Genomic DNA, 107,739 nt, shown 5'->3' on the forward strand with positions numbered 1-107,739 from the left:
GACCAAGCCTGCGGCATCCTTCTTCAACCCGAGAACCGCGGCAACCGCCTCCGCGCCATTCTGCTTCACCCAATCCGCCGGCCGCTGGCCGCTGACCAGGGTGACGGTCGTACCGGCTCCCACCGCGGTTTCGTCGAGCCGCTGCTCCGGCAGATCCGCCTCGCGCGAGTCGCGCGTCACCTGGCCGACCCGCAGGTGATAATCGCCGAAGATCTCCGAGCGCCCGCGCTCCTGGGCACCATGGTGCCGTTCCTGGGTACGCCAACGCACCAGCGCCTTCTCATCGCGCCAGATCGACAGCGACAGCAGCCAGCCCGGCCGCGCCAGGCTGTGATAGCGGGTGACGTCGATGAATCCATCGATCGCCTGCAGATCAAGCTTCAGCAGCTGGGCCAGGCCCAGATAGTCATCCCACTTGTCGGATCTCGGCTGGACCTCGAACACCACCGCGAACATCGGCCGCTCACATCAGCATGATCCGGATGGATATTAGAGCATCCCTCCGGCTAGGCTCGCCTTTTCAGTTCGGCCGAACCCGTATCGTCATGCCGCTGCAGAACCGCGTCACCCCCTTCGGCGAGATCATCGCGACCCCGGCGCGCGGGATGTTCACCGGCAACCGGGGAATCATCCATGACCCGGAGACGCGCACCCTGCTGAAGAAGCGCTGGAGCCTGAAATGCTGGCTGGTCTGCCAGCTCAAGTACAAACACTTCCACCGCGTGCCGATGGCGAAGCGCAGCTGGACCGAGCTCTTCTTCCTGGATGAGGCCACCGCGCTCGCCGCCGGCCATCGCCCCTGCTTCTATTGCAGCCGCGCTCGGGTCGAGGCCTTCCGCGCCGCTTGGGCCCAAGGCAATGGCGGCCCGATCCTCGCTGCACCGGAGATGGACGCCATCCTGCATCGCGAACGCCTGCAGCTGCGAAAGAAGCGCATCCACCCGATGCCGGGGGCGATCGAACGACTACCGGACGGCTCGATGATCGCCGCGGGCGACAGCGCCTTCCTGGTTCTGCACGGTCGTCCGCTACGCTGGACACCCTTCGGCTATGAAGCTGTCAATGAGGCACCGCTGGCCGAGGGCCTGCTGACGCCGCCCTCGACGCTCGCCGCCTTGCGCGCCGGCTATCGCCCGGTGCTGCATGCGAGCGCCGCGGCATGATGCGCGATCTCTTCGCCGAGCCCCGCGAGACGATGGCGGCGGGTGCCGTGCTCCTCCGGGGTTTCGCCTTGCCGCGCGAGGGTGAGCTGCTCGCCGCAATCGAAGCGGTGACTGCCCAAGCGCCGTTCCGCCACATGATGACGCCCGGCGGATACACGATGTCGGTCGCGATGACGACCTGCGGCACCGTCGGCTGGGTCACCGACCGCAAGGGTTATCGCTACAGCCCGACCGACCCCACGACCGGCAGGCCCTGGCCGCCGATGCCGGCCTGCTTCCAGGCCCTCGCGACCGAAGCCGCGGCGGAGGCGGGCTACCCCGACTTCCGGCCGGATTCCTGCCTGATCAACCGCTACGAACCCGGCACCAAGCTCTCCCTGCACCAAGATCAGGACGAGCAGGACATGTGCCAGCCGATCGTCTCAGTCTCGCTCGGCCTGCCGGCCACCTTCCTGTTCGGCGGCCCGCAGCGCGGCGATCCCACCGCCAAATACCCGTTGAACCATGGCGATGTCGCGGTCTGGGGAGGTCCTTCCCGCCTTTTCTTCCACGGGGTCGCCGCCTTGAAGGACGCCGTCCATCCCCTACTGGGGAAAAAGCGCATAAACCTGACCTTTCGCAGGGCCTTAGGGTGATTTTTGTCACTGGCGCTTTGGCGCCCGTTGGGCTAAATGGAAGACATTCCGTGGTGATTTGGCCGGCCGGCTTGCAGCCACGTTAAACAACTCGCTAAAGGGCCGCCTGCGGAATCCCCATCAGAGAATTCCAAGGCTGCGGACCCCGAAGCGAGTCAACTGACCGCTCTTTGGGTGAACTTTGATGCCGATCAAGATTCCAGACAAGCTCCCCGCCTTCCAGACCCTCGTGAACGAGGGCGTTCGTCTCATGACCGAGACGGTGGCCGTGCGTCAGGACATCCGCCCGATGCAGATCGGCCTGCTCAACCTGATGCCGAACAAGATCAAGACCGAGCTGCAGTTCGCCCGGCTGCTTGGGGCGACGCCGCTGCAGGTCGAGCTCTCGCTGATCCGGATCGGCAACCACACGTCCAAGAACACGGCGGAAGAGCATCTGCTGAACTTCTATCAGCCCTGGGAAGCCGTGAAGCAGCGGAAGTTCGACGGCCTGCTCATCACCGGCACGCCGATCGAGCACATCCCCTATGAGGACGTGACCTACTGGTCGGAGATGCAGCAGATCTTCGATTGGACAGAGACCAACGTCCATTCGACGGTCAATGTCTGCTGGGCCGGCATGGCAGCGCTCTACCATTTCCACAAGATTCCGAAGCATCAGCTGCCGGAGAAGGCATTCGGGGTCTATCGCCAGAAGATCACCAAGACCTCCTCGCCTTTCATGATCGGCTTCTCCGACGAGTTCCAGATTCCCATCTCGCGCTGGGCCGAGATCCGCACCGCCGATGTCGCGGCCTGCCCGGATGTGGACGTGCTGGCCTATTCCGAAAGCAAGGGTGTCTGCATCGCCCAGACCAAGGGCACGCGCCGGCTCTATGTGCTCGATCATATGGAATACGACGCGAACTCGCTCGGCGACGAATATGCGCGCGACGTCGCCGCCAACGTGCCGATCAAGCTGCCGCACAACTACTTCCCGAACGACGATCCCAGCCAGACGCCGCTCAATCGCTGGCGCCCGCACGGGCATCTCTTCATCTCGAACTGGATCAACGAGATCTACCAGACGGTGCCGTTCGACATCGAGAAGGTCGGGAAGTAGCGCGCCGCCTCAGATATCCCGCCCGATCAGATATCCCGATTGAGCACGATCGAGGTGGTGAGGTCGGCCACTGCCTCATGAGAAGAGATCCGATCGCGCAACGCGTTGACCCGATCGGTGCTGGCGGCCGAGAGCTCGACCAGCAGATCGATGTCTCCGGTGAGCGAGGTGCAGGACCGCACCTCGGCGATCCGGCGGAGCATGGCTATGAAGCTCGGCGCCGGCGTGGTCTTCAACCGCACGAAGAGATAGACGGAGACGGCTGGCCCGCTCTCCGCGATCTCGGCGCGGTAGCCGCGAATGATGCCGTCGGATTCCAGCTTCGACAACCGGTCCCGCAGGGTCGAACGCGCCAGCCCTACCTTGGCGGCCAAGGTCTTCAGCGGCAGGCGCGCATCCGCCCGCAGCAAGTCCAGGATCTGCCGGTCCTTTTCATCGATTGGGCGCATCAGGCGGCGGGACCGGTCAAAGTGGCGGAATGGGGAGCCAAAAGGGCGGTTGTGTCGCGGCCCCCATCCTCCGCAAATTGGCCGCCGGGTCAATGATTCCCCTATCCCATAGAGAGTGCTCCATGTCGGTCCTGACGACGCTGCCGCCGCAATTCTCCATCGCCGAAGTGGCGGGCATCGCCGACACGCTCTACGGCCTCTCCGGCGAGTTCACCCGGCTCGACAGCGAGCGCGACCAGAACTTTCGGCTGACCGAGGCGAATGGCACCGGCTGGGTGCTGAAGATCGCGAATGCAGCTGAGGACCATCAGGCGCTGGCCTTCCAGGCCGCCTTGCTGCGCCACGTTCAGGCCATCGATCCCAGTCTCCCCTTGCCGCACTTGCGGCCGACCCTGTCCGGCGAAGACCTGGGCCGGACCGGCATGCGCGGCGGGACAGAGCATTTCGTGCGGCTGGTGAGTTGGCTGCCCGGCCAGCTCTATTCCAGCAGCCAGCGGACCGCGGCGCTGCATGACAGTCTCGGCGAGTGCCTGGGGCGGCTGGATCGCGCATTGCAGAGCTTCGGCCATCCCGGCGCACATCGCGACTTCGATTGGGACATCAAGCAGGCCGGCCGCTCGCGCGGGCGGCTCGACTTTCTCATCGACCCGAAACAGCGCGCCCTGGTCGATCATTTCCTGGAGCGCTTCGAGACCAAGGTAGCGCCGCGGCTGGCACGCTTGCGCGCGCAGGTCATCCACGGCGACGCCAATGACAACAACCTGCTGGTGGACGGCGCCGTCGGGCAGCGGATCGTCGGGCTGATCGATTTTGGCGATGCTATCCATTCCGCCACCATCGGCGAACTCGCCGTCGCCGGCGCCTATGCGATCCTCGACCAGCCGGCACCGATCGACGTCGCCGGCACGATCGCCGCGGGCTACCACCAGGTCCACCCGCTCCAATCCGAGGAGTTGGACCTGCTGTTCGACCTGATGGCGATGCGCCTCGTCACCAGCGTCACCCTCTCCGCCTCGCGGCGCGACCGGGTCAAGGACAACGCCTATCTCAACATCAGCGAAGCGCCGGCCTGGGCGATGCTGGGGCGCATGCGCGCCATGGACCCGGCCCTCGCCACCGGAATGCTGCGGCATGCCTGCGGCTTCGAGGCGGCGCCCGGCGCAGCAGGCGTCGTGCGCTGGATCGACGCCAACCGCGCAACCCTGAAGCCGGTGCTGGATCAACCGACCGCCTTCTACGCCAAGGCCATCGTGCCCTTCGGCGATCCCGACCATCCGATCGCCAAGGCCTCAGCGGCCCGCCGCCCCGAAGAGGCCGAGCGCCTCTGGGATGACATCACCGTCCGGGAAGGGGTCACGCTCGGGATCGGCGCCTGGGGAGAGGAGCGGCCGGTCTATTCCTCGGATGCCTTCAAGTCGGTGTTCGCGCCGAACCTCCGGCGCAAGCTCCATCTCGGCCTCGATCTCTTCGCGCCGGCCGGCACCCAGGTGCGCACGCCGCTCGACGGCACCGTGGTGGATCTCTTCGAGACCGATGTGCCGCTCGACTACGGCCATGCCGTCCTGCTCAGGCACGCACCGGACGGCCATGTCTTCTACAGCCTCTGGGGCCATCTTTCGGCCCAGACGGTGCAGGATCGCAAAATCGGCGAGAAGCTTAAGGCCGGCGATGTCCTCGGGGCGTTCGGCAAGCCCAGCGAGAACGGCAACTGGCAGCCGCATGTGCATATCCAGCTGATCACCTACGCGGAACCGAAGGCGGCGGACGTGATCGGCGCCGGCGAGAAGGATTACCTCGAGCTCTGGCGGCAGCTGTTCCCCGACCCGGCGGAGTTTGTCGGCCTGCCGCCGGAAACCCTGCAACACGCCGGACGCAGCAAGGATGAGCTTCTGGCGCAGCGCAAGGGCAAGCTGATCCGCAACCTCAGCATCTCCTACCGGAAGCCGCTGAAGATCGTGCGCGGCGAAGGCGTCTACCTGATCGACGACACCGGCCGGGCCTATCTCGACTGCTACAACAACGTGGCGCAGCTGGGACACTCCAACCCGGAGATCGTCGAGACCGCCGCACGCCAGGCCGCCATCCTCAACACCAACACCCGCTATCTGCATGACAACGTCATCGCCTATGCCGAGGCGCTGACCGCGACCTTGCCGAAGAACCTGAAGGTCGCCGCCTTCTGCTGCTCCGGCAGCGAGGCCAACGAGCTCGCCTTGCGCATGGCCCGGGCGCATACCAAGGCACGCGACATCATCACCCTCGACTGGGCTTATCACGGCAACACCCAGGCCCTGATCGAAATCAGCCCCTACAAATACAAGCGCAAGGGCGGGCTGGGCCGGCCCGAGACCACCTGGGAAGCACCCTTGCCCGACGCCTACCGCGCGCCCGCGGACTGGCCGCAGGCGGAGATCGGCCGGCGCTACGCGCAGCCGGTGGCGGAGATCGCCGCATCGCTCTCCCAGCAAGGCCGCGGCCTCGCCGCCTATATCGCGGAATCCTTCCCGAGCTCGGCCGGCCAGATCGTGCTTCCCGACGGCTATCTCCAAGCCGCCTACGCCGCTGCGCGCGCCGCCGGCGCGGTGGTCATCGCCGACGAGGTGCAGGTCGGCTTCGGCCGGGTCGGCAGCCATCTCTGGGCCTTCGAGACCCAAGGCGTGGCACCCGACATCGTCACCATGGGCAAGCCGATCGGCAACGGGCATCCGATGGCGGCCGTGGTCACCACCGAGGAGATCGCGGCGAGCTTCGCCAACGGCATGGAATACTTCAATACCTTCGGCGGCAATCCGGTTTCCGCGGCCGTCGGATTGAAGGTGCTGGAGATCATCGCGCGCGATAACTTGCTACGCAATGCGACCGAGATCGGCACGGACCTGCTCACCCGCATGCGCAAGCTCCAGGCGAAGCACAGCGTGATCGGCGACGTGCGCGGCATCGGCTTGATGCTCGGCCTCGACCTGGTGACCGACCGCAAGAGCAAGGCGCCCGCGACCGAACGGGCTGGCCGTGTGGTTGAACGCGCGCGCGATCTCGGCGTCCTGATGGGCACCGACGGCCCTTATGACAACGTGATCAAGCTGCGGCCCGGCCTGATCTTCAGCCGCGCGAACGCCGACCACCTGATGCAGGTGCTCGAACAGGCTTTCGCCGAGACTGAGGAGTCTTAGCCGCGCCCGCGGCGAGGCGCTGGACCAGCCATTTGGCGGCCGGTCCCAGCGCCTTGTCGCGGCGATGCGCGATCACCAGCGGGAAGCGCGGCATGCGGTCGGAGCCCTCCCAGCGCAACGGCTTCAACTCGACCAGCCGACCGGCGGCGAGATCGGCGGCGACCAGCGCGCGCGGCATGCTGCACCAGCCGACTCCGGCCAGCAGCAGCTTGTGGCGCAGGTTCATGTCGGCGATGCGCCAATGCCGCACCGCATGAACGCCGTAGTCGCGCCGGTCGAGCACCTCGCTCCGCGAGGTCAAGACCAGCTGCAGATGGTCGCGCAGCAGCTCAGGCGCGAACGGGCCTTTGATCTTCGCCAGCGGATGATCGGCGGCCGCAACGGCGATCAGTTCGATCTGCGCGCATTGCCGCCGCTCGATCTCCGCCGGCATCGGCGTCGAGGACGCCATCAGCGCAAGATCCACCGTTCCTTCGAGCAGCGCATTGCGGGTTGCCTGGAAGAGCTCGACCGTGATCCGCAAGGTCACCAGCGGAAAGGCCTCGCGGAACTCCTTGAGAATGCAGCCGAGGAAATCCGGCGCGAAGGCGTCCACCACCAGCGAAAGCTCCGCTTCGACGCCCTGCGTGACGCCCGCCGCCTGCAGCCGGAAGTCATCGACGTCGTCGAGGATCCGGCGGGCCCGGGGCAACAGCGCCCGGCCGGCTTCCGTCAGCTCCGGCCGGTAGGCCGAGCGGTCGAACAGCTGAACGCCGCTCTGCTCCTCCAGCTTCTGGATCGCATAGGTGATCGCCGATTGCGCCCGGTTCATGCGCCGCGCCGCCGCGGCAAAGCTGCCCTCCGCGACCACGGTGGCGAAGACCGCGAACTGGTCCAGGGTGAGGGAATCCATATATTCAGATTATCTGAATGAGATAATCGAAACTATATCTATTTTATCAGAAGCGGCGAAGAGGCATCTCTGGGGCCAGTTTCCGGCTCTGCACCCCTGACCCGAAGCATCCCCACGAGGAGAAATCATGATCGACACCAAGACCGCCCCTTACGCCGCGCTGCTGCTCCGCCTCACCTTGGGCGCGTTGTTCCTGGCCCATGCCGGCCTGAAGATCTTCGTCTTCACCCCGGCCGGCACCGCGCAGTTCTTCGGTTCGATCGGCCTGCCGCCGGCGCTCGCCTACGTCACGATCGCCTGGGAAGTTCTCGGCGGTGCGGCGCTGATCCTCGGCGTCTGGCCGCGCCTGGTCGCGCTGGCCATGGTGCCGGTGCTGCTCGGCGCGCTCTTCACCGCGCATCTCGGCAACGGCTTCTTCTTCAGCAACCCGAATGGCGGCTGGGAATACCTCGCGTTCTGGATCGCGGCCCAGGTGGCGCTGGCGCTGACCGGCGACGGCGCGCTGGCGCTGAAGCCCGGCCTGCCCTTCGCCAAGACGCCGCGCGCCGCGGCACAAGCCATCTGACCGGGGCGATCTGATGGCGCGGCTTCCCAGCCTCTACATCACCCATGGCGGCGGCCCGTGCTTCTGGATGGAGTTCGGGCCGCCCTTCGGGCCGCATGCATTCGACAAGCTGCGGGCCTATCTCGCCGGCCTGATCGCCGGCCTGCTGGAACGCCCGAAGGCGATCCTGGTGGTCTCCGGCCATTGGGAAGAAGACCGGCCGACGGTCTCGACCGCCGCGAAGCCCGGCATGCTGTTCGACTACTACGGCTTCCCGGAGCATACCTACCACTTGAGCTACCCGGCGCCCGGCGCGCCGGATCTCGCCGAGCGGGTTCGCGGCCTGCTGCAGGCGGCGAGGATCGACTGCGGCACCGATAGCAGCCGTGGCTTCGACCACGGGGTCTTCGTGCCGCAGCTGATCATCGACCCCAAGGCCGAGATTCCGGTGGTGATGCTTTCGATGCGCCACGACCTCGACCCGGCCGCGCATATCGCCATCGGCAAAGCGCTGGAGCCCTTGCGCGACGAAGGCGTGCTGATCATCGGCAGCGGCAGTTCCTATCACAACCTGCGTGAGTTCTTCAGCGGACGCAGCGCCGAGGCCTCGCTGGCTTTCGACGACTGGCTCAACGAAACCGTGACCACCGCTGACGCGGAAACGCGCAATGCCCGCCTCGCCGAGTGGTCCAAGGCGCCGGGCGGCCGCGCCTGCCATCCCCGCGAAGACCATCTCATCCCGTTGATGGTGGCCGCCGGCGCTGCGGGCGGCGATCCTGGCCGTCGCAGCTTCCGCGACCTGCTCGGCGGCAAGGCCGTCTCATGCTTTAGTTTCGGCGCCTGACTGAGACTTGAATCCCCCGCCGGTTCGGCCAACATGGAGCCGACCGAACCGGCGGGAGCCCTGCCCTTGGAACTGAACGCCGACTTCTCGCAACGCGCCGCCGTCCATGCGGCGAGCCTTCCCTGGATCCCCTCGCCCGTCGCCGGGGTCGACCGGCGCATGCTCGACCGCATCGGCGACGAGGTCGCGCGCGCCACCTCGATCGTGCGCTATGCCCCGCAGAGCCATTTCTCGCCGCATACCCATGGCGGCGGCGAGGAGTTCCTGGTGCTGGACGGCGTGTTCCAGGACGAGCACGGCGACTATCCGCCGGGTTCCTATGTCCGTAACCCGCCGACCACGCGCCACACACCGGGCTCCGCGCCCGGCTGCACCATCTTCGTCAAGCTCTGGCAATTCGACGCCGACGACCGGACCGAAGTCCGCATCGACACCAACAAGCGCAGCTTCGCGCCCGCAGCGGGGCGCGTGGGCGTCGAGGTCCTGCCGCTGTTCCACGACGCGCGTGAGGACGTGCGCCTGGAACGTTGGGCGCCGGACACGCAGGTCGCCCTCAACCTCCCCGGCGGCATTGAGGTGCTGGTGCTCGACGGCGGCTTCGAGGAAGGCGGCGAACGCTTCGCGCCGCAATCCTGGCTGCGACTCCCCGCCGGCGCGCGTCTCGACGCGCGAGCAGGTCAGGGCGGTGCCAAGGTCTGGATCAAGGCCGGACACCTCGCCTTGCCGCAGCGCGCACCCAGGCCCGCCGCGGCATAGTCTGGCCGGGAATTTGCATGGTCTGGGCAAAACGGCGCCCGGATACTGGAGATCGGCCATGCGACGGCCCACTGCGTGCATCGCAATTATACTTTCAATTCAGCCTCTTACAGGCTGTGCCTGGGTTTCCAACGACCCGATCGGGATGAAGCTGCCCGGCACTTCCGCGCAGGTGACGCCCTGCATCGCCAATAACCTGGGCAAAGAGTTCCAGGACAGCGTCCCGGTGGTCGAGCACGGCAACACCCCGGGCTCCAGCGAGATCACCATCAACGCCGCCCGGGGCGACGTGCTGGGTTTCGTCACGGTCGAGCCGATCGCCTCTGGCGGGTCGGCGATCACCTTCTACGACGGCCAGCTCTATTGGCCGAACCGGGTCACCAGCGGCGTCTTCCCCGACTATGCCCGCGACAACTGGCACCGCGCCGAGCGCGCGATCCTGCTCTGCGGCCGCGACCAGGCCTCAGCCACGTAGGCCCAGCCGCCGCTCCATGTGAAAGGCCAGCAGCGCGCCGTAGCGCGCGTTGCCGAGCGGCTGCAATTCGGTGCGCTGGTGGATGTCGGCGTCGGGCCCGGTATTGCCTTCGATCAGGCAGGGGCCATCGGGCAGGAAGCCGATATCCCAGCCGACCATGACCCTTGGGGCGATCAAGCGATGCGCCGCGATCGCCAGCGCCACCGCCTCCGGCCAATCCGGCAGCACGCGGCCGCGTATCCGGCCGCCGGTCAGCGGATGATTGTCATGCCAGCGGAAATCGCCGCCGAGCCCGAGACCGGTCGCGGCGCCGAGGCCGCCCGTCGCCATGTCCACCGCCGCGGCGATGCCGCCGGCATGGAAGTTGTCGACCGGCGAGGCCGCACTGATCGCCATGCGGAAGGCGGCGTTGACCGCCTCCGGCTCGCCCTGCTCGTTGAGGATGGTCAGCAGCCGCACGGTGGAGAGCGCGCCCGGCGTCAGGTCGGCCAACCCCGGATGATTCACCAGCCGCGCCTGAATCAGATAGTCGGCCTGCTTGGAGTATCCAAGCACGCGCGTGACCAGATCCTCGCCGGTCAATTCCTCGCCTGCGGTGTTGCGGTAGCGGCCATGCGGCTGGGCCAGCCAGAGCTCGGCGCCGATCCCGCCGCGGCCCTCGATCTTCTTCACGAAGAGATCCTGGCCTTCCGGCAGGCGGCCGTCGCCGACATTGCCGACGCGAAGCCCGGCGCGAAAGGCGGCGAAGACCGGCGCCACGCGCAACCCGTTCCGCCCATAGAAGAAGGCGAAGGAGAGCTTGTCGTTGATCCGCACGAAGCTCGAGCGATCGCCGCGCTGCTTCAGCGCGCGGTAGATCCCGCTCTTGGTCTCGACCCGGGTCAGATACTCGACGGCACGTCGCCGCAACGCCGGCCGGTGCAGCTCGAAGATATAGTAGTAGCGCGGCGAGATGCGCTGAGAGAGCGAGATCCAGGCCTGTTGGAGGATCTGTCGCACCACGCCGGGTCCGCCGCTGCGCGCCACCGGGCCGCCGAGCCTGAGGCCAGTCCGCACCGCCAGCACCAAGCTGACGAACGGCCAGAGCAGCCAGCCGATCGCCGTGCGCAGAAAATCATGCGGGCCGAACCGACGCTGCCAGGCGGTGCGATAGGCCCGCCGCAGCCGCGTGATCGGCGAACGTTCGGCGTGCCCCCAAAGCACGAGATGCGGCGGCGGGAACTGCGGCACCTTGATCGGGACGGCTTTGCCCTGTTCGGTCACCGCGTGACCCGTTCGAGGTTGTAGGCGAGGAGTTCGCCGAAGCGGCCGTTGCCGATCGGTCCGCGCAGCGGTCGCTGGATCAGGTCCACGTCCGGTCCCTTGTTGCCCTCGATCAGCCGCGGGCCTTCGTCGAGGATGGCGATGTCCCAGCCGATCACGGTCCATTCGGCGAAAGCGGCATGGGCGCGCAGCGCGAGCGCCATCGTCTCCTCCCAGAAGGGCAGGATGCGGCCGGTGATTTGCGCGCCGGTCACCGGATGCACGTCGTGCCAGGCGAATTTTGGGCCGAGGCCGAGATCGCTGGCCGGACCGAGCCGTCCGGTCGCGAGATCGACCGGCGTCGCGATGCCGCCGGCATGGATGTTGTCGACCGCCGATTTCGGATTCGCCGACATGCGGAAGGAGGCATTGGTCACCTCGAAGCGGCCCTGCGGGTCGCGGCAGGTCAGCAGCCGCACGGTGGCAAGCGCATTCAAGCAGAGCTCGCGCAAGGCCGCGTGGTTGGTCAGCGCCGGCTGCAGCAGATAGGCCTCGCGCTTCGACAGCGCCGCAACCTGGTCCAGGAGTTCCGCGCCGGAGCATTCATCGCCGGTCGTGCTGCGGTAGCGGCCGTTGCCGATCCAGTTCCAGCGATAGGCCCGGGCGCCGCCCTTGCCGAGCACGCGCTTGGCGAAGAGATCGGTCTCCGGCGTCTGCGCCATGCCGATCTCCGGCAGGCGCTTACCGTCGCGGAAGGCGGCGACCAGCGGCACGGCGGGAAGATCATGCTGCTGGCAATAGATGGCGAAGGCGATCTTGTTCTTGATCGGCGTTCCGGTGGTCTCCTGCTCGGGGCGCAGCAGGCGATAGGCGATCTGCTTGGTCTCATAGCGCATCAGGTAATTGCCGGCCTGGCGCATGCGCTCATCGAGATAGAACTCGAACATGTAGTAGTAGCGCGGGCTGATGCTGTGGCGGATCGCCAGGTCGAGGATTTCAGCAAGCTGTCGCAGCGGGCCCTTGCCGGTCATTGCCTGCACCGCCTTCGCGTTGCGACGCAGCCAGGGGACCGCAACGACCGCCGCCGTCAGCGGCCAGCAGAGCGCCAGCGCTGCGGCCTGGATGCGCTGGCCGAAGCCGAGCGAGCGCCAGACCGCCCGGTTGCAGATCTCATGCACCCTGCGCGCGGCCGGCGCCGTGGCGGCGTCCTTGGAGTTGAAGAAGCGGGGCGGTGGAAAGAGCGTGTCGCGCATGTTCTGCCGCGTTGGTGAGCCGGGCGGGGTTCGAACCCGCGACCTACTGATTAAAAGTCAGTTGCTCTACCACTGAGCTACCGGCCCATTCGCGGCGATGAAATCCCAAATACCAGGCCAAAAAGCAAGCCTTTACTCCCCGCCTCGATCCTGGGCCTCGGCGAACTTGCGTTTCAGGGTCTGGACCACGCGGGGGGAGACGAACTGGCTGATTTCCCCGCCCAATTTGCCGATTTCCTTGACGAAGCGGGAGGAGATGAACTGGTGGCGCTCCGAGGCCATCAGGAACACGGTCTCGATTGCCGGGTCCAGCCGCGCGTTCATGCCCGCCATCTGGAACTCGTATTCGAAGTCGGAAACCGCCCGCAGGCCGCGGATGATGAAGGTCGCCTTCACGCTGGCCGCGAACTGGATCAGCAGGTTGTCGAACGGCACCACCTGGACGTTGCCGCCGTTCAAGCCGTTCTGCGGGTCCTTGATCTCTTCCTTCACCAGGGCGACCCGCTCCTCGATCGAGAACAGCGGGCCTTTCCCGGCATTGGTCGAGACCGCGACGATCAGCCGATCGACGACCCGGCTTGCCCGCCGGATGATGTCGAGATGGCCGTTGGTGATCGGGTCGAACGTGCCCGGATAGACTCCGATGCGGTCACTTCCCGCCATTGCCCTCTCCCCCGGACTCTGACTCGCTGTCTCCGCTCTCACCGTTCTCGTCGCCCTCCTCCGCCATGCCGCTCAAGTGAGCGACGGCGACCACCCGCTCATCGTCGGCCACCTTGAAGATGGTGACGCCTTGGGTCTGGCGGCGCGCGATGCGGATGTCGTGGACCTCGGTGCGGATCAGCTTGCCGGCATCGGTCACCAGCATGATCTGATCGCTCTCCTCGACCGGGAAGGACGAGGTCACGTTGCCGTTGCGGCTGGAGACCTCGATGTTGGCGATGCCCTGCCCGCCGCGACCCGCGGTGCGATACTCATACGATGAGGAGCGCTTGCCGTAGCCCTTCTCGGTGACGGTGAGGATGAACTCCTCGGCCGCCTCGAGCTGGGCGATACGCTCGATCGAGAGCGCGACGTTGGACGGCTCGGCGCTCTCGCCGTTGGTTTCTTCCTCGACTTCCTCGCCCACGCTGCGGCGCTTGGCGGCGGCGTAGCGGAGATAGGCGTCGCGCTCCTCGGTCTCCACGTCGATATGGTGCAGCACCGACATCGAGACGACCTCGTCGCCCTCATCCAATTTGATGCCGCGGACGCCGGTCGAGGCGCGGCCGGCGAAGACGCGGACGTCATCGACCGGGAAACGGATCGCCTTGCCGCTCTTGGCCGCGAGCAGGATGTCGTTGGCATCGGTACAGACCGCGACACCGATCAGCCGCTCGCCGTCCGCCAGCTTCATCGCGATCTTGCCGTTGGCCTTCACATCGACGAAGTCCGAGAGCTCGTTGCGGCGGACGTCGCCGCTCGAAGTCGCGAACATCACATTGAGCTGTGCCCAGCTGCTCTCGTCCTCCGGCAGCGGCATGATTGTCGAGATGGTCTCGCCCTCTTCCAGCGGCAGCAGGTTTATGAGCGCCTTGCCGCGGGCCTGCGGATTGCCCACCGGCATGCGCCAGACCTTGGACTTGTAGACCATGCCGCGGGTCGAGAAGAACAGCATCGGCACATGGGTGTTGGCGACGAAGACCTTGGTGACGAAATCTTCGTCCCGCGTCGCCATGCCGGCGCGGCCCTTGCCGCCGCGGCGCTGGGCGCGATAGGCAGAGAGCGGCACGCGCTTGATGTAGCCGCCATGCGTCACGGTGACGACCATGTCCTCGCGCTGGATCAGGTCCTCGACATCCTCTTCGAACTCGAGATCCTGGATCGTGGTGCGGCGCGGCGTGCCGAATTGCTCTTTGATCGCGACCAGCTCGGACCGCATGATCGCCTGGCGCTTCACCCGGTCATCCAGGGTCTCCAGGTGGTCGGTGATCAGCTTGGCGAGTTCGCCGAGATCGTCGGCCAGTTTCTCGCGCTCCAGCCCGGTCAGGCGCTGCAGGCGGAGATCGAGGATCGCCTTGGCCTGCGCTTCCGAGAGCTTGTAGGTCGTGTCCGGCGCGTCGGAGAAGTCAGGATTGTCTATGAGGCGCACCAGCGGCACGATGGTCGAGGCCGGCCAGGCGCGGGCCAGCAGCTGCTCGCGCGCGACATCGGGGTTGGGCGCGGCGCGGATGAGCGCGATCACCTCGTCGATATTCGCGACCGCGAGCGCCAGGCCGAGCATGGTGTGGGCCTTGTTGCGGGCCTGGGCCAGCTCGAAGATGGTGCGGCGGGTGATGACCTGCTCGCGGAACTCCAGGAAGGCGACCAGCACGTCGCGGATCGACATCACCTGCGGCCGACCACCGTTCAAGGCCAGCATGTTGACGCTGAACGAGGACTGCAGCGGCGTGAAGCGGTAGAGCTGGTTCAAGACCACGTCGCCCATGGCGTCGCGCTTCAGCTCGACCACGACGCGCACGCCGTCGCGGTCGCTCTCGTCGCGCAGGTCGGCGATACCCTCGATGATCTTCTCGCGCACGCATTCGGCCATGCGCTCGATCATGCGGGCCTTGTTCACCTGATAGGGGACCTCGGTGATGACGATCGCCTCGCGGTCCTTGCGGATCTCCTCGATGGTGGCGCGGCCGCGCATGGTGATCGAGCCGCGGCCGTTCACATAGGCGCTCTTGATGCCGTTGCGCCCGAGGATCAGGCCGCCGGTCGGGAAATCCGGGCCGGGGATATGCGCCATCACCCCTTCGATATTGAGCGAAGGATCGTCGATCAGCGCGCAGCAGGCGTCGATCACCTCGCCCAGGTTGTGGGTCGGGATGTTGGTCGCCATGCCGACCGCGATGCCGCCGGCGCCGTTGACCAGCAGGTTCGGGAAGCCGGCCGGCAGGACCGACGGCTCGAGATAGGCACCGTCATAGTTGGGCTGGAAGTCGACCGTCTCCTTGTCGATGTCCTCGAGCAGGCTCTCGGCCACCTTGTTCAGGCGCGATTCCGTGTAGCGCATCGCCGCGGGCGGATCGCCGTCCATCGAGCCGAAATTGCCCTGCCCGTCGATCAGCGGCACGCGCATGGAGAAATCCTGCGCCATGCGCACCAGCGCGTCGTAGATCGCGCTGTCGCCATGGGGGTGGTACTTACCCATGACGTCGCCAACCGCGCGCGCCGACTTCTTGTAGCCGCTGTTGGAGGCAAAGCCGCTTTCGCGCATGCCGTAGAGGATCCGGCGGTGCACCGGCTTCAGCCCGTCGCGCACATCGGGCAGCGCGCGGGAGACGATCACGCTCATCGCATAGTCGAGGTAGGAGCGTTTCATCTCCTCTTCGATCGTGATCGGCGCGATGTCGGAGGGTGGCGTACCGGGAGGGACTGCGGGCGGGTTCGTAGGCGCGTCGGACACTTGCGGGTTACGCTTTCAAAATCAATGAGTTATGGCTGGGCCCTGGCATCACAGGGCGGCATGGGAATCGACCGGAAAAAGATAGCAGATTCCGCCCCCGAAACCAAGCAAATCGGGGACGGAATCGCGAGCCATAACCGACTGAAAAGACAAGCGTTTTTACGACTTTTTCCGGCCGCGCCGGTGTCACTCCCGAAGGAAGAAATGCGGATGCCAATTCGGGCTCCGCAGCGGCAGGCTGCGCAGCCAGCGGAAGAAGCCCGCCAGGGCCTCGAAAACAGCCCGCCCAGCCCGCTGCGCCCGGCCCGGGCCCACCGGCTGCGACGGGTCCTCCGCCAGCCGCAGCGAGCCGTCCGCGGCCCGCACCAGGCCGATATCCAGCAACTGCCGCGCGTCGGCATGGGCCAGTTCGAGATCGAGCGTCCGGTTGTAGGACCGAAGATCGAAGGGCGTGAGAAGGGTCTGCATCTGAGCCTCCAGCTAAAACATGCCGGCCGGCGTCAAAGCTTGATCGCCTGCCTATGAGGCTTATATTTGGCGGCTTCTGGTGCCAATGCGCGTCAGAAGTCTTGAGGCATCGCTTTAGTTAAACTAAAGCACGGCCCTTTAAGCCTTCTCCCCTTGTGGGAGAAGGATACGGAGGCTTGGCGAGCAAGGGCGAGCCCCCGTCCGCGAATGCGGACATTTGTCCGCGGGGCCGGAGTTGGATGAGGGGTGCGCACCGAGAGGTGCGCGCGCTCGCCAGAGCGCTATCCCCCGCGGAGACACGGAGTTTCCCGATGGCGGAAGAACCCACCCGAAAGAAGTCCACGCGGGCCCGCGGCCAATACAAGCCGCGCGCGGCCAAGGCGCCCGCGCGGCTGCCGGCGCCAGCGGCGATCAGCGTGCCGCCGGCCCGCATGCCGCCCCTCACCACGCTCCGCGCCTTTGAGGCCGTCGCGCGGCTGCAGAGCATTTCGCTCGCCGCCGCGGAGCTCCACGTGACCCCCGGCGCGATCAGCCAGCAGGTGAAGGCCCTGGAGCAGGACCTGGGCGTGAAGCTGCTCGAGCGGCGCAGCAATTCCTTCACCCTGACCGAGCCGGCGATCCGCGGGCGCGATCATCTCTCCGCCGGCTTGCGGATGCTGCAGCAGGGCGTCGAGCGGATGCGGCAGCGGCCCCAGCTGCAGCGCCTCAGGCTCACCACCGAGCCGGCCTTCGCCGCGAACTGGCTGATCAAGCGCCTGCCCGCCTATCGCGCGCTGCCGGGCGCGCAGGACGTGCTGCTCGATCCGGCGAAGCATCTGGTCGACATTGCGCAGGGCGAGGCCGATCTCGGCATTCGCTTCGGTCAGGGCCGCTATCCCGGGCTGGAAGCGATCAACCTCTTCGAAGACGAGATCTACCCGGTCTGCGCGCCGGGCTATCTCGCGCGCCACCCGATCGAGCAGCTGGAGGATTTCAGAAACCAGCACTTGCTGCGGCTCGACTGGCGGGCCACCAATCCCTGGCCCGATTGGCGGGAATGGCTGGAGGCCGCGGGCCTGGGTGACGAAGGCGATGCCGTCGCGCTCGAGCGCCGCTCCACCGTGATGGGCGATTCCACCCTTCTGCTGCGCGCCGCGCAAGAAGGGCAAGGCCTTGCCCTCGGCCAGGACTCTCTCGTCGCCGACATGATCAAGGACGGCAGGCTGGTGGCGCCCTGCGCCCCGCGGCTCCGGACCGGCTTCGGCTACTACCTGGTCTTCCCCCACGGCGCCGACGCCAGGCCGGAGATCAAGCTGTTCAAGGACTGGATCGTGGCCGAGGCGAAGACGGGGTGAGGCTGCCGGACTCCTCGATATAAGGGCCAAGCCTCTAAGAACTTGAATTATTTTGCTTTTCCTCCAGACGGGAAAATGTCGCCAACCCTCTATCTTTAAAAGAAGTCCTCGCCGGTAGGCCAGATCACTATGCTACTATTGAATGAAAGAAGGGGGAGCGAAAGTTGGGGTTCCTGAGGGATAATCATATTTCTGAAATCCATCACTATGCGCCACTTCACTACCTACCATTCATAGCCCGAGTGAGCGCACTCCTGGGGAAGCCTTCCCTTGCCAAGGCCGGTTTCGGCCAAACGCATCTTCGTTCAAAATCCAGCAAGCAGGATGTCGCTCGCGGATTTGGGCAGTATGCCTTCCTCACCCTCGACCAACAGCCAAGGATTTTGAAAGCAAAGTTGGCTGCAGGTTTTCCTCACATGGCGATCGGCGTGCCTGCCGAAGCAATCGACAGCGTGGAGTATTCTCTCTGCCGATTTAATGTTGCGATGACCCGCTTCTTGCGACGGGGCGACAAGCCGGGATTCGATGCGTCGCCGACCAACGGGCGCTACTACCGCCAACATCAGATTCCGGTTGCCCAATCTCCAAACGACAAAGCGGCAATGCTGCGGGCTCATAGCAAGACGTCAATGATTGAGGTCTTGATCGACGGAGATCTTCCACTACCCAATGAGACTCGCGTACAGGTTTACGCGCCCGAAGACCTCCAACTCGCTGAAAGAGTTCTAGCCACTCTCGCTCGGCCTTGGCGAGTTGAACTAGCAGATCCACCTGGACCGTATCCGCGCAGCGCTCGTTACGCACGCTCCGTTGTGGAGTTCGTCGACCGAGCCCTGGCCGAACCCGAATGGCGCGGAAACGGGCTTGAGTTTGACAGAGTATGAACGACCACAGGATCGTCCTTTTACTCAGTGGGCCGATAGCAGTCGGGAAAACGTCAGTCGCCGACAGCCTTATTGATGGTCACGGTTTTACTGCTATCAAATCGGGCAATCATCTCAGAGCGCTTGCTGCCGATCGCGGCGGAGGTCAAAGTCGCCTCGAACTGCAGAAGCTCGGCGATAGTCTTGACGAAGACACCGACTATCGTTGGCTCATAGACGATGTCGCGAGCAAGTCAATCCGTGACACACCCGGCCAGACCCGATGGTTACTCGATAGCGTCCGCAAAGAGCGTCAGGTCGCCCACTTCAGACAATCATTCAAGTCAGCGGTGTTCCACGCACATTTAACAGCGCCAGAAGAAATCCTCGAGGCGCGTTACAATTCAAAGATGAGTCAGGGCGGCGAGTACTCCGGGAACACACCCTATGCCGCCGCAGCCGTTCAGCCAAACGAAGTATCTGCGAGAGCCCTGTCTAGGATCGCAGACATTGTGATTGAACTGCATGATCAAAGCGGCAGCGCCGTCGCGAATGCAATAATTCATGCAATCGGGGGGAGGCACGGGTCTTGAGGTCAGTTGTTGTGGTAAGCGGCCATATCTGTACGGGCAAATCAAAACTAGGCCGTAACCTTCGCGACCGGTTTGGATTTCACTTACTAAAGACAAGCGCAATATTGCGTCAGGAGGCATCAAAGAGAGGGCTACCGACCGATCGCAAATCGCTCCAAGGATTGGGCGATATTTTAGACAGCGAGACAGATCACAAATGGATACTCGACGCTTTGATAACCGAAGTTGGCATGCTCGATGATACGACATCGGTGGTCATCGATAACATCCGTAAAGCAAAGCAACTCCAGCACTTCCGTCACCGCCATGACCTCGATGTTATTCACGCCCACCTATGGGCTGAGCGAAACGAACTTGAATCTCGATTCAAAGAAGTAAACGAACGCAAGGGTCGCGTAGAGAGCTACACTGACGCTGACCTTATTAAGGATGAGAACGACATCATTGCGTTCAAGAGAGACGCAGATGTTCGCATCTACACAACACATACCGACAGCAGCGATACGCTCGTGCGTGTTGCAGCCAGATTGGGCTTATACTCTCCTCCCGACGTTCGTTGCGTCGATGTGATCGTCGGCGGCCAGTTCGGCAGTGAAGGTAAAGGGCACGTCGCCGCCTATCTGGCGCGGGATTATGATGTGTTGGTGCGCGTTGGCGGACCAAACGCGGGCCATACAGTGTCTAGCGGTTCAGGAGTCTTTACATACGTGCACCTGCCCTCCGGCGCACGCGATACGAATGCGAAGCTTCTGCTCGGCCCAGGCAGTACGATCAACATCAAAGTGCTTCTCAAGGAAATATCGGACTGTGCAATTTCACAGGACCGCCTCTATATCGACCCTCAGGCTATGGTCATCTCCGACGAGGACATAGAGACGGAGCGGGAACTCGTCACGTCGATCTCTTCCACTGGGCAAGGTAGCGGTGCAGCAGCAGCTCGACGTATACTAGGCCGCAAGCCGGGACTGGTTAAATTGGCGCGCGATTTCCCAGAACTAGCGTGCTATGTCGGAGACAAACCTCCCTATAAAGGAGCAACTCGCGACCAATTGGAGGATGCCTATCGAAGGGGTCATTCGATCCTTCTAGAGGGCACCCAAGGCAGTGGACTGAGCATATTCCACGGCCAGTATCCGCACGTTACATCCAGGGACACCAATGTTGCGGGTTGTTTGGCCGAAGCAGGAATATCTCCGAGTCGTGTACGGCGAATCCTAATGGTTGTCCGCCCTCAGCCCATTCGAGTTGGAAACCCGCCTGATAACCCTGAGAACACATCAGGCAAGCTCAAGCATGAAGTGGGATTTCGCGAAATCGCTAGGATTGCGGAAATTGATCCGGAGGAAGTCGTTGCTTATGAAAAGGGCTCTCGCTCAGGAAAACCACGAAGGGTTGGATGGTTTGAATGGGACCAGTTTCGTGACGCATGCGCGCTAAATGCGCCAACCGATATCGTTCTAACATTTGCTGACTATATAAGCGGACAAAATGCGAATGCCCGACGCTTCGAGCAATTGACTGTGACAACCATTAAATTCATCGAGGAGTTGGAGCGAGTGGCGCAAGCGCCGGTCTCGCTTATCAACACGCGTTTTCCCCGCGAAGGAAGCAAGATAGACCTTCGTTCTGTGATCGACCGTAGAAACTGGGGCGTTTCAAGACGCGCAGTAAGCGCATCGCTCGAAAAGTAGTCCCCCAAGAAAGAGATTGAGACTCGATTTCTACTGGGCGCCGGATGGTGCGCAGATCGGGGCTAGACTTCGATCTCGCTACCTAGTCTACCCGAAGGCGCCAACGAACGGCCGGAGATCAGGCTGTTCAAGGACTGGATCGTGGCGGAAGCGAAGAAGGGGTGAGGCAAGAGCACTGATATTGTAGCCCCCCAGAGCCAGACCTTTCCTCCCCGCCTGACAAGTAGGTAAGCTCGCTTTCAAAGCGGTCTATGCGAGTTCGTTATGAAAAGCTGCTGATTGATTGCTCCTCGGTAAACCTTGTCGAGCAAGAAGCTGAGCAGTTCTTTCGCGCTCTTCCGATCTTGAGGCACGACAAGTCTCCCCCTGCGTATAGAAATCCGGAAACCAATTGACCTAGCTTGCGTGCGGATCTCCGCAACTTCGTGATTCTCTAGAACCTCCGCCCTCGCCAGAGCAAACACTGCTTTACGAATTCCCTCGTCCGCCATGCTGATGAACGCTGCGGCATCCTCAACTGCTAATTTTGCGTTGTTGCAAAATTCCCCGAGTTCGACGTCCGTCGCTGCTCGATAGACGTGGGCGATGTCGAATATCTTCCGAACAATAGAGAAGCTCTTGAACAGCAGGTTTCCGGCAGGGTCCAACATTGCAACAATCCGATCGCCCAGTGAGAAGACCGGCGAGCTCACGCGGTTAAACACCTGACCATCAAACAGCACCGTAAACTTTCGTGAGAGAACCTGCTGTCTCGTGAAGGCCTGGAAAACAACTCGGTGACCGCCGCCTTGGGGGAAAGCCGTAAAAAGACTGACAATGCCTTCGTCGGCGAAGTTGGCAGCGTCAATATTCGGAAGCGCGATTGGGTTCCGCGATACTGCGTCGATCACTATTTGAGCTTCGGCCGGCTGAGCGAGCACCAGCAGTTCGTTAGGCTCAGGTCTCCATTCGCCAGTGAATTGGATGCGGTCATCAATGCCCCTGAGAAACTCCCGCTCTTGCGCCTCGAACAACTCTCCAACCTGATTTCTTACCTGCCGCGCCAAGAGGACGCGTTTGACTACAAACTGTCCTTCTTGCCAACAAGCGGCATATAGCTCCGCCATCTACTTCCCCCCCAAGTCGAGCAACACGTACTCTGTGAGTTGCCCCACAGTGAGCTTCGTTGACGCCGTCCTAAGCTGCTTCTTAGTTATTAGGACAAATTTTACGCCCTCGACTGATTTGACCTTATAGAAGTGCCAGCCTAACAGCCCGAGCATCGGGTTAAAGTGATAGTTGTATCCCGTCGCAGTGATTATTCCGAAGATGAACACGGTTGGAATCCAGAATTTCCAATCAAGCGTATCGAGCTGTGAAGTGAAGAGCGGCATCACATAGAGTAAGAGGAACGCAGTGTTTTCATGATCAGCAGCCTCGACCTCATCTGCCTGGAATGAAGAAGCCGCTAATGATTTTTGCGCTCTCCAGAGCAGGAGGAGACAAATGATCACAAGCAAGACACATCCGCCCGTAAGCAATGCAGAGGCGATTACAAATCCCTCGAACCCCGCTACCCATGCGTAGGTCAATCCAACGGGTGCAAGCGCCGTGCTTGTCAACAACAGGCGGGCAAACACATTCAGCACTGGACGCGCTCCCACATCTTAGAAGCGAGAATATACAGCTTCCGTGCGCCTGCCACAATCGAGACGAGTAGAATTCACCTACTTAGTACCATTTTATGGAATTGCCTTTCGCCCCGCCTAGCCATACGCGACGACCGAGGGAGTGCGGCAAGTGGACAGCAATCTGCCCTGATCGCGCTTGCTTTCTTCCGGCGCCGCCGCCGTAGCATACCGGCGTCGCCACCCTTGAGATTCCCGCATGAGCGAAAGCAGCGCGAGCAATCTAGAATTCCTGAAGCGCGTCCATCTGCACCTTCAGTGCGCCGGTTTCGCGCCGCTGGTGCTCGGCGGCTGGGCGGAGGAGTTGCTCGGTTGTCGCCGGCGCGGGCGCATCGCGATATCGAACTGCTGCTGCCGGCGACTTCGTTTGCGGCGCTCGATCGCTTTCTCGGTTCGGCGGCGGCTGGGGACTGGCGCGAGATTGCGGCGAAGCGGTTCGCGCATAAGCGCGCGCTGCTGGCCGAAGGCGTGATGGTGGAATTCACCCTGGTCGAGCCCGGGCCGGTCACACGTTTCTGGGGCGGTGTCGAATTCCGCTGGCTGCTTCCGCTGGCCCATGACGGGACGATCGCGGTCGACGGCGTCACGCTGCCGACCGTCTCCGCGGCCAATCTGCTGCGCTATCGGGAACTCCATCGCACCACCGAGCCCTGGCGCTGGCGCGAGCCGGCGTTGCAAGGCGACTGATCCGCTTTCTTCATGGGCGACGGGTCCAAGGATGACGATGGTGCTGAATTCTGAGCGCGGCTTTTCTCGCGGCGAAGATGGAGTTGGCTCATGAAATGCGCTATAATTGACTTCGCGGTGATGGACCCGGAACGGTTCAGCTTGCATCGATGAAATGCGCCGCGATCCATCCCGCGGAGCGGCGGACTTTCAATTTGAATCGTCATGCCGCGTCTCGTTTCTTCCGCGCTGCAACGCAGACGGGACGCAGACAGAATTTAGATTGTCACCTTCAACGCAGACGGACGCAGACGGAACCAGGTTCCCGAATACCAACGCAGACGGGAAACAGACGGAATCAGCAGCGCCGCGTTCCGACGCAGGCCGGATCAAGGGCTTGGCGACCTCCTACCCGGACTGGACACGGACAAAATCAGGAATGTTTGGCGCAACGCAGACGGACGCAGACGGAACCAGGGTGCCGAGCGCCAACACAGACGGGACACAGACGGAATCGGCAGCGCCGCGTTCCGAGGCAGACCGGACGCAGGCAGGATCAAGGGCTTGGCGACCTCCTACCCGGACTGGACACGGACAGAATCAGGAATGCTTGGCTCACGCAGACGGACGCAGACGGAACCAGGTTGCCGAGCGCCAACCCAGACGGGACACAGACGGGATCAGCAGCGCCGCGTTCCGACGCAGGCCGGACGCAGGCAGGATCAAGGGCTTGGCGACCTCCTACCCGGACCGGACACGGACAAAATCAGGAATGTTTGGCGCAACGCGGCGGACGTAGACAGCACCAGGTGCCGAACACCAACGCAGACGGGACACAGACGGAATCAGCAGCGCCGCGTTCCGACGCAGACCGGACGCAGGCAGGATCAAGGACTTGCCTGACCTCCAACGCAGACCGGACGCAGACAGAATCAAATCTTGCCGCAGACGCCGTTCCGCAGGACCCAGGGCCGGCTGCCGCTGGAGAATTTCTACGATGCCCGCACCGTGCAAGCCGGATCGCTAAAATGCGGGGCAATTGCGCGCTATCCTCGCCGGACGCTTTTACGTTTGCGCAAGATTTCGCCGCTAGCCTCCCGCCATGGGCTCTTCCTGAGTCATGGCTTGCAACAGGAGTCAGCGGTGGCGCGGAGCGGTGGACGAGCGACAGCGGTTGCGGTGGACAACGCCCGCAGCCGGAAAGCGCCGGCAAGCGCGGCACGGATTGCGAAGAAATCCCCACAGCAGCACGGCGGTCTTGCCCCTGCGCCGGAGCCCGCGGTCGCGCCGGTCACCGCCAAACCCGCCTTCCACGAGCGCTCACTCGCGGCGGAGGGACTGGCGGCGACGTTTCGGGTCGATGCCGGGAGCGGCTGGGCGACAGGCTCGCTGCCGGCCGGCGCCGGCGAGAACGAGATCGCGAAATTCCTCGGCGAGGCGATGGGCTTTGCCAAGCAGATGCAGGCCGCCATGGGCGGTCCGACCGGCAAAGCCGCGGTCGAGATCCTGATCGTGGATCCCGAGGCGGGTCCGTCGCGCCAGAGCGCGATCACGGTCGCCGTCGAGCCCTCGGGCGCAGCCTCGGTGACGCTGCAGTCCGGCGGCGGCGGTCACCGGGTCGCGATGCTCCAGCACTTCCTGATGGCGCTCAGCCCGGCATCGCGCGACGCGGCCTAGGCGCCCCGCACTCACACCTTCTCCATGGCTTCGGCCAGGTCGGCGATCAGGTCGTCGGCATTCTCCAGCCCGACCGAGACCCGCACCAACCCATCGGTGACGCCGACGCTGTCGCGGATCGCCTTCGCCACGCCGGAATGCGTGGTCGAGGCCGGGTGCGAGATCAGGGATTCCGTGCCGCCCAAGCTGACGGCCAGCGTGAAGAGATGCAGGTCGTTGAGGAAGCGGAAGGCGCCCGCCTCGCCGGCCTCCTTGAAGGTGAAGGCGAAGGTCGAGCCACCGGCCTTGCAGGTCTTCTTGTAGACCGCCTGGTAGTTGCCGCGCTCGATCAGCTCCGGGTGATGCACCTCGGCCACCTTGGGATGGTCCTTCAGCCAGCGCGCGATCTTCGAGGCGCTGGTGCTGGCGCGCTCCATGCGCAGGTGCAAGGTCTCCAGCGAGCGGCCGAGCATCCAGCTCGAATGCGGATCGAGCTGCATGCCGAAGGCGCTGCGGATCTTCTTGATCGCCGTCAGGTCCTTGTTGCGGCCGATCACGCCGCCGGCGACCAGATCGCTGTGGCCGCCGACATACTTGGTCAGCGAATAGACCACGATGTCGGCGCCGTGCTGCAGCGGCGCCTGGAAGATCGGGCCCAGCATGGTGTTGTCAACGACGATCAGCGGCCGCGTGCCCTGGCGCTTGGCGATCTCGTCGGCGGCCTTCACCATCAGCTCGAAATCCACCAGGCCGCAGGTCGGGTTGGCGGGCGTCTCGATGTAGATGATCGGCACGTTCGAGCCGGCGGTCTTGGCCACTGCCGCCTCGACCGCGCCGGCGCTCAGGCCGTCGGTGAAGCCGACCGCCTTCAGGCCGAAGGGCGCGAGCGTGCCGACGAACAAGGTCTCGGTGCCGCCGTAGAGCGGCTGGCTGTGCAGGATGGTGTCGCCGGGCCGGGCGAAGGCCAGGATCGACGCCGTGATCGCCGCCATGCCGCTGGCGAACATCAGCGCGCCCTCGCCGCCTTCCAGCACCGCGAGCCGCTCCTCGACGATCTGCAGGTTCGGGTGGTTGAAGCGCGAATAAACGAGGCCCGCGTCCTGCGCGTTGGGCGGCGTCTTGCGGCCGGAGACATAGTCGAAGAACTCCTTGCCGTCCTCGGCGGAGCGGAAGGCGAAGGTGGAGGTGAGAAAGACGGGCGGCTTCACCGACCCTTCCGAGAGGAAGGGATCATAGCCGTAGCTGGTCATCAGCGTTTCGGGATTGAGCTTGCGGTTGCCGATCGAACGCTGGCGATAGCTGGATTTCATGGCGCGACTCCTTTGAAGAAGGACGGCGTTGCCGCCATCATGCCGCGCCGGGCGCCGGAAAGAGAAGTGACATTGCGCACCCGGCGCGCTGCGGCATCTTGCGGCGGCTTTCGCGCGGCTGTCGTCCCTTGTATCATGGCCAAGGAACCGGGAGGGCTCGCGATGACAGCCTTGCTGCGCTCTGCGTTGATCGTCCTGCCGTTCTGCGCCGCCGCCGCGACGGCGTCGCTGGCTTTCGCGCATGGCGATGCATCCTGGATCATGCGGGACCCGAAGACACGGAACTGCTGCGGCCCGCATGACTGCCGTTTGATGGCCCCCGGCGAGGTGGTCGCGGAGGGCCGCGGCTGGACCGTGGTCGCGACCGGCGAGCATGTCGAAGGCATCACCACGCGGCTGCGCGACAGCATCGACGGCAATTTCTGGATCTGCCGCAACGAAGGCCCGGGCGGCCCCGGCACCGGCGAGCTCCGCTGCCTGCTGGTGCCGCGCTCGGGGGCGTGAGCGCCGCCGCCATCGATTCCATAGCCAGGCGGCATTGGCTGCGCGCGTCCCACTTTGGTTTAAGTCCATTCTGGCGGCGCAGGTTCGTCTTGCGCCATGGAGCAATGTGCTAGAGCCTTCAGGTGGGGCTTGGGATTCGGAGTTCATCTTGAAGACTCAGATCGTGGTGGTCGGCGGCGGGGCCGGCGGGCTGGAGCTGGTGCGGCGGCTGGGGGCGAAGCTCGGCCGCGAGGATTTCGACGTCATCCTGCTGGAGCGCAACCGGACCCATATCTGGAAGCCGCTGCTGCATGAAGTGGCGGCGGGCTCGCTCGACGCCAATCTCGACGAGGTCGGCTATCGCAGCCATGGGCATCGCTGGGGCTATCGCTACTTCTACGGCAGCCTGGAAGGTATCGACCGCGCCGCACGTCAGGTGATCGTGGCGCCGGTCCCGGACGAGGACGGCACCGAGCTGATCGGCCGGCACCGGATCCGCTACGACTACCTGGTGATCGCGATCGGCGCGGTCTCCAACGACTTCGGCACCAAGGGCGCCAAGCAGTTCTGCCTGTTCCTCGACGACCGCGACCAGGCCGACCGCTTCCGGCAAAGGCTGCTGAACCATTGCCTGCGGGTCTCGCGGGCCTTGAGCGAGAACCCGAAGGTGGACGCCAAGGTCGAGATCGCCATCGTCGGCGCCGGCGCCACCGGCGTCGAGCTGGCGGCCGAGCTCTACAACGCCGCCGCCGGCCTCCGGCATTACGGGCTCGAGGTCTTCGACGAGAGCCGGCTGAAGGTGACCTTGATCGAGGCCGGGCCGCGCATCCTCCCGGCTTTGCCCGAGAAGCTCGCCCAGGCGGCGCATGAGGAGTTGGAGACGCTCGGCGTGCGGGTGCTGACCGGCACCGCGATCGTCGAGGTGACCCAGGAGGCGATGCGGACCAAGGGCGGCGAGACCATCCCGGCCGACCTCAAGGTCTGGGCCGCGGGCGTGCGGGCGCCGGAAATCCTGAAGGAAATCGACGGGCTCGAAACCACGCGCGGCAACCAGCTGGTGGTGCGGCCGACCTTGCAGACGACCCGCGACGACCGGGTCTTCGCGATCGGCGACTGCTGCTTCTTCGTGCCGGAAGGCGAAGAGCGGCCGGTCCCGCCCCGCGCCCAGGCGGCGCATCAGATGGCGATCACCGCCTATCGCAACATCCTGGCCCTGATCCGCAACCGACCGCTCGAGGCCTTCGTCTATCGCGACAAGGGTTCGCTGGTATCCTTAAGCCGCTATTCGACCGTCGGCAGCCTGATGGGCAACCTGATCGGCGGCCGCATGGCGATCGAAGGGCGGCTGGCGCGGATGGTCTATCTCTCGCTCTATCGGCTGCACCTGATCGGCATCCACGGCTGGCTGAAAGGCATGACCCTGATCGTCATCGGCCATGTGAACCGCGTGGTGCGGCCGCGGTTAAAGCTGCACTAAGCCGTGAAGCGCAGCCGCGTGCGCTCACGCGCCTTCTGCGCCTCGACGTCGCGGTCGCGGGCGGGTGCGGTGGTGTGCAGCGAGGTCAAGAGCCGTCGCGCCGCGTCGCCGACCTCGATCACCGCGCGGTCGAAGGCCTCGGCATTGGCCTGCGAGGGCTTGTTGAAGCCCGAGAGCTTGCGCACGAATTGCAGCGCCGAGGCCTGGATCTCCGCCTCGGTCGCCGGCGGCTCGAAGTTGAACAAGGTCTTGATATTGCGGCACATGATGGAACCTCCTCAGCCAAGAGGGCGCCCGCGTTCCGGCGCCCTGCCCTTCCCCAATGCGTCGAACGAGCGGGCCTGAAATCGACAGGGCGGGGCAAGCATTTTCATCGGCTCTATCCGACGCCGTCCACGACCGCGTAGTCCGCGAAGGGCAGCGACCCACCGCCGTCGGCGATCATCAGAACGAGATGGCCGTAGGGCGCGCGCCATTCGCTGTGGCGGGGGCGGTTCGCCTGGGCGGGCAAGCTGCAACTTGCCGTGAAGCGGATGCCGTCGCGGGCGACCTCCAGCGGCACGCCATTGACGAAGATCCGGACCCGCGGCGCCGGGGTTTCGCCCTCGACGCGGATCTCGACCAGGCCGTCCGGCCGATCGACCGCGGTCGCACCGAGGCTGCATCCGGTGGATGCGGCCGGTGCTGGGGACTGGCGTACCGGAAAGATGTCGCTCGAGAGCGGCGGCGTTCTGGGCGGCGCCAGGCGCCAGGCGCCGGATTGCTCGAAGGCGTAGGCGTAGCGGAGCAGCTTGGTGTCTTCATAGGGCTTGGCGGCGAAGGTGAGGCCGATGGGCATGCCGATATCGGCGAGGATGCCCATCGGCACGGTCACCGTCGGGATGCCGAGATGGCGGATGACCAGGTTGCCGTTGGCGACCCAGGTGCCGTTGCGCCACGCGATGCGCTGCGAGACGAGATTGGTGTCGGCATCGGCGGGCGCGACATCGGCCAGGGTCGGAAAGACCAGGGCGTCGAGGCGCATCTCCTCGAGCCAGGCGTCGTGGCGTTCCCGGCGGAAGCGTTCCAGCCCGCGGATGCCTTCCGCGAGATCCGGGATCTGCTCCAGCGGGGTGATGCCCTGCTCCCGGGCGAGGCGCGTGTATTCGCTGAGATCGATCGCGATGTTGCGCTCGTGCATCGGGTCCGGTACGGCACCGGTCGGGTGCGGGAAGATCTTCTTGCCTTCGACGTCGGCCAGCGCATTGAGCACGGGGTCGGCATTGGCTTTCAGAAAATCATCCCAGGCGAACATGCTGAGCGTCCAGAGCTCGGCATGCGGATATCCTTTCGGGACCACGCCGGTCCGGACCAGGGCCTCGCCGCCGACACCGTCGCGCTCGTATTCGGTGAGCGCCGGGAAATCGACCTCGACGACTTCCGCGCCGAGCCGTTCCAGGGCGGCGCGCGCCGCACGCCACTGGGCGATGACGCTTTCCCGCGTCTCGATCGGTTCCCATGAATCCGGATTAGTATCCTCGTTGATGAAGACCTTCGGCACGCCGAGGCGGCAGCCACGCAAGGCCGTGGGATCGGCGAGGTCGCGGTAACGCGTCGGGCGATGCTCGGTCGCCGCGGGGATCTCCAGCACCTTCTGCATCCGCCAGAAATCGCCGCGCGGCTCCGGATCGTCGGCGACGATGACGTCCAGAATCTCGAACAGATCTGCCATGCTGCGCGCATGGGGCACGACGACGTCCATCGTCGGCACCAGGGGCCAGTTGCCGCGCATCGAGATCACGCCGCGCGACGGCGTATAGGCCGCAAGCCCGTTGCAGGAGGCCGGCGCCCGGCCCGAGGACCAGGTCTCCTCGCCGAGACCGAAGGCGGCGAAGCTGGCCGCGGTCGCGGTACCCGAGCCGTTCGACGAGCCTGAATAGAAGGCGGAGGTCAGGAAGTCGGCGTTATACGGGCTTTCGGCGCGGCCATAAACGCCGCGCTCCATCCCGCCATTGGCCATCGGCGGCATGTTGGTGAGGCCGATCAGCACGGCGCCCGCGGCGCGCAGCCGAGCGATGGTGAAGGCGTCATCGGTCGCGACCAGATGCGCGAAGGCCGGCGAACCGGAAGCCACGGTCAGGCCACGCGCCTTGTAGCTGTCCTTCGCGGTGTAGGGGATTCCGTCCAGCGGCCCGAGCGCCTGTCCCGCAGCGCGGCGCCGGTCCGACGCCAGGGCTTCTTCAAACATCGCGCTGTTCAGCACCGGAACCGCGTTGAGCCGGATGCCGGACCGATCGTAGAAAGCGATGCGATTGAGATAGGCGGCGACCAGCTCCACGCTGGTGATGATGCCCTGGTCCAATGCGCGGCCGAGCGCGGCGATATCCGCTTCGACGATGTTGAACGCTGACGACATCCGTTTCCCCAGTCCCCGCTGCCTGCGCATCGATGGCGCGCCACCGCATGGTATCGGCGGGGCCGCGTTGCGTCGACAGGAGGAATGGCACGGGTTCGCGTTACCCGAACCGGCGGTGGGCGTCGAGCGCCAGGCCGGTGCCGACGCTGCCGAACATATCGCCCGGCACTGCCTTGGCATTGGGCAGATGCGCCAGGATGCGGTTGCGCACGGCCGGAATACCGGTCGAGCCGCCGGTCAGGAAGACCGATTGAATCCGCTCCGGCTGCACGGCGGCGGCCTGGGTGCAGCGCGTGATGGTCTCGATCAGCCGGTTGGTGTCGTCGCGCACCGCGCGCTCCATGTCGCCGCGCGCGAGATCGACGGCGACCGGCGGATCGAGCGGCAGCGCGAAGGATGCGGTTTCGGCATCGGAGAGCGCGATCTTGGCCGCCTCGACCTCGCCGGCGATGCGATGGCCGTTGCGGTGCGCGAGCACATCGATCAGGCGCCGGAGCAGTTCCGGCCGGTCGGCGCTGAGCACGATGCTGCGCAGATAATGCAGGTTCTCCGAGGTGTAGAGGAAGGGGATCTTGTGCCAGGTCGCGAGGTCGTGGAACAGGTAATGCGGCATCGGCAGCCGCTTCTCGCCGAGCCGCACCCCGGTGCCGAGATGTGGCATCACCTTGTCGATGCTCAGGCGGCGGTCGAAATCCGTGCCGCCGATATGGATGCCGCTGCGCCCCAGGATGTCGCCGGTCCGATCGGCCTGTTTCGCGCGTTCGGGCGAGAGCCGCGCCACGACGAAGTCCGAGGTGCCGCCGCCGAGATCGACGATCAGCGAGAGCTCCTCCCGGTTGAGGCTCTGCTCGTAAGCGAGGGCGGCCGCGATCGGCTCGAGCTGGGTTTCGACATGGCGGAAGCCTTCCGCCTTGGCGGCGGCGATCAGCGCGGCCTCGGCGCGGCGGTCGGCTTCCTCGTCGTCATCGACGAAATGCACCGGTCGGCCGAGCACCACGCTGTCCAAGGCCGCGCCGTGATGCGCCTCGGCGGTGCGTTTCAGATGCCGGAGAAACATGCCGATGATCGCGCGCATCGCGACGCGTTTGCGCTGGATCAGCGTGGTCTCCTCGATGAGGCTGCTGCCGAGCACGCTCTTCAAGGCGCGCAGCAGCCGACCTTCCACGCCCTCGACATAGTGCCGGATCGCGTCGCGGCCGAAGCGAACCGAATGGTCCTCGGCATCATAGAAGACGGCGCTCGGCAGGGTGACCGAACGGCCCTCCAGCGGGCAGAGGAAAGCACGCCCTTCGGCATGGAGCGCCAGGGTCGAATTGGACGTGCCAAAATCCAGTCCGCAATACCCTGTCGCCATCGCCGGTCCGTCGCTGGGAGATCGGGAAAGGGGGCGGACAATATGGACACGTGGTCCGGGACGCAAGTCCCCGGGCCCCGGGGCGGCGCCGGCGGAGTCGACTATGGCGTCAGCGTGGGATCGGTGTTGAGTTCGATCGCCGGCTCCGGCGAATCGTCGTGTTCCGGGAGTGGTGTGGCATCAAGTTCGAGAATCTCGCCGAGCCACAGCGCATGCAGGAGATGGTCGTCCCTGGGCCGGCCGGTGTTGGGGTGGATCAGCACGGCGAGACCGCGGCGATTGATCATCAGCCAGGGCACAAGGAGCGGAAACACGGCGGGCGCGAATGACACCTGGTACATCGGGCGCATGTGCGGGCCGACGAGGCGGTGGTGCCAGCGGCCGAGGCGCACCGAGAAGCGCGCCCCGATCTCCTCGCGCAGGGTCTCGGCCAGCCGGCATTGCTCCGGCCCATCGAAATAGATGTGTGCGTGGTAGCTTCGAATTGCGTCGAGTGGCAGCACGGTCATGAGCGATGGTAACCGGCCCGACCCACGGCCGTCGACAGGTCGTCAACTGCCCGATGAAGCCGCCGCGGGTGATGACGACGATCAGGGCAGCCGGTCGTTGGTCATCTGCTGGTATTGCATCTTCTTGATGTAGTGCTTCTCGGCCCAGGTCAGATTGGGATCATTTGGGTCCGGCGGCGTGGTCGGATACTGATTGCCGGCACAGCCGGCGAGCCAAAGGCCGAACCCGAGCGGCAAGACGAACAGGCTAGCGCGCAGACGCATTGTCATGCCCCTCGCCCCATTTCCGGTACTTCTCCTTGCGCCGAAAATACTCCGCCTGCCAGCTGCCCGGCGCCGGCGGTTGTTGCGGCGCGCAGGCGGCGAGCAAGAGGCCTGCGGCCAGCGCCGCCAGGCCGATCACCCTTCGGCGCGGGAGCTTTGTCGAAAGCAGCGTCTCCATGTCAATTTCAATCATAGACCCCTGCGCGGTCGTCGTCATGGGGTACGCAAGGCCTAGACCTTTGGATGCATCCGCACCGAGGCTCTAGTTGAACGGCGTATCGGCACCCGGCGACGGGCTGAGATCGATGATCGCCTGGAGGATGCGGAGCCAGGCGGCGCGGCTCTCGGCATCGCCGACTTCGAGCGCACGCCGTGCCGCCCATTGTTTCGCGGCATCGGCGCCACGCCGATCGATCAGGAACTTCGCCGAGCGCGCTGTTTCGACTTCATCCATCGCATGAAGTTAGGACTGCCTCCCGCACTTCGCCAGACGAGAAAGTTATCCACGCAATCCCCAGCATGCGAGTCCTAGTTAAGCACGTTTCAGCAGGCAATACGCAAGATTCCCAGGTCACTTGATCCGACGTCGCGGCCGATACTCCGGACAGCGCGGCGCCCGGCTGCAACCGAGCCCGATCGCCGAGGCCGAATCCCAAAACCGAATCTGGAGAGGTCGCATCATGACTGCTCAACCAACCCGCCGGGCGTCTCATCGGACATCCCCTCGCGTCACGCCGGCCTTCACACCATTCACGGCGCGTGACGTGAACTGGGCGCCGCCGCTGCAGCCCAGCCATCCGCTGGAAGACTTCCGCAACGCCGACATCCTCAGCATGCGCGGCATGCGGCGGCATGCGATCGAAGCGCTGATCGACAGCGCCGCGGCGATCAAGGCGCAGTTCCAGGACGTGGTCGCGGCCCGGCCGCTCGCCGGCAAGATCCTCGGCAGCTTGTTCTTCTCGACCAGCACGCGCACGCGCCTCTCCTTCGAAGCGGCGATGATCCGGATGGGCGGTGGCGTGGTTGGTTTTAGCACCAAGGAAGCGTCGCGCCTGGGCGCGCTGCAGCCGGAAAGCCTCGAGGACACCGCCACCTGCATCTCCGCCTATTGCGACATCGCGGTGATGCGCCATCCGGAGGTCGGCACGCCGAAGCTGTTCGCCGAGCATTGCAGCGTGCCGGTGATCAATGGCGGCGACGGCATCGGCGCCGGATCCGAACACCCGACACAGACCCTGATCGATCTCTTCACCATGCAGGAGCGGCTGGGGCGGATCGACGGGCTGAAGATCCTGATGATCGGCGGCCTGCATCTGCGCGCCGCGCATTCCCTGCTCCACGCGCTCTGCGCCTTCGACAAGGTGAAGGTCTACCTGCTCTCGGATGCGCCCGGCCGGCTGCCGGATGCCGAGCAGCATGCGATCGACGCCGCCGGGCTCGACTGGGAATGCGTCTCGGACGTGGCGGATGTCGCCGCGGAGGTCGACGTCATCTATCACAACGCGATGGGCGAGCACGCCTATTACATCGTCAAGCCCCAGTTCCTGGTCGATCACGCCAGCGTCGCCCGGGCCAAGCCGGAGCTGATCGTCATGCACCCCCTGGACCGGCGCTGCGAGATTCCGCCGAGCTTCGACAGCAGCCCGCATTCGGTCTATTTCCAGCAGGCGGCCAACGGCGTCCCGCTGCGCATGGCGCTGATGAACGCGATGATCGGCGATCCACTGGCGCTCTGACGGCGTCAGGGCGTCGCGGACGGCGCGATCGGGAGGAAGAAGAAGGCGAGCCCGAGCACCAGGTAGACGGCGAGCAGCTGGACGCCCTTCAGCCAGTCGGAGCGGCCGTCGCCGGCGACCTGGCCGGTGATCAGCACCGAAAGGAGAACGATCAGGACCAGGCCCACCGGAAAGGCAAGGTCCATCGGCGTCGGCCCGAGAAACAGGCTGGTCAGCACCAGGAAGGGCGCCACGAACAGGGCCACCTGGATGCTGGAACCGATCGCGATTGAAAGCGAGAGGTCCATGCGGTTCTTCAGCGCGGCGCTGATCGCGGTCGCGTGCTCGGCGGCATTGCCGACGATCGCCACCACGAAGACGCCGACGAAGACCGCGCTCAGGCCGAACTCATGGGCGGTGGGCTCAATCGCGCCGACCATGATCTCGCTGATCCAGGCGATCGCCGCGGTGGCCAGCGCGAGCTCGAGCGCGGCCCGCGGCACCGAGGCGGGCGCCTGGCCCGCTTCCGCCTCATGCGAGCCGGCGAACAGCGCCGAATGCGTGACCAGGCTGAAGCCGAGGAAGCAGGCATAGACCAGCAGTAGTACAACGGAGATCGAGACGCTGAGATAGCCGAGGGTCGTCGCCGTAGTCCCGGACGCGGCCTCGAAGGCGGCCGGCAGGATCAAGGCGATGGCGGCGAGGGTCAGCAGGGTCGCCTGGGAGCGCGCGCCGACCGGGTTGTAGCTCTGCTCGCGGTGGCGCAGCCCGCCGGCCAGCATGGCGGCGCCGAGCACCAGCAGGATGTTGCCGACGATCGAGCCCGCAATCGACGCCTTGACCACGTCGTAGAGCCCGGCGCGCAGGGCCGCGAGCGCGATGATGAGCTCGGCTGCGTTGCCGAAGGTGGCGTTCAGCAGTCCGCCGACGCCCTCGCCCATCCGCTCCGCAAGCGCCTCGGTGGCATGGCCCATCCGGGCCGCCAATGGCAGGATCGCGAGGCAGGCGGTGACGAAGATCAAGAGATACCGTTCGGGTGCGAGATGCTCGAGCGCGATCGCGACGGGCACCAGGAGCAGCAGCCAATTCATCGGTCCTCCCAATCCACCCATTCAACGTCATGGGCCTTGAGGTATGCATTGACGGCGGCGCCGAGCGTGGGGAAGAACGCCGCCTCGCCGAGCTGCGCGTAGAGGCCGAAACGCCGGAGCTTGTCCTTCACCGGGTCCTTCAACTCGGCGAAACGCAGCGCGATGCCGGATTCCTTCAGCGACTTCACCAGTTCCTCGAGACTGTCATTGGCGGTTACGTCGACGCTGGTAACCGGTTCCGCGGCGATGACGAACCAGCGGGTCGGCGTCGGCGCGCGCTCGATCACCTCGAGGACGCGTTCCCGGAACAGCTCGGCATTGGCGAAGAACAGCGGCGCGTCCCAGCGGAAGAGAACGAGGCCGGGAATGCGCCGGGCATCGGGATAGCGCGTGATGTCGTGATAGCCCTTGATGCCTTCGGCCCGGCCCAGGATCGCCGAATGCGGCCGCCAGCCGTCCCACAGGAACTCGATGACGGCGAGCACGACCGCAATACCGATGCCGGGAATGGCGCCGAACACCGCGACCCCGGCGAAGCAGACAATCGACAGCCAGAATTCCCAGCGCTGGATGCGATAGATCCGGATGAGATCGCCGAACTCGAACAGGCCGATCGCGGAGGCGATGACCACGGCCGCCAGGGCCGCCGACGGCAGGTTCTGCAGCAGGTTCGGCGCGAATACGAGCAGCAGGGCTACCGCGACCGCGCCGACGACGCCGGTCAGCTGGGTGCGCGCCCCGGCCGCCTCCGCCACCGGCGTGCGGGACGAACTGCTGCTGATCGGAAAGCCCTGGAAGAATCCGGCGGCGAAGTTGGCGACACCCAGGCCGACCATCTCCTGGTTGGGATCGACCGGAGTCTTGAGCCTTGCCGCATAGGTGCGGGAGAGCACGCTGGTGTCAGCGAAAGAAACCATGGCAACTGCCGCGCCGCCGAGCAGGACCGGAACGATGTCGGCGGCGGTGAGCCAAGGGATGGCGAAGCCCGGCAATCCCTGCGGCAAGGGGCCGAGGATCGAGATGCCGGCCGTGTTGCCGAGGTCGAGCATGCCGGCGATCACGGTCGCGGCGATGACCGCGAGCAGGATGCCGGGGATGCGCTGAAACCGCTTCAGCGCCAGGATCACGACCAGCGTTCCGCCTCCGAGTGCAAAGGCCGTCCAGTTCACCGCGCCGCCCGAGATGCCCTGGACGATCGACCCGATGTCGCGCAGCGGCCCCTCGTTCTCGATCTTGAAGCCGAGCAGCTTCGGCACCTGGCTGATCAGCACGGTGAAGGCGATGCCGTTCATATAGCCGTAGCGGATCGGCTTCGACAGCAGCTCGGTGATGAAGCCTAGCTTCGCCACGCCGGCGATGATGCAGATCACGCCGGAGACGATCGCCATGCCGCCGGCCAGAGCCACCGCGCGCATCGGATCGCCCTGCGAGAGCGGCAGGACGACACCGAGGATCAGGGCCGCCAGCGACGAATCCGGGCCGAGGACCAGGATGCGGCTCGGGCCGAACAGCGCATAGGCCAGCAGCGGCACGATCGTCGCGTAGAGGCCGTAGATCCCGGGAACGCCCGAGGCCGTCGCATAGGCGATCCCGACCGGCACCAGCATGGTGGTCAGGACCAGACCCGCGATCAGGTCATGAGTCAACCAGGCGGCCTGGTAGTGGCGCAGGGTCACGAGCCCCGGCACCCAACGCATCCAGCCGGTTTGTTTCGCCATCTTCCGGAGTCCCGCCTATCCCGAAGCGAGTAGGCGGCAGCCGCCAGAGCCGGTCAAGTTGGGCCAAGGTGCACGATGTCGCAGCCGAAATGGAAACGGCCATGCCCGGGCGGGCATGGCCGTCGAATGCGCGGCGGCTCCAATCAGCGATACGGGTAGCCGGCCTTCTCCATGTTGGCGGCATATTTCTTGAAGATCTCGACCACCTTGCCGGCGCGCGGGCTGGAGGCGGCCACTTCGTCCCAGAAGCCCTCGGAGTCCTTCAGGACCTGGGCCCATTCCTCGGCCGGAAGCTGGGTCAGCTCCATCTTCTCGCCTTCGACCCGCAGCTTCGCCTCGCCGCCCCAATACCAGAGGTCACGGTAGTAGTGCGACTGGTCGATGGTGACCCGGAACAGCTGTTGCAGATGCGGTGGCACCTTGTTCCAGCTCGGCGTGTTGGCGAAGTAGCTGCCGAACCAGGCGCCGGTCACCGAGTTCGCGAGCGCGTATTTGCAGACATCGGCCCAGCCCACTTCATAGGCCTCGGTGAAGCCGCACCAGGCGACGCCGTCGAGCTCGCCGGTCTGCATCGCGACCTCGACGTTGTCCCAGGGAATGGTCACCGGCACCAGGCCGTACTTGGACAGGAACTTGCCTGCAGTCGGCACGCCGAAGACGCGCAGGCCGTTCATGTCGGCCAGGCTCTTGATCGGCTTGTTGACGGTGAAGATGTGGAGCGGATCCCAGGCGCCGGTCGAGAGCCAGGTGACGTTCTCCACGTCCTTGTAGGCATCGGCCCAGATCTCGTTCAGGCCGTAGTAATGGAACAGAGCCGGCACATCGAGGCTGTAGCGCGTTGCGAACGGGAAATAGCCGCCGAAGACCGCGATATCGACCGGCGAGGCCATGGTCGCCTCGTCGGACTGCACGGCGTCGACCGTGCCGGACTGGAGCGCGCGGAACAGGTCCGCGGTCGGCACCAGCTGGTCGGCGTAGAAGAGCTCGATCTCCATCTCGCCGTTGGCGGCCTTGTTGAAAGCGTCGATCTGCGGCTTGATGACATGGGCGCCCAGCGGCGCGCCGGAATAGGTCTGCAGGCGCCACTTGATCGGCCCGGTCTGGGCGATGACGCGCGGCGCGCCGAGGGTCGCGCCGGCCGCGATGGCCGCGCCGCCGAGACCCGCCTTGCGCAAGACGTTGCGGCGGGTCGCGAGGATCTTCTCCGACGGGCTCTGCTTCTTGGTCTCTTCAGTCATAAGAACCTCCTGTTGGTTGCTTTGAACGCCACTCATCCCTTGACCGACATATGCTCCGGCAGCCAGAGCGCGACCTGAGGGAAAAACATCACCAGCGCGATGGTGATGGCCATGATGATCGCGAAGGGCCAGATCGACCGGTAGATGTCGACCAGCGTGATCTCCTTCGGTGCCAGCGAGCGCATCAGGAACAGGTTGTAGCCGAATGGCGGCGTGATGTAGGCGATCTGGCAGGTGATCGTGTAGAGCACGCCGAACCAGATCAGCTGGTTGTCGAAGCCGAGGTCGAGCACCTTCACCAGCGGGATGTAGAGCGGCGCCACGATCACCAGCATCGCGGTGTCGTCGAGGAACATGCCCATGAAGATGAAGCTCAGCATCATCAGCACGATGACGCCCCAGGGTCCGAGGTGGAGCTGATCGAGGAAGAAATGCTCCAGCGCCTTGACCGCGCCGAGGCCGTCGAACACCGTGCCGAAGGCCAGCGCCGCCAGGATCAGCCACATGAACATGCAGGAGACGTTCAGGGTCTTCAGCGAGGTGTCGCGGATCAGCTTCCAGGTGAAGCGCCGCTTGGCGACGGCGGCCAGGGTCGCGCAGGTGGCGCCGACCGCCGAGCTCTCCACCAGGCTGGTGAAGCCGAACACGAACAGCCCGGTCATGAAGAAGAAGATGGCGAAAGGGATGATGCCGGCACGGGCCAGGGCCAGCTTCTCGCGCAGCGGCATCCGGAGCTCCTCCTCCGGCACCGTCGGCGCCAGCTTCGGATTCATCCGGGCCCGGATCATCACGTAGAGGATGAACAGGGCCGCCATGATGAGGCCCGGGACCAGGCCGGCGAACCAGAGTTTCGACACCGGCTGGCGGGCGATCATGCCGTAGAGCACCATCACCACCGAGGGCGGGATCAGGATACCGAGCGACGATCCGCCCTGGACCACGCCGGAGATCAGGATCTTGTCGTAGCCGCGCCGCAGCATCTCGGGCAGCGCGATGGTGGCACCGATCGCCATGCCGGCGACCGAAAGCCCGTTCATCGCCGAGATGATCACCATCAGGAACAGGGTGCCGATGGCGAGCCCGCCGCCCACCCGGCCGAACCAGACGTGCAGCATGCGGTAGAGGTCTTCCGCGATGCCGGACTCGGCCAGGATGTAGCCCATGTAGATGAACATGGGCAGCGTCAGCATGGCGTACCAGTTGAACAGCTTGAAGACCTGGTTGAACGAGAGTTCGATCGCGCCCGGGCCATAGAGCAGCAGCGCCGCGGTCATGGCGACGAAGCCGATCGCGGCGAAGACCCGCTGGCCGGTCGCCAGCAGGACCAGCATCGCGCCGAACATGGTGAGGGCGATCGCCTCGTAGCTCATGCCTGCTTCTCCCCGCCCCAATTCTCTCCGCGGAGCGTGGCGATGTGCTTGAACACCAGGGCGACGGCCTGCATCAGCATCAGGACCAGGCAGGCCACCAGCAGCGCCTTGATCGGGATCACCGAGGGATTCCAGATCGAGAAGCGTTTCTCGTTGGTCGCGATCGCGTATTGCAGGCTGGAGATGCCGCCGATCAGCGTCACCACCAGGTAGAAGATGAGGCAGACCGCGGTCGCGAGATTGACCTTCGCCTTGCCGCGATCGGAGAGCGACGAGTAGATCAGGTCCATGCGGACGTGCGAATCGTTCTTCAGCGTGAACGCCCCGCCCATGAAGTAATAGGCGGCCAGCGTGAACTGCGTCAGCTCGACCGCCCAATGCACCGGCATATGGACGACGTTGCGGGTGAAGGCGTCGAACATCAGCGTCGCGCCCATCACGAAGACCAGCGCGGCCGCGAGATAGCCGACATAGTCCGAGATCCGGTCGGTGAATCTCACGTAGCTCCGGACGAATCCCGGCATCCCCACTCCCCGTCTCAGCCACCCTGTCCCGGGACTGGCAGGCCCCCCAGCCCGCGCAATCCCGTGCAGCCGACTCGCCGTGGCGGAGTTTCACCGCTTCTTGGAGCCGGAATTACCCGTCGATCTAGCACGCGGATAGGTTCCTGACATCAGTTTCCTTTCAAAACTCAGATTCCTGACAAAAACGGGTTGTGCTCCTTACCGAAACCGGGACAGACTGCTTGAATCGGGCATTGGGTCGGCCTGCAGGGCGCGCGGCAATATTCAGTCGGCGCAATGACAAGGCCACTTCAATTCGCTAGCGTTCGAGCATTGCGTAACCCCACGACGGAGCCGCGGGACCCCGCCGGCAATTTCATGTCCATTTCGACATCCAACGCCCGCGGCATCGCCGGGATGCTGTTTGCGACCGCGTCCTACGTGGTCTGCGACACCTTCATGAAGCTGGTGACCCTGGCCGGGGTGCCGCCCTTCGAGGTGCTGTTCGTGCGCGGCATCTTCGCCGTCGCGTGGTGCGCGGGACTGGTGCTGATTCTCGGCCAGTGGCGCGGCGTCCTGCGCGGCTTCTCGCCCGCGTCGCTGGCGCGCGCGGCGTTCGAAACCGCGGGCGTCATGTTCTATATCGTCGCGCTCTCCATGATGCCGATCGCGGACGTGGTCGCGATCGAGCAGATCGCGCCGCTGATCTTCATCCTGATCATCGCCACGATCGGCCGCGAACGCATTGGATTGATCCGGCTCGGGCTGATCGCCGCCGGCTTCGTCGGCGCGCTCCTGGTCGCCCAGCCCGACGCCAGCGGGTTCTCGACCGCGGCCTTGCTGGCCTTTGCCAGCGCCCTCTTCCTGGCCCTGCGCGACGTCGCGGGGCGCAAAGTGTCCTCGGATATCCCGGCTTTGGTCGCGACCCTCGCCACCAACATCGTGGTGCTGGCCGCCTCCGGCATCGGCATGGTCCTCACCGAGACGGTGGTGCTGCCGAGCGCGGAGAACACCCTCTTCCTGGCCGCCTCCGGCTTCTTCGTGACCTTAGGGCATTTCGGCGTGTTCATGGCCTACCGGCTCGGCGCGCCGGCGGTGATCGCGCCGTTCTTCTACAGCTTCGCGGTCTGGGCCATGCTTTCGGGCCTGGTCGTTTTCGCCGAATGGCCCAACTCGCTCGCCCTGCTCGGAATTGGGACAATCGTCGCCAGCGGGCTCGGCATCATCCTGGTCGACCGGCGCAAGCCGCGCCCGATCGAGCCCATCCTGCCCGAATGAAGAAAGCCCCATGAAAAAAGCGCCGGGGGACGACCCGGCGCTGAAAAGACTTGGACTGGTTGCTGCAATCAAACCGCCGGCCGCCCCGCAGGGGCGGCCGGAGGGTGAAGGATCAGGCCGCTTCCTGGGTCAGGATCACCGGGCCGCTGGCGCTGGTGTGGAAGGGGACCGCGCGGACTTCGCGCAGGATCGATCGGATGGTGGCCATCACGCCCGAGAACGCCTGGTCGGCGACGGCGTAACCGGCCGGCAGCCCCGGATCGGCAGCGAGACGCAGGGTCCCGTCCTCGCCGCGCACCAGGCCGATATCCATCAGCTGGCGGTCGTCGTGGTCGGCCAATTCGCGCACCAGGGCCCGGTTGTTCATGATCGTCACTCCTTCTAAACAGTCGGCGGGGTCGTCTCGTTCGCCCTCGCTCCATAACTTGCATATTTAGCTGGTTCTCGGGGATTTTCGACTGAGTTCGGGTGTGATTTCTGTTAAGCTGGGCTAAACAGGAGACTTAACCTTCCGCTAAGGTCAATAATGGCGACGACTCCGCACACCCGCATGCCCGCGCTGGCCGCCCTGCGCGCCTTCGAGGCCGCGGCCCGACTGGGCTCGGTGCGGCGCGCGGCCGAGGAGTTGCGTGTGACGCCCGCCGCTGTCACCCAGCAGATCCGCGCGCTGGAGGCCGACCTCGGCCTGCCGCTGGTGCAGAAGCGCGGCAATGCGCTGGAACTGACCGAGGCCGGGCTGCGCGGCAAGGATCCGCTGATCAGCGCCTTCCGCCAGATGCAGCAGGCGGTGGAACGGATGCGCCAGCGTAAGGCGCCACGGCGGCTGCGCCTGAGCGTCGAGCCGGCCTTCGCCGTCAACTGGCTGATCAGCCGCCTGCCCCACTATCGCGAGCTGCCCAACGCGCTCGACGTGCTGCTTGACCCGACCAAGACAGTGGTCGATCTCGCCGCCAACGAGGCCGATCTCGCGATCCGTTTCGGCCGCGGCCATTACCCGGGCCTGGAATCGATTGATCTCTTCGAGGACGAGATCCTGCCGGTCTGCGCGCCCACTTATCTGAAACGCCACCCGATCGCCAAGCCGAAGGACCTGGTGCAGTTGCGACTCCTGCGCCTTGACTGGTCGAGCCGGGAAGGCCTTTGGCCGGACTGGCCGGCCTGGTTCGAGGCGGCGGGCGTCTCCGACCTCGGCTCGGAGGCCGACCGCCAGCGCGACATGACCTTCCCAGACAGCAACCTGCTGTTGCGCGCCGCGGTCGACGGCCAGGGTGTCGCGCTCGGCCAGACCTCTCTGGTGCAGGACTATCTCGACAGCAAGCAGCTGGTGGCGCCGATCTCCAAGCGGCTGAAAACCGGATTTCGCTATCACCTGGTCTATCCGCTCGGCGCCGACCAGCGCCCGGAGATCGCGCTATTCCGCGACTGGATCGTCGGCGAAGCACACGGCAAGTGATTCCGTTACGTTACGCTGCGCTCTTCCGCAGGAAATCCACGAATACCATCATCATATCGATTTCGCCCTCTTCCGCACCGAGCGGAAGCTGCGCGGATTCGATGAACTTGAATTCCTTGAAAGGGCCGAGATAGGCCGGACGGTAGAACCTGGGCATGCGGTGTTCCAGCACCCAAAGGTGATGCTGCCAGATCGGGTTGGGGGCGCGCTGCATCGGGATCTCCGACATCCGCTTGCCGGTCCACTCCGCGTTCATGTTCTCGCGCACGCGGGTGCCGATGTAGCGGTAGCGGAAGTCGAGCGGATCGCGCTCGACATCGACCAGCACCATGTTGCGCGAAAGCTTCGGTTGCTCCAGCAGAGGATCGAAATCGGAGCGCGCGGGAAACGCCCGATCGCCCTTCTTGCGCAGCCAGTATTCATAGCCCGCACGCGTGACCGGCGACCGCAGATCGTTGGCTTCGATGGCCGCCAATGCGGGATCGTCGAGGACCGACACAACTGCCTCCCAGTATGCCGCGCCAGACTAAGCCATCCGGCGGGGCAGCGGGAGTCGGGCAAGAGTCGAAAGGCGGAACGGCACTTGCCCGCCGCACTCCACCCGGTGTGTGTCAGATGATGCCGGTCAGAATTCCGACCCCGGCGACCGCCATGGCGTCGCCACCGAACCGGATCATGCGCGGCGAATAGGCCCAGCCGAACCGGGCGATGCCGATCCCGAGGCCGAGACCGACGCCGTGCAGCAACGCGGTCGCCAGCACGAAGCCCAAGCCGTATTCGAGCCCGGAGGCACCGTGCGGCATCTCGGCGCCATGGGCATGGCCGTGGAAGACCGCGAAGATCCCGACCAGCGCCATCGCCGCCGCGACCGGCCACTTCCATTGCAGCGCGACGGCGAGGCCGAGGATCATGACCGAGGCCGCAATGCCGGCCTCGACGAAGGGCAGTCCGATCCCGGCGATCCCTAGCGCCCCCCCGACCGCCATGACCGAAACGAAGGAGAGCGGCACGGCCCAGAGCGCGCGGCCACCGAGATTGGCGGCGAACATGCCGACCGCAACCATGGCGAGGACGTGATCGACGCCGGTGACCGGATGGACAAAGCCGTGCACGAAGCCGGCGGTCGAGCCGGCGCCGACATGCGCCCAGGCAGCGGTCGGAAGAAGAGCGGCGACGCTCGCCCATGCAGCGCATAGCATTGTGCGGCTTCGAGACATAGAAGACTCCCTGTTGCAATTCCGCGTGCTTTTCTAAAATGTTCCACACGGGTTGGAACCGGTCAACGATTCCGGATGCAGTGCACAACGAAGGTCGTTGTGCGGAGCGCGATGACCGACGATCTGCCCAGCAATGCGGCACCCATCGCCGCTGTTTTGAGCAGGAGCCCGATGGCACAGCGCAAACGGTCGAACCTGGTGGCGCATCTGCTGCGCGGCAATTCAATCGCGACGCCGCCTGCGGCCGTGCTGAACCCGTGGATCGGTCATAACGGCGGCCCGCTGCCGGACGATCTCGATCCGAACGGTTCCTGGCGGCTCTATTGCTGGACCAAGGCGCATAACGAAGCCTGGAAGACACCGCCGAAGGAGATCGCCTTGCGGCGGCTGGCGCGCGCGGAAGAACTCGGCATGAGCTATCGCGACTACACCGCGGTGATCCTGGATACCGGAAAGTTTCTCTAGAGGACGCCCCATGGTCCAGATGGCCGTCGAATTGCGCAACATCGCCGGGACCGAGGCGGCGCTCGGCTGGGCAGGCGCCCATACCCTGGTCGTGGACCGGCCTGAAGGCAAGGCCGGCGGCCGAGGCCTCGGTTTCAACGGCGGGCAGCTGCTGGCCCTGGCGATCGGCGGCTGCTTCTGCAACGATCTCCGCTATGTCGCGCATGCGCGCGGCGTCGCGCTTGGCGAAATCTCGGTCAAGGTGACGCTCGATCTCAACGGCGAGCCGCTGCTGACCACCGGCGCGACGATATACGTGGCCTGCGACCTGCCGGATGGTGGCGACGTCAACGCGCTGATCGCCGAGGCCGAGCGGATCAGCACCGTCGCCAACTCGCTCAAGGTCGGCGTGCCGGTGCGCGTGGCGGCCATAGCATGAAGCGCGACCTCGGTTATGCGGTGATCGCGGCGGTCAGCATCGCGGCCGTTCTCATCCTGGGACAGATTGCGACCTTCCCGCATCTGGAGCCCTGGTATGCCGGACTGGCGAAGCCGTCGTTCAATCCACCGAACTGGCTGTTCGGACCCACCTGGACCGCACTCTATCTGCTGATGGGTTTCGCGCTCTGGCGCGTGCTGCGGTCGGCCGCCCCGCTGAAGCGCGTGGCGGTGTTGTTGTTTTACGGGCAGCTGCTGCTGAACGCGGCCTGGTCCTGGATGTTCTTTGCCGCTGAGAATCCCGGCGCCGGCCTGGCAAACATCATACCGCAGTGGTTCATGGTGGTGGCGACGGCCGCCGCGTTCTGGCGCGTGGATCGGATCGCCGGCCTCTGCCTGATCCCGCTGGTCGCCTGGGTGGGGTTCGCGACCGCCCTCAACTTCGAACTCTGGCGGCTGAACGGCTGAGAGCGCTGCCGTCCCTAGCTTTGCCGGAAGCCCATGCGGAAGGCGCCCCAGCGGCGGCCCTTGACGTGGATCGGGGCCGAGAGGTCCTTCATCAGCACGAACTTGCCGCCGCCCATGTCGCGGCGATAGGTCTGCAGCAGGAAGGGCTTGGTGTTGGCTGAGGTCTTCTGCACCGCGCGGTCCTTGAAGATGCGGCGGTTGCGGCAGTTGGCCGTGTTCCAGACGGGGTCCGCGCCTTGCGGCTTGCTGTATTGCGGGTTGTGGGTCGGCAGATAGCCGGCGCTGGTCCAGGCGACGCAGAAGGCGATGCGCGGGTCGAGCGCGAGCAGCGGATCCTGGATCGCCGGCAGCACCCGGTCGGTGAAGGCGGTGTATTTGGTGAGATACTGCTTCGGGTTGGAGTTCGGGACCTCGCGGTAGTTCTCGTCGAACAGGTCATCGAGCGTAATCTCGCCGCTGTCGATCGCTTGGTTGAACACCGCTTCGACCTTCTGTGCGGCTTCGAGCACGGCGCGGATCAGCGGCGTGTCCGGCGTTTCGACGCCGCTCTCGGCGATATACTCGATCAGGGTCTCGCTGAGTTTCAGAAGGCCTTCGACGCGTTCCTCCGCCTGCTTCAGGTTGACCGAAGAGGCCTCGACACCCTTGGTAAGGTCGTCCAGCGCCAGGATCACCGTATCGCAATGCTGCAGATTGTCCGCGGCGGTGGAGGCGATCGAGTTCACTTCCCGGTCTGCCGCCTCGAAGCCGTCATGCACGCGCTCGATCACGCCCTGGATCTGGTTGGTGCTCTGCCCAACCTGCTTGGCGCGCGAGGTGGCGGCGCTGCTCTCGGTGATGACATTGCCGATCTGCGAGGTCAGGTCATGCACCGTCTCGTTGATCTGACGCGTCGCCTGCCGGGTCTGCTCGGCGAGACTCTTCACCTCGCTCGCGACCACGCTGAAGCCGCGGCCCATGGCGCCGGCGCGCGCGGCCTCGATGGTCGCGTTCAGGGCCAGCAGGTTGGTTTGCTTGGCGATGGTTTCGATCGTGCCGGAGAAGCCGGCGACCTGCTCCAGGACGGTATTGACGGTGTTGAGGCGCTCGGCGATCCGGCCGACCGCGGAGATCAGTTCGGAGATGTCGGCGACCGCGCCGTTGACCGCGGTGCGGGATTCCGCGACCTCGGCGCCGGCGATCGAGGCCGCCGACTGCGCGGCCTTGGCGGCCCGGTCGATCTCGTGGTTGGTCGCCACCATCGCCTTGGCGGTTTCGTCCAGGGCCCTGAACTTCTGTGCCTGGTCGGCGACCCGGCCGGCGACGTCCTCGACGTTGCCGGCGATATCCGCCATCTCGACGCCGAGCGTGCCGATCCGGTCGGCCATCTCGGTGATCAGCCGGTCCTTGTCGATTTCCTTGGTCGCCGCGGGCGGCGTCTCCGATGACGGGTGCTTTTCCGAAGACGGTCGGGGGCTGGACCGCGTGCCTGTCATCGGTGCATCGCCCGGTATGGCGGGGCTGCGGTCATGTTTCCTCCCAAAGAACGATGCTGGCGCCGTTTGCATGGCGGCATCTTCGTTGGGAAAGTTTACCAATCTCTTTTCATGAGCCGTCAATTCGACCAAAGATCTATATGGTCCGAAATGACAGGAAAATCAGGGGTTAGCGGCGTGGGCCCATGTGAAACTCGAAGGTGCCGACCGCAATTTCCGGCGAATTGTGCCATTGCAGATCGTGCACCTTGGATTCGGGGGTCAATTGCCGCGCGCTGTCGATGCGGTTGATCCAGGCATCGATATTGAGCCGCGGGGTCGCATATTTCGCATCCAGCACGGCCAGCAGGTCGGCGAGCTGCTGATATCGGTGCGACTTGTCCTCCGACAGGAACCGGCCCTTCAGCGAGGCGGGCTTGCCGGCGGCGATGTCGGCCAGGGCTTTCGCCGCAGAATCATCACGCTCCAAGCGTCAGTCCTTTCCTAGCCGAGATCTGCAAAATGGCGTGGGGCGGCGGAGCGCAGCAGTTTCTTCTTCGCCTCCCAATGCTCGGCCGGTTCGAGGCTCGGGGTGTATTCCACCTTGCCGCCGGAGAGCGTCGCCATCGGTATGCCGTCCTTGAACAGGACGCGATTGCCGGTCAGCGCGCTGAGTTTGCTGCCGGGCGTCAGGATGCCGACCAGATTCAGGGGATCGGCGCCGGAGATCGAGACCCACGCCCCGTCCGGCGCCTTGCGGCGCACCTCGCGCAACGCGCCGACTGCGTCTGGCAGCGCGTATTGCTCGCCGGAGAAACCGGCGACGAAGCGGCCGCCGCGAATCTCGCCGCGCGCCTCCATGCGCCGGTAGACCTTCAAGAGCTCGCGCCAGGGCGGCAGGAAAGCCGCCTCGCGCCCGAGCAGCCGCCAGAACACGACGCCGTAGCGGCGCAGCAGCGTGCGCGCCATATGCTCGACCGCGGCGTCGCGGAGTTTCGGATCGGCCGATTGCGTCGCGCGGCGCATCAGCGCCCAGCGGCCGCCATTGTCCATGTCGAAGGGCAGCACGTGGCCGCGGCGCCGCGCGCTGCCGAAGGGCTTCCGCTTCTCTTGCGGGACGAGGAGCGCGCGCAGGCCGCCGAAACTGTCGGAATTCACCAACCCGAGATTGACCAGCTCGCCCAGCGCGTCCTCGACCTGCGGGCGCAGCAGGCCGCATTCGGCCACCAACTCGTCGAAGAAGGAGGCACCGTGCGCCTTCAGCGCATCCAGCACCGCCTGCGCCCGCGGGCTCGGTTCGAGATTGGATCTGGTTTCGCCGACCAGCGCCGTCCAGAGCGGCGCGGAACGGCGCTCCATGATTGAGATCGGCGTGGTGCGGACCGGAGAGGCGACGCGGTCCTTGTCCTTGCCACCAACCGCCGGAGTCAATCGCGCCCAGGACAAACGACCGGAGAGGCAGAGGTCGTCGAACCAGCTCGGCTCATAGGCCTTGATCCGCGCGGGCAGGATCTCGGTCTCCCAGGCCCCGGCCGGCGCCTCGAAGCCTTCGAGCCCGGCCACGGCAACGGTCATCGCATCCGGACCCTCGAGCCGCGACTCTTCGGCGACGCGCTGCCATTGGAACAGGAAGCGCAAGAAATCCTTGGCCGCCACCGGCTCGATCTCGGCGCGCAGGCGCCGCAGCGTATAGTGGTGGATGCGCGAGAGCAGGCGGCGGTCGCACCACTCCTCCGCGTTGCCGCCGGCGCTGAAGCGGCCGCGCATCACGAAGCCTTCAATCTCCAACGCGCTCAAAGCCGCCTCGACATCGGCGGCTTCGAGCCCGAGCGGCATGGCGAGCGAGGTCGCCGTCACCGGGCCGAGGCCTTCAAGGCGGCCGCGGACGACCTCGATTAGCGCCTCCTCGCGGGTCTGCGCGAAGGCCTCGCCGCTGGCGACCGGCGGGACGCTCGCCGCACCGGGCCAGACCAGGCGGAATTGGTTCAGCCGTTCGGTGGCGATCCAGAGCCGTGCATTGCCGGTTTCGAGACGCGTCACCCGCCTGTCCGCCGCGAGCGCGCTCAGCCAATGCAGCCAGTCCGGCGCCGCCCGCGCCTCGTCGTTGCTGACGCAGCCCAGCCAGAGCAGGGAATCATGCAGCTCCTCGGCATTGGCCGGCTCCGGCCAAGCCTCTTCCTTGACGCGGATGATCGCCTCGCTGTCGAGCCGGCCGAGATCGGCGGCGCTCTCGGCGTCGAGCCAGCGGCGGCCCATGACGGCCTGGGTGCGGCGCTCTTCCAGCGGTGCGTCGTCGAGGAAGGCATAGGGCCGTGCGGAGAGGACTTCGAGCGCCAGCGGCGACGGCTGGGTGAGATCCGCGGCGACGATGCGGATCTCGCCGGCCTCGATCCGCTTCAGCAGCGTTTCCAGGCCCTCGATGTCCATCGCCTCGTGCAGGCAGTCGTAGATCGCCTGGTTGGTCAGCGGATGGTCGGGGATTTCGCGCTCGCCGACCAGGTTCTCGGCGCAGGCGATCTGGTCGGGGAAGACAGCGGCGACCAGGTCTTCGGCCTGCATGCGCATGAATTGCGGCGGCACCTTCTTGCCGCCCTGGAAGCGCGGCAAGGCCAGGGAGACGCCGGCGACCCAACGCCAGCGCACGTTGAACATCGGCGCATCGAGCAGAGCTTGCGTAAGGATCTGCCGTACGCTGGAGGAATGGAGATAGCGCGCGACCTCGGCCAGATCGAAGCTGTGCGCCGAGGTGAGCGAGAGGACGATGTTGTCCTCGGTGGCCGCGGCCTGAAGCTCGAAGTTGAACTTGCGGCAGAAACGCTTGCGCAAGGCAAGGCCCCAGGCGCGGTTGATCCGGCTGCCGTAGGGCGTGTGGATGACGAGCTGCTGGCCGCCCGCCTCGTCGAAGAAGCGTTCGAGGACGATGGTGTCCTTGCTGGGAATGGCGCCGAGCGCGGCCTTGCCGGCGGCGAGGTATTCGACCTCCTGCTCCGCCGCGGCTTCGGCGATGCCGACCTCCTCGATCAGCCAGGGCAGGACTGAATCCGGCTTGGCCTCCAGGCGCTGCGCAATCTCCTTCCTGAGGCGCGAGACCGAATCCGAAAGCTCGTCGCTGCGCCCCGGCGCCTCGCCGAGCCAAAAGGGAATGGTCGGCGGCTGGCCATGCGCATCTTCGACCCGCACCTGGCCGCGCTCGACCCGGATGATCTGGTAGGAGGCATTGCCGAGCTGGAACACGTCGCCGGCGAGGCTTTCGATCGCGAAGTCCTCGTTCACCGTACCGATGACATGGTTCTCCGGCTCCAGCAGGACTTGGTAGTCGGCGGTGTCCGGGATCGTGCCGCCGGAAGTGAGCGCGGTGAGACGCGCGCCGCGGCGGCCGCGAATAATCTTGTTGATCGTGTCCCAGTGGATCAGCGCGCCGCGCCGGCCGCGGCGGGTGGTGAAGCCCTCGGCCAGCATCTTCAGGACTTCGCTGAACTCCGCGCGGGTCAGATCACGATAGGGCCAGGCTCGGGTGAAGCGCGCGAAGAGATCGTCCTCGCTCCAATCCTGCGCCGCGCATTCGGCGACGATCTGTTGGGCGATGACGTCGAGCGGTTTGTTCGGGATATCGAGCTTGTCGAGCTCGCCGCGCCGCACGCTGTCGAACAAGGCCGAGCATTCCACCAGCTCGTCGCGCGACAGCGGGAAGAGATGGCCTTTCGGCGTGGCGCCCACCGCGTGGCCGGATCGGCCTACGCGTTGCAGGAAACTTGCGATGCTGCGCGGCGAGCCCAGTTGGCAGACGAGATCGACATCGCCGATATCGATGCCGAGCTCCAGGGATGCCGTGGCGACGAGTGCCCGAAGCTGGCCGAATTTCAAGCGTTGCTCGGCGGCGAGGCGGTGCTCCTTCGCCATGCTGCCGTGATGCGCGGTGACCGCGGTCTCGCCGAGGCGCTCCGACAAGGCGCGGGCCACCCGCTCCGCCATGCGCCGGGTGTTGACGAATACGAGCGTGGTGCGATGCGCTTCGATCAGTTGCTGCAGCTGATCATAGACATTGAGCCAGCATTCCGCCGACATCACCGCTTCCAGCGGCTGACCCGGAACTTCGATCACCAGCTCGCGGTGGCGCTGGTGGCCGGTATCGACGACGCGCACCTTCGGCGCGCCCCCTGCTCCGCCCGTTCCCACCAGCAGGTTCTTCACCGCGTCGATCGGCTTCTGGGTCGCCGAGAGACCGATGCGCAGCAGCTTGTCGCCGCAGAGCGCCGCGAGGCGTTCGAGCGAGAGCGCCAGATGCGCGCCGCGCTTGTTGCCGGCCATGGCGTGGATTTCGTCGACGATCACCCAGCGCGTGGTCTCCAGCATCTTGCGGCCGGATTCCGACCCCAGCAGGATGTAGAAGGACTCCGGCGTGGTGACGAGAATGTGCGGCGGGCGCTTTGCCATCTTCGCGCGTTCGGAGGATGGCGTGTCGCCGGTGCGGACCCAGGTCGAGATCTCGACATCGGGCAGGCCACGCGCCTTCAGCGCGGCGCGGATCCCGGCGATTGGCGCTTCGAGATTCTTCTGGATGTCGTTGGAAAGCGCCTTCAGCGGCGAGACGTAGACGATCTGCGTCGCGTCGGTCAGCGTGCCGTCTTGTCCCTGGCGCACCAGCCCGTCGATCGCCGCGAGGAATGCCGCCAAGGTCTTGCCCGAGCCGGTGGGCGCCGCGATCAGCGTGTGCTCGCCTGCCTTGATCGCCGGCCAGGCCTGCGCCTGCGCCGGCGTCGCTTCCGGGAAATGCCGGGTGAACCAGTCCGCAACGGCGGGATGGAAGAGGTCCGGAGGCAGCATTATCGGGGGTCGCAGCTCCATGCGGGGCTCGGGTGATCTCTACAAATGGGATGCTGAGAACTATTTGGCAACAGAAGCAGAGCCACGTCCAGCATGCTTCTCATGACAACCGTGCAATTCGGGGATTGATTCTTCTGTAAGTTACAGCTTACTGTAAGTAATGACTTACGCCTCTGCATTGGCAGCCTTGGCCGACCCGACCCGCCGGGCGGTGTTCGAGCGCTTGGGTTCAGGCCCGAAACCGGTCGCCGATATCGCGCGCGGCCTCACGGTCAGTCGGCCGGCGGTGTCGCAGCACCTGAAAGTGCTGAAAGCGGCCGGCCTGGTGAGCGATCGGCCGGACGGCACGCGTCGCATCTACACGATCGACCCGAAGGGGCTCGGCGCGTTACGCGCTTGGCTGGACCGCTTCTGGGACGAGGCTTTGGAGAATTTCCGCACGGAGGCGGAGCGATGAACGACAGCCGTTCACTCACTATTGCGCCGGTGCGCAAGTCGCTGCTGGTGCGCGCGCCGCAAGTCCACGCCTTCGAGGTCTTCACCGCCGGCCTCGACCGCTGGTGGCCGAAGTCACATCACATCGGCCCCGCGGAGCCCAAGCAGGTCATGATCGAACCGCGCGTCGGCGGCCGCTGGTTCGAGCGGACCGCCGACGGCACCGAGACCGCCGTGGGTCACGTCCTGGTCTGGGAGCCGCCCCAGCGTTTCGCGGTCAGCTGGGAGATCAACGGCGAATGGCAATCGGACCCAGGCCTCGGCAGCGAGGTTGAAATCCGTTTCATTGCCGAAGGCCCGGACGCAACGCGGGTCGAACTCGAGCATCGCCTGTTCGAGCGCATGGGCGCCGAGGGCGGAACCAAGATGCATGACTCGGTCGACCGCGGCTGGCCCGCGATCCTCGCGCTCTTCGAGCAGCTCGCGTCGAAACCCTAAGCGGCGCGTCCGGCGTGGATGGTCAACGATTGCTTGGCCAGCCGGGGATGTTGCGCCAGCCATTCCGCGGCGCGGGTCTGCGCCTCGATGAAGGCCGACATCGGATTGACGCCGCCGGTGATCAGCATCTCATGGGTGCGACAGTCCGCCGGCGCCGATGCACCAGCGGTGGACAGGCAGGCGACCAGAACTGCGGTGTACAGCACGTTTGTACCCTCTTCTGTTGTCAGCCGCGCCCTGACGGCTCCGCATAGGGTAGCCCGCAGCCCGTTAAATATGCATTGATTTGTGCGTCGCAGCAATAGCCGCAATCACAATAGGTTAGATGCGTAGCGTCATCCCAAAGATCGAGACGCCAAAATAACCGCTGAGGGCATGCAATTGGGGTCCCAGCACGCGATCGTTGGTGACGACCGGCACGTTCTCACGCACCTTGCCGAGCAGATTACGCAGCGCGCCGGATTGAGGCGTCCGATTCGTCAGATGCAGGGCCTGCGAGGCCACCACGGCCAGGACGGCGAGCGCGCGATCGAGCGTCTCGCCCGCCCTCTCCGCCTTCGGCCAGGCCAGGAAGACCGGCGAGGCGACATCGTCCTGCCCGAAGACCGAGGCATCGACCGCCGGGATGAAACTGCGCTGGGCGAGCGCGCGCGCCTCCTCGACGAAGCCGGCGATCGCCATCGGCAGATAGCCGAGCGCGCCGTGGCCGTCGCTCTCCGAGGGATCGCGGTCGCCAAGCAGGAAATCGGAGTAGCCGGAGACGCGTCCATTCAGCAGGCCGGCGACGAGACGCTGGCAAAGCAGGCAGAGGTCGGCCCAGACGCCGGTCACGTTGTCCATCGCCGGCGCCGCCAGCGCATTGTGGAAGCCCCCGGTGCTGATGCAGCGTCCGAGCAGGTGATCGTCATCCGGCTCGAGATAGGTCGGGTTGTGGGTGACCGCTGACAACGCGGTTTTCGCGATCGCCTCGGCCTGGCCGACCGCCCAATGTGCCTGCGCCAGCACCGCGGGAATGATCCGATAGCTGACCGGCGCCTGATGGCTGCGCGATTCCGTTGGGGGCGCGCCGAGGAGCGCGTCGAGCGCATCGAAGGCCAGGCGATGGTAGGGCCCGCCCCAGAGATTGCCGAGCACCGGATCGTAATGCTCGCGCGGCGCGCCGAAGGCGAGGATCGCGAGCGCCAGCACCTGCTGGACCAGATCGAGCCTGCGGCGGGCGGCCAATGCCGCATCGGCGACCAGGGCTGCGGCACAAGGCGCGCCGTTGATCAAAGCGCCCCGCTCGGCGGGCAGGAGATCAAAACGTTCGGAGAGCGCTGCGTAGAGCGGATAGGTCGCGAGGATCTCCCCTGCCCCGCCTTGCCCGGTACAAGTGACGGACGGGAGTGAGCCGGTGTTCAACAAGGCGATCAGCGCATCGGCCAGGCGCGGCGTGGCCGCCGCATGACCGTCGAGGATGTTGGCGAAGCGCGCCAGCACCATCGCGCGCACCACGCGGAGCGGGAAGTCCGCGCCGAAGGCGACCGCGGCCGGCAGCGGTTTCAGCCGGGCGAGCCGCGCGATCTGTTGATCCGTCAGGCGACGGCGGATCATCTCGCCCTGGCCCTGATTCACCCCATAGACGGCCTGGCGCGGATCCTTCAGCAGGTTCTCGAAGTCCCGGCGGCGCGCGGCGATGCGATCCTTGGCGGCGGTGGAGAGCTCGATCGGCTCGTTGCGCCAGGCGACGTGGTGCACGAGGTCGAGTGTCAGATCTTCACGCGCATTCAGCTGCAGCACTATCATCTCCCCCGGAGGCGGCACTGACAGGAAGATACCAGCATGCGCGCGGCGCAACAGCTTGCATAAGAACCGGGGGTCGAGATCGACCGGGGCGGATGGTGATCAAAGTCACTCGCGGTATCGAGCCGTGCTGGCCATCCTCTCCCCACCAACCTCAACTCCGGAGACATGAATTGGCGAAGACCCCCTCAAAGAAATCCACGCGCCCCGCCGACGAACTCGTGAAGCCGGTCAGCCGGCAGCTCGAGCAGAACGAGCTGGAACAAGTGTCGGGCGGCAAGGTGACGATCACCGATTTCCACTTCACCCAGAAGTCGGACAAGGCGTCGCCGCAGTAAGCGCAACGCGCCACGCAGCGGGCGCAATCGGGCGTGAACCTTCCATCGCCACCCGGGTTGTCGAATCAGCGGAATATTCCGCCACACGACGCGAGGAGAGGCCGATGAAGATCACCATGATTGCGCTCGGTGCCGGTGCGGGTTGCCTGCTGATGGCGGGCTCGGCGATGGCCGGAGCCTGCACGTCCCAGATTGATGCGCTGAACAAGCAGTTGGCGGAGACCGATGCCGGCATGGGGGCGACAGGAACCGGCGCCGCCGGCACAATGGAACAGGGTGCGGCCAATCCGGTGAGCCCGAGCGGTCAGCCGCAGACGCCGACCACGCCGGCGACCGGCGCCATGAACGAGGCGAGTCAGAACAAGGCCACTTCGGCGCAGGACGTGCAGAACCAGAATACCGGCCAGGGCACGATGGCCGACCAGGCCTCCAACGCAGCCACCGCGGCGGGCGTCAACAAGTCAGCCGCCGCGTCGCTGGAACGGGCGAAGATGCTCGACCAGGCCGGCGACGAATCCGCCTGCATGGACGAAGTCACCAAGGCGCAGAAAGCGCTGTCGCAGCCCTAAGAGATCACGGTCCGACGGCCGCTACCAGCTTCTCGGCGAGGCTTTGCGCGTTGGGTGGACGCAGGCGCTCGACGCGCTCGCCGAGCAGCGTTTCGAAGGCCGCGATCCCGCGCGGGGTATAAGTGACGGCCCCGTCCTTGTCCAAGGCGGCGATGCCGTCATAGGCGAGCGCCGTGGCGTTGATGCCGAGCGCATGTTCGAGATCCCAGGCGGCGGGCAGGTCGACCTCGGCACCGCGGCGATTGATCTTCACCGGGTAGCCGCCGAGCAATCCGTTCGGCGCCGGCACATGGAGATCGTGCGGGCGATCGTCGCCGAGCGCCGCCAGCAGATCGAGCGTCGCCGATGCGGCAATGCGCGCTTGATCGGCCTCGGCCACGGGCGGCACTTTCGCTTTCAGCTTGTCTTTCACGGCCAGCGTGATGTCTTGGCCGTGCCAGGTGACTTTCAAAAGGAAGGGCGGCAGCTCTTTCGCATTCCTCTCACCCGCGAGACAATCCGCCAGCGACGCGCCGGCTACCAGCCGGACCGCGATCTCCTGCACCGGCGCCTTGGCCTGCTGCGCGGCGAGAAAACGGATGCGCGGGATGCAGGTGGCGATGCCGCCGCTGCCCGCGGTCGGCCCGGCGCCGGTCAGATGCAGGACGGCGTTGACCAGATCCGGCTCGCTGGCGCCGACCCAGGGCGCGCTCAAGCCGGACTTGGTCCAGCATTCGCGCAAGCGCAGCATCGGCGCGAGATGGCAGGCCAGCCAGATCCCTGAAGGCAGCGCGCGAATCTTGGGATCGGCGGCGCGGATGCGGCGACGTGACAGCAAGGTCGGCGCCGCGAAGGCGACATCAGGCGCGATCTTCTTCAGCGTCTCGGGCGCCGTCGCGGCATTGAAGTCGAAGGGCACGAACTCGATCCGCGGGAACTCGCCCTCGAGCGCGGCGCCAATCCGCGCCGCCAGGACCTTCGCCCGCCCCTGCTCGGCATCGCGGGCCGCGAGCACGATATGGGCGAAACGCCCGTCGCGCGCGACCGCGTCCAGGACCGCCCCGGTCAGCGCGCCCAGACCGATCAAGAGAAGTTTCATGGCCGACCCCGAAAACCCCGGAGAGGCCTATCCTGTCTGACCGGGCTCGGCAAGGGTCGGTGCCTGGGCTAGGATCAGTTGCATGATCCCCTCGATTGACGTCAGCGCCCTGTTTCAGGGGGCCTCACCGGCGCGCAACTCCGCCGACGCCGCCCTTGCGTCCGCGGCGCGGGAAACCGGCTTCCTGATGGTGACCGGTCTGCCCGGCAATGTCCTCGCCGCGGCTATGCGCAAGCAGCTCTTGGCGATCTTTGCCCTCACCGATGCGCAGAAGCGCGCGCTGTGGCGGCGGAGCTTCGCGCCGGAGAATCCCAACGTCTATCGCGGCTGGTTCCCGCTGCAGGAGGGTCATCCCACCTATAAGGAAGGCATCGATATCGGCCCGGACCTGGTGCGCACGCTGCGCCATGATCCCGCGGATCCCTTGACTGAGGCGACACCGCTGCCGGACCTCCCCAAATGGCGCGCGGCCGCGGCCGAATACTACCGGACGATGGAAACAACCGGCGCGCAGTTGATGCAGGCCCTGGCGCGCGGCCTCGCCCTCCCGGAGACGGTGTTCGACGAAGCCTTCCGCAACGGCATCTCGACCTTGCGGCTGATCCGCTATCCGGTGCGGCGCATGGATGCCCTCGACCCGGCGCACCGGGTCGGCAGCGGCTACATGCTCGGCGCGGCGCATATGGATTCCGGCTTCGTCACCCTGCTCGCACAGGACGGCGTCGCCGGACTCGAGGTCGAGGACCGCGGCGGAAACTGGATCGGCGTCGCGCCGACCGAAGGCGCGCTGGTGGTCAACTTCGGCAAGCTGCTGGAGCGCTGGACCGGCGGCAAGATACGCGCGACCCGGCATCGCGTCATCGGCTCCGGCGCGGAGCGTTTCTCGATCCCGTTCTTCTACGAGCCGGCGGTCGACGCAGTGATCGCGCCGCTCGGCCTCGGCGACGACTTCGCGCCGGTCACCTACGGCGACCACCTCTGGGAGGCGACGACCAAATTCATCGAACAGCGCGGCATCGCCCATCTCCGCAGGCCGCGCGCCGCGCAATAAACTCACACCGGCAGCTCCGAAAGCGGCAGCAGCCGGGAATCTTCCAGCGCCGCCGTGCGGTGACCGAGGCCGGCCAGATAGCCCGCGTGACTGGCGAAGGCCATGAAGGCCTGGACGCTGCTCTGGCGCACCAGCATGGCGCGGTCCCAGCGCTCCCCCGGCGGGCCGATCAGGAACCCTCCCCCGGCACCGAGGAACAGCAGTTCCCCACCGCTTTCCTTCAGGTAAGGCAGGGTGTGCGCGACATAGAGCCCGAAGGCCGCTTCCCCGCTGATCGGCGCCGGCGGCGCGAGTTCCGGATGGGCGGCATAGTCGGCCGTCTCGCGGAAGCGCAGCAGGTTCAGCATCACCACCGGCCCGGCGATCCCCCGCTGCCAGAAGACGCGGCCGGCCTCCTGCGTCGGCTCTAGGTAAGTCGTTAACTTGGCCATGGGCGCGGCCTCGAGCTCTCTGTTCACCACGTTCTTCCTTGTCTCATGTGCCGAACCGGCGCAATGAGTCCGGCGGGGCGCGACAATCTGCGTTAGTTTTAGGGGGATTGGCGCCGTTGGAAAACCGGGCGACGATCGTTATCTAGGGGATTTAAATCGGCGCAAGGGCGCGAAGACTCTGTCGATAAGAATGCCAGATCAGAAAGAAGTGCAGCGGTTGCTCGGGTTCGCGCGGGAGCACGCGCGGGCTGCTTTGGCCAAGCCGGAGGTTCAGCGCGAGTCCTATCTCGCCTTCTGCAAACTCAACTTCATGCGCTATGCCCGGAGTATCTCGAAGAATGCCGCGGAGGCGGAGCGCTTCGCCGCGGCGCTGGACCAGGCGACGCGGGACATCATGGCCGAGATGCGGGACCCGGCCGCGGCGCAGCACCCTGAACGCGTGTCGCCCTGGTACCCCTTGCGTGACGACGCCGTCGAAGGCGCCCTGGATTCCGTCACCGTCTATGAGGCGGCGATCGAGCCGCCGCCGCCATCGCCGCCCGAAGACCAGCCACCGCAAGACCCGAGAAGCTCTCTCGTCATCGCCGAAGAGCTGTACCGCCAGGACCACGAACGGCTTCATATCCCGATCGAGGTTCCGGTCCAGCATCAGGAAGCGGTGGCGGCGGAGGAAGAAGACCGGCAGGGAGCGAAGTTCGGCTTCGGCGGCCTGGAGCGACCGCAGCCGCTGCAGCCCGCTCCGGTGCCCGAAGCCGACCCGGAATTGAAGCGCAAGGTGCGCGACATGCTCAAGGCACGCGCCGCGGCAGCAAAGACCGACGAAGGGTCCTAGGCGCCGTTTCCAAGATAGAGGCCGAGCTGCCACTCCATGTCGGCGTGGGCGATCGGATAGCCGCCGCTCACGGTCGGGGCGAGCGCGGTTTGCGGCGAGATGCCGCCGACGCTGGTCTGCAGCGACTGGGCCTGGGCCGCGGAGAGACCGGCCTTCCAGGCCAGAGCCACCAGCGCCTTGGGGTTCTTCGAGGCGAGGATCCGCATGGTGACGTCGGTCGGGATGCCGGCGCGCAGCGAGATCGCCGCGCCCACCGGGCCGACCTTGCCGCTCTTCATCACCGTGGTCAGGAATTTGTCGGCGGCCGGCTTCACCACCGGCGCTTCCTCCTCCCGCCTCTTGGTGAGCTCGGCCATGCGCCGCGCGACCATATGCGAGAGCGCCGCCATCGCCGCGTCATCGAGGTCGTTGCGCGCCGCCATGGCCTCGGCGATCGCGTCGGATTCGATCGACGCGACACGGCGCATGTGGTCCGAGCTCAGGTCCTTGCGCGCGGCGAGCGGGCCATGCCAGCCGTCGTAGTCGGGGGCGACGTCGATGATCTTGTGCATCGTGCCGGCGCCGATTTTCGCCGTCTCGTTGGCGAGCAGGTCGGCGACGGCGGATTCTTCGCCGGGCGTCGCGATCGCCCGGTTGACCAGCAGCTCGGTGACGCCCTGGCCGACATTGCGCCGCTTGGCGATCGCATTGAGCACGCCCTTGATCGGGCCGCTGTTCATGATGTCGACGAGATCGTGATCGCCGAGCATCGGCGAGTTCTGCAGGATCGGCGCCGCGACCTTGGCCTCGATGTCGCGCGCCAGCGCCTGCACCACATGCGGCGGCGCGTCGATCGACTGCTTCAGCGCGCGCGCGATCGCCTCGCGGACCCGGCCGGAATTGTCGGCAGCGAGCGCCTCGATGGTCTCGATGGTGAGCGCCTGCTTCTTGGCGCTGAGCGCCGGGAGCTCGACCGGGCGGACTTCACCGAGCTTCTCGCCCACGCGCGCACGGACGGCGTCGTCGGCATCGCGGGCCAGCTCGATATCGGCTTCGCGCGGGGCGTGGTGGTTGGCGGCGACCGCCAGCCGCACGCCGGCATCCTGGTCGCGGCAGAGGAAGAACAGTATCTCGGGCGCGACGTCGTCCCGAGCGGCCAAGCCACGGCGCGCGTCGACATCGGCGCTGCTCGCCAGCCGTTTTGCTTCCTCGTATTGCATTCCCTCTCCGGCGCAGCCCGACTCCGCGCTTGGGCGGGCCCCCGGGACCGCCCACCACTATTAACCGTATCCGGCGTTAAAATCGTATTACCAAATCGTTTTAGCCGTCCAGGCCGGACTGCCTAAAGGATTGGGCGCTATCGTCTTTCACCCGCCGCCGACCCGTGCTAGAGACCTCCCTGATATCCGGCGCTGACATCTCGATTGGAGCGATCTTGAGCGACGACCTCCGACTTTGGACCACCGACGAACAGGGCCAGCGCGTGCTGCGCGGGCTGACCGCCGAGCAGACCGAATGGTACGAGGAATACACCGAGAAGGAGTTGGCGCAGCGGCTCGGCGTCTCGAAGCCCTGGGCGACGCCCGAGGCCTTCGAGGCGGACAAGGCGCGCTGGAAGGAGCTCAACCGCACCCATGAGCTGGCGCGGGCCGAAGTGATCCACAGCGACGACAACAAGCGGATCGCCGAGGAGGAAGCCAAGCCAGGCTTCAAACGCGCGAAGCGGCGGTACTAGGTCCTGCGGCAGCCTGTCACCCGCCACCCCCTTGCAATTGGGGGAAATCATCTCTATATGAACGCCTGTCGATAGACGGCCGGAATGATTTGGGCCCGCGCTGAAGACCCCTTCCTCGGAAGCTGCTTCACGCCACGCTGATATCTTCTCTCCTGAAAAACGCAAATTCGACGGCCGGCATTCATGTCGGCAGCATTAGACAATTGTTTGAGAAAGGGTTTCCCATATGGCTTCGGGAACCGTGAAGTGGTTCAACGTTCAGAAGGGCTTCGGCTTCATTACCCCCAATGACGGTGGTAAGGATGCCTTCGTCCACATCAGCGCCGTCGAGCGCGCCGGGCTTGGCAACCTGCGCGAGGGCCAGAAGGTCAGCTACGAGCTGGTCTCCGACCGCAAGACCGGCAAGATGTCGGCCGACAACCTGCAGGACTTGGACTAACCATCCGAGATTCCGGACGGGCACAACCGGCAGTCTTTCGCTCGCGTCGACCACGGATGTACTGGCGGCAGAGCAAGAGACTGAAATGGTGACCTGATCCGGACGGTGCGCGCCGCGCTTCTCCTCTCTCAGGGAAGACAGGCGAGGCGCTGCACCATGGGAGCCCCGCGCGCGGACCCGCCAGGGTCGGTCGCGGGGTTTTTCGTGTCAGCAATGGCCAGTCTTTAAGGAAGGAATGGCGTCATGATGAATCGAGGAAGACAGAGCATGCGTTATCTGGGCGGCCTGCGCGGCGCGGGCACTTTGCGCTGCAAGGGCCAGGACGTGGCCCCGGCGGATTACGCGCTGGACGGCTATCTCATCCCGCCCGCCGGCGTCGCCGGCAGCGGCGAGATCCGCATGACCCCGGAAGTGCTGAAGAAGGTGTTCGGCCGCCGCGATCTGGAGCTCGTCACCGAGAACGGCCGCACCCTCGCCTTCCGCTTCTCCGACAAGAAGCTGCATGCCGGCGACGACGCCGCGCATATCGACGTGACCGGCGGCTTGCCCGAGGCGAAGAACTGGCGCGCGGCGTAAGCGCCGCGCCTATCGGGCTTCCCGCTCGAGAAACGCGGCGATCGCGTCGCGCAGATCACCGCCGGGATACCAGGGCGAGAGCTTCAGCAGCACGCCCCGATGGCGGAAGCCCGCGACCTCGCGCAGAGTGACCGGGCTCCCCGCCGCCTCCAAATGCCGCGCCAGACTGCGGCTGTTTTCCGGATCGACCGTTTCGTCCTGATCGCCCGTCACCAGGAAAACCGGCGGCGCGCCCGGCGCCGCGAAGGTGACCGGCTGGGTCTGTCTGATATCCGCTGCGGCGCCGAAGATCGCGCGCTGCCGATCGCCGTCGAGCGTGAAATCATAGGGGCCGGCGATCCCCACCACGCCACGCAGCCGCGCCGCGTCGAATCCCGCCGCTTCGCCGTAACGCCGGTCAAGCGCCAGCATCATGGCATTATAGGCGCCGGCCGAATGGCCCATCAGAAAGATGCGCCGGGGATCGCCGCCGTATTCGGCGATATGGTCCTGGGTCCAGCGCAAGGCCGCGGCGCCGTCCTCGAGGAAGGCGGGAAACGCCACCTCGGGGCTGAGCCGGTAATCCGGCACCACCACGGTGAAGCCGCGGCCGGACAGAGACTGGCCGATGAAGCGCTGGTCGCCGCGCCCGCCGCTGCTCCAGGCGCCGCCGTGGAAGAACACGACCACCGGCGCCGGCGCCGCTGACGATGCGCGGTAGACGTCGAGCTTCTGCCGCGGCAGATCGCCATAGATAATATCCGCGTCGCGCTGATAGCCGCTGCGGTCCGCCAGCCAGTTGAAGGCGTCGATCGGCCGCTTCACCATGAAGGTGACGCCGAACGCGATCAGCCCGGCGGCTATGATGATGGCCAGCCTGAGGACGAGCTTGACCGGCCGGCGCAGACTCAAACCGGGTCGTCGTTCTTGCGGCTCTGGGCGCGGAGCAGGACGGAGGACGGCTCGACCCGCGGGTGGTCGCTGTAATCGTGATAGAACAGCAGGATCATGTTGACGTTGTTGTCGTCTTCGGAGAGCGGCAGGAAGACGACATCCTCGTTCTCGATCGAGCCGTCCGCGACCTCGAAGTCGCCGCGGTAGCAGAACGGCGCCCGGTGATCGACCGGGTATTGGTAATGCTTGAAGGCGAGCTCGCGGTTGGGGCCGAAATAGCCCTCGCCCACCGGCCGGCCGGTCGGGTCATAGCCGCGCAGCGCCGCTTCCTCGGTGCCGACCAGGCGATAGACGAAGCGGCGATCGTCCGGCACCACGTCGACCAGGCTCACCCGCGCCAGATATGGCTTCAATTCGGCGGGATCGATGTCGGCGCGGGACGGCATCCGCCGCGTCCCCGCCTTCGACCGCCAGTAGGCGACCACCGCCCGCACCTCCGGATGGCACTGGGCGATCAGCGCCTCGATCTCGGCCGCGGTGGGACTCTTTGAAGCCAAGGACGGACCTTTCCTTGCGCGGGAATCGGCGTCGCGCGGAAGCGACGCAGCAAACTGTACAATCTCAGCGCGAACGGCAAGGGGTTTGGCCAAATGGTCAGAAGCGACCCGCGGCGGTTCCTATTGGCCCTGCCAATACTCGGGCGGGATCGCGCGAGTCTCCTCGGTCAGCAGCGGATTGGGGATGTCGAAACGGCGGCGCTGCTCGATATGGGTCTGCTCGAAGATCGCCTTGATGGCGGGATGATTCTTGAAATAGGCCATGAAGCTGCCGTCCTCATAAGCTTTCTTCAACCCGTTCTCGAGGTCTTCGGCCAGCGCGGCGTTCTGCTTATTGACGAAGAAGAAGCTGGTGAAGGGATAGACGATCAGGAGGTCGTTCTCCACCGCGAGGCCCGGATGCTTCATGACCTCGGTCGGCGCTTCATGGGCACCGCGCAGGAAGCAGTCGAAGCGGCCGCGGCCCAGCATCTCGAACAGGGAGTCGTAGGGCGCGGTCTCGAGCTTGAAGCCGGCGGCGTCCAGCACCTTCACATCCGCCCAGCCGGGATCCTGGCCGATCGTGAGCTTGCGCAGGTCGTCGAGGCTGCGCACCGCGCTGAACGCGGCCTGGCGGTTGGGATTGATGACACAGATGCGATAGCCGTCGAGCCCGCGCATGACGGGCACGCGCACCGCGCGGAAGCGCTGCTCGTAGTCGGCCGAGGTGCCGGTCCAGATGAAGTCGATATGGCCGAGCTCCAGCTCGCGGGCGGCGCGGGTCTGCGACATCTCCTCGGCGGTCGGCTTTAGCACGGTGTCGCGCCCGGATTCCTTCAGCGCCAGCTCGATCAGCCCCAGCGCATAGTTCCAGCGCGGGCTGTCGGGCCGTTTCGGATAGGTCAGCACCGCAGGATCGGCGACGGCGCCGGGCGACGGCACCAGCCAGGATCCCAGCAGGACGAAGAGGATCAGGAATGGGCTTCGGCGCAGTCTCATCGTCTCCCCCGCAGCGAGGAGTTTACTCCCATGGCCCGCTCCGATTCCAGCGGGAACCAAGCGGGCGGGAAATCGCTGATCCAGGAGGACGACTGGTGGAGCATCCGCTATGCAACGCAACCGGAGCGGACAACTGACGGTGATCGGCAGCCTCTCGGCCCTGCTGCTGCTCGGGGGCTGCAGCGCCGCCGCGGGGCTGTTCGGCAGCAAGGCGGCGGACAATGCGACCAGCCTTGCCAGCAACGCCGGAACCATCGCCGATGCCTATGACTGGATGACCGAGCCCGGCGACAGCTTCTGCCGCAAGCAAGCCGGGGGCGCCGGCGCCAGTACCGACGGCAGCGGCCTCATCCCCGTCTACAAGGTGCCCAAGGGCGATTGCGCCGAAGGCGACACCGAGCTCAAGGAATACGAGTACAACGAGTTCGTCGCCGAGAACGAGGCGAAGACCTGGGAGAAGCTGCACACCGCCGCGGTCGCCGAAGCCGCCAAGCCCACTTACTGCCGCACTGTCGTCAAGGGCATCGTCTACCGTTCGTCGTCGAAGACCTGCCAGGATGGCGAAGCGGTGATCAGCGAAGAGGAATACGACGCCGCCAAACGCGAAGCCGCCGCCGCGGCGAGCAAGCTGCCGAGCGCCGGGGGGAGCTGACCCATGCAGGACGATATCTTCGAAGGCTCGAACCATGTGTTGCATGGCCTGCTGACCCAGGTCGATTTCTGGAACAACCTCGAGGGCCATGACGCCCAGAAGCAGGACATGGTCACCGCCCTCACCCACGCCGCCGAGACCCTGCGCGCCGCCTTGCAGCGGGCCAAGGCGCGCGAGGGCGCGCAGCGCACGCAGGCGGCGAAGTTCTAAGCCAGCTCAGGCCTCCTTTGCCTGCACGGTCGCGGGCGGCTGGTAGCCTTCATAGGCGCGCTGGATGCCGATCTGGTCGGCGATGAAGCGCGCGTCGTGCCAGACGCCCCAGATGAAGCTCGATCCCCGGCGGGACAGCCAGGGCAGGCCGACGAAATAGAGGCCGGGCACTTCCGAGATGCCGCGGCTGTGCCTGGGCTTGCCGTCGGCGCCCAGCACGTCGAACTTCAGCCAGGAATAATCGAGCGCGAAGCCGGTCGCCCAGATGATCGTGGTGATGCCCTCCTGGCGCAGGTTGAGGGCGCGGATCGGCGTGGTGACGCAAGCGGGATCCGGCAGGATCACGCGGGCCGCGGGCTCCGGCGGCAGGTCCATGCCGGTGCGCGCGATATAGGCATCTGCCTCGTCCAGCACCGCGAGATAATCGGCGTCGCCTTTCGCGAGGTTGGCGGCGAGGTCCGGCGCGAAGGTGAGCACGCCATCTTGATAGGCCTGCGTGGTGCCGACCAGGGTCATGCCGCGCGATGCCAGGCGGCGGAAGTCGACGGTGTTGCCGCCATAGGCGCCCGAGACCGCGATGGTGACATGCTCGGCGCCGGCGGGCGGCGTGGTGATGTCCCACTTGCCGAGCACGCCCAGCCACCAACAGTAGTCGCGGCCGCGATAGGCACGCGGCGGGCGGCCATGCGGGCCGACCGAGATGAAGACGCGGCGGCCGGCGCGCAGCAGCTCGTCGGCGATCTGCGTGCCCGAACTCCCCGCCCCCACCACCAGCACGGCGCCTTCGGGAAGCTCCGCCGGATTGTGATAGCTGGTGGAATGGATCTGCTTCAAGCTTTCCGTCTCAGGAACGATCGGCGGGATGATCGGGATCTGGAACGGGCCGGTGGCGGAGACCACGCGGCGCGCCTGGATGACGCCTTTGGAAGTCTCGACGCGGAAGCCGGGCTTGCCTTGCAGCGCCGAGACCGAGGTCACTTCGACACCGGTGCGGATCGGCGCCGCGAACTTCTTGGCATAGGCGACGAAGTAATCCGCCACGCTCTCCTTGCCGGGGAAGCCTTCGGGATCGCCTTCATGCAGCAGGTTCGGGAAGCGGTCATGCCAGGCCGGGCCGTTGGCGACCAGGCTGTCCCAGCGCCAGGAGCGCCAGCGCTCGGCGATGCGGCCGCGCTCCAGCACCAGGTGCGGGACGCCGGCCTTGCCCAGATGCTCGCTCATCGCGACCCCGGCCTGGCCGGCGCCGATCACCAGGGTGTCGATGGTTTCGGCCTTTGGATTCTGTGGGCTCATGGCGGCGATCCTTTGCGTGCAGCGCGAATGCAGAAACCTTAGGGATATCGGCTGCATAGAAAAAATATGAATTTTCGAGGCGCTGGTTCGGGAGTTCCTATTCAGGGATCCCCGGGTCAAGCCCGGGATGACGATGGTGGGGCATTTAGCGGCACAGACTGGAACTTTTCGGCGCGGGCCGGCGTTTCGAACGCTCCGGTGGCTTGGGGTCCCACCGCAGCGGGGATCTCGCGCACCAGAACAAACGGGGCATCAGGGGAATGCCATGGCCAGACGCGCACGCAAGAAGACTCTGCCGCCACCAGAAGCGCCCGTCACTCAACCCGCGCCGCCCGAACCTGCGCCGCCCGACCCGCTGCGACGCGATGCGGATTACCTCACCGCCATCGCGCGCCGGCATGCGGCGATCGTGCTGGCCGGCCCGGTCGAGACGCGGGCGGCGCGGCTCGCGGCCTGCCGCCTGGTCTGGATCAACTATGCCGCGGCCTTCAACGCCAATGCTGCGACCCAAAAGCGTTTCGCCGACGACATGCAGGACATCACCCGCGCGCTGATGGAAGCGCAGGAGGATTCGGCAGACACGCTGCCGATGGCCGGCGGCGCGGTGCTCACCATCGACGAGCTCCGCCCGCTGCTGCGGCAGATCATCGGGCAGCCCTAGGCGCGGGAAGCCGATTTTGCATTGACGACCCGGCGCTGTTCTGGCGCCGAAAAGCAGATCAAGCCTTTGATAATTAACGACTTCGCCTGTTCGCGGGCGAAAGCGATCCCCCGTTCCGTACATGCTGGGTACATGCAGACCGGTCAGCGGCCGCGTTTCTTCTCCAGCGCTTTCAAGCTGGCCAGCAGCGGCAGTTGCAGCTCGTTCGGATCGCGCTTCTTGCCCGCCGATTTCCTCCCCGCGCGGGCGGCGGATTTCGCCGGCGTGCCGACCTCGCTCATGCTGGCGCCGAAGGCAGCGCCGGATTGCAGGACCTGGCGCACCGCCTTGATGAAGCGGTTGCGGATCCGGACATTGGTTTCGTCCCAGCCGGTGTCATGGCCGCCGGGCCCGAGCTTGTCGGCGACCAGCGCTTCCCAGAGCGCGCCCATGAAGGGGTCGGTCGATTTCTTCGGCATGGGCACTCCAGAGCGATTTCCGATGGCGGCGTGGTTTTGAGCGGGCGGCGATCGCGAACGCCGACTTCAACACAATCGATCTGGTCCGGTCTGTGTTTCCGGCGAAACGGGTGCAGATCTCGATTGCTCACGAAACTATTTATTGTGCCCGATCTGTTCTCGGCGGTCTACTCTGCGCGTCGTTGCTGAGGCATCTGGTGGGCCGGCGTGCTGAATTCAGCACAGGAATTGGCGCGAGATTGGCGGGTCAAGTCCGGCAATGACGGTGGGGTGAGACGATGACACGCGAAGCGAGATGCTGCTGCGGCGCCTGCGCGATCCGGGTGCAGGGCGAGCCGGCGATCAACGGGATCTGCCATTGCGCCGACTGCAAGCGCCGCACCGGTTCCGCCTTCGGCTGGTCGGTCTATTTCAAGAATTCGGACGTCACGGCGACGCTCGGCGCCTTCCGCACTTATTCGCCGTCAGGCAAGGCGCCGAACACCGGCGCGGCCGACTGGCAGGAGCGCGTGTTCTGCGGCAAATGCGGCACCACCCTCTCCTGGCGCTCGGCGGAATTCGAAGGGCTGACCGGCATCGCCGGCGGCTGCTTCACCGAACCGCTGCCGGAGCCGAAGCTGAGCGTCGAGAACGAGACCCGCTGCGCCTGGGTGACCTTGCCGGCGGGGTGGAAGACGGATTGGTGAGCGTGCCGACTGCGGCGCCTTGCCGGTTGCCGCCGACTCCGCCGCGGCCTTAAATTCGAATTCCCAGCGCGCGGAAATCCAGAGGGAGCCTTCCTTGGCGGACGACAAGTCCAAGCGTGGCAAGGCGGATCGCATCCGGGTCGCCGGTGGCGAGCGCTACGAGGTCGCCTACCTGGCGAAGAAGACCGGCAAGTCACCCACCGCGGTCAAGAAAGCGATCAAGGCCGCCGGCCCGATGCGCAAGAAGGTCGAGAAGAAGCTCAAAGGCAAGTAGCGGCGGGAGACGCGCAGCAGGCGAGCCGCCAGGACGTCCGGCGCGCCCGGCCGGCCCGTTCTGCGTGTGGGCGCGCGCAGATCGGCTCCCGCAGCCCAAGTCCGGGAACGCCTTCTTGCCTTGTCTTGGCGAAGCATCCGCGACAATCCGCCCGCGCCGCCGCGACCGGACTAGCGGGGCGATCCCGGACCGGCGGAGCCGCTGTTGAGGAATGCTTAACACTTATTTTAGTAGAATTTTTCCGACCCAACAGCACCACTCTCGACCGTGTACCGCAAGCCCGCACTCACCCTCGCCTCGTCCTGGGCCGCCTTCGGACTCGCCGTCGCGGGCTTGAACGCGGCGGCACCGGTATCGGCGGTGCCGGGGCTGTCCGGCGGCCTGGTCCAGACCGTGCTGCTGATCGGCGTCGGCGGGCTGGTGATCTATTTCGGCACACTGTGCCTCGGGCGCCGGCTGCAGGCGCGCTACGACCTGATGTTCGCCGATAACCCGAGCCCGCTGCTGGTCTACGACCGCGAGACCTTCGACATCCGCGCGGCGAACGACGCCGCGGTCGCGCTCTACGGCTACAGCCGCGACGAACTGCTGCACATGAAGGCGGACCAGCTTGTCCCGCCCGAGGACGTGCCGATGCTGCGCGCCTATGCCGCGTCGTTGAAGGGACCGCGGCGGGCGCAGCGGATCTGGCGGCAGCGACGCAAGGACGGCCGTCCGCTGATGGTCGAGATCGCCTCCAACGACGTGCTCTTCGCGCGCCGCCCGGGGCGGCTCTGCTGCATCCGCGACGTGACCGAGGTCGAGGGCTCGATGGCCCGGCTGCAGCAGTCCGAGGAACGCTATCGCACCCTGATCGAGCAGCCGATCGCCGGCGTCTTCATGCTGCGCGGCGATCGCATCGACTTCGTCAACAAGCGCGGCGCCGAGATCTTCGGCTACAGCCCCGAGGAGATGACCGGCCGGCCGGTGCACGACCTGATCGTCCCCGCCGACGTGACGCGGGTCGAGAACCACATCCAGCGCATGCTCTCCGGCGCGGTCAAGTCGGTGCGCGACGAGTTCGCGGTGCGCCGCAAGGACGGCATCGAGATCGTGATCGGCGCCCATGCCGCGGTGAGCGAGTTGCAGGGCGACCAGGTGATCCTCGGCATCATGCAGGACATCACCGAGGTCGCGCGCTCGCGCCACACCATCAACGAATATGCCGAGCGGCTGGAGCGCACGCTGGTCGGCACCTTGGACATGATCGGCCATGTGATCGAGCTCCGGGATCCCTACACCGCCGGCCATGAATCGCGGGTGGGCGAGCTCTCGGCGGCGATCGGCGCGGAGATGGGCCTCGACGAGGCGCGGCAGCGCGGCCTGCGGATCGCCGGTGCGGTGCACGACGTCGGCAAGATCAGCGTGCCGACGGAGATCCTGACCCGGCCGGGCCAGCTCTCCGCGACCGAGTACCAGCTCGTCATGCAGCATGCGCAATCCGGCTTCGACATCCTGAAGGCGGTGGACTTCCCCTGGCCGGTCGCCGAGGTGGCGCGCCAGCACCACGAGCGGCTGGACGGCAGCGGCTATCCCAACGGCTTGAAGGGTGACGCGATCATCCTCGAGGCCCGCATCGTCGCGGTCGCCGACGTGGTGGAATCCATGGCCGCCCACCGCCCCTACCGCCCCGGCCTCGGCATCGAGCGCGCGCTGGCCGAGATCGAGGACCATGCCGGCACGAAATACGACGCCGAAGCCGTCGCCGCCTGCCTCAGGCTGTTCCGGGTGCAGGGGTATCGCCTGCCGGCGGAATAGGGCGCAAGCCGCCGCTATCGGTCCTTCTTGGCCGACTTGACGAGGCGGCCGAAGGCCCGCTCCTTCTTCCGCTTCTCGGCGGGGGACAAGGCGCTGAACTTCGACTCCTGGGTCAGCTTCATGAAGTTCTCGTAATGCCCGCGGTCGAGCGTGCCGGCGCTGACGGCGGCGAGCACGGCGCAACCCGGCTCGCTCCGATGCGTGCAGTCGTTGAAGCGGCATCGGGGTGCCAGGTTGGTGATGTCGGCGAAGCCGGTCGCGAGCCCGCTCTCGGCGGCGAGAATGCCGAACTCGCGCATGCCTGGGTTGTCGATCACCATGGCGCCGTTCTCGAGCCGGATCAGCTCGCGGCGCACCGTGGTGTGCCGGCCTTCGCCGCTGTCGCTGACGCTCTTGGTCACCTGCTGCGCATGGCCGATCAGTGCATTGATGAGCGTGCTCTTGCCGACGCCGGAGGAGCCGACGAAGCAATAGGTCCGGCCCGGCTGCAACATGCGTTGCAATGCGTCGATCCCATCGCGCGTGATGTTGCTCAAGGTCAGCAGCGGGGCGGTAATGCCGGCGCCGCGGATCTCGGCGACCTGCGCCTCCAGCACCTCGGGTGAAACCAGATCGGTCTTGGTCAGCAGCAGCCAGGGCTCCGCCCCGCCCTCGCCCACCATGGTCAGATAGCGCTCCAGCCGCTTCAGGTTGAAGTCGTAATGGCAGGACTGCACGATGATGACGCAATCGACATTGGCGGCGATCATCTGCACCGCCACCCCGCCCGCCGCCTTGCGCCGCAGGCTGGTCTGCCGCGGCAGCACGGACTGCACAATGCCCACGCCGTCGGCGTCGGCGCTTGAGCGGCTCACGCAGACCCAGTCGCCGACACAAGGCCGCGCCTCCGGCGCTTCGGCGTTGTGCAGCAGGTTGCCGGAGAGCTGCGCCCGGAACACGCCGGTCTCGTTCAGCAGCACCAGCCAGCCGCGATCGACGGACGTCACCCGCGCCGCGCTGTCGGCCGGGCCGCAATGCAGGCGGGCCTGCTCGGCGAACCAGGCGTTCCAGCCGAGACTTTCGGGATCGGGGATCAGGTCAGGCAGGTTCGACTCCATGGGGACTCCCCGGGATGGGAATCGCCGCATGACGAGCCGCTGTTTCAGCCGCGGCGTCAAGACAGTTGGCGCGTTGGGCGGGAGAGCTATTCCGTTTTCTTCGGGAGCTGCGCCTTCACGGCATCGGGCCAGACCGCGGCCTTGGCGGCCTGCTCGGCAAATGCGTCGAAGATCGCGGCGTCCTTGACCGGATCGGCGGTAACCGGTTTCGGATCCGCCTCAAGCTCTTTCTTCTCTTCGGGCATCGGCGGAGAATGAGCGGATTTCCGCGTCAGGCTGTTCAAAAGGGCACAAGCCGGGCCGTTTCGGAGATTGCCGGCGCGGCTCAGGCTGCCGGTGCGACCGGTTGCCCCCGACTCCGATGCGGCCCTAGTGTTGTTCTCCCATCCAGCGGAGGATCCCATGGCGGACGACAAATCCAAGCGTGGCAAGGCGGATCGCATCCGGGTCGCCGGCGGCGAGCGCTACGAGGTGGCTTACGTGGCGAAGAAGACCGGCAAGTCGCCCGCCGCGGTCAAGAAGGCAATCAAGGCCGCCGGCCCGATGCGGAAGAAGGTCGAGAAGAAGCTGAAGGGCAAGTAGCGCCTTCACTCGTCCCGCCGTCGGCGTAGCCACCCTCGCCCGAACGGCTCACCAGGGAATGACGATTTCCTGCTCCACGACGACCGACACGATATCGTAGCAGGAATAGAAGGAGTTGTTGTTCTTCTGCTCGGATTCGTTCGGACCGACCAGCATCAAGCCGTGATTGGGAATCACGGCGTCGCGCCACAGCCTGACGCTCTCGGTGATATCGAGTCCGACGTAGTGCGTATGGGTGTCGTAATAGGAGAGCGCACCGGTACCGCCCCAGGTCGAGACGCCATGGATGATCTCGGTCGACATCAGAGTCGGATCGACGAACTCCGTCCAGGGGCCGGTCAGCCGCCACACCGAGTGCAAGGCCGAACCGTCATTCGTGGCATTGCCGTCGATCTGATTGGTGGTCTGCACGCGATGCAGGAGGAGCTCCGCCTTGACGATCTTTCTCTTGTCCAGCCCCGACACATCGATGTTGACCAGGCCGCGATAGAGAACATTGCCCCAGATCGATCCGACGGGGTAACCGCCGTCGTAGTAGTCGTAATAGCCGACCGCGATGCTGTCGCCGCAATCCGGCGTCTGACCGTGGGTATCCGCCGCATAGGGCCAAGTCGTGTTGTGCAACCGGCTGAGCCAGCGCCCCTCCCCGCTGTAGGGCAGATCGACCGCTTCGGTCGGATTACCCCAGCCATAGGTGCCGGGACCGGTTGCGCTGCCGCTGCAGAGATGCGTCGGCAAGGCCGAGAGGTTGTCCGCCTTGGTGTGATCGGGCACCGTGCGGACATACTCCCGCACCGTCACGGGATGCGTCGCGACCTCCGTGTAAGCCTTGTAGCCGGATGCCGCGACATAGAATTTGTCGCCGGCCTTCAGCTTGTTGATGATGGTTTTCAGATCGACATTGAAGACCTTGTCGCCGATCTCGATGCCGAGGCCGAGATTGGGCGCGCGATAGGGATTGTTGCGCAAGAGATGGACGATCCGGTATTCCTTCATAGGCGTTTCTCCCGTTGAACGAGATGCATCGAATGTCGATGCCCACCTGAAGGCGCCTTGCGGCGCCGCTCCCTCGCGCAACATAAGGAGCGCGTCCGCTCTGGCCTTTGACAAGAGTCAACCGATCGGCGCATCGGCCCGCGGCCGGCGGTCGCGGCGGCTACGGCGCGTCAACGATTGAGTGGCCGCAACCCGGCGGCGGCGCGCGCGGCTCGCCTCCTGCGGTGCGCGACGAATGCGTCACCATCGTGGAGGTTCAGCAGCAAACCCTTAAGGTATGCAACGCCCAGCTCAAATGGGGCGGGTTCTGCCCGGCGTCGAGAATCCGCGCTGAGCCCCGACGCCGTCAACCGGCTGCTGGTCGGCCCGGCCGGCATCCGCGCCATTGGGCAGCCAGGCTCATGCCGTCATCAAGCAGAGACCAAAAGCTCGTGCCGGCGCCTCGAACCCTAGGCGGCCGGCTGACCGCGCCGGCGGCGCCAGCCGAAGAAGCCGAGACCGCCCAAGGCGGAGGCGAAGAGCGGCAACGCCGCCGGGATCGGCGTGGCGGCGACCGGCGTCGCCGCCAGGTTGATCGAGAAGGTGACCTTGCCGAGATCGGTCACCTCGAAAGAACCGAACAGATTGGCGATCGAGCCGCTGAGCAATCCGGGCACCTGGCCCCAGTCGGTGAGCCCCGCCAGGCTGAACAGCGGTGCGTTGGGGGTCAGGGTCTCGTAGAACAGCGAGAGTTTGGTGACCGGGCCCAAGGCGGTCAGCGACAGCGAGCTGCTGGTGCCGCCGAGCAGCTGCGAGATGATGTTGCCGGCGCCGGGATTGTCGAAGGTGTATTTCGACGCGCCATGGCTGACCTGGAACTGGGTCGGCATCGGGAACTGGCTGAAGGTGTTGCTGATCACCGCGGGCGATACGAAGGGCGAGAAGAAGTCGACGTTCTCCAGGCCCACCGTGCCGGCGACCGCATCGCCAGCCGTGACGCCGAGGATGTTGAACATGCCGGTGGCGGACGTCACCTGACCGGAATAGGCCAGCGTATAGGTGGAGGCGGCGCTCGGCGCCGGCGCCGCAAACAGCAGCGCGGCAAAGGCCAGCAGCGCGGCGCCGACGGCGCGCGGCTTACGCAAGATCGAGATCATGATTTCCCCGTTTGACGATTCGTCTGCCGATTTCGGGCCGGATGCTATCGGCGCGCCGCCGCGCGGCGCAAGCGCGACATCAAACTGACACGCAAGCCGACCACGCGGTTTGGCGCTGCGAAACCGGAAAGGAAGATCGACCTGTGCCCTTGCCGGTTGCTGCCGACTCCCCCGCGGCCTTAAGCTCAAGTTCCCATCGCGCAGAAGATGGCAGACGACAAGTCCAAGCGTGGCAAGGCGGATCGCATCCGGGTCGCCGGTGGCGAGCGCTACGAGGTCGCCTACGTGGCGAAGAAGACCGGCAAGTCACCCACCGCGGTCAAGAAAGCGATCAAGGCCGCCGGCCCGATGCGCAAGAAGGTCGAGAAGAAGCTCAAGGGCAAGTAGCGCGGCCAAGCCCGTGCGCGGTCACTCCGACAGCAGCGACTTGCTCATGTTGATCCCGGTGACCCGAAAGCCGGTGGCTTCATAGACGTGCCGGGCGCGGGCATTGTCCTCGGCCACGCGGAGCTTGATCTGCTCGAAGCCTTGGCGCTTCAGCTCGGCGGCCAGAAGCGCCATGGCCTGCTTCCCGAGGCCCTTGCCCCGGTGGGCCGGCAGGATCTCGAAATCGTTGATGAAGGCCGAGCGATTCACCGCGTCGGGCTTGAGCCATAGGTAGCCGATCACCGCTTCGGCATCGCCCGCCCGATCGACCAGGCAGAGCAGGCGATGGCCGGGGGTATGGATGCCGTCCGGCAGGTCCGCCGCCATCTCCCGCTTCACCCGCGCCAATGCCTCCTCGGCCGAAAGCCCATAGCTGGACGCGACCTCCGCGGCATAGTCGGGAATGAAATAGTCGAGATAGGCGGCGTATTCGCCGTCGCGCATCGGCCTCAACTCGATCACCGGTCGGTCCCTCAATCTTCTGTCGCCAGGCTCGAGACAGTGCACCGAACCGACCGGGCCGGTCGAGCGTTTGAAAATTACGCATCGTCGCCCTTGTAGAAGAACGGCACCAGGAAGGTCCAGACCAGCACCAGGAGCGCGCCCAGGACCGGACTCGAGAGGTCGGTCCAGACCCGGCCGAACAAATCGCCCAGCGTGTAGATCCAGCACAGGAATGAGATGGCCGCGATCGCGATGGCGCCCTTTTGCGCGGGCTTCGGGTTCGCGGGATCGGGATCGCGCGTCGCCCACCAGCGGACGAAGATCACGGCGAGGAAGCAGGCCGCCGTCCAGCCGATCCAATAGCTCGACTCCTGGCCGGCAGGATCGATCGGCTGCTTTGGGTCGTACTTCGCCTGGATGATGCTTTTCCCGGCGAGATAGAGCCCGATCACCTCGCTCGGAATCAACTTCACCAGGCGATCGAGGTATTGCTTGCCGATGTCCGGCGGCGTGCCGCCGCCGGCTGCTGCCGCGAAGATGTTGGACGAACTTCCAATCCGCAGAACTCTCGCCATGTGTTCCCCCTGACCAAGGCCCGAACGGGCCGGATTGCGCCGTCACCGTGCGCATGGCGCGGCTGATCGCAGGGATAACTAGGCTGCCGTGACATCGCCGTTATATCGATTTGGCGCAGCGGCCCGGTGCCGAATGCATCACTTGAGCCACGGTTTCGCATATCCCCCAGACAATCGGGGCGCGACCCGGTAAGCGGGCGATCTCCGTCCATCGCCTGCTTCGGCCGCTCTACTCTGGGAATTGCGGTGATTCAGTAGACTGGCACCGTGATTCCCCTGCCGACGCAACCTTCACCGTGCGAGTTCAGGATTGTGTCCCCGGAACTACAATCTCGGCACTCCGTCGGCAGTTGCCAAACGGTGGTCGCGAGTGAATGCGCATGGCAGAGCTTTCGCGGCCGACTAGAACACCTTTATCGGCGTGGTACCGATATCAGTTTGGTTTAGGCGAATTGCGCTCACCGCTCCCGTCTAAAGTGGCCCGCCTAGCCTATGGGATACTACCGGTCTCGTCACAATTGCGGTAACGCCCTTAGAACGGAATATCGTCGTCCAGATCTCCGCCGCCGCCACGGCTGCCGCCGGAGCCACCACCGCCTCCGCCACCCGAGCCATAGCCACCGCCCGAGCCGCCGCCGTAACCACCGCCACCGCTGCCGCCGCCATAGCCGCCGCCGGCTCCGGCATCGGCCATTTCATCGCCGCCACCGCCACCGCCGCGGCCGTCGAGCATGGTGAGTTCGCCGCGGTAGCGCTGCAGCACGATCTCGGTGGTGTATTTTTCCTGGCCGCTCTGGTCGGTCCATTTGCGGGTCTGCAGCGCGCCCTCGAGATAGACCTTGGCGCCCTTCTTCAGGTAGCGCTCGATCACGTCCACCAGGCGGTCGTTGAACACCACGACACGGTGCCACTCGGTCTTTTCCTTGCGCTCGCCGGAATTCTTGTCGCGCCAGTTCTCCGAGGTCGCGACCGAGAGATTCGCCACCTTGGTGCCGTCCTGGGTGGTGCGGATCTCCGGATCGCGGCCGAGATTGCCGATCAGAATCACCTTGTTCACGCTGCCTGCCATGATGTCCCCGCGTCTTTCCGATTTGTCTGTGTCTGTTGTGGTTGGTGGTGGATCGAGTCTGCTGCGGTCTTTGAGCATATTCGGCGAGAGTTTTCGACCCCTCACCCTGGCCCTCTCCCGCAAGGGGAGAGGGGATTCTTTCACAACCTGTTTCGCTTCGGTTGCGCCGCGCCAGCCTTTGGGGACCCGTCTCGCCGTGCAGCGAGGAGAATCCCCCTCTCCCCTTGAGGGAGAGGGCTGGGGTGAGGGGTCGATGACTCTCGCCGGTGTTGACACCCGCTGTCAGGAGGCACACTTAGCACCGAACGATCATAGAACAAAGGGCTTTGATCCGGCGCGCGGGCGGCTATAGTGGCGGCCCGGCGCGAGGCTCGGCTGCGCCCCGTAACATCTTGATTTTCCGGTTGAAAACACATGGCTAACGGCTCGACAAAGCGGGATTCTTTGGCGAATTTGGAGGCGGGGCACGTGATCTCCGTTCGGGGGGCGCGGGAGCACAACCTGAAGAATGTCGATGTCGATATTCCACGCGACGCGCTGGTGGTGCTGACCGGGCTTTCGGGCTCGGGGAAGTCGTCGCTCGCCTTCGACACGATCTATGCCGAGGGGCAGCGGCGCTATGTGGAATCGCTCTCGGCCTATGCGCGGCAGTTCCTGGAGCTGATGCAGAAGCCCGACGTGGATTCGATCGAGGGCCTGTCGCCGGCGATCTCCATCGAGCAGAAGACCACCTCGAAGAATCCGCGCTCCACCGTCGGCACGGTGACCGAGATCTACGACTATCTGCGGCTGCTCTATGCGCGGATCGGCGTCCCCTACTCGCCCGCGACCGGGCTGCCGATCGAGAGCCAGACGGTCTCGCAGATGGTGGACCGGATCACGGCGCTGCCGGAGGGCTCGCGGATCTACCTGCTGGCGCCGATCGTGCGCGGGCGGAAGGGCGAGTACAAAAAGGAGATCCTGGAGCTGCAGAAGCGCGGCTTCCAGCGGGTGCGGGTCAACGGCAAGATCGTCGAGATCGGCGACTTCCCCAATCTCAACAAGAAGCTGAAGCATGACATCGAGGTCGTGGTCGATCGCCTGGCGGTGAAGCCGGGGCTGGAGACGCGCATTGCGGATTCGGTGGAGACGGCCTTGGGGCTGGCCGACGGGCTGCTGTTCGTCGATTTCGCGGATACGCCGCCGAAAGGGTATGAGCCGCGGATCCTGTTCTCGGCGAAGTTCGCCTGCCCGGTTTCCGGCTTCACCATCGATGAGATCGAGCCGCGGCTGTTCTCCTTCAACAACCCGTTCGGCGCCTGCCCGGTCTGCGACGGGCTGGGCTCGAAATTGTATTTCGACCCGGAGCTGGTGATCCCGGACGAGAGGAAGACCCTGCGCGACGGGGCGATCGCGCCTTGGGCGCATTCCTCGTCGCAGTATTACGCGCAGACCATCGACAGCCTGGCGCGGCATTACAAGTTCAGCCTCGGCATGCCGTGGAAGGACCTGCCGAAGAAGATCCGCGACGTGATCCTGTTCGGCTCGGGCGACGAGGCGGTGACCCTGACCTTCGACGACGGCACGCGGAGCTACAAGACCACCAAGCCGTTCGAGGGCGTCATCACCAATATGGAGCGGCGGTTCCGCGAGACCGATTCGTCGTGGATGCGGGAGGAGCTCGGGCGCTACCAGGCGAGCTCGCCTTGCGACGCCTGCAACGGGCAGCGTTTGAAGCCCGAGGCGCTGGCGGTGAAGATCGACGGGTTGAACGTGGCGCAGGTGAGCGAGTTCTCGATCCTGCAGGCGGGCCAGTGGTTCGGCGCGCTCAACGCCAAGCTCGGCCCGAAGCAGAAGGACATCGCCTATCGGATCCTGAAGGAGATCAACGAGCGGCTGGGCTTCCTCAATTCGGTGGGGCTGGAATACCTGACCCTGAGCCGCGCCTCCGCCACCCTGAGCGGCGGGGAGAGCCAGCGCATCCGGCTGGCCTCGCAGATCGGCTCGGGGCTGACCGGCGTGCTCTATGTGCTGGACGAGCCGTCGATCGGGCTGCACCAGCGCGACAACGACCGGCTGCTGGCGACGCTGAAGAGATTGCGCGATCTCGGCAACACGGTGCTGGTGGTCGAGCATGACGAGGATGCGATCCGCGAGGCCGATTACCTGATCGACATGGGGCCGGCCGCCGGCGTGCATGGCGGCCAGGTGGTCGCCAAGGGCACGCCCAAGCAGGTGATGGCGGGCAATTCGCTGACCGCGCAGTATCTCAACGGCACGCGCGGCATCCCGGTGCCGGAGGTGCGGCGCGCGGGCTCGACCGACCAGAAGGGCAATCCGCTCAGCTTGAAGATCGTCGGCGCCAAGGCCAACAACCTGAAGAATGTCTCGGTGGAGATTCCGCTGGGGGTGATGACCGCGGTGACAGGGGTTTCCGGCGGCGGCAAGTCGACCCTGATCATCGAGACCTTGTACAACGCGCTGGCCAAAAGGCTGCACGATGCGCGCACCCATCCGGGGGCGCATGAGCGGATCGAGGGGCTGGAATATCTCGACAAGGTGATCGACATCGACCAGTCGCCGATCGGGCGCACGCCGCGCTCCAACCCGGCGACCTATACCGGCGCCTTCACCCCGATCCGCGACTGGTTCGCCGGGCTGCCGGAGGCGCAGGCGCGCGGCTATAAGCCGGGCCGCTTCTCCTTCAACGTGAAGGGCGGGCGCTGCGAGGCCTGCGAGGGCGACGGCGTCATCAAGATCGAGATGCATTTCCTGCCCGACGTCTATGTGCAATGCGACCAGTGCAAGGGCAAGCGCTACAACCGCGAGACCCTCGAGGTGCATTTCAAGGGCAAGTCGATCGCCGACGTGCTGGACATGACGGTCGAGGAAGGCGTCGAGTTCTTCAAGGCGGTGCCGCCGATCCGCGACAAGCTCGCCATGCTGGAACAGGTCGGCCTCGGCTATATCCATATCGGCCAGGCGGCCACGACCTTGTCGGGCGGCGAGGCGCAACGGGTGAAGCTCTCGAAGGAGCTCGCGCGCCGGGCGACGGGCAAGACGCTGTACATCCTGGACGAGCCGACGACGGGCTTGCATTTCGAGGATGTGCGCAAGCTCTTGGAGGTCGTGCACCAGCTGGTGGACCAGGGCAACACGGTGGTGGTGATCGAGCACAACATCGAGGTGATCAAGACCGCGGACTGGATCATCGATCTCGGGCCCGAGGGCGGCGACAAGGGCGGCAAGATCGTCGCCGCCGGCACGCCGGAACAGGTAGCGCAGACGCCGGGGAGCTACACCGGGCATTACCTGGCGCCGCACCTGACCGCGAAGGCGAAGAAGAAGCGGGCTTAAGGACGCGCGGCACGGTTGCATGGCGAGCGGCTGCCCGGATAAGAATCTGGCGCATGGCTCCGCGTGGCGACTCGCGATTCACCCGCATCGACCGGTTCAGCTTCGGCCGGCTGATCTCGCGGCTGCTGGGCATCGCGCTGGGCTCGGCGATCGCGCTGGGCATCATGGTTTTCGGGATCGATTACTACCGTGAGAATCCCGGCCTGCTGACGGTTCTCTCGCTGGTGATCGGGACCGGGCCGGTCGCGGGCTGGGGTCTCTACATGGCCAACGGCGCCCTGCTCTCGCTGGTCCGGCAGTTCGGCCGGCGGCGCGTGGAGGTCGATCTCGATGCGCCGGAAATCGTCATCCCGCGGCGGATGCCGCCCCGCGTGCTGCCGAGCTTGGGCGCCCTGTGGTTCGCCCTGTTCATGGGGGCTATTTTGCTTGGCAAGCTCAGGGAAGCCGAAACCGATGCGTCGAACCCGGTCGGCGTCGCGGTGATGCTCTTTATATTTGTCGGCGTGCCGCTCCGGAATGTCTGGACCATGTGGCGCTGGAAGGCCCGCGACTTCGTGCCCGTAGTCCTCGATGCGGAGGGCTTGCTGGACCACAGCGTCACCGACATGCCGCGCCTTCCCTGGCGCGACATCGAGGACATCGACCTCGACGCGGGGCTCATCACCCTGACCGGCGAGACCAAGATATGGGTGGAGGCAAAAGCGCCGGACCGCCGCTGGTTCACGCGCCTGCGCGGGCAAAGACCGCCGCCCCGCCTGCGGCTGAACTATGGCTTACAGCCCGACGATTACTGCGCCCTCTCGCTGGTCCGCGCCTACTGGCAGCGGCGCATTGCCAGCCCAGCGGTCGATGCGAGAGTCGCGCCGAAGCCGGTCGTGCAGCGCGGCTAGCCGTTCCGTGCCGTGACGATCCAGAGGCCCGCGCCGAGCAGGACCTTGCCGTCCTTCTGCAAGGGGGTGAAGGCGGCGCGCAAGGCGGCTTCGGCTTTCGCCTTGGTCTCCGCCGACGCGCCGTTGAGGGCGCGGCTGGCGGGGCCGATTTCCAGGGCGTTGACCAGCGCCTCCTCCATGCCCTTGCCGTCGCTGATGTCGGACTGGACGTCGACCGGCTCCAAGGCCACCGACTTGAAGCCGGCGGCGCCGAGGATGCGCTTCACCCGCTCCGGGTCCTGGAAGGCGAAGGGGCCGGGATCGTCCGGCTCCGTCTTCGGCAGCGGCGGGACGAAGGGGGTCACGGTGTTGAGGATCGTGGTGACGAGCCCGTTCTCCTTGGGCGAGCGGAAGCAGGAGAAGGCCAGCCGGCCGCTCGGCTTCAAGGCGCTGCGCAGGTTGGCGAAGGCGCGTTCGGGCTCGGTGAAGAACATCACGCCGTGGCGCGAGAACAACAAGTCGGTCGTGCCCTTCTCGAAGGGATAGGTGGTGGCGTCGGCCTCGGCAAAGGAGAGGACCGGGTTGCCGGCGCCGCGCTGCTTGGCGCGGTCGAGCATCGGCTTCGAGACATCGACGCCCAGCACCTTGCCCTTGGGCCCAACCAGCTCGGCCAGCTGCAGCGAGGTGGCACCGCAGCCGCAGCCGATGTCGATCACCCGCTCGCCCGGCGCCACCGCGGCGCGGATCAGGGCCGCGTCGGAGAAGGGCTTCATGGCGGTGTCCCAGGAATGCTGGCGGGCGGCCCAGGCCCGGCCGGCTTCGCTGTTCCAGTATTCGATCTGGTCGGGGCCGGTCAGTCCGGGGCGTTGGTTAGCTTCCTGACTCATGATGACAGGATCCCTGTGCTATGGAGAAGCCGAAGTGGCGAATCACAACACGGGGGAGACGGATGTACAAGCTCTACTGGGCAGCGGGCAGCGCGGCGATGGCGCCCCATGCCATCCTGAACGCGATCAACGCGAAGCACGAGCTGGTCAAGGTCGACGACGACAAGAACGAGCAGAAGAGCGCGGAATACATGCGCCTCAACCCGCATGGCCGGGTGCCGACCCTGGTCTATGACGGCGCCCAGGTGATGTATGAGAGCGCCGCGATCTGCCTGTTCCTGACCGAGCGGCATCCGGAAGCGGGCCTCGCCCCAGCGCCGGGCCACCCCGACCGCGGGTTGTTCCTGCAATGGATGGCCTATCAGACCAACACGCTGCAGGAGGCGCTGATGCATTACTGGCACGGCGAGTATTTCATCGACGGCATCGACCAGCAGGCGCAGCTCTCGGCCAAGGCGGAGCAGCGCTGCGACCAGATGTTCGGCTTCCTGGATGGCGTGCTGGCGCGGTCCGGGCCCTATCTGTGCGGCAAGAATTTCTATGCCTGCGACATCTACCTGGCGATGCTCGCGCGCTGGACCCGCAAGATGGAGAAGCCCGCCGTGCATCACCGCGAGATCAAGCGGCTGGTGCAGCACTGCCTGGCGCTGCCGGCCTATGCGAAGATGCTGAAGGACCAGGGGATCGAGCAGACGGCTTAGCGCGGATAGAGATCCCCGGGTCGAGCCCGGGGATGACGCCGGTCAATGGCGGCGGCGCTATTTCAAGAACCGGACGCCGATTTCCTGGCCCATGGCGCGGACGCGTTCGCAGTCGTAGCGGGTGCCGTCGTGGAGCTCGAGGACGAAGTTCTTCGGCACCGGCACCAGGTCGCCGAGCTTCAGCTTGGCGCCGGTCGGCGAGAGATCGCGCACGAAGCAGTCGATGACACTCTGGTTCTTGTTGAAGACGATCTTGGCGCTCTTCAGCGTCTTCGAGCGGCTGTTCGAGCGGCGCGGGCTGGCCCCCGCCCGTTTCGCGCGACGCCGATCGGATTCCATCACTGCCACGCATCCCCTCCCTTAGCTCACGCCCCGGGCCGCTCCCCAGCGGCCCTTTTGCCCCCGGACGCCCGGAATCCCTCAAGAAACATTGTTGAGGGGCCGATTGCCGCAGGGGAAATCCGCTTTGCATGCCCAATTCCCAGGGGCCGATTCCCGTCGGCTGTGGTATCCGGGCCTGATATTCTAGCGCCAAGACCAATGGTAAATGCAATGCGTGAAACGAGCAAAACCGCACCCATCCACGTGATCGGCGGTGGCCTGGCGGGCGCCGAGGCGGCCTGGCAGGCGGCGTCACTGGGCGTCCCGGTCATCCTGCATGAGATGCGGCCGGTCCGGCGCACCGACGCCCACAAGACCGAATCCCTGGCCGAGCTGGTCTGCTCCAATTCCTTCCGCTCGGACGATGCGCTGAACAACGCCGTCGGGCTGCTGCATGAGGAAATGCGGCGGATGGGCTCGCTGGTCCTGGCCGCGGCCGACCGGCACAAGCTGCCGGCGGGCGGCGCGCTGGCCGTGGACCGCGACGGCTTCGCCGCCGAGATCACCGCGCGCCTCACCCAGCACCCGGCGATCGAGATCCGGCGCGAGGAAGTCGCCGGCATCCCGCCGGTGCAGTGGGACAATGTCATCATCGCCACCGGGCCGCTGACCTCGCCCGACCTCGCCCAGGCGATCCTGGAGCTGACCGGCGAAAGCGCCCTCTCCTTCTTCGACGCGATCGCGCCGATCGTGCACAAGGACAGCATTGATTTCGACAAGGCCTGGTTCCAGTCGCGCTACGACCGCGTGGGACCGGAAGGCGACGGCGCCGATTACATCAACTGCCCGCTGAGCCGGGCCGAATACGATGCCTTCTACCAAGCGCTGCTGGCAGGCGAGAAGACCGACTTCAAGGAATGGGAGAAGTCGACGCCCTATTTCGAGGGCTGCCTGCCGATCGAGGTGATGGCCGAGCGCGGGCCGCGCACGCTCTGCTTCGGGCCGATGAAGCCGGTGGGCCTGACCGACCCGAAGACCGGGCGGCGGCCGCATGCGGTGGTGCAGCTCCGGCAGGACAATGCGCTCGGCACGCTCTACAACATGGTCGGCTTCCAGACCAAGCTGAAGCATGGCGAGCAGGCGCGGATCTTCCGCATGATCCCGGGCCTGGAGCGCGCCGAGTTCGCGCGCCTCGGCGGGTTGCATCGCAACACCTTCATCAACTCTCCACGATTGCTCGACCGCGATCTCCGCCTCAAGCAGCAGCCGCGGCTGCGCTTCGCCGGCCAGGTGACCGGGGTCGAGGGCTATGTCGAGAGCGCCGCCATCGGCCTGCTGGCCGGACAGTTCGCGGCACGGCAGCGGCTCGAGCTGGCGAGCGAAGCACCGCCGGCGACGACCGCTCTGGGCGCGCTGCTGGACCACATCACCGGCGCGGCGGACGCCAAGACCTTCCAGCCGATGAACGTCAATTTCGGCCTGTTCCCCGAGCTGCCCGCCCCTGCCGGCCTGACCCGCGCGCAGGAGAAGCAGTGGCGCGCCGAACGGAAGCCCGCGCTGGCGCGGCGCGCGCTCGACGATCTCGCCGCCTGGAAGGCGCGGCTCGGCATCACCGACCCGGAACCGCTGGCCGCCGCATCTTGATCCAATCCGGTCACGGACAACCTGATCGAATGAGAACCGCCGTGTGCGCGGCCTACTTCGTGCCGAACAGACGGTCGCCGGCGTCGCCCAATCCGGGGACGATATAGGCGTTCTCGTTGAGATGAGAATCCAGGGCGGCGACATAGACCGGGATGGTCGGATGCGCCTTGTTCAGCACCCGCACGCCTTCCGGCGCCGCGACCAGGGCCATGAACCGGATGTTGTCGTCGGAGACGCCGCGCTTGTTCAGCACATCCACCGCGGCGGAAGCGGAATGGCCCGTGGCCAGCATCGGATCGACCAGGATGAAGATCCGGCCCTCGGGGTCCGGCAGCTTCACGAAATACTCGACCGGCCGCTTGGTCTCATGGTCGCGGTAAAGGCCGATATGGCCCATACGCGCCGCGGGGATGAGCTCGAGCAGGCCGTCAGCCATGCCGAGCCCGGCGCGCAGGATCGGCACCACCGCGACCTTCCGGCCGGCGATGGTCGGCGCATGGAAGGTGGTGATCGGCGTCTCGATCTCCTTGGTGGTCATCGGCAGGCTGCGGGTGAGCTCGTAGCCCATCAGCAGCGCGATCTCCTTCAGCAGTTGGCGGAAGGACGTGGTGGAGGTGGTCTTGTCGCGCATGATGCTGAGCTTGTGCTGAATCAGCGGATGGTCGAGCACGTAGAGCTGGGGGAAATCCGGATGCGGGCTGGCCATGCACGTCCCTGTCGTCTCTCGTTGTCGGGGTCTTGAGGGCGGAGATTAGGGAGATCGACGGGCGGCCGCAACGCCGGTAGCTTGCGGCATGGCCGGTACAACCGAGATATCCACAGACATCGCCGTCATCGGCGCCGGACCGGCCGGGCTGATGGCAGCGGAATTTCTGTCGGCGCGCGGATTCAAGGTCGCCGTTTTCGACGCCATGGCGACGCCGGGGCGGAAATTCCTGATGGCCGGCCGCGGCGGGCTCAACCTGACGCATTCCGAGCCACTGCCGCAGTTCGTCGCGCGCTATGCCGACCGCGCCGATCAGGTGGCCCCCTGGCTCGAACGGTTCTCGCCGGCGGATCTGCGAGGCTGGGCGGACGGGCTGGGCGCGGCGACGTTCATCGGCAGCTCCGGGCGGGTGTTTCCGAAGGCGATGAAGGCGAGCGGGTTGCTGCGGAACTGGCTGCGACGGCTGGGCGAGGCCGGCGTGGATTTCCGGCTGCGGCATCGGTGGATCGGATTCGAGGGTGACCGGCTGCGGTTCGACGGCGAGGTCCGATCCGTCGCCGCGCGGGCAGCCGTGCTGGCGCTGGGTGGGGCGAGCTGGCCGAAGCTGGGATCGGATGCCGGCTGGACGCCGATCCTGGCCGCGCGCGGCGTCGCCATCGCGCCGCTGAAGCCGGCCAACTGCGGCTTTGAGATCGCCTGGTCGGCACATTTCCGCGCGCGCGCCGCAGGGCAGCCGCTGAAGAACATAGCGCTCTCGATCGGGGGCGGCGAACCGGTGCTGGGCGAGATGGTAGTGACGCAGCATGGGATCGAAGGCGGCGCGGTCTATGCGGTCAGTGCGGCGTTGCGAGACCGACTGCCCGCGGTGCTGATGCTCGACCTCAAGCCACAGCTGGACCTCGATACGCTGACGCGGCGGTTGGCCGAGCGCCGCAAAGGCCGCTCGCTCTCCGCCTGGCTGACGGCGGAGCTCAAGCTCTCGCCCATTGCCTATTCCCTGTTGCGCGAGGTGAAGGAGACCGTGCCGGACGCTCCCGGAGCGCTGGCCGCGCTGATCAAGGCGCTGCCACTGAAGATCGATGGAATACGCCCAATCGCCGAGGCGATCTCTTCGGCCGGTGGCGTGGCTTTCGATGCCGTGGATAAGCACTTGATGCTGCGCGCCATCCCAGGGGTGTTCGTCGCCGGCGAGATGCTGGATTGGGAGGCGCCGACCGGGGGCTATCTCCTGCAGGGTTGCATGAGCTCGGCGGCCGTTGCGGCGGTTGGCGCCGCCGAATGGTGTGCGTTACAGTCCTCGCCAGACAGGGGCCCAAACAGGGGGAATGCTTGAGAGCAAGCTATTTTCTGGGCGGCCTGGCCGCGACGATGCTGATCCTGGCCGCCTGCGCGGACCGACAGGCGTCGCCGCGCGTCCATGCGCCCTTCGCGGACAGCGCTCCCCCGGCGCGCGCCTGCCTGGCCGACGATGGCCCGGATCGCGCCTTCTGCGTGATCCTGATCGGCGCCGAGCGCACGCGGCTCGCCGGATCCAGAATCTGCTCGCCGGCCGCCTCCGACGATCTCTCCGATACCTATGCGGTGATGGACTGGATCCGCGCCCACCCGGAGGCCCAGGACGAGGAACTCGGGCCGGTCATCGAGAGGGTTCTGTCGGAGATGCATCCCTGTGCTTGAGCCACAGCAATCACCCGCCCCCAAGATGGGGGCGGGCTGGGGTGGGGGTTGATGCAGCTGTTATGCTGCTATGAAAGCTCACCGATCGATCCAGCGCGAGATCTAGACCGGGACACCGACCACTCGCGCAATGACGTGCAGGACGCCGTCGATGTTCTCGAACACCTCATTGTTCCAGAATCTAATCACGCGATAGCCGCGCGCCTCTAGGTATCGGGTGCGCGCCTCGTCTTGCTCCTTGAGCCAATCGTGCTGCCCCCCGTCAACTTCTATGACAAGCTTTTTGGTCAGGCACGCGAAGTCGACGGCATAGTCGCCGATCGAAACCTGCCGGCGGAAGTGAAGGCCGCCAAGCTGGTTCAGCCGGATTCGATACCAGAGCTTCTTCTCAGCCTCGGTCATGTCAGCACGCAGTCTCTTCGCGCGCTTGAGAGTCGGCGAGGTGTTTCGACGTTCGGGCATAGTGTGAATCTATCACACTGGCATGCAGACGGCGCTGGATCTTGAGCGCTCAGGCTGCATCAACCCCCACCCTAACCCGCCCCCATCTTGGGGGCGGGAAAACGGTCATAGCCCATGCGATGTCGGGCGGGTGTCGGCCCTATTGCACCACGAAGCCGTGCTTATACGGATCGCGGTCGTCGATGAAGATGGTGTTGTAGCCGGTGACGCGGGCCCAGCCTTCGATCGAGGGGATGATGGCGGCGTGGTTGCCGACCTTGGCCTCTTTCACCACGCGGCCTTTGAACAGGCTGCCGATGATGCTCTCGTGGACGAAGCTGTCGCCGGCCTTGAGCTTGCCCTTGGCGGCGAGCTGGGCCATGCGTGCGGACGTGCCGGTGCCGCAGGGCGAGCGGTCGATCGCCTTGTCGCCGTAGAAGACGGCGTTGCGGGCGTCGGCCTCGGGATGCTTCGGCGCGCCGGTCCAGAGGATATGCGAGAGGCCCTTGATGGTCGGGTTCTCGGGATGCTGGAAGCTATATTTCTCGTTCATGCGCTTCCTGAGGATCGGGCTCATGCGCACCAGGTCGCCGGCGGTGAAGTCGGCCATGTCGCGGTAGTTCGCCTGCGGCTCGACGATCGCATAGAAGTTGCCGCCATAGGCCACGTCGACCTTGATCGGCCCCAGGTCCGGGCAGTCGATTTCCAGGCCTTCCGAATGCAGGAAGGCCGGGACGTTGGTAAGCCGCACCGACTCCACATACTCGCCGACCTGGTTGTATTCGGCGATCACCAGGCCCGCCGGCGTCTCGAGCCGCAACGTGCCCGGGGTCTTCGGCTTCACCAACCCGTTCTCGATCGCGACCGTCACCGTGCCGATGGTGCCATGGCCACACATCGGCAGGCAGCCCGAGGTCTCGATGAATAGGATGCCGACGTCGCAGTCCTCGCGGGTCGGCGTGTAGAGGATGCTGCCCGACATCATGTCATGGCCGCGCGGCTCGAACATGAGGCCGGTGCGGATCCAGTCGAACTCCTTCAGGAAATGCTGCCGGCGCTCGCTCATGCTCGCACCTTGAAGCTGCGGCCCGCCGCCGGAAACGACACGGACCGGATTGCCGCAGGTATGGGCGTCGATGCAGGAGAAGGTGTGCTTGGACATCGGGTTCTTACTGGTTTGTGCTCGAGGCAATCATTGTGGGGCACCCTACCCTCCCCCGAAGACGGGGGAGGGGAAAATTCGCGTTAGCGGCCCTTCCTGAGTTCGTCGCGGATTTCGGTGAGCAGGGCTTCGGTCGGAGTCGGGCCGGCCGAGGCGGCGGCTTCCTTCTTGTGGAAGCGATTGATCTGCTTCACCACCATGAACAGCGCGAAGGCGATGATCAGGAAGTTGATGATGGTGTTGATGAAGGAGCCATAGGCGATGACGGCATGCTTCGCCTCCTTGGCGGCGGCAAGCGTCAGCGTCGTGGAGGGCTCGGTCAGGTCGATGAAATGGTTGGAGAAGTCGAGCCCGCCCATGATGAAGCCGATCGGCGGCATGATGATGTCGTTGACCAGCGAGTTCACGATGGCGCCGAAGGCGACGCCGATGATCACGCCGAAAGCGAGGTCTATGACATTGCCCCGCATGGCGAAGTCGCGAAATTCCTTCAGCATGGCCGTCCCCCTGGGTTCATGTTCCTGCCGGAAGGCTATGTCAGGGAATCAAGGCTTGCAAGGCGTCGACCACGCGGTCGACATCGGCGTCCAGCATGGTGGGATAGAAGGGGATCGAGAGGACCCGCTCGTAATAGGCGTCGGCCCCGGGCAGCCGGCTGGCGCCGTAGCGCTGGCGGTAATAGGGCTGCCGGTTGACCGGGATGTAATGGACCATGCTGCCGATGCCGGCGGCCTTCAACTCTTTCATCACCTGGGCGCGGGGGCGGCCGATCGCGGCGAAATCGATCAGCACGGCATAGAGATGCAGGACCGGGTCGTCGCCGGGGGCCGGCGGCACCGGACGGATGGCCGGGGCCAGCTTCGGCAGCATCCGGTCGTAGCGCGCGGCGAGTTCCTTCCGGCGCTTGGCGTATTGATCGAGGCGTTTCAGCTGGCTCAAGCCGAGCGCGCAGGCGAAATCGGTGATGCGGTAATTGTAACCCAGCGCCTGCATCTCGTAATACCAGGGGTTCGGCGCGCCCTCGGCATCGAGGCCGAGATCGGGCTGCAGGAACGCTGCGGGCTCGCGCACCATGCCGTGGGTGCGGAACGACAGCATACGCTTATAGGCAGCCTCATCGTTGGTGGTGGTGACGCCCCCTTCCCCGCTGGTGATGGTCTTCACCGGGTGGAGCGAGAAACAGGCGAGTTCGGAGAGCGCGCAGGCGCCGACCGGGGCCAGCGAGCGGTTGCCGGCCTGGTGCTTTCCGCCGACCGCATGGCAGGCATCTTCGATAACGGCGATGCCGCGCGGCTCGGCGATGGCGCGGATCGCCGGCATGTCGACGCAATGGCCGTTGAGATGCACCGGCAGCACGGCGCGCACCGCGGCATGCGGGTGCCGGTCGAGCGCCGCCTGGAAGGTCTCGGCGGTCAGGCGGCCGGTATCCGGATCGACATCGGCGAAGATCACTTCCGCCCCGCAGAAGCGGGCGGCGTTGGCGGTGGCGAGGAAGGTCACCGCCGGCACCACCACGCTGTCGCCGGGACCGAGGTCGAGCGCGATACAGGCGAGATGCAAGGCCGCGGTGCCGCTGTTGCTGATCACGGCATGGCGGGCGCCGACGATCTTCGCAAAGGCGGTCTCGAAGGTGCCGACCTGCGGGCCGGTGGTGAGATAATCCGATTGCAGCGCCGCGGCGACGGCGGCGAGATCGCTCGCGTCGATATCCTGCCGTCCGTAGGGCAGGAACGCGCCGCTCACGCCGGTTCCGTCTGCAGGATCTCGGCGAGGCTCGCGGCCGGCATCCATTCCGAATTGTTCCGGCTGTCGTAGCGGAAGCCTTCGGCGACCAGCTTGGCATCCGGAATCGCCGGGCGCTTGGCTTCCCAATGGATATGCGAGGGCTCGATCACATAACGGTCGGGCAGCTCGTAGGTGGTCCAGGCGTCCTCTTCGGTGATCATCACCTCGTGGAGCTTCTCGCCTGGGCGGATGCCGATCACCTTGGTCTTGCAATGCGGGCCGATCGCCGCGGCGAGGTCGGTCATCTTCATGCTCGGGATCTTCGGCACGAAAATCTCGCCGCCGCGCATCAGCGACATCGATGAGAGCACGAAATTGACGCCCTGCTGCAGGGTAATGAGGAACCGCGTCATCCGCTCGTCGGTGATCGGCAGCTCCTGGGCGCCTTCCGCAACGAGGCGGCGGAACAGCGGAATGACGCTGCCGCGCGAGCCGATAACGTTGCCATAGCGCACCACGCCGAAGCGGCAGCCGTCGGCGCCGGCCAGGTGGTTGGCGGCGATGAAGATCTTGTCCGAGGCGAGCTTCGAGGCGCCGTAGAGGTTGATCGGGTTGGCCGCCTTGTCGGTCGAGAGCGCGACCACGCGCTTCACCCCGGCGCGGATCGAGGCGTTGACCACGTTCTCGGCGCCGTGGACGTTGGTGGCGATGCATTCGAACGGGTTGTATTCCGCAGTCGGCACCTGTTTCAACGCAGCGGCGTGGATCACCAGATCGACCCCGCGCATCGCCATCTCCAGGCGGCCGGCATCGCGCACGTCGCCGATGAAGTAGCGCAAGGCCGGGTATTTCGTGACCGGCAGCTCCAGGCCCATCTCGTATTGCTTCAGCTCGTCCCGGCTGTAGACGATGAGGCGGGCCGGCTTGTAGCGCTCGACCACGGTCTTGATGAACCGCTTGCCGAAGGAACCGGTGCCGCCGGTGACCAGGATGCTGTGCCCGTCGAGCTGCGCCCGCGGCTCCAGAAAATCGAACAACGCGTTATTCCCCAACTGTCTTTGGCTGCGGTGCTTATCAGCCTTACCGGCGGGGCGTCAATTAAGGCGCTGCCGCACCCAGGACAGCTGGCCCGGGCCGTTGCGGGGCACCCCCAGGCTTCCCCGACGCCCCGCCGACGGATGTCCGGATTCGCGGACGGCGGACGGCGTCCCGGCGCTGCTCGCCTGCTTCCGAGTCGGCTTGATAGACTGCCGCACGGCGGCATGCCCGGTCGGGCATCTTTCGCATATTATTTCGTAAAATCAATGCGATATGGCGTATTGCTCCGGACGGCTTTCCGATTGCGACCCGGCGTGCGAGGGGCTATCACTCCGGGCGAGCGTTAACGATTACAGTGAAGAACCACGCGCAGAATGAGCAACGACCTGTTTGAGAATGCCCCCAAGAAGGGCGGCGACTATTCGGCCAAGGACATCGAGGTCCTGGAAGGGCTGGAGCCGGTCCGCCGGCGGCCGGGCATGTATATCGGCGGCACCGACGAACGGGCTCTCCACCATCTGGTGGCCGAGGTGCTCGACAACTCGATGGACGAGGCGGTCGCCGGCCATGCCAGCCGGATCGAGGTCGAGCTCGGCGCGGATATGTATGTGACCATCCGCGACAACGGCCGCGGCATCCCGATCGACCCGCACCCGAAGTACAAGAACAAGTCGGCGCTGGAGGTGATCCTCACCACACTGCATTCCGGCGGCAAGTTCTCCGGCAAGGTCTACCAGACCTCCGGCGGGTTGCACGGCGTCGGCCTCTCGGTGGTGAACGCGCTCAGCGACGACCTCACGGTCGAGATCGCGCGCGAGAAGCAGCTCCATGTGCAGCACTACAAGCGCGGCGCGCCCCAGGGGAAGCTGAAGAATACCGGCGCCGTGAATCGCCGCGGCACCACGGTCCGGTTCCATGCCGACCCGGAGATCTTCGGCAAGCAGGCGCATTTCAAGGCCGCCCGCCTCTACCGCATGTGCCGGTCCAAGGCCTACCTGTTCCGCGGCGTCGAGATCCGCTGGTCCTGCGATCCCAGCCTCATCACCGAGGGCGACGACACGCCGGCCAGCGACACGCTGCATTTCCCGGGGGGCTTGGGCGACTACCTCACCTCGACCATCAACGGCCGCAAGATGGTGACCTCGACGCCGTTCTCGGGGCAGGCCGATTTCCCCGACAGCCAGGGCCGGGCCGAATGGGCGATCGCCTGGCCGGTGGATGGCGACGGATTCCTGAACTCCTATTGCAACACCGTGCCGACGCCGGAAGGCGGCACCCATGAAGCGGGCCTGCGCAGCGCGCTTTCGCGCGGTCTCAGGGCCTATGGCGAGTTGATCGGCAACCGCAAGACCTCGATCATCACCGCCGAGGACGTGACCGGCGGTGCGGCGATGCTGCTCTCGGTCTTCATCCGCGATCCGCAGTTCCAGGGCCAGACCAAGGAGAAGCTCGCCACCGCCGAGGCCACGCGCCTGGTCGATACCACGATCAAGGACCATTTCGACCATTGGCTCTCCGGCGATACCGGCCGCGCCCGCGACCTGCTCGAGCGGGTGATCGAGGTCGCGGAAGAGCGGCTCCGGAAGCGCCAGGACAAGGAGCTCTCGCGCAAGACCGCGACGCGGAAGCTGCGCCTACCCGGCAAGCTCGCCGACTGCTCGAAGGACTCCCAGGACGGCACCGAGCTCTTCCTGGTGGAAGGCGATTCCGCCGGCGGTTCGGCCAAGCAGGCGCGCGACCGCGAGACCCAGGCCGTCTTGCCCTTGCGCGGCAAGATCCTCAACGTCGCCAGCGCCTCGGCCGACAAGCTCTCCGGCAACCAGGAGCTGGTCGATCTCATCCAGGCGCTGGGCTGCGGCACCCGGGACAAGTTCAATCTCGACCGGCTGCGCTACGACAAGGTCGTGATCATGACCGATGCCGATGTCGACGGCGCGCATATCGCCTCGCTGCTGATGACCTTCTTCTATCGCGAGATGCCGGGGTTGATCGAGCATGGCAAGCTCTACCTGGCGCAGCCGCCGCTCTATCGCCTGTCCCAAGGCGGCAAGGTGGCCTATGCGCGCGACGACGCGCATCGCGACGAACTGATGAAGGCCGAGTTCACCGGCAAGGGCAAGGTCGAGGTCAGCCGCTTCAAGGGCCTCGGCGAGATGCCGGCGAGCCAGCTCAAGGAAACCACCATGGACCCCGAGAAGCGCACCTTGCTCCGGGTCCGCATGCCGCACCGCTACAACGAGGAAGAACGCGCCGAGGCGCGTGAGACCGCGGACCTGGTCGAGCGGCTGATGGGGCGGAAACCGGAGCTGCGCTTCCAGTTCATCCAGGAGAATGCGCAGTTCGCCCGCGACCTCGATGTTTGACGCCGCGCGGCGACAGGCGGCCGTGACGATCCGCACACCCGAGGCCTCAACCGGCATCTGAACGCCCCTGGCGCCCGTAGCGTCTATCGGAATAGACTGGATGGGCTGGAGGGTCGGGGCTTCAGATGAGTCGTCACCACAAGCTGCATGCCGCGAGGCGGCTCCTGGTCGCCACGGCCCTCTGCGTCTCCCTTATCTTCATCGCCGCTGAAGCTTTCGCCGCCGCCTTCGTGGCGCAGGCGGTGAAGACCCGCGGCGACATCCGCATCACCCGCGACGGCAGCGACATCTCCTGCTCGATGGGCACGGCGGTGCAGCTCGGCGACGTGATCAAGACCGGTCCGGGCGCGCGTCTGCGGCTGCGCTTCGTCGATGGCTCGATCCTGGCGCTGGGCGAGAACACCAAGCTTTCGGTCGATCTCTTCGCGGTCGATGCCGCCAACAAGTCGCGCACCGTGGTGCTGACCGTGCTGGAGGGCATCGTCAACGCCGCCGCGGCGAAATCCGGCGAGAGCAAATTCGATTACCAGATCAAGACCGCCACCGGCTATTCGGCGGTGCGCGGCACCAAATGGATCGTGGCGTTCCAGCAGGCGCTGATGACCGTCTACGTGCTGAACGGCACGGTCGAGATGGGCGGCAGCGGCGCCCAGCCGCCGGTCCTGATCAATACCGGGCAATGGGGCTCGATCGACGCGGCCGGCGCCATCTCCGCGGTGCTGCCGACGACCCCCGAACAGCTGAAGCCCGTGCTGGATGCGACCGACGACACCGCCATGAACGGCGCGCCGCCCTCGACGACGACGCCCAGCACGCCGCTCGTCCCGCTGCCGCAGATCACGCCGCCGACGCAGCCCCCGCCGCCGAACCGCGCCACCAAGAAGGATCAGGGCGGCAGCAAGGGCGGCAACACCGGTCGCGACAGCGGCATGACCGGAAATTAGCGCTGAGCCGTTCGGCGCGCGGAATCGTAAACGACAGATGGCTGAAGGCGCCGTAAGGCGCCGCGGCGCTTCAGGCGACCGGCGGGACGATGTGGACGCTGATGTCGGTCGGGAAATAGACCGTGATGCCGCCGCCGAAGGCGAAATAGGCCATCCCGGAAAGATCGCCGCCATTGGCATCGACCGCCTCGACCGCCACGCCATGTTCGACCACGGACTGGTCGGTCATCAGCTCCACGGCGAGGTTGCCGCCGTCATACTCGATGACGATGTTGCCGGCGCTGTCCGGCAGCAGGTCGCCCAGTTGCAGGCTGATGGTATCCGGCTCGGCGGAGACAGGCACGCCGTCACCGTTTTCGGACATTTCAGGGGCTGCGCTTTGATCGACCATGACTCTGCTCTTCAGACGTAGAATTTCGACACCACGTGCCGCCGACTCCAGACAGGTTTCGGAGGCATACGATGACAAGATAAGCATGGAATGGGCGGCTGCAACACGGTGTGCAGCGCAGCATTTCTATATTATCGTGTGTGCAACGGAGCTTTTATCACGAATATCGCGAAAATTCGTGATTAATCCGGGCGGGGCCGCTCGAAAACCCGAAAATGGTCGGAGTGGCGGGATTTGAACCCACGACCCCCAGTCCCCCAGACTGATGCGCTACCAGGCTGCGCTACACTCCGACCTTGGGGCCGCGCCGGTCTCGCGAGAGATCAGCGCTGGGCGGCTATATATCCACCGCTCGATGTTGGCGCAAGCGCGTTGGCTAGCGGCCGTCGATCGCCTTGCGGAGGCGGTCGCGGAGCTCGGAGAGCTCGGCGGCGATGCCGCGGATCTCGCGCAGCTGGCCGTCGTCCATGCTGGAGCGGAACAGCGGCAGATCCTCCGAGGCGGCGCGCGCGACGGTGCCGGCCGCAGCCGGCTCGGCAGAAGCGGCTTCGGCCTCGGCCGGCGTCTCGATCAGGCCTTCCTCACCGATCTTCAGGCCGCCCTCACGCATCAGCTTCTGCACGCCCTTGATCGTATAGCCCTGCTCATAGAGCAGGTCGCGGATGGCGCGCAGAAGGTCGATATCCTCCGGCCGGTAATAGCGCCGGCCGCCGCCCCGTTTCATCGGGCGGATTTGAGGAAACTTGGTCTCCCAGAACCTGAGCACGTGTTGCGGAACCTCGAGGTCGTCGGCGACCTCGCTGATGGTGCGGAAGGCCGTCGCGGACTTCTCGGCGCGACGCGGCGCCGGGCGGCGATCGGCCGCCGGCTGCGGATTGCCCCGCGGCTGATTCTGGGCGCGCTGCGCGCTCATGACGGATTACCCGCGCCCTTGTTCACCCGGTCCTTGAGGACATGGGAGGAACGGAAGACCAGGACCCGGCGCGGCTTGATCGGCACTTCTTCGCCGGTCTTCGGGTTGCGGCCGATGCGCTCGCCCTTCATGCGGACCAGGAAGCTGCCGAATGACGAGATCTTGACGCTCTCGCCCTTGGCCAGTGCGTCGGAAATCTCGTTGAGCACGCTATCGACCAATTCGGCCGACTCGTTCCGCGACAGGCCTACCTCCTGGTAGACCGCCTCGGCCAAGTGCGCGCGGGTGACTGTATTGCCCTTCATGGCTCGCCTCTCGCTGATCCGGCGTCCGGTCGTCGATCGGGAAAAGCCTATCGATTCCTCTGAAATCAGTCAATTAGAGAGGGACGTTGTCATGAAAGCTGGTTCGTCATGGTTACTACCAGCGGAGCAGCGCCGAACCCCAGGTGAAGCCGCCGCCCATGGCCTCCATCAGCACCATCTGGCCGCGCTGAATCCGGCCGTCGGTCACCGCCTCGGCCAAGGCCAGCGGCACCGAGGCCGCCGAGGTGTTGGCATGGCGGTCGATCGTATAGACGACCTTCTCCGGCGGCAGCTTCAGACGGTGCGCCATCCCGTCCATGATCCGCCGATTCGCCTGGTGCGGGACCAGCCAGTCGATGTCCTCGGCCGTAATGCCCGTGGAGGCGATCGCCGCATCAACCGCCGCCGCAAGGTTGACGACAGCGTGGCGGAAGACTTCCTTGCCGTTCATCTGCACGACGCCGGTGGTCTGGGTCGAGGACGGCCCGCCATCGACATAGAGCTGCTCGTAGTGGGCGCCGTCGGAGAAGAGATGGGTGCAGAGCACGCCGCGATCGGCCGAGGTCCCCTGCCCTTCGGCCGCCTCGAGGATGAGCGCCCCGGCACCGTCGCCAAACAGGACGCAGGTGTTGCGGTCGTTCCAGTCGAGGATGCGGGAGAAGGTCTCGGCGCCGATCACCAGCGCGCGCTTCACCTGGCCGGCCTTGATGAAGTTGTCGGCGACCGCCAGCGCATAGACGAAGCCGGAGCAGACCGCCTGGACGTCCATGGCGAAGCCGCCCTTCATGCCGATGCGGTGCTGCACCCGCGTCGCGGTCGCGGGGAAGGTATGGTCCGGCGTCGCGGTCGCGAGAATAATGGCGCCGATATCGGCGCCGCGCAGCCCTGCCGAATGCAGCGCCTGCTCGGCGGCCTTCACCGCCAGATCGGAGGTCGTCTCGCCTTCGGCGGCGACATGGCGCTGGGTGATGCCGGTGCGCTGGCGGATCCACTCGTCGGTGGTGTCGACGCGCTTCGAGAGTTCTTCGTTGGTGACGACGGTCTTCGGCAGATAGGCGCCGACGGCAAGACCGACCGAGCGTCTCATTGGTGATGTATCCCTGTTAGAGCGCCGCCGCCTGGGGGCCGGTGGAAGCGGTCATGTTGGCGAAGTCGTGGCGCATCTTCTCGATCGTGCCGTTGGTCAGCATGTCGACGGCGACGCCGATCGCATTGGCGAAGCCGAAGGCATCCGTGCCGCCATGGCTCTTCACGCAGACTCCATTGAGGCCCATGAAGATGGCGCCATTGTAGCGCCGAGGATCCACCCGCGCACGCAAAGCGTTCATCGCCGGGCGCGCCAGCAGGTAGCCCAAGCCCGCCATCCAGGAGCTCTTGAAGGTCTGGCGCAGGAAATGGCTGTAGAGCTTCACCGCGCCCTCGATGCTCTTCAGCGCGACGTTGCCGGTAAAGCCATCGGTGACAATCACGTCAACGGTGCCGCGGGTGATGTCGTCGCCCTCGACGAAGCCCACGAACTTTCCGGGCAGGGTCGCCTGGCGCAGGATGCCGTGCGCGACCTTGACCGCATCATGGCCCTTCAGCTCCTCCGCGCCGACGTTCAGCAGGCCCATGGTCGGCTCGCGCACGCCCAGGACCGTGCGCGCGAAGACGTTGCCCATCACCGCGAACTGCACGAGGTTGTCGGCATCGCATTGCACGTTGGCGCCGAGGTCGAGCATCACGCTCTCCGAGCGCAAGGTCGGGAAGAACGAGGCGATCGCCGGGCGGTCGATGCCCGGCATGGTCTTCAGCACGAACTTCGCCATCGCCATGAGGGCGCCGGTGTTGCCGGCGGAAACGACGGCGCCGGCCTCGCCGTTGTGCACGGCGTCGATCGCGAGGCGCATGGAGCTGCCCCGACCGGAGCGCAGAGCCTGGCTCGGCTTGTCGTCCATGGTGACGACGGAGACGGTGTGGCGGAGCGTCGAGACCTTCTTCAGCTCAGGCAGCGAATCCAGCAGCGGCCGGACCTTCGCCTCGTCTCCGAAGAACAGGAAGCGGCATTGCGGAAAGCGGCGCCGCGCGATGTCGGCGCCGCGCACCACCATTTCCGGCGCGTTGTCGCCGCCCATCGCATCCAGTGAAATCGCCAGGCTGGCGCTCAAGAGCGTTCACTCCTCCCTGGGCGCACGATAGCACGCGCGATCAGGCGGCGCTGGACTCCGCGCTGGCGACGACTTCGCGCTTGTCGTAATGGCCGCAGGAACCGCAGACGTGATGCGGACGCTTCAGCTCGCCGCAGTTCGGGCATTCCAACGACGCCACGACCTTCAACGCATGATGGCTCCGCCGCATGTCGCGCCGCGACTTGGAGACCTTCTTCTTGGGAACTGCCATGATTGTGCTCGCACAAAAGAAAAGGCAGCCCAATGCTGCCACCGAATGGCGGGTTCTTAGCCAAAAACCGACGCGGTGGCAAGTTAATCACGCGCTCGCCGTTTCGAAGCCGGATCCAGGCCTAGTTTGATTTCTTCAATATTGAGAATGGGTTAACGGGGCGCTCCGCCGCCGCCTCCGCGTCCGGGTCGGGGCTGAACTCCGCGGGAATCGCGGCTCCCGGCGCCCGGGGATAGGGATCGAGGGCCAAGGAGAGGTGCTCGGCGGCGAGTTCCCCGAGGTCGATATGCCCGTTCTGGATCGGTTCCGGGGGGTCGGCGGCTTCGAAATCGAGGTCGGATTCGGCCGGCGGGCGGCGATCGTCCACATCGGCGAAATCCGCGGAAAAGGCCTCGGAGATCTTGGCCGGGACCGGGGCCAGGGTCACGACGCAAGCCTGGGTCACCTCGGCCGCGATCTCGCCTTGGACATGGATGACGCCCCCACCGGCCCGCTTCAGCGTGAAGACGGCTTCCAGCCGATCGATGCCGATGAGATCGAAACGCCTGGCGAGGGCGGCGCGCTCCTCCGGATTGGCGCTGATGCGGCGCTCCATCCGATGCGTGCCGACGCTGTCGGCCTCGACGAAGCGGGAGAATTCCTGGGAGTCTGAATGTTGGCGCGGCATCGAGGTTATCTAGTAATCCAGCCGGTCCGGTTCGAGGGGCGGGAAATGCAGGATGCCGCGCATCAGCTGGTCGATCGGCAGCGCCGCGAGCTCGGCATCGGCGCGCTTCAGATAATCCGCCATCCTCTTCAGGCATTCATCGACCGGCTCGGCCGTGCCGTAGAGATTGCGCTTCAACGCGAGTTCCAGCTCGGTCTGGCCGCCCTGGGATTGGAGATGGGCGAGGCCCGCCTCATAGGCCTGGAACCGGCCGTTCATCGCCTCGGTCATGAACTTGATGCGCCGGCCGACGCCGAGATCCTGGGCGCCCATCTCACGCACCGAGGCATCGAAATCGGCGAACATGACGTCATAGACCGCCTGCGCCACCGCGCCGGCCTTGTCGCCCTGCCCTTTCAGCCGACGAAACAGCAGGAAGGCGTGGAGCGCCACCATCTCGAACCGGCCGTCGATCGTGTCCGGGACCCCGCAGGCGGTGTAGAAAGCCGGGCGCCGGGCCTGGGCGGTCAGCGCGGCATAGAGCCGCTGCGCGACCACCTCCCGGCGGTCCGGCCCGCTCAGGACGCGATCGATCAATTTGCCGAGCACACTCACGAACGGTTGTCCACTTGGCGGATTTCCTTTGCTGCTGAGGCCCTTAACGTCGCGGTCCCGGGCCCTGCCTTTTCTTGACAGAGTGGGGGGTGGGTGCAATCTTCGGCCCCGCCGGCTGCATCAACGCCAAGCCTAGGCGCCGGGTGCCATGATTCGCAACATTCGGCATCCATGGCGCGGATGGCGCCGGGACGGAGAATCGGGGCCGCCACCATGGATATACGGAAAACCGCGACTGCGCTCTGCTCGGGGCTCTGGCTCCTGGGCCTGGCTGCCTGCTCGCCGACCATCCAGCAGGAAGGCAACGTTCCCGATGCCGACCAGGTGGTGCAGATCAACCCGGGGGTCGATGACAAGAACCGCGTGACCCAGCTTCTGGGCTCGCCTTCCGCGGTCTCTGCCTTCGAGGATCGCACCTGGTATTATATCTCCCGCCGCACCGAGCAGACCGCCTTCCTCGATCCGGAAGTGGTCGAGCAGGAAGTGCTGGCGGTCAGCTTCGATGCCCAGAATATCGTGCAGGACCTGAAGATCTACGGTCTCGAGGACGGGCGCATGGTGGCGATGGTGGACCGCATCACGCCGACCCACGGCAACGACCTCACGATCGTGCAGCAGGTGCTCGGCAACCTCGGCCGCTTCAACAATCCCGACAAGAAGAAGACGCCGTTCTAAGAGAGCGTCGACCGAAGCGAAGGCTCACACAGCGCGCTGAATAAGCAACGGCAGCTCGAACGGACTCATTGCACGAGGCGGATTCCGAACGCCCAGACCGCAATCTTCGCCGGGTCGGGGGTATTGCGATCGTGCGAACGGACCGTCCAGCCGTTGCCGGTGGGATAGGAATCGGTGAGCAGGCTGCCCGCTTGCGTGGTTGAAATCGCCAGTCCGCCACCGCCGATCACGCTATAGCCCGGTGGCAGAGCAACCGTTGCTTCCGCGGCGGATGCAGGATTGGCTTGGGTCGCAACGACCTTGACGATGTCGAACTTCTGACCGGTCGGCAGCGCCGTCAGCATGCCGACGACGTAAGCCGTGACCGTCGCCGGATCGGATACATCGTGGTCCTTGCTCGCCGCCACCCAAGTGTTCGGCGGATTGCCATCGTTGGGATAGCTCGCGATCAGAATGTTCCCGGCCCCACTATACGTCACTTTGGCGCCGCCGCCGGTCATCACGAAAGGCGGCGGCAGCGTCGGCGAGATCACGGCAGGGTGCGCGGCCACCTGGCTGGTTGAAGACAAGGTCACCAACGGAATCAGACCGTTGGGGTCGTAGATGCCGATCGCATAGACATCCATGGTCGCGATGCTTTGAACGAGGTGATCCTTTGCATCGGCCTTCCAGCATTGGCCATCGGGATAACTGGCCGTCATGTAGTTCCCCACGCCGGTGGTGCTGATGCTTGCACCGCCCCCGAGCAACCGATACCCCGAGGGCACGCACATCTGGGCCGAGGGATGGCCGGCCGCCGGCGATGTCGCCTTGAACACCTTCACCGCGCCAAAAGTGGCGGGTTCCGTCGGTGCCGTCGCGGCACCGGCATTCGCCGTCTGAGAACCGCCGAAGAGATCCTGGTTGCCCTGCGGGACCCACGCGGTCGCGAGGTTTGTGCCGTCCGGATACCAGATCTGCGGCGCAGTGAACGCGACCGGCTGACCGCCCGGAGTCAGATTGTCGTTGCTCGGGTCGCCGTCGAAGTTGCCGCAGAGCCCTCTGGTCTTGCCGCGAGCACCGGCGGGAAGCGAAACCTTGATGTTGGAGGCCCAAGTCGTTCCGATTTTCACAGCCTGGGCGATTTCCACGGCCGTCCCGTCGTTCGAGGTCAATCTTGCAACCAAGCTGCCATTGCCGGAGGTACCGCTCTGCGTGGCTGTGACACCGGTCGATTGCGCCGACCCCGACTGCAGCCCATTCGAATCAAACAGGTAGACAGTTTGGCCGAAGCGGACCGCAACCTTGGTCGGCGCAACTTCCTTGTTGTTCAGCGGGGCGGTGACGGCCTGCACCGACAAGGCATCGGAATCGATCCAGTTGAATGTACCGGCCTTCAAGACGTCGAACGTTGACGAATCGAACGTGGTCGTATGAACGCCCGCCAGGATGCGACACGCGGCCACTGCTTGCGCGTGAGTAGTCCCGCTGCCGGAGACGCAGCCGAGCAGCAGCGCAACAAGCATGCAGGACGCTTTCATTGCGACCTCCCTGCCCCGTGAGCGGCGGGAACTCCGCTTACTGGGTCATTGCATCAATTGTAATATAGTAAGCCCCCGGGCCGGCGCGCGGCGCCAGCAACCACAGTCGAGTTTGCGGCATGGAAGTCGCCTAGTAAAGGGGATGCGGAACCTGCATTCAAGGCTTCCGGTATCGGAAACCATAACCGCGGCGCGAATACAATAATGTGCCGCCCCCGTACTGATTGAGTCTTGATAGACATCATGGGCGCCCCATCCTTACGAATGATCCAGGGGCTTGAGGGCGCTTCAGGCCGCCAGAATTGAGAGCGGCAACAGGACCGTCACGGTCGTGCCCGTCGGGGCGCCGGCGCGCAGCAGCCGACCGCCGAGCTGCCGCACGAACCCATCCACGAAGCGCATTCCCAGGCCCGCCTCTGGGTTCTGTCCCGCGACGGCATCAAGGCCGACGCCGTCATCCTGTACCGAAAGCGTCAGCTCGCCCTCCCGGCGATGGAAACTGAGGACGATCCGGCCCCGCCCCCGGGGGAAGGCGTGCTTGATCGCGTTGGTGCCGAGCTCGTTGACAAGGAGACCCACCGAAACCGCATGATCGGCGTTGATCGTCAATGGCTCGGCGTCAACCGTAATCTCGATCGTCCCCTCCCGGTCGAGAAGGCTTGCACGGAGACCACCCGCGATGCCGGCGAGATAGGTGCGCATGTCCACCGGCCCGAAGGCATTGGACCGGGCGATCAAGTCGTAGAGGCTCGCTACGGCGGCGAGGCGGGTTTGCATCGCTTGGTATCCTTCGCGGCATGGCGAAAGCCCGCGACGGCTTTCCAAGGTCAGCAACCCTGAGATCACCGACAGCGAATTCTTGATTCGGTGCGCCAGCTCGGCTGCCAACAGGTCCTTGTGGCGATCATCCGCGACCGCCTTCGTCACGTCATCGAAGACGAGTAGAATCCGGCCGCTGTGATCGGCCGAGGGGTCGATCCGGCGCGCGTCGAGCTTGAAGATGCGCGGCCCGAGCCCCGGGAAGTCGTCCTCCACTAGAAAACCCTCGACCGGCGTGCCGTCTTGGATGAGGCGTTCCAGCTGGATCCTGAGCGCGGAAAGATCCCACCGCCCCTGATGCAGTTCACCGAGTTTCCGCCCGGCGACGGCGTCCGCCGCATCGCCGAACACCCGAGCGAAACTCCGGCTTGCCATGACGATCGTCAGCTCCCCGTCGAGGACCAGCAACGGATCTCGGATCGTGTCGACGATGGAGCGCGCGAGCTCGGCCGGACGCGTCGCCTTCAGGACGGCGTCGCGATCAGCGTCGATAGGAGACGGCGGCGAGATGGCTTGCATGTCGAAATCTTCCAACGAGAAACTGAGCATTCCAGCCTTGCGGTGCATTGACTCCCTGCCATGCTCCTCATGGCGCGGCATTCGCCCTCGGCGCTTGCGGCGCGCCACGGACGCGACCCCAGCGCCCGTCAAGAACGGCATCGACCCGCGGCGCATGGCGGCCGAGCCGGCAGGCGGCGCCTCCCGATGAAGGCGGAGCTTCAAATTCGCTCATGGAGGCTGGTTCGGCAGACTGGCCGAGCGGCCGGCGGCGCCTCCAAGAGGAGCATCGCAAACCGGTCCGATTTCTTGGAACCTAACCGAATCCGTGCAGGGGGTCTGTGCACTTGTGGCCACAACGCACCCGAAGTAACCTGATTGCGGCGAGCGGGAGCGTCATGCACGCGCGGACGGGAAAGACTCTTGGGGCGGCCCAGCCGGGCATCGCTTCACGGCCATCGAACAACCTGCTGTGCCGGTTGAGTGAGGATGACTTCGCGCTGATCGCCGGACACCTGGTGCCGCGCGAGCGGCGGGCGGGCGAGCTGCTCTACAACCCCGGCGACAAGGTCGAATACGTCTACTTCCCCTGCGACCAGGCGCTCGCGTCGTTTCTCGTTCCCAGCGAAGACGGTCGCGATGTGGAGACCGTGCTGGTCGGGCGCGAAGGCGCGGCCGGCGGCATCGTCAGTGCGGGATGGCTGCCGGCATACTGCCGGATCACCGTCAAGTATGCGGGGCCGTTCGTGCAACTGCGTGCCGGCGTGCTGCAGGAGGCCAAGGCCACCTCCTCGACATTGCGGAACCTGTTCACGCGCTATGCCGACTGCCTGCTCGCACAGGTCTTCCAATCCACCGCCTGCAACGCCATTCACACGATCGAGCAGCGGGCCGCCAAGTGGATCATCGCCGCCATGGAGCGCACCGGCGACCACAACGTGCCGCTGACCCATGAGCAGCTCGCCACAATGCTGGGCGTCGGGCGCAGCTACACCAGCCGCGTGCTGCAAAACCTGAAGGCCGACGGTATCCTGACCACCGGCCGCGGCAGCTTGCGGGTGCAGGACTTCGACCGGCTTGCCGCACGCGCCTGCGCCTGCAACGAGGCGGTGAAGAATCACTTCGAGACGGTTCTGTCGGGCATCTACCCGGACGAAGTCGACCGCGGCCGCAAGGCGATGTGACCGAGCCCATCTGCGCCCGAAACAAGAACCCCGGCGGATCGCTCCGCCGGGGTTTCGCTTTCAGTCGCTTCAGTCAGCGATCACATCGCCAAGTTCGCCAGCGCCGCGAGCAGCAGCAGCGCCACGATGTTGGTGATCTTGATCATCGGGTTGACGGCCGGACCCGCGGTGTCCTTGTAGGGATCGCCGACGGTGTCGCCGGTCACCGCGGCCTTATGGGCGTCGGAGCCCTTGCCGCCGTGGTGGCCGTCCTCGATGTACTTCTTCGCGTTGTCCCAGGCGCCGCCGCCAGAGGTCATCTGGATGGCGACGAAGAGACCGGTCACGATCGTGCCGAGCAGCATCGCACCGACGGCGATGAAAGCCTCGGCCTGGCCGGCGGCCAGATAGACCACGAAATAGAGCACGATCGGCGCCAGCACCGGGAGCAGCGACGGGACGATCATCTCCTTGATGGCCGCCTGGGTCAGCATGGCGACGGCGCGGCCGTATTCCGGCTTCGCGGTGCCTTCCATGATGCCCTTGATCTCCTTGAACTGGCGGCGGACTTCGACCACCACCGAGCCGGCCGCGCGGCCGACCGCCATCATGCCCATGGCGCCGAACAGGAACGGCAAGGCGCCGCCGATGAACAGGCCGATCACCACGTAGGGGTTGTTAAGCTGGAAGGTGATCGTGCTGGCGAGGTCCGGGAAGTAGTGCTTCAGGTCCTCGGTATAGGCCGCGAACAGCACCAGCGCCGCGAGCGCCGCCGAGCCGATGGCATAGCCCTTGGTCACCGCCTTGGTCGTGTTGCCGACGGCGTCGAGGGCGTCGGTCACCTTGCGGACTTCCGGCGGCAGGCCGGACATTTCCGCGATGCCGCCCGCGTTATCGGTCACCGGGCCGTAGGCGTCGAGGGCGACCACGATGCCGGCCAGCGAGAGCATGCTGGTGGCGGCGATCGCGATGCCGTAGAGGCCCGCCATGTTGTAGGCGACGATGATCGCGGCGCAGATCACGATCACCGGCAGGGCGGTCGCTTCCATCGAGACCGCGAGGCCCTGGATGATGTTGGTGCCGTGGCCCGTGGTCGAGGCCTGGGCGACGCTGCGCACCGGACGATAGGAGGTCGAGGTGTAGTACTCGGTGATCACGACCAGGAGACCGGTCACCACCAGGCCGACGACGGCACACCAGAACAGGTTCGCACCGGTGACGCTGATGGCGGTGCCAACGAAGGTCGTGCCGAAGCCGAGCACGAAGTGGGTGAAGGCCGCGATCAGGACGATCGAGATAACGCCGGCGCCGATCAGCCCCTTGTAGAGCGCGCCCATGATGTTCTGGCTGGCACCCAGGCGGATGAAGAACATGCCGATGACCGAGCTCACCACGCCGACGCCGCAGACCAGCAGCGGGTAGAGCATGAGCTGCTCCTGCGCCAAGGGATCGGCGAAGAAGATCGAGCCCAGCAGCATGGTCGCGACCACGGTGACGGCGAAGGTCTCGAACAGATCCGCCGCCATGCCGGCGCAGTCACCGACATTGTCGCCCACGTTGTCGGCGATCACCGCCGGGTTGCGCGGGTCATCCTCGGGGATGCCGGCTTCGACCTTGCCGACCAGATCGGCGCCGACGTCGGCGCCCTTGGTGAAGATGCCGCCGCCCAGACGGGCGAAGATCGAGATCAGCGAGGCGCCGAAGGAGAGGCCGACCAGGGCCTCCAGCATCGGCCGCATCTCGGTGCCGCTGTTGCGCAGGAAGATGTAATACCCGGCGACACCGAGCAGGCCGAGGCCCACCACCAGCAGCCCGGTGATGCCGCCGGCCTTGGCGGCGATCGCCAGCGCCTGGGCCATGCCCTGGCGCGCGGCTTCCGCGGTGCGGACGTTGGCGCGGACCGAAACATTCATGCCGATATAGCCGGTCACACCCGAGAGGATGGCGCCGATAATGAAGCCGACCGCCGAGAGCGGCGACAGCGCCACGAACAGGATGATGGCGACGACGATGCCGACGATGCCGATCGTCGTGTATTGCTTGTTGAGATAGGCCTTGGCGCCTTCCTGGATCGCCGCGGCGATCTCCTGCATCCGGGCGTTTCCGGCGGAAGCCGCCAGAACCGAGCGGGTCGCCCAGAACCCGTAGACCAGGGCCAAGACTCCGGCTGCAATCACCAGCCAGTACAACATCGGATCCATCATTCCATCCCTTTGAAAGTGTTCGTTATTCTTTGCTTGCCGTGCGCTGAATCGGCAGTACCCCCGCACCGCAAAGTCGGCGGAAGATACTGAAATCATTGGGGGGATGCAATGCGGGGCGGGTTCGCGCTAGCGTGCGCAGCATGCGCCAGACCTACCAGGGTTCCTGTCACTGCGGCCGGGTCCGATTCGAGGTCGATGCGGACCTCGACCATGTCCGGGTCTGCGACTGCTCGATCTGCCGGAAACGCGGCGCCTTGCTGCACCGGGTCGATGAAGACCAATTCCGGCTGCTGACCCCGCTCGCGGAGCTGACGCTCTATCAATTCCACACCCGGACGGCGAAAGACTACTTCTGCCCGAGCTGCGGGATCCTCCCCTTCCGCCGCCCGCGCACGGCGCCGCAGCAATGGAGCATCAACGTCCGCTGCCTCGAGGGCGTCGACTTCGATGCCATCCCGGTGAAGAGGCTGTTCGGCAGCCGGCTCGACTAGTACGGGATCAGAAGTGCTGCTGAGGCCAGCAGCAACACGGCAAAGCCGATGTTGATGATGCGGTTGGCGCGCGGGCTGCGGAAGAAGCGCGCGAGGCCGGCGCCGACCACCAGCCAGACGGCATTGACCAGGACGATGATGGCGAAGGCCACGGCAATCTTCAGCACCGCATCGGCGAGCAGCCTGTCGGCAATCAGCGTGTGGCTCGCAAACAAGGCCAGCATCGCCGCATAGCCTTTCGGGTTGACGAAGGACTGCAGCAGGCCGTCGGCGATCGAAGGCACACGGCGCTCGGTCGCGCCATCGGCCAGCGGCGGTGCCGTTGCGATCTTCCAGGCGAGATAGACGAAGTAGAGCAGCGCCGCGACGGTCGCGACGGGCGCGATGCCGGGGACCGCCAGCAGCATCGCCACGACGCCGCTCGCGACCAGCGCCATCACGCCCAGCATGCCGACCGCAAGGCCGCTCATGAACGGCACCGACCGCCGCGCCCCGAAGGCGGCACCGGCGGCGGCGAGACTCATCGTGTTCGGACCCGGGCTGCCGGCGAGGACCAGGCCGGCCAGGATCAGGGCAATGAGGGCGTCGGAGTCCATGGTGGGATATTGAGTCGAACTTGCGGCGTTGTCTTGTACGATCGTGAAGATCGCTTGCAGCAGCGCAGTAGCGGAACCATCAACCCCCACCCTCACCCGCCCCCATCTTGGGGTCGGGAAGATGGATAGGGATATCGCGTAAGGATGCAGTCTTCGCGATCTCTCAGTGCAGCTTCTTCACAAGATTCCCTTCCCCCAAGATGGGGAAGGCCAGGAAGGGAGTTGACAGTGCAAGCAGAACCTCGCTGCGACACTGTGCTCAAATCTCCTTCGCCTTCTCCCTGAGCACGTATTTCTGCACCTT

The 107,739-nt window shown here is 65.7% G+C and carries 117 protein-coding genes, 2 tRNA genes and 1 riboswitch (2 of these 120 only partly in view); of the genes, 50 read left to right on the plus strand and 69 right to left on the minus strand.

Annotated features, from left to right (window positions below):
- A protein-coding gene (locus tag ACYQ4T_RS23145) for an antibiotic biosynthesis monooxygenase family protein (protein WP_459858962.1) crosses the window boundary here: on the minus strand, nt 1–456 show its 5' portion. It extends 207 nt beyond the left edge of the window; 456 of the gene's 663 nt are visible here — the first part of the coding sequence; its start codon is at nt 454–456; its stop codon lies off the left edge, out of view.
- 89 nt (nt 457–545) lie between these two features.
- Between ACYQ4T_RS23145 and ACYQ4T_RS23150 the strand changes: the two genes are divergently transcribed.
- From ACYQ4T_RS23150 to ACYQ4T_RS23160, 3 genes are all read left to right on the plus strand, one after another.
- Nucleotides 546–1,163 carry a hypothetical protein gene (locus tag ACYQ4T_RS23150; protein WP_459858963.1) on the plus strand — a complete coding sequence of 206 codons (618 nt, stop codon included), beginning with the start codon at nt 546–548 and terminating at the stop codon, nt 1,161–1,163.
- Nucleotides 1,160–1,798 (plus strand): DNA oxidative demethylase AlkB, encoded by a 639-nt coding sequence (gene alkB / locus ACYQ4T_RS23155; protein WP_459858964.1) that lies wholly within the window; start codon nt 1,160–1,162, stop codon nt 1,796–1,798. The genes ACYQ4T_RS23150 and alkB overlap by 4 nt, the downstream gene beginning before the upstream one ends.
- A gap of 40 nt (nt 1,799–1,838) precedes the next feature.
- A riboswitch (SAM riboswitch) is annotated at nt 1,839–1,916 on the plus strand.
- Between the two features lie 66 nt (nt 1,917–1,982).
- Nucleotides 1,983–2,900 (plus strand): homoserine O-succinyltransferase, encoded by a 918-nt coding sequence (locus ACYQ4T_RS23160; protein ID WP_459858965.1) that lies wholly within the window; start codon nt 1,983–1,985, stop codon nt 2,898–2,900.
- Nucleotides 2,901–2,926: 26 nt separating this feature from the next.
- Here the strand turns inward: ACYQ4T_RS23160 and ACYQ4T_RS23165 are convergent, their stop codons facing one another.
- Nucleotides 2,927–3,349 (minus strand): Lrp/AsnC family transcriptional regulator, encoded by a 423-nt coding sequence (locus tag ACYQ4T_RS23165; RefSeq protein ID WP_459858966.1) that lies wholly within the window; start codon nt 3,347–3,349, stop codon nt 2,927–2,929.
- A gap of 122 nt (nt 3,350–3,471) precedes the next feature.
- Between ACYQ4T_RS23165 and ACYQ4T_RS23170 the strand changes: the two genes are divergently transcribed.
- A complete protein-coding gene (locus tag ACYQ4T_RS23170; protein WP_459858967.1) occupies nt 3,472–6,519 on the plus strand; it encodes an aminotransferase class III-fold pyridoxal phosphate-dependent enzyme in 3,048 nt (1,015 codons plus the stop codon).
- Here the strand turns inward: ACYQ4T_RS23170 and ACYQ4T_RS23175 are convergent.
- Entirely contained in the window at nt 6,449–7,411 is a 963-nt protein-coding gene (locus ACYQ4T_RS23175; RefSeq protein WP_459858968.1) for a LysR family transcriptional regulator, read from the minus strand. The two genes, ACYQ4T_RS23170 and ACYQ4T_RS23175, sit on opposite strands and share 71 nt — an antisense overlap.
- Nucleotides 7,412–7,538: 127 nt before the next feature.
- Between ACYQ4T_RS23175 and ACYQ4T_RS23180 the strand changes: the two genes are divergently transcribed.
- The 4 genes from ACYQ4T_RS23180 (at nt 7,539) to ACYQ4T_RS23195 (ending at nt 10,030) form a co-directional block, all read left to right on the plus strand.
- On the plus strand, nt 7,539–7,976 hold the full coding sequence (locus ACYQ4T_RS23180) for a DoxX family protein (protein ID WP_459858969.1): 438 nt from the start codon (nt 7,539–7,541) through the stop codon (nt 7,974–7,976).
- A 13-nt stretch (nt 7,977–7,989) separates the two neighbouring features.
- On the plus strand, nt 7,990–8,799 hold the full coding sequence (locus tag ACYQ4T_RS23185) for a DODA-type extradiol aromatic ring-opening family dioxygenase (protein WP_459858970.1): 810 nt from the start codon (nt 7,990–7,992) through the stop codon (nt 8,797–8,799).
- Nucleotides 8,800–8,865: 66 nt separating this feature from the next.
- Nucleotides 8,866–9,555, plus strand: coding sequence for a cupin domain-containing protein (locus ACYQ4T_RS23190; protein ID WP_459858971.1), 690 nt, complete (start codon nt 8,866–8,868; stop codon nt 9,553–9,555).
- Between the two features lie 145 nt (nt 9,556–9,700).
- Nucleotides 9,701–10,030: a hypothetical protein gene (locus ACYQ4T_RS23195; RefSeq protein WP_459858972.1), complete on the plus strand. Its 330-nt coding sequence runs from the start codon at nt 9,701–9,703 to the stop codon at nt 10,028–10,030.
- On the opposite strand, the gene ACYQ4T_RS23200 is transcribed toward ACYQ4T_RS23195, so the two are convergent.
- The 6 genes from ACYQ4T_RS23200 to ACYQ4T_RS23225 form a co-directional block, all read right to left on the minus strand.
- Nucleotides 10,019–11,293 carry a sugar-transfer associated ATP-grasp domain-containing protein gene (locus tag ACYQ4T_RS23200; protein WP_459858973.1) on the minus strand — a complete coding sequence of 425 codons (1,275 nt, stop codon included), beginning with the start codon at nt 11,291–11,293 and terminating at the stop codon, nt 10,019–10,021. The two genes, ACYQ4T_RS23195 and ACYQ4T_RS23200, sit on opposite strands and share 12 nt — an antisense overlap.
- Nucleotides 11,290–12,525 (minus strand): sugar-transfer associated ATP-grasp domain-containing protein, encoded by a 1,236-nt coding sequence (locus ACYQ4T_RS23205; protein ID WP_459858974.1) that lies wholly within the window; start codon nt 12,523–12,525, stop codon nt 11,290–11,292. The genes ACYQ4T_RS23200 and ACYQ4T_RS23205 overlap by 4 nt, the downstream gene beginning before the upstream one ends.
- Nucleotides 12,526–12,537: 12 nt before the next feature.
- Nucleotides 12,538–12,612, minus strand: a tRNA-Lys gene (locus ACYQ4T_RS23210).
- Nucleotides 12,613–12,657: 45 nt separating this feature from the next.
- On the minus strand, nt 12,658–13,188 hold the full coding sequence (gene coaD, locus ACYQ4T_RS23215; RefSeq protein WP_459858975.1) for a pantetheine-phosphate adenylyltransferase: 531 nt from the start codon (nt 13,186–13,188) through the stop codon (nt 12,658–12,660).
- Complete coding sequence (gene gyrA / locus ACYQ4T_RS23220; RefSeq protein ID WP_459858976.1) at nt 13,175–15,874, minus strand: DNA gyrase subunit A; 2,700 nt, start codon at nt 15,872–15,874, stop codon at nt 13,175–13,177. The genes coaD and gyrA overlap by 14 nt, the downstream gene beginning before the upstream one ends.
- A 270-nt stretch (nt 15,875–16,144) precedes the next feature.
- The gene (locus tag ACYQ4T_RS23225) at nt 16,145–16,426 is read right to left on the minus strand and encodes a hypothetical protein (RefSeq protein ID WP_459858977.1); all 282 of its coding nucleotides are present in this window, start codon (nt 16,424–16,426) and stop codon (nt 16,145–16,147) included.
- Nucleotides 16,427–16,737: 311 nt separating this feature from the next.
- Here ACYQ4T_RS23225 and ACYQ4T_RS23230 point away from each other — a divergent pair, with 311 nt between their 5' ends.
- The 4 genes from ACYQ4T_RS23230 (at nt 16,738) to ACYQ4T_RS23245 (ending at nt 20,907) form a co-directional block, all read left to right on the plus strand.
- Complete coding sequence (locus ACYQ4T_RS23230) at nt 16,738–17,760, plus strand: LysR substrate-binding domain-containing protein (protein ID WP_459858978.1); 1,023 nt, start codon at nt 16,738–16,740, stop codon at nt 17,758–17,760.
- Nucleotides 17,761–18,002: 242 nt separating this feature from the next.
- On the plus strand, nt 18,003–18,644 hold the full coding sequence (locus tag ACYQ4T_RS23235; RefSeq protein ID WP_459858979.1) for a hypothetical protein: 642 nt from the start codon (nt 18,003–18,005) through the stop codon (nt 18,642–18,644).
- Nucleotides 18,641–19,216, plus strand: coding sequence for an AAA family ATPase (locus tag ACYQ4T_RS23240; protein WP_459858980.1), 576 nt, complete (start codon nt 18,641–18,643; stop codon nt 19,214–19,216). The genes ACYQ4T_RS23235 and ACYQ4T_RS23240 overlap by 4 nt, the downstream gene beginning before the upstream one ends.
- A gap of 230 nt (nt 19,217–19,446) precedes the next feature.
- On the plus strand, nt 19,447–20,907 hold the full coding sequence (locus ACYQ4T_RS23245) for an adenylosuccinate synthetase (protein WP_459858981.1): 1,461 nt from the start codon (nt 19,447–19,449) through the stop codon (nt 20,905–20,907).
- Nucleotides 20,908–21,146: 239 nt separating this feature from the next.
- Here the strand turns inward: ACYQ4T_RS23245 and ACYQ4T_RS23250 are convergent, their stop codons facing one another.
- Both ACYQ4T_RS23250 and ACYQ4T_RS23255 read right to left on the minus strand, forming a co-directional pair.
- Nucleotides 21,147–22,013 carry a hypothetical protein gene (locus tag ACYQ4T_RS23250; RefSeq protein WP_459858982.1) on the minus strand — a complete coding sequence of 289 codons (867 nt, stop codon included), beginning with the start codon at nt 22,011–22,013 and terminating at the stop codon, nt 21,147–21,149.
- Entirely contained in the window at nt 22,014–22,535 is a 522-nt protein-coding gene (locus tag ACYQ4T_RS23255) for a hypothetical protein (protein WP_459858983.1), read from the minus strand.
- A 351-nt stretch (nt 22,536–22,886) separates the two neighbouring features.
- Here ACYQ4T_RS23255 and ACYQ4T_RS23260 point away from each other — a divergent pair, with 351 nt between their 5' ends.
- Nucleotides 22,887–23,261, plus strand: a complete 375-nt coding sequence (locus tag ACYQ4T_RS23260; RefSeq protein ID WP_459858984.1) for a hypothetical protein — start codon at nt 22,887–22,889, stop codon at nt 23,259–23,261.
- Nucleotides 23,262–24,383: 1,122 nt separating this feature from the next.
- The gene (locus tag ACYQ4T_RS23265; protein WP_459858985.1) at nt 24,384–24,917 is read left to right on the plus strand and encodes a hypothetical protein; all 534 of its coding nucleotides are present in this window, start codon (nt 24,384–24,386) and stop codon (nt 24,915–24,917) included.
- A gap of 11 nt (nt 24,918–24,928) precedes the next feature.
- Here the strand turns inward: ACYQ4T_RS23265 and ACYQ4T_RS23270 are convergent, their stop codons facing one another.
- The gene (locus ACYQ4T_RS23270) at nt 24,929–26,206 is read right to left on the minus strand and encodes a cystathionine gamma-synthase family protein (protein ID WP_459858986.1); all 1,278 of its coding nucleotides are present in this window, start codon (nt 26,204–26,206) and stop codon (nt 24,929–24,931) included.
- Between the two features lie 162 nt (nt 26,207–26,368).
- On the opposite strand from ACYQ4T_RS23270, the gene ACYQ4T_RS23275 reads away from it, so the two are divergent.
- Nucleotides 26,369–26,710 carry a hypothetical protein gene (locus tag ACYQ4T_RS23275; RefSeq protein WP_459858987.1) on the plus strand — a complete coding sequence of 114 codons (342 nt, stop codon included), beginning with the start codon at nt 26,369–26,371 and terminating at the stop codon, nt 26,708–26,710.
- A gap of 148 nt (nt 26,711–26,858) precedes the next feature.
- Complete coding sequence (locus tag ACYQ4T_RS23280; RefSeq protein WP_459858988.1) at nt 26,859–28,166, plus strand: NAD(P)/FAD-dependent oxidoreductase; 1,308 nt, start codon at nt 26,859–26,861, stop codon at nt 28,164–28,166.
- Here the strand turns inward: ACYQ4T_RS23280 and ACYQ4T_RS23285 are convergent.
- The 7 genes from ACYQ4T_RS23285 to ACYQ4T_RS23315 form a co-directional block, all read right to left on the minus strand.
- Nucleotides 28,163–28,432: a DUF2277 domain-containing protein gene (locus ACYQ4T_RS23285; protein ID WP_459858989.1), complete on the minus strand. Its 270-nt coding sequence runs from the start codon at nt 28,430–28,432 to the stop codon at nt 28,163–28,165. The genes ACYQ4T_RS23280 and ACYQ4T_RS23285 overlap by 4 nt on opposite strands.
- A gap of 113 nt (nt 28,433–28,545) precedes the next feature.
- Nucleotides 28,546–30,561 carry an amidase gene (locus ACYQ4T_RS23290; RefSeq protein WP_459858990.1) on the minus strand — a complete coding sequence of 672 codons (2,016 nt, stop codon included), beginning with the start codon at nt 30,559–30,561 and terminating at the stop codon, nt 28,546–28,548.
- Between the two features lie 100 nt (nt 30,562–30,661).
- Entirely contained in the window at nt 30,662–31,915 is a 1,254-nt protein-coding gene (locus ACYQ4T_RS23295) for an Hsp70 family protein (RefSeq protein ID WP_459858991.1), read from the minus strand.
- Nucleotides 31,916–32,016: 101 nt separating this feature from the next.
- Complete coding sequence (locus ACYQ4T_RS23300) at nt 32,017–32,424, minus strand: DOPA 4,5-dioxygenase family protein (protein WP_459858992.1); 408 nt, start codon at nt 32,422–32,424, stop codon at nt 32,017–32,019.
- Nucleotides 32,425–32,505: 81 nt separating this feature from the next.
- Nucleotides 32,506–32,688, minus strand: coding sequence for a hypothetical protein (locus tag ACYQ4T_RS23305; RefSeq protein ID WP_459858993.1), 183 nt, complete (start codon nt 32,686–32,688; stop codon nt 32,506–32,508).
- A complete protein-coding gene (locus tag ACYQ4T_RS23310) occupies nt 32,672–32,905 on the minus strand; it encodes a hypothetical protein (RefSeq protein ID WP_459858994.1) in 234 nt (77 codons plus the stop codon). The genes ACYQ4T_RS23305 and ACYQ4T_RS23310 overlap by 17 nt, the downstream gene beginning before the upstream one ends.
- A gap of 45 nt (nt 32,906–32,950) precedes the next feature.
- The gene (locus tag ACYQ4T_RS23315) at nt 32,951–33,142 is read right to left on the minus strand and encodes a hypothetical protein (RefSeq protein ID WP_459858995.1); all 192 of its coding nucleotides are present in this window, start codon (nt 33,140–33,142) and stop codon (nt 32,951–32,953) included.
- A 310-nt stretch (nt 33,143–33,452) separates the two neighbouring features.
- Here ACYQ4T_RS23315 and pyrB point away from each other — a divergent pair, with 310 nt between their 5' ends.
- A complete protein-coding gene (pyrB, locus tag ACYQ4T_RS23320) occupies nt 33,453–34,424 on the plus strand; it encodes an aspartate carbamoyltransferase (RefSeq protein ID WP_459858996.1) in 972 nt (323 codons plus the stop codon).
- Nucleotides 34,425–34,429: 5 nt separating this feature from the next.
- Here the strand turns inward: pyrB and cax are convergent, their stop codons facing one another.
- The 5 genes from cax to ACYQ4T_RS23345 all read right to left on the minus strand — a co-directional run bounded on the left by cax (nt 34,430) and on the right by ACYQ4T_RS23345 (nt 40,344).
- Nucleotides 34,430–35,494 carry a calcium/proton exchanger gene (gene cax, locus ACYQ4T_RS23325; RefSeq protein ID WP_459858997.1) on the minus strand — a complete coding sequence of 355 codons (1,065 nt, stop codon included), beginning with the start codon at nt 35,492–35,494 and terminating at the stop codon, nt 34,430–34,432.
- Nucleotides 35,491–37,212 carry a SulP family inorganic anion transporter gene (locus ACYQ4T_RS23330; protein WP_459858998.1) on the minus strand — a complete coding sequence of 574 codons (1,722 nt, stop codon included), beginning with the start codon at nt 37,210–37,212 and terminating at the stop codon, nt 35,491–35,493. The genes cax and ACYQ4T_RS23330 overlap by 4 nt, the downstream gene beginning before the upstream one ends.
- Nucleotides 37,213–37,355: 143 nt before the next feature.
- On the minus strand, nt 37,356–38,450 hold the full coding sequence (locus tag ACYQ4T_RS23335) for a TRAP transporter substrate-binding protein (RefSeq protein ID WP_459858999.1): 1,095 nt from the start codon (nt 38,448–38,450) through the stop codon (nt 37,356–37,358).
- Between the two features lie 32 nt (nt 38,451–38,482).
- The gene (locus tag ACYQ4T_RS23340) at nt 38,483–39,820 is read right to left on the minus strand and encodes a TRAP transporter large permease (RefSeq protein ID WP_459859000.1); all 1,338 of its coding nucleotides are present in this window, start codon (nt 39,818–39,820) and stop codon (nt 38,483–38,485) included.
- On the minus strand, nt 39,817–40,344 hold the full coding sequence (locus ACYQ4T_RS23345; RefSeq protein WP_459859001.1) for a TRAP transporter small permease subunit: 528 nt from the start codon (nt 40,342–40,344) through the stop codon (nt 39,817–39,819). The genes ACYQ4T_RS23340 and ACYQ4T_RS23345 overlap by 4 nt, the downstream gene beginning before the upstream one ends.
- A gap of 357 nt (nt 40,345–40,701) precedes the next feature.
- On the opposite strand from ACYQ4T_RS23345, the gene ACYQ4T_RS23350 reads away from it, so the two are divergent.
- Nucleotides 40,702–41,601: a DMT family transporter gene (locus tag ACYQ4T_RS23350; RefSeq protein WP_459859002.1), complete on the plus strand. Its 900-nt coding sequence runs from the start codon at nt 40,702–40,704 to the stop codon at nt 41,599–41,601.
- Between the two features lie 112 nt (nt 41,602–41,713).
- Here ACYQ4T_RS23350 and ACYQ4T_RS23355 read toward each other — a convergent pair whose 3' ends face one another.
- Nucleotides 41,714–41,968, minus strand: coding sequence for a DUF1127 domain-containing protein (locus ACYQ4T_RS23355; protein ID WP_459859003.1), 255 nt, complete (start codon nt 41,966–41,968; stop codon nt 41,714–41,716).
- 159 nt (nt 41,969–42,127) lie between these two features.
- On the opposite strand from ACYQ4T_RS23355, the gene ACYQ4T_RS23360 reads away from it, so the two are divergent.
- Nucleotides 42,128–43,054, plus strand: coding sequence for a LysR substrate-binding domain-containing protein (locus ACYQ4T_RS23360; protein ID WP_459859004.1), 927 nt, complete (start codon nt 42,128–42,130; stop codon nt 43,052–43,054).
- Between the two features lie 10 nt (nt 43,055–43,064).
- On the opposite strand, the gene ACYQ4T_RS23365 is transcribed toward ACYQ4T_RS23360, so the two are convergent.
- Together ACYQ4T_RS23365 and ACYQ4T_RS23370 are read right to left on the minus strand one after the other, a co-directional pair.
- The gene (locus ACYQ4T_RS23365) at nt 43,065–43,553 is read right to left on the minus strand and encodes a PAS domain-containing protein (protein ID WP_459859005.1); all 489 of its coding nucleotides are present in this window, start codon (nt 43,551–43,553) and stop codon (nt 43,065–43,067) included.
- Between the two features lie 112 nt (nt 43,554–43,665).
- Nucleotides 43,666–44,253, minus strand: coding sequence for a HupE/UreJ family protein (locus ACYQ4T_RS23370; RefSeq protein WP_459859006.1), 588 nt, complete (start codon nt 44,251–44,253; stop codon nt 43,666–43,668).
- A 189-nt stretch (nt 44,254–44,442) separates the two neighbouring features.
- Here ACYQ4T_RS23370 and ACYQ4T_RS23375 point away from each other — a divergent pair, with 189 nt between their 5' ends.
- The 3 genes from ACYQ4T_RS23375 to ACYQ4T_RS23385 are packed head-to-tail and all read left to right on the plus strand — an operon-like array spanning nt 44,443 to nt 45,621.
- The gene (locus ACYQ4T_RS23375) at nt 44,443–44,736 is read left to right on the plus strand and encodes a hypothetical protein (RefSeq protein WP_459859007.1); all 294 of its coding nucleotides are present in this window, start codon (nt 44,443–44,445) and stop codon (nt 44,734–44,736) included.
- Nucleotides 44,737–44,746: 10 nt separating this feature from the next.
- Complete coding sequence (locus ACYQ4T_RS23380) at nt 44,747–45,154, plus strand: OsmC family protein (RefSeq protein WP_459859008.1); 408 nt, start codon at nt 44,747–44,749, stop codon at nt 45,152–45,154.
- Nucleotides 45,151–45,621, plus strand: coding sequence for a TspO/MBR family protein (locus ACYQ4T_RS23385; protein ID WP_459859009.1), 471 nt, complete (start codon nt 45,151–45,153; stop codon nt 45,619–45,621). The genes ACYQ4T_RS23380 and ACYQ4T_RS23385 overlap by 4 nt, the downstream gene beginning before the upstream one ends.
- Before the next feature lie 14 nt (nt 45,622–45,635).
- On the opposite strand, the gene ACYQ4T_RS23390 is transcribed toward ACYQ4T_RS23385, so the two are convergent.
- The 3 genes from ACYQ4T_RS23390 to ACYQ4T_RS23400 all read right to left on the minus strand — a co-directional run bounded on the left by ACYQ4T_RS23390 (nt 45,636) and on the right by ACYQ4T_RS23400 (nt 51,899).
- Nucleotides 45,636–47,096 (minus strand): methyl-accepting chemotaxis protein, encoded by a 1,461-nt coding sequence (locus ACYQ4T_RS23390; RefSeq protein WP_459859010.1) that lies wholly within the window; start codon nt 47,094–47,096, stop codon nt 45,636–45,638.
- A 169-nt stretch (nt 47,097–47,265) separates the two neighbouring features.
- Nucleotides 47,266–47,565 carry a hypothetical protein gene (locus ACYQ4T_RS23395; protein WP_459859011.1) on the minus strand — a complete coding sequence of 100 codons (300 nt, stop codon included), beginning with the start codon at nt 47,563–47,565 and terminating at the stop codon, nt 47,266–47,268.
- Nucleotides 47,566–47,579: 14 nt separating this feature from the next.
- On the minus strand, nt 47,580–51,899 hold the full coding sequence (locus ACYQ4T_RS23400; RefSeq protein WP_459859012.1) for a DEAD/DEAH box helicase: 4,320 nt from the start codon (nt 51,897–51,899) through the stop codon (nt 47,580–47,582).
- A 160-nt stretch (nt 51,900–52,059) separates the two neighbouring features.
- Here ACYQ4T_RS23400 and ACYQ4T_RS23405 point away from each other — a divergent pair, with 160 nt between their 5' ends.
- Both ACYQ4T_RS23405 and ACYQ4T_RS23410 read left to right on the plus strand, forming a co-directional pair.
- Nucleotides 52,060–52,356, plus strand: coding sequence for an ArsR/SmtB family transcription factor (locus tag ACYQ4T_RS23405; RefSeq protein ID WP_459859013.1), 297 nt, complete (start codon nt 52,060–52,062; stop codon nt 52,354–52,356).
- Nucleotides 52,353–52,832: an SRPBCC family protein gene (locus ACYQ4T_RS23410; RefSeq protein WP_459859014.1), complete on the plus strand. Its 480-nt coding sequence runs from the start codon at nt 52,353–52,355 to the stop codon at nt 52,830–52,832. The genes ACYQ4T_RS23405 and ACYQ4T_RS23410 overlap by 4 nt, the downstream gene beginning before the upstream one ends.
- Here the strand turns inward: ACYQ4T_RS23410 and ACYQ4T_RS23415 are convergent.
- Together ACYQ4T_RS23415 and ACYQ4T_RS23420 are read right to left on the minus strand one after the other, a co-directional pair.
- On the minus strand, nt 52,829–53,038 hold the full coding sequence (locus tag ACYQ4T_RS23415) for a hypothetical protein (RefSeq protein WP_459859015.1): 210 nt from the start codon (nt 53,036–53,038) through the stop codon (nt 52,829–52,831). The two genes, ACYQ4T_RS23410 and ACYQ4T_RS23415, sit on opposite strands and share 4 nt — an antisense overlap.
- Before the next feature lie 115 nt (nt 53,039–53,153).
- Nucleotides 53,154–54,611 (minus strand): aromatic amino acid lyase, encoded by a 1,458-nt coding sequence (locus tag ACYQ4T_RS23420; RefSeq protein ID WP_459859016.1) that lies wholly within the window; start codon nt 54,609–54,611, stop codon nt 53,154–53,156.
- A gap of 176 nt (nt 54,612–54,787) precedes the next feature.
- Here ACYQ4T_RS23420 and ACYQ4T_RS23425 point away from each other — a divergent pair, with 176 nt between their 5' ends.
- Together ACYQ4T_RS23425 and ACYQ4T_RS23430 are read left to right on the plus strand one after the other, a co-directional pair.
- Complete coding sequence (locus ACYQ4T_RS23425) at nt 54,788–54,952, plus strand: hypothetical protein (RefSeq protein WP_459859017.1); 165 nt, start codon at nt 54,788–54,790, stop codon at nt 54,950–54,952.
- Nucleotides 54,953–55,056: 104 nt separating this feature from the next.
- On the plus strand, nt 55,057–55,521 hold the full coding sequence (locus tag ACYQ4T_RS23430; protein ID WP_459859018.1) for a hypothetical protein: 465 nt from the start codon (nt 55,057–55,059) through the stop codon (nt 55,519–55,521).
- A gap of 4 nt (nt 55,522–55,525) precedes the next feature.
- On the opposite strand, the gene ACYQ4T_RS23435 is transcribed toward ACYQ4T_RS23430, so the two are convergent.
- A complete protein-coding gene (locus ACYQ4T_RS23435) occupies nt 55,526–56,599 on the minus strand; it encodes a hypothetical protein (RefSeq protein ID WP_459859019.1) in 1,074 nt (357 codons plus the stop codon).
- Nucleotides 56,600–56,681: 82 nt separating this feature from the next.
- Between ACYQ4T_RS23435 and ACYQ4T_RS23440 the strand changes: the two genes are divergently transcribed.
- The gene (locus ACYQ4T_RS23440) at nt 56,682–57,650 is read left to right on the plus strand and encodes an isopenicillin N synthase family dioxygenase (protein ID WP_459859020.1); all 969 of its coding nucleotides are present in this window, start codon (nt 56,682–56,684) and stop codon (nt 57,648–57,650) included.
- A gap of 2 nt (nt 57,651–57,652) precedes the next feature.
- On the opposite strand, the gene ACYQ4T_RS23445 is transcribed toward ACYQ4T_RS23440, so the two are convergent.
- Entirely contained in the window at nt 57,653–58,081 is a 429-nt protein-coding gene (locus ACYQ4T_RS23445; protein ID WP_459859021.1) for a DUF1330 domain-containing protein, read from the minus strand.
- 190 nt (nt 58,082–58,271) lie between these two features.
- Here ACYQ4T_RS23445 and ACYQ4T_RS23450 point away from each other — a divergent pair, with 190 nt between their 5' ends.
- The gene (locus tag ACYQ4T_RS23450) at nt 58,272–58,913 is read left to right on the plus strand and encodes a hypothetical protein (RefSeq protein ID WP_459859022.1); all 642 of its coding nucleotides are present in this window, start codon (nt 58,272–58,274) and stop codon (nt 58,911–58,913) included.
- Here the strand turns inward: ACYQ4T_RS23450 and ACYQ4T_RS23455 are convergent.
- The gene (locus ACYQ4T_RS23455; RefSeq protein ID WP_459859023.1) at nt 58,910–60,112 is read right to left on the minus strand and encodes a DUF2336 domain-containing protein; all 1,203 of its coding nucleotides are present in this window, start codon (nt 60,110–60,112) and stop codon (nt 58,910–58,912) included. The genes ACYQ4T_RS23450 and ACYQ4T_RS23455 overlap by 4 nt on opposite strands.
- 215 nt (nt 60,113–60,327) lie before the next feature.
- On the opposite strand from ACYQ4T_RS23455, the gene ACYQ4T_RS23460 reads away from it, so the two are divergent.
- From ACYQ4T_RS23460 to ACYQ4T_RS23470, 3 genes are all read left to right on the plus strand, one after another.
- Nucleotides 60,328–60,627, plus strand: a complete 300-nt coding sequence (locus ACYQ4T_RS23460) for a hypothetical protein (protein ID WP_459859024.1) — start codon at nt 60,328–60,330, stop codon at nt 60,625–60,627.
- Nucleotides 60,628–60,853: 226 nt separating this feature from the next.
- Complete coding sequence (locus ACYQ4T_RS23465) at nt 60,854–61,066, plus strand: cold-shock protein (RefSeq protein ID WP_459859025.1); 213 nt, start codon at nt 60,854–60,856, stop codon at nt 61,064–61,066.
- A gap of 267 nt (nt 61,067–61,333) precedes the next feature.
- Complete coding sequence (locus tag ACYQ4T_RS23470) at nt 61,334–61,642, plus strand: hypothetical protein (protein ID WP_459859026.1); 309 nt, start codon at nt 61,334–61,336, stop codon at nt 61,640–61,642.
- 9 nt (nt 61,643–61,651) lie between these two features.
- On the opposite strand, the gene ACYQ4T_RS23475 is transcribed toward ACYQ4T_RS23470, so the two are convergent.
- The 3 genes from ACYQ4T_RS23475 to ACYQ4T_RS23485 all read right to left on the minus strand — a co-directional run bounded on the left by ACYQ4T_RS23475 (nt 61,652) and on the right by ACYQ4T_RS23485 (nt 64,050).
- On the minus strand, nt 61,652–62,533 hold the full coding sequence (locus tag ACYQ4T_RS23475) for an alpha/beta hydrolase (RefSeq protein WP_459859027.1): 882 nt from the start codon (nt 62,531–62,533) through the stop codon (nt 61,652–61,654).
- Nucleotides 62,530–63,072, minus strand: a complete 543-nt coding sequence (locus ACYQ4T_RS23480; RefSeq protein WP_459859028.1) for a PAS domain-containing protein — start codon at nt 63,070–63,072, stop codon at nt 62,530–62,532. Before ACYQ4T_RS23480 ends, ACYQ4T_RS23475 begins: the two co-directional genes overlap by 4 nt.
- A 120-nt stretch (nt 63,073–63,192) precedes the next feature.
- Nucleotides 63,193–64,050: a substrate-binding periplasmic protein gene (locus ACYQ4T_RS23485; RefSeq protein WP_459859029.1), complete on the minus strand. Its 858-nt coding sequence runs from the start codon at nt 64,048–64,050 to the stop codon at nt 63,193–63,195.
- A 109-nt stretch (nt 64,051–64,159) separates the two neighbouring features.
- Here ACYQ4T_RS23485 and ACYQ4T_RS23490 point away from each other — a divergent pair, with 109 nt between their 5' ends.
- Nucleotides 64,160–64,702, plus strand: a complete 543-nt coding sequence (locus ACYQ4T_RS23490) for a hypothetical protein (RefSeq protein WP_459859030.1) — start codon at nt 64,160–64,162, stop codon at nt 64,700–64,702.
- Between the two features lie 3 nt (nt 64,703–64,705).
- Entirely contained in the window at nt 64,706–64,912 is a 207-nt protein-coding gene (locus ACYQ4T_RS23495; RefSeq protein ID WP_459859031.1) for a hypothetical protein, read from the plus strand.
- A 6-nt stretch (nt 64,913–64,918) separates the two neighbouring features.
- On the opposite strand, the gene ACYQ4T_RS23500 is transcribed toward ACYQ4T_RS23495, so the two are convergent.
- Nucleotides 64,919–66,205: a flavin-containing monooxygenase gene (locus ACYQ4T_RS23500; RefSeq protein WP_459859032.1), complete on the minus strand. Its 1,287-nt coding sequence runs from the start codon at nt 66,203–66,205 to the stop codon at nt 64,919–64,921.
- Between the two features lie 265 nt (nt 66,206–66,470).
- Between ACYQ4T_RS23500 and ACYQ4T_RS23505 the strand changes: the two genes are divergently transcribed.
- Nucleotides 66,471–66,866: a hypothetical protein gene (locus ACYQ4T_RS23505; RefSeq protein WP_459859033.1), complete on the plus strand. Its 396-nt coding sequence runs from the start codon at nt 66,471–66,473 to the stop codon at nt 66,864–66,866.
- A 143-nt stretch (nt 66,867–67,009) separates the two neighbouring features.
- Here ACYQ4T_RS23505 and ACYQ4T_RS23510 read toward each other — a convergent pair whose 3' ends face one another.
- Nucleotides 67,010–67,324 carry a hypothetical protein gene (locus ACYQ4T_RS23510; RefSeq protein ID WP_459859034.1) on the minus strand — a complete coding sequence of 105 codons (315 nt, stop codon included), beginning with the start codon at nt 67,322–67,324 and terminating at the stop codon, nt 67,010–67,012.
- 278 nt (nt 67,325–67,602) lie between these two features.
- Here ACYQ4T_RS23510 and ACYQ4T_RS23515 point away from each other — a divergent pair, with 278 nt between their 5' ends.
- From ACYQ4T_RS23515 to ACYQ4T_RS23525, 3 genes are all read left to right on the plus strand, one after another.
- Entirely contained in the window at nt 67,603–68,010 is a 408-nt protein-coding gene (locus tag ACYQ4T_RS23515) for a GFA family protein (RefSeq protein ID WP_459859035.1), read from the plus strand.
- A 94-nt stretch (nt 68,011–68,104) separates the two neighbouring features.
- The gene (locus ACYQ4T_RS23520; RefSeq protein ID WP_459859036.1) at nt 68,105–68,284 is read left to right on the plus strand and encodes a DUF3606 domain-containing protein; all 180 of its coding nucleotides are present in this window, start codon (nt 68,105–68,107) and stop codon (nt 68,282–68,284) included.
- Nucleotides 68,285–68,551: 267 nt separating this feature from the next.
- Nucleotides 68,552–70,081, plus strand: coding sequence for an HD domain-containing phosphohydrolase (locus ACYQ4T_RS23525; protein WP_459859037.1), 1,530 nt, complete (start codon nt 68,552–68,554; stop codon nt 70,079–70,081).
- 14 nt (nt 70,082–70,095) lie between these two features.
- Here ACYQ4T_RS23525 and rsgA read toward each other — a convergent pair whose 3' ends face one another.
- Both rsgA and ACYQ4T_RS23535 read right to left on the minus strand, forming a co-directional pair.
- Complete coding sequence (rsgA, locus tag ACYQ4T_RS23530; protein WP_459859038.1) at nt 70,096–71,178, minus strand: ribosome small subunit-dependent GTPase A; 1,083 nt, start codon at nt 71,176–71,178, stop codon at nt 70,096–70,098.
- 86 nt (nt 71,179–71,264) lie between these two features.
- Nucleotides 71,265–71,423, minus strand: a complete 159-nt coding sequence (locus tag ACYQ4T_RS23535) for a hypothetical protein (protein ID WP_459859039.1) — start codon at nt 71,421–71,423, stop codon at nt 71,265–71,267.
- Between the two features lie 157 nt (nt 71,424–71,580).
- Between ACYQ4T_RS23535 and ACYQ4T_RS23540 the strand changes: the two genes are divergently transcribed.
- Nucleotides 71,581–71,760 carry a DUF3606 domain-containing protein gene (locus tag ACYQ4T_RS23540; protein ID WP_459859040.1) on the plus strand — a complete coding sequence of 60 codons (180 nt, stop codon included), beginning with the start codon at nt 71,581–71,583 and terminating at the stop codon, nt 71,758–71,760.
- Nucleotides 71,761–71,808: 48 nt separating this feature from the next.
- On the opposite strand, the gene ACYQ4T_RS23545 is transcribed toward ACYQ4T_RS23540, so the two are convergent.
- Nucleotides 71,809–72,756, minus strand: coding sequence for a DNRLRE domain-containing protein (locus tag ACYQ4T_RS23545; RefSeq protein ID WP_459859042.1), 948 nt, complete (start codon nt 72,754–72,756; stop codon nt 71,809–71,811).
- Between the two features lie 449 nt (nt 72,757–73,205).
- On the minus strand, nt 73,206–73,892 hold the full coding sequence (locus tag ACYQ4T_RS23550; RefSeq protein ID WP_459859043.1) for a hypothetical protein: 687 nt from the start codon (nt 73,890–73,892) through the stop codon (nt 73,206–73,208).
- Nucleotides 73,893–74,099: 207 nt separating this feature from the next.
- Between ACYQ4T_RS23550 and ACYQ4T_RS23555 the strand changes: the two genes are divergently transcribed.
- Nucleotides 74,100–74,279, plus strand: coding sequence for a DUF3606 domain-containing protein (locus ACYQ4T_RS23555; RefSeq protein ID WP_459859044.1), 180 nt, complete (start codon nt 74,100–74,102; stop codon nt 74,277–74,279).
- Between the two features lie 21 nt (nt 74,280–74,300).
- On the opposite strand, the gene ACYQ4T_RS23560 is transcribed toward ACYQ4T_RS23555, so the two are convergent.
- From ACYQ4T_RS23560 to ssb, 3 genes are all read right to left on the minus strand, one after another.
- A complete protein-coding gene (locus ACYQ4T_RS23560) occupies nt 74,301–74,780 on the minus strand; it encodes a GNAT family N-acetyltransferase (RefSeq protein ID WP_459859045.1) in 480 nt (159 codons plus the stop codon).
- Between the two features lie 77 nt (nt 74,781–74,857).
- On the minus strand, nt 74,858–75,337 hold the full coding sequence (locus ACYQ4T_RS23565; RefSeq protein WP_459859046.1) for a hypothetical protein: 480 nt from the start codon (nt 75,335–75,337) through the stop codon (nt 74,858–74,860).
- 532 nt (nt 75,338–75,869) lie between these two features.
- Nucleotides 75,870–76,406: a single-stranded DNA-binding protein gene (gene ssb, locus ACYQ4T_RS23570; RefSeq protein WP_459859047.1), complete on the minus strand. Its 537-nt coding sequence runs from the start codon at nt 76,404–76,406 to the stop codon at nt 75,870–75,872.
- Between the two features lie 414 nt (nt 76,407–76,820).
- On the opposite strand from ssb, the gene uvrA reads away from it, so the two are divergent.
- Nucleotides 76,821–79,742, plus strand: a complete 2,922-nt coding sequence (uvrA, locus tag ACYQ4T_RS23575; RefSeq protein WP_459859048.1) for an excinuclease ABC subunit UvrA — start codon at nt 76,821–76,823, stop codon at nt 79,740–79,742.
- 53 nt (nt 79,743–79,795) lie between these two features.
- Complete coding sequence (locus tag ACYQ4T_RS23580) at nt 79,796–80,632, plus strand: hypothetical protein (RefSeq protein WP_459859049.1); 837 nt, start codon at nt 79,796–79,798, stop codon at nt 80,630–80,632.
- On the opposite strand, the gene ACYQ4T_RS23585 is transcribed toward ACYQ4T_RS23580, so the two are convergent.
- Nucleotides 80,629–81,498, minus strand: coding sequence for a class I SAM-dependent methyltransferase (locus ACYQ4T_RS23585; protein WP_459859050.1), 870 nt, complete (start codon nt 81,496–81,498; stop codon nt 80,629–80,631). The genes ACYQ4T_RS23580 and ACYQ4T_RS23585 overlap by 4 nt on opposite strands.
- A gap of 62 nt (nt 81,499–81,560) precedes the next feature.
- Between ACYQ4T_RS23585 and ACYQ4T_RS23590 the strand changes: the two genes are divergently transcribed.
- Nucleotides 81,561–82,199, plus strand: coding sequence for a glutathione S-transferase family protein (locus ACYQ4T_RS23590; RefSeq protein ID WP_459859051.1), 639 nt, complete (start codon nt 81,561–81,563; stop codon nt 82,197–82,199).
- Between the two features lie 57 nt (nt 82,200–82,256).
- Here the strand turns inward: ACYQ4T_RS23590 and ACYQ4T_RS23595 are convergent, their stop codons facing one another.
- Nucleotides 82,257–82,538, minus strand: a complete 282-nt coding sequence (locus tag ACYQ4T_RS23595; protein WP_459859209.1) for a PilZ domain-containing protein — start codon at nt 82,536–82,538, stop codon at nt 82,257–82,259.
- 213 nt (nt 82,539–82,751) lie between these two features.
- On the opposite strand from ACYQ4T_RS23595, the gene trmFO reads away from it, so the two are divergent.
- On the plus strand, nt 82,752–84,164 hold the full coding sequence (gene trmFO, locus ACYQ4T_RS23600; protein ID WP_459859052.1) for a methylenetetrahydrofolate--tRNA-(uracil(54)-C(5))-methyltransferase (FADH(2)-oxidizing) TrmFO: 1,413 nt from the start codon (nt 82,752–82,754) through the stop codon (nt 84,162–84,164).
- Nucleotides 84,165–84,216: 52 nt separating this feature from the next.
- Here trmFO and upp read toward each other — a convergent pair whose 3' ends face one another.
- Nucleotides 84,217–84,870, minus strand: coding sequence for a uracil phosphoribosyltransferase (upp, locus tag ACYQ4T_RS23605; protein ID WP_459859053.1), 654 nt, complete (start codon nt 84,868–84,870; stop codon nt 84,217–84,219).
- Nucleotides 84,871–84,958: 88 nt separating this feature from the next.
- Here upp and ACYQ4T_RS23610 point away from each other — a divergent pair, with 88 nt between their 5' ends.
- Both ACYQ4T_RS23610 and ACYQ4T_RS23615 read left to right on the plus strand, forming a co-directional pair.
- Nucleotides 84,959–86,203 carry a TIGR03862 family flavoprotein gene (locus tag ACYQ4T_RS23610; RefSeq protein WP_459859054.1) on the plus strand — a complete coding sequence of 415 codons (1,245 nt, stop codon included), beginning with the start codon at nt 84,959–84,961 and terminating at the stop codon, nt 86,201–86,203.
- Nucleotides 86,200–86,547, plus strand: a complete 348-nt coding sequence (locus tag ACYQ4T_RS23615) for a Rap1a/Tai family immunity protein (RefSeq protein WP_459859055.1) — start codon at nt 86,200–86,202, stop codon at nt 86,545–86,547. Before ACYQ4T_RS23610 ends, ACYQ4T_RS23615 begins: the two co-directional genes overlap by 4 nt.
- 102 nt (nt 86,548–86,649) lie before the next feature.
- Here the strand turns inward: ACYQ4T_RS23615 and ACYQ4T_RS23620 are convergent, their stop codons facing one another.
- From ACYQ4T_RS23620 to pseB, 5 genes are all read right to left on the minus strand, one after another.
- A complete protein-coding gene (locus tag ACYQ4T_RS23620) occupies nt 86,650–87,009 on the minus strand; it encodes an endonuclease domain-containing protein (RefSeq protein ID WP_459859056.1) in 360 nt (119 codons plus the stop codon).
- 139 nt (nt 87,010–87,148) lie between these two features.
- On the minus strand, nt 87,149–88,150 hold the full coding sequence (locus ACYQ4T_RS23625; protein WP_459859057.1) for a 4-hydroxyproline epimerase: 1,002 nt from the start codon (nt 88,148–88,150) through the stop codon (nt 87,149–87,151).
- 83 nt (nt 88,151–88,233) lie between these two features.
- Nucleotides 88,234–88,647: a large conductance mechanosensitive channel protein MscL gene (gene mscL / locus ACYQ4T_RS23630; RefSeq protein ID WP_459859058.1), complete on the minus strand. Its 414-nt coding sequence runs from the start codon at nt 88,645–88,647 to the stop codon at nt 88,234–88,236.
- A 40-nt stretch (nt 88,648–88,687) separates the two neighbouring features.
- A complete protein-coding gene (gene pseC / locus ACYQ4T_RS23635) occupies nt 88,688–89,893 on the minus strand; it encodes a UDP-4-amino-4,6-dideoxy-N-acetyl-beta-L-altrosamine transaminase (RefSeq protein WP_459859059.1) in 1,206 nt (401 codons plus the stop codon).
- Nucleotides 89,890–90,912: a UDP-N-acetylglucosamine 4,6-dehydratase (inverting) gene (pseB, locus tag ACYQ4T_RS23640; RefSeq protein ID WP_459859060.1), complete on the minus strand. Its 1,023-nt coding sequence runs from the start codon at nt 90,910–90,912 to the stop codon at nt 89,890–89,892. The genes pseC and pseB overlap by 4 nt, the downstream gene beginning before the upstream one ends.
- Before the next feature lie 375 nt (nt 90,913–91,287).
- Here pseB and parE point away from each other — a divergent pair, with 375 nt between their 5' ends.
- Nucleotides 91,288–93,276: a DNA topoisomerase IV subunit B gene (parE, locus tag ACYQ4T_RS23645; RefSeq protein ID WP_459859061.1), complete on the plus strand. Its 1,989-nt coding sequence runs from the start codon at nt 91,288–91,290 to the stop codon at nt 93,274–93,276.
- Nucleotides 93,277–93,401: 125 nt separating this feature from the next.
- The gene (locus ACYQ4T_RS23650; protein WP_459859062.1) at nt 93,402–94,220 is read left to right on the plus strand and encodes a FecR family protein; all 819 of its coding nucleotides are present in this window, start codon (nt 93,402–93,404) and stop codon (nt 94,218–94,220) included.
- A 70-nt stretch (nt 94,221–94,290) separates the two neighbouring features.
- Here the strand turns inward: ACYQ4T_RS23650 and ACYQ4T_RS23655 are convergent, their stop codons facing one another.
- The 9 genes from ACYQ4T_RS23655 to ACYQ4T_RS23695 form a co-directional block, all read right to left on the minus strand.
- Entirely contained in the window at nt 94,291–94,584 is a 294-nt protein-coding gene (locus tag ACYQ4T_RS23655) for a hypothetical protein (protein ID WP_459859063.1), read from the minus strand.
- 243 nt (nt 94,585–94,827) lie between these two features.
- A tRNA-Pro gene (locus ACYQ4T_RS23660) sits at nt 94,828–94,904 on the minus strand.
- Between the two features lie 83 nt (nt 94,905–94,987).
- The gene (locus ACYQ4T_RS23665) at nt 94,988–95,524 is read right to left on the minus strand and encodes a MerR family transcriptional regulator (protein WP_459859065.1); all 537 of its coding nucleotides are present in this window, start codon (nt 95,522–95,524) and stop codon (nt 94,988–94,990) included.
- On the minus strand, nt 95,521–95,829 hold the full coding sequence (locus ACYQ4T_RS23670) for an integration host factor subunit alpha (protein ID WP_459859066.1): 309 nt from the start codon (nt 95,827–95,829) through the stop codon (nt 95,521–95,523). Before ACYQ4T_RS23670 ends, ACYQ4T_RS23665 begins: the two co-directional genes overlap by 4 nt.
- Before the next feature lie 115 nt (nt 95,830–95,944).
- Nucleotides 95,945–96,916, minus strand: coding sequence for a beta-ketoacyl-ACP synthase III (locus tag ACYQ4T_RS23675; protein ID WP_459859067.1), 972 nt, complete (start codon nt 96,914–96,916; stop codon nt 95,945–95,947).
- 16 nt (nt 96,917–96,932) lie between these two features.
- A complete protein-coding gene (gene plsX / locus ACYQ4T_RS23680) occupies nt 96,933–97,976 on the minus strand; it encodes a phosphate acyltransferase PlsX (protein WP_459859068.1) in 1,044 nt (347 codons plus the stop codon).
- Nucleotides 97,977–98,016: 40 nt separating this feature from the next.
- A complete protein-coding gene (gene rpmF, locus ACYQ4T_RS23685; RefSeq protein ID WP_395019954.1) occupies nt 98,017–98,208 on the minus strand; it encodes a 50S ribosomal protein L32 in 192 nt (63 codons plus the stop codon).
- A 121-nt stretch (nt 98,209–98,329) separates the two neighbouring features.
- Nucleotides 98,330–98,875, minus strand: coding sequence for a YceD family protein (locus tag ACYQ4T_RS23690; RefSeq protein ID WP_459859069.1), 546 nt, complete (start codon nt 98,873–98,875; stop codon nt 98,330–98,332).
- A gap of 9 nt (nt 98,876–98,884) precedes the next feature.
- A complete protein-coding gene (locus ACYQ4T_RS23695; RefSeq protein ID WP_459859070.1) occupies nt 98,885–99,469 on the minus strand; it encodes a ubiquinol-cytochrome C chaperone family protein in 585 nt (194 codons plus the stop codon).
- Nucleotides 99,470–99,682: 213 nt separating this feature from the next.
- On the opposite strand from ACYQ4T_RS23695, the gene ACYQ4T_RS23700 reads away from it, so the two are divergent.
- On the plus strand, nt 99,683–100,144 hold the full coding sequence (locus ACYQ4T_RS23700; protein WP_459859071.1) for an outer membrane protein assembly factor BamE: 462 nt from the start codon (nt 99,683–99,685) through the stop codon (nt 100,142–100,144).
- Nucleotides 100,145–100,209: 65 nt separating this feature from the next.
- Here ACYQ4T_RS23700 and ACYQ4T_RS23705 read toward each other — a convergent pair whose 3' ends face one another.
- Complete coding sequence (locus tag ACYQ4T_RS23705; RefSeq protein WP_459859072.1) at nt 100,210–101,664, minus strand: VWD domain-containing protein; 1,455 nt, start codon at nt 101,662–101,664, stop codon at nt 100,210–100,212.
- Between the two features lie 288 nt (nt 101,665–101,952).
- Entirely contained in the window at nt 101,953–103,050 is a 1,098-nt protein-coding gene (locus ACYQ4T_RS23710) for a sensor histidine kinase (RefSeq protein WP_459859074.1), read from the minus strand.
- Between the two features lie 329 nt (nt 103,051–103,379).
- Between ACYQ4T_RS23710 and ACYQ4T_RS23715 the strand changes: the two genes are divergently transcribed.
- A complete protein-coding gene (locus tag ACYQ4T_RS23715) occupies nt 103,380–104,165 on the plus strand; it encodes a Crp/Fnr family transcriptional regulator (protein ID WP_459859075.1) in 786 nt (261 codons plus the stop codon).
- Nucleotides 104,166–104,245: 80 nt separating this feature from the next.
- On the opposite strand, the gene ACYQ4T_RS23720 is transcribed toward ACYQ4T_RS23715, so the two are convergent.
- Nucleotides 104,246–106,348 (minus strand): sodium-translocating pyrophosphatase, encoded by a 2,103-nt coding sequence (locus ACYQ4T_RS23720; RefSeq protein WP_459859076.1) that lies wholly within the window; start codon nt 106,346–106,348, stop codon nt 104,246–104,248.
- Between the two features lie 140 nt (nt 106,349–106,488).
- Here ACYQ4T_RS23720 and ACYQ4T_RS23725 point away from each other — a divergent pair, with 140 nt between their 5' ends.
- A complete protein-coding gene (locus tag ACYQ4T_RS23725; RefSeq protein WP_459859077.1) occupies nt 106,489–106,839 on the plus strand; it encodes a GFA family protein in 351 nt (116 codons plus the stop codon).
- On the opposite strand, the gene ACYQ4T_RS23730 is transcribed toward ACYQ4T_RS23725, so the two are convergent.
- Together ACYQ4T_RS23730 and ACYQ4T_RS23735 are read right to left on the minus strand one after the other, a co-directional pair.
- The gene (locus ACYQ4T_RS23730; protein WP_459859078.1) at nt 106,836–107,435 is read right to left on the minus strand and encodes a LysE family translocator; all 600 of its coding nucleotides are present in this window, start codon (nt 107,433–107,435) and stop codon (nt 106,836–106,838) included. The two genes, ACYQ4T_RS23725 and ACYQ4T_RS23730, sit on opposite strands and share 4 nt — an antisense overlap.
- Before the next feature lie 259 nt (nt 107,436–107,694).
- Nucleotides 107,695–107,739 carry the final stretch of an AMP-binding protein gene (locus ACYQ4T_RS23735; RefSeq protein ID WP_459859079.1) on the minus strand. It continues 1,572 nt past the right edge of the window, so only the last 45 of its 1,617 coding nucleotides appear in the window; its start codon lies off the right edge, out of view; its stop codon occupies nt 107,695–107,697.

The sequence above is a fragment of the Dongia sp. agr-C8 genome (genome assembly GCF_054658695.1).

Bases quoted from the DNA above. Each gene is read 5' to 3' on its own strand.
- ACYQ4T_RS23150 (WP_459858963.1), top strand. From the start codon at position 546: ATGCCGCTGCAGAACCGCGTCACCCCCTTCGGCGAGATCATCGCGACC.
- alkB (WP_459858964.1), top strand. From the start codon at position 1,160: ATGATGCGCGATCTCTTCGCCGAGCCCCGCGAGACGATGGCGGCGGGT.
- ACYQ4T_RS23160 (WP_459858965.1), top strand. From the start codon at position 1,983: ATGCCGATCAAGATTCCAGACAAGCTCCCCGCCTTCCAGACCCTCGTG.
- ACYQ4T_RS23165 (WP_459858966.1), bottom strand. From the start codon at position 3,349: ATGCGCCCAATCGATGAAAAGGACCGGCAGATCCTGGACTTGCTGCGG.
- ACYQ4T_RS23170 (WP_459858967.1), top strand. From the start codon at position 3,472: ATGTCGGTCCTGACGACGCTGCCGCCGCAATTCTCCATCGCCGAAGTG.
- ACYQ4T_RS23175 (WP_459858968.1), bottom strand. From the start codon at position 7,411: ATGGATTCCCTCACCCTGGACCAGTTCGCGGTCTTCGCCACCGTGGTC.
- ACYQ4T_RS23180 (WP_459858969.1), top strand. From the start codon at position 7,539: ATGATCGACACCAAGACCGCCCCTTACGCCGCGCTGCTGCTCCGCCTC.
- ACYQ4T_RS23185 (WP_459858970.1), top strand. From the start codon at position 7,990: ATGGCGCGGCTTCCCAGCCTCTACATCACCCATGGCGGCGGCCCGTGC.
- ACYQ4T_RS23195 (WP_459858972.1), top strand. From the start codon at position 9,701: ATGAAGCTGCCCGGCACTTCCGCGCAGGTGACGCCCTGCATCGCCAAT.
- ACYQ4T_RS23205 (WP_459858974.1), bottom strand. From the start codon at position 12,525: ATGCGCGACACGCTCTTTCCACCGCCCCGCTTCTTCAACTCCAAGGAC.
- coaD (WP_459858975.1), bottom strand. From the start codon at position 13,188: ATGGCGGGAAGTGACCGCATCGGAGTCTATCCGGGCACGTTCGACCCG.
- gyrA (WP_459858976.1), bottom strand. From the start codon at position 15,874: ATGAAACGCTCCTACCTCGACTATGCGATGAGCGTGATCGTCTCCCGC.
- ACYQ4T_RS23225 (WP_459858977.1), bottom strand. From the start codon at position 16,426: ATGCAGACCCTTCTCACGCCCTTCGATCTTCGGTCCTACAACCGGACG.
- ACYQ4T_RS23230 (WP_459858978.1), top strand. From the start codon at position 16,738: ATGGCGGAAGAACCCACCCGAAAGAAGTCCACGCGGGCCCGCGGCCAA.
- ACYQ4T_RS23240 (WP_459858980.1), top strand. From the start codon at position 18,641: ATGAACGACCACAGGATCGTCCTTTTACTCAGTGGGCCGATAGCAGTC.
- ACYQ4T_RS23245 (WP_459858981.1), top strand. From the start codon at position 19,447: ATGCTCGATGATACGACATCGGTGGTCATCGATAACATCCGTAAAGCA.
- ACYQ4T_RS23250 (WP_459858982.1), bottom strand. From the start codon at position 22,013: ATGGCGGAGCTATATGCCGCTTGTTGGCAAGAAGGACAGTTTGTAGTC.
- ACYQ4T_RS23270 (WP_459858986.1), bottom strand. From the start codon at position 26,206: ATGAAATCCAGCTATCGCCAGCGTTCGATCGGCAACCGCAAGCTCAAT.
- ACYQ4T_RS23275 (WP_459858987.1), top strand. From the start codon at position 26,369: ATGACAGCCTTGCTGCGCTCTGCGTTGATCGTCCTGCCGTTCTGCGCC.
- ACYQ4T_RS23285 (WP_459858989.1), bottom strand. From the start codon at position 28,432: ATGTGCCGCAATATCAAGACCTTGTTCAACTTCGAGCCGCCGGCGACC.
- ACYQ4T_RS23290 (WP_459858990.1), bottom strand. From the start codon at position 30,561: ATGTCGTCAGCGTTCAACATCGTCGAAGCGGATATCGCCGCGCTCGGC.
- ACYQ4T_RS23295 (WP_459858991.1), bottom strand. From the start codon at position 31,915: ATGGCGACAGGGTATTGCGGACTGGATTTTGGCACGTCCAATTCGACC.
- ACYQ4T_RS23300 (WP_459858992.1), bottom strand. From the start codon at position 32,424: ATGACCGTGCTGCCACTCGACGCAATTCGAAGCTACCACGCACACATC.
- ACYQ4T_RS23305 (WP_459858993.1), bottom strand. From the start codon at position 32,688: ATGCGTCTGCGCGCTAGCCTGTTCGTCTTGCCGCTCGGGTTCGGCCTT.
- ACYQ4T_RS23310 (WP_459858994.1), bottom strand. From the start codon at position 32,905: ATGACGACGACCGCGCAGGGGTCTATGATTGAAATTGACATGGAGACG.
- ACYQ4T_RS23315 (WP_459858995.1), bottom strand. From the start codon at position 33,142: ATGGATGAAGTCGAAACAGCGCGCTCGGCGAAGTTCCTGATCGATCGG.
- cax (WP_459858997.1), bottom strand. From the start codon at position 35,494: ATGAATTGGCTGCTGCTCCTGGTGCCCGTCGCGATCGCGCTCGAGCAT.
- ACYQ4T_RS23330 (WP_459858998.1), bottom strand. From the start codon at position 37,212: ATGGCGAAACAAACCGGCTGGATGCGTTGGGTGCCGGGGCTCGTGACC.
- ACYQ4T_RS23335 (WP_459858999.1), bottom strand. From the start codon at position 38,450: ATGACTGAAGAGACCAAGAAGCAGAGCCCGTCGGAGAAGATCCTCGCG.
- ACYQ4T_RS23340 (WP_459859000.1), bottom strand. From the start codon at position 39,820: ATGAGCTACGAGGCGATCGCCCTCACCATGTTCGGCGCGATGCTGGTC.
- ACYQ4T_RS23345 (WP_459859001.1), bottom strand. From the start codon at position 40,344: ATGCCGGGATTCGTCCGGAGCTACGTGAGATTCACCGACCGGATCTCG.
- ACYQ4T_RS23350 (WP_459859002.1), top strand. From the start codon at position 40,702: ATGTCCATTTCGACATCCAACGCCCGCGGCATCGCCGGGATGCTGTTT.
- ACYQ4T_RS23355 (WP_459859003.1), bottom strand. From the start codon at position 41,968: ATGAACAACCGGGCCCTGGTGCGCGAATTGGCCGACCACGACGACCGC.
- ACYQ4T_RS23360 (WP_459859004.1), top strand. From the start codon at position 42,128: ATGGCGACGACTCCGCACACCCGCATGCCCGCGCTGGCCGCCCTGCGC.
- ACYQ4T_RS23370 (WP_459859006.1), bottom strand. From the start codon at position 44,253: ATGCTATGCGCTGCATGGGCGAGCGTCGCCGCTCTTCTTCCGACCGCT.
- ACYQ4T_RS23375 (WP_459859007.1), top strand. From the start codon at position 44,443: ATGGCACAGCGCAAACGGTCGAACCTGGTGGCGCATCTGCTGCGCGGC.
- ACYQ4T_RS23380 (WP_459859008.1), top strand. From the start codon at position 44,747: ATGGTCCAGATGGCCGTCGAATTGCGCAACATCGCCGGGACCGAGGCG.
- ACYQ4T_RS23385 (WP_459859009.1), top strand. From the start codon at position 45,151: ATGAAGCGCGACCTCGGTTATGCGGTGATCGCGGCGGTCAGCATCGCG.
- ACYQ4T_RS23390 (WP_459859010.1), bottom strand. From the start codon at position 47,096: ATGACAGGCACGCGGTCCAGCCCCCGACCGTCTTCGGAAAAGCACCCG.
- ACYQ4T_RS23400 (WP_459859012.1), bottom strand. From the start codon at position 51,899: ATGCTGCCTCCGGACCTCTTCCATCCCGCCGTTGCGGACTGGTTCACC.
- ACYQ4T_RS23405 (WP_459859013.1), top strand. From the start codon at position 52,060: ATGACTTACGCCTCTGCATTGGCAGCCTTGGCCGACCCGACCCGCCGG.
- ACYQ4T_RS23410 (WP_459859014.1), top strand. From the start codon at position 52,353: ATGAACGACAGCCGTTCACTCACTATTGCGCCGGTGCGCAAGTCGCTG.
- ACYQ4T_RS23430 (WP_459859018.1), top strand. From the start codon at position 55,057: ATGAAGATCACCATGATTGCGCTCGGTGCCGGTGCGGGTTGCCTGCTG.
- ACYQ4T_RS23435 (WP_459859019.1), bottom strand. From the start codon at position 56,599: ATGAAACTTCTCTTGATCGGTCTGGGCGCGCTGACCGGGGCGGTCCTG.
- ACYQ4T_RS23440 (WP_459859020.1), top strand. From the start codon at position 56,682: ATGATCCCCTCGATTGACGTCAGCGCCCTGTTTCAGGGGGCCTCACCG.
- ACYQ4T_RS23445 (WP_459859021.1), bottom strand. From the start codon at position 58,081: ATGGCCAAGTTAACGACTTACCTAGAGCCGACGCAGGAGGCCGGCCGC.
- ACYQ4T_RS23450 (WP_459859022.1), top strand. From the start codon at position 58,272: ATGCCAGATCAGAAAGAAGTGCAGCGGTTGCTCGGGTTCGCGCGGGAG.
- ACYQ4T_RS23455 (WP_459859023.1), bottom strand. From the start codon at position 60,112: ATGCAATACGAGGAAGCAAAACGGCTGGCGAGCAGCGCCGATGTCGAC.
- ACYQ4T_RS23465 (WP_459859025.1), top strand. From the start codon at position 60,854: ATGGCTTCGGGAACCGTGAAGTGGTTCAACGTTCAGAAGGGCTTCGGC.
- ACYQ4T_RS23470 (WP_459859026.1), top strand. From the start codon at position 61,334: ATGCGTTATCTGGGCGGCCTGCGCGGCGCGGGCACTTTGCGCTGCAAG.
- ACYQ4T_RS23485 (WP_459859029.1), bottom strand. From the start codon at position 64,050: ATGAGACTGCGCCGAAGCCCATTCCTGATCCTCTTCGTCCTGCTGGGA.
- ACYQ4T_RS23490 (WP_459859030.1), top strand. From the start codon at position 64,160: ATGCAACGCAACCGGAGCGGACAACTGACGGTGATCGGCAGCCTCTCG.
- ACYQ4T_RS23495 (WP_459859031.1), top strand. From the start codon at position 64,706: ATGCAGGACGATATCTTCGAAGGCTCGAACCATGTGTTGCATGGCCTG.
- ACYQ4T_RS23500 (WP_459859032.1), bottom strand. From the start codon at position 66,205: ATGAGCCCACAGAATCCAAAGGCCGAAACCATCGACACCCTGGTGATC.
- ACYQ4T_RS23505 (WP_459859033.1), top strand. From the start codon at position 66,471: ATGGCCAGACGCGCACGCAAGAAGACTCTGCCGCCACCAGAAGCGCCC.
- ACYQ4T_RS23510 (WP_459859034.1), bottom strand. From the start codon at position 67,324: ATGCCGAAGAAATCGACCGACCCCTTCATGGGCGCGCTCTGGGAAGCG.
- ACYQ4T_RS23515 (WP_459859035.1), top strand. From the start codon at position 67,603: ATGACACGCGAAGCGAGATGCTGCTGCGGCGCCTGCGCGATCCGGGTG.
- rsgA (WP_459859038.1), bottom strand. From the start codon at position 71,178: ATGGAGTCGAACCTGCCTGACCTGATCCCCGATCCCGAAAGTCTCGGC.
- ACYQ4T_RS23535 (WP_459859039.1), bottom strand. From the start codon at position 71,423: ATGCCCGAAGAGAAGAAAGAGCTTGAGGCGGATCCGAAACCGGTTACC.
- ACYQ4T_RS23540 (WP_459859040.1), top strand. From the start codon at position 71,581: ATGGCGGACGACAAATCCAAGCGTGGCAAGGCGGATCGCATCCGGGTC.
- ACYQ4T_RS23545 (WP_459859042.1), bottom strand. From the start codon at position 72,756: ATGAAGGAATACCGGATCGTCCATCTCTTGCGCAACAATCCCTATCGC.
- ACYQ4T_RS23550 (WP_459859043.1), bottom strand. From the start codon at position 73,892: ATGATCTCGATCTTGCGTAAGCCGCGCGCCGTCGGCGCCGCGCTGCTG.
- ACYQ4T_RS23555 (WP_459859044.1), top strand. From the start codon at position 74,100: ATGGCAGACGACAAGTCCAAGCGTGGCAAGGCGGATCGCATCCGGGTC.
- ACYQ4T_RS23565 (WP_459859046.1), bottom strand. From the start codon at position 75,337: ATGGCGAGAGTTCTGCGGATTGGAAGTTCGTCCAACATCTTCGCGGCA.
- ssb (WP_459859047.1), bottom strand. From the start codon at position 76,406: ATGGCAGGCAGCGTGAACAAGGTGATTCTGATCGGCAATCTCGGCCGC.
- uvrA (WP_459859048.1), top strand. From the start codon at position 76,821: ATGGCTAACGGCTCGACAAAGCGGGATTCTTTGGCGAATTTGGAGGCG.
- ACYQ4T_RS23580 (WP_459859049.1), top strand. From the start codon at position 79,796: ATGGCTCCGCGTGGCGACTCGCGATTCACCCGCATCGACCGGTTCAGC.
- ACYQ4T_RS23585 (WP_459859050.1), bottom strand. From the start codon at position 81,498: ATGAGTCAGGAAGCTAACCAACGCCCCGGACTGACCGGCCCCGACCAG.
- ACYQ4T_RS23590 (WP_459859051.1), top strand. From the start codon at position 81,561: ATGTACAAGCTCTACTGGGCAGCGGGCAGCGCGGCGATGGCGCCCCAT.
- ACYQ4T_RS23595 (WP_459859209.1), bottom strand. From the start codon at position 82,538: ATGGAATCCGATCGGCGTCGCGCGAAACGGGCGGGGGCCAGCCCGCGC.
- trmFO (WP_459859052.1), top strand. From the start codon at position 82,752: ATGCGTGAAACGAGCAAAACCGCACCCATCCACGTGATCGGCGGTGGC.
- upp (WP_459859053.1), bottom strand. From the start codon at position 84,870: ATGGCCAGCCCGCATCCGGATTTCCCCCAGCTCTACGTGCTCGACCAT.
- ACYQ4T_RS23610 (WP_459859054.1), top strand. From the start codon at position 84,959: ATGGCCGGTACAACCGAGATATCCACAGACATCGCCGTCATCGGCGCC.
- ACYQ4T_RS23620 (WP_459859056.1), bottom strand. From the start codon at position 87,009: ATGCCCGAACGTCGAAACACCTCGCCGACTCTCAAGCGCGCGAAGAGA.
- ACYQ4T_RS23625 (WP_459859057.1), bottom strand. From the start codon at position 88,150: ATGTCCAAGCACACCTTCTCCTGCATCGACGCCCATACCTGCGGCAAT.
- mscL (WP_459859058.1), bottom strand. From the start codon at position 88,647: ATGCTGAAGGAATTTCGCGACTTCGCCATGCGGGGCAATGTCATAGAC.
- parE (WP_459859061.1), top strand. From the start codon at position 91,288: ATGAGCAACGACCTGTTTGAGAATGCCCCCAAGAAGGGCGGCGACTAT.
- ACYQ4T_RS23650 (WP_459859062.1), top strand. From the start codon at position 93,402: ATGAGTCGTCACCACAAGCTGCATGCCGCGAGGCGGCTCCTGGTCGCC.
- ACYQ4T_RS23655 (WP_459859063.1), bottom strand. From the start codon at position 94,584: ATGTCCGAAAACGGTGACGGCGTGCCTGTCTCCGCCGAGCCGGATACC.
- ACYQ4T_RS23665 (WP_459859065.1), bottom strand. From the start codon at position 95,524: ATGAGCGCGCAGCGCGCCCAGAATCAGCCGCGGGGCAATCCGCAGCCG.
- ACYQ4T_RS23670 (WP_459859066.1), bottom strand. From the start codon at position 95,829: ATGAAGGGCAATACAGTCACCCGCGCGCACTTGGCCGAGGCGGTCTAC.
- ACYQ4T_RS23675 (WP_459859067.1), bottom strand. From the start codon at position 96,916: ATGAGACGCTCGGTCGGTCTTGCCGTCGGCGCCTATCTGCCGAAGACC.
- rpmF (WP_395019954.1), bottom strand. From the start codon at position 98,208: ATGGCAGTTCCCAAGAAGAAGGTCTCCAAGTCGCGGCGCGACATGCGG.
- ACYQ4T_RS23690 (WP_459859069.1), bottom strand. From the start codon at position 98,875: ATGCCGCGCCAACATTCAGACTCCCAGGAATTCTCCCGCTTCGTCGAG.
- ACYQ4T_RS23700 (WP_459859071.1), top strand. From the start codon at position 99,683: ATGGATATACGGAAAACCGCGACTGCGCTCTGCTCGGGGCTCTGGCTC.
- ACYQ4T_RS23705 (WP_459859072.1), bottom strand. From the start codon at position 101,664: ATGAAAGCGTCCTGCATGCTTGTTGCGCTGCTGCTCGGCTGCGTCTCC.
- ACYQ4T_RS23710 (WP_459859074.1), bottom strand. From the start codon at position 103,050: ATGCACCGCAAGGCTGGAATGCTCAGTTTCTCGTTGGAAGATTTCGAC.
- ACYQ4T_RS23715 (WP_459859075.1), top strand. From the start codon at position 103,380: ATGCACGCGCGGACGGGAAAGACTCTTGGGGCGGCCCAGCCGGGCATC.
- ACYQ4T_RS23720 (WP_459859076.1), bottom strand. From the start codon at position 106,348: ATGATGGATCCGATGTTGTACTGGCTGGTGATTGCAGCCGGAGTCTTG.
- ACYQ4T_RS23725 (WP_459859077.1), top strand. From the start codon at position 106,489: ATGCGCCAGACCTACCAGGGTTCCTGTCACTGCGGCCGGGTCCGATTC.
- ACYQ4T_RS23730 (WP_459859078.1), bottom strand. From the start codon at position 107,435: ATGGACTCCGACGCCCTCATTGCCCTGATCCTGGCCGGCCTGGTCCTC.